The following is a 112,885-nucleotide window of genomic DNA, read 5'->3' as shown; positions in this document are numbered from 1 at the left end:
GCGAGGGCGTGATGCTGATTTCGGATTCGATATCCCTACTATGGCTGGTCTATGTCGTGTTGTCGCTGGTGGTGCTGCTGACCGGCTACCTGGGGCTTGCATTCCTGCCGCGGTTGCCGCGTCTGGTGATCACCTGGCTGGTGGCCGGCGTGATGTGGACGCCGGCCCATTTCCGCCTGCCGCTGCTGGAGGAGGGGGAGTTCTACACCGGCTTCGCCCCGGCGGTGGTGGTGACGGCCGTGGCCTTCCTCGAGGGCAACGGCGCGGCCCTCATGCCGGCCGCCGTGCTGGTCGCGGTGGGCGCCGGGCTGGGCGTGGTGGTGGGGCTGCTGCTGTGGTGGCGTGGCCGCCATCGCCACACCCCCGACGACAATGACTACGTGGACATGGATGACGACGTGCCCGCCGGCCCCCGCCGGGGTAGCCGCGGCGAGCGCCAGGAGCCGATGATCGGCTAAGGAGCCCTTATGGGCGGGTGTGGCATGGAAACGCGCTGTGGCCGGCTGACCTGGATACTGGCCATCGGCTGTGCCATATGGCTGTGGGCGAGCCAGGCGCCGGCCCAGGTCGGCGCGGAGGAACGACCGGACGTCCGGGTGGTGGTCGATGTCTCCGGCAGCATGAAGGAGAATGACCCCGACCGCCTGGCGCTCAGTGCCCTGGACATGCTGGTAGCGCTGTTGCCCAACGGCGCCACGGCGGGCGTCTGGACCTTCGGTGAGACGGTCGACAATCCCCTGCCGCTGGGGGAGGTGGATGCGGCCTGGCGCGAGCGGGCCCTGGCCCTGCCGCCGGCCCTTCAGGATTACCAGGAGTACACCGATATCGAGGTGGCGCTTCGCGAGGCGGCAAGCGCCGAAGCCAATGGCTGGCGCCACCTGGTGCTGCTCACCGATGGGGTGATCGACCTGTCACCGGCACGAGGGGTCAAGCCCGAGGTCGATGATGCTTCGCGTCGTCGGCTGGTGGACGAACTCGCCGCCGAACTGGCCGACCAGGGCGTCACCATCCATGCCATCGCCTTCTCCGACCAGGCCGACCTGGCCCTGGTGGAGCGTCTGGCCCAGTCCACCGGCGGGCTGGCGGCACTCGCGGAGAATCCCGAGAGCCTGCTGGGCGCCTTCCTCGACATCGTCGAGCGTATCTTCCCTGCCGACCAGGTGCCGCTGGAAGAGGGACGCTTCGTCATCGACGACGGTGTGGAAACCTTCTCGGCGCTGGTCTTCCACGAGCCCGACGACGCCCCCTTGACCCTGGTCGCGCCGGACGGCACCCGCTACCGGGCCGACGAGGCGCCGGACGACATCCGCTGGCAGGTGGAGCCACGCTTCGACCTGATCCGGGTGCCCGAGCCCCAGGTCGGCGAGTGGCGTCTGGAAGGGCCGGTGGGCGAGGGCAGCCGTATCAACGTCGCCTCCCCGCTCCACCTGCGGATCGCTGATCTCCCGACCACCCTCTATCTGGGCTTCGAGGTGCCGGTAGAGGCCTGGGTGGAGCGGGATGGTGACCCCCTCGGCGATGAGGTCGAGGCACCCACCCTCTCGGTCTCGCTGCAGGACGCCGAGGGCGAGGTACAGTCCCTGGTCACCCTGCAGGCCGAGGCGGGGCGCTTCCGTGGCCGCCTGCCGGCACCGGCGCTGACCGGCAATGCGCGTCTGGTGTTCCGGGCCGAGGGGGAGGCGTTCCATCGCCAGCGGGTGCAGGCGGTGAACGTGCTGCCGGCCATCGGGGCGGTGCACCGTCCCGAGGAGGGCCGGGTGGTGCTGGCCGCCGAGCATCCCCGACTGAATCGCGACAATACCGAGATCCATGGCGAGCTGCAGGGCGAGGGCCTCGAGGCTCGGGCCGTCGGGCCGTCGCGCTGGCACCTCGACCTGCCCGAGCTCGACGAGGAGCTGAGCCAGCCGCTGCTGCTCACCGCCACCCTCGAGCTGGATGGCGAGACCCGCGAGCTGGCCCTGCCGCGACTGATGCTCAACCCCGAAGGTCGGGTCGGCATCGACCTGGCGGACGTGGCCGGGCCGACCCTCGGCACCGAGCGCGTCGAGGACGGGGAGCGCAGCGACACCTCATTGCCGCCCCCCGAGACCTCGGCCGAACGCGCCGCCGACCGCTTCGTCGCCTGGGTCAATCGCCTGCCCGAGGCTGCGCGTGACCTGTGGCAGGCGGGCGCGCCGGGCCTTCATCAGTGGTGGGAGGCACACCGCCGCGACCCGCGCCTGTGGGGCGCCGTGGTGCTGGTGGTGCTTGTGTGGCTGGTGGGCAGCCTGATCCGGCGTCGCCGTGCGCGACGCCCCATGCGCCGGGAGGAACCCCATGTGTGAGCATCCGGGAAACGCCATTTCGGCGAATTAAATCAACGCCGTGCGCGTGCCGGACTGTCTCACGGTTCCCTCAGATATGATCGATAACCCGTTGTTTTTCGGTGTTTGGTAGGAGTGCCGTGAGACAGCTGGTGGTATCAATCCATGGGTATGATGGCCCGACTCTCTTGACATCGAGTCAAGCGCGATGAAGTGATCCAGAAATGTCTGCTGGGCAGCCTCCATACCCTAGTCTGGATAAGTCTGTGGATAAGTCCAAAATACCCTTTTTAGCCAGCTTTTTACTAGCATTATCGCTTGTATTTCAACAGGTTGTGGAGCGGGGCGACCTATACACTTGTACATCAAGTAGCTAAACTTCACATCAATTTCCTCCGACTGACTCAGGTGCACCATGGTCCAGCCGAAACCCATAGAAGACGTCATCGGCCAGGCGCTGCAGTTCTCTCTGCGTCTGGAGGATCGTCGTGGCGAGCTGACCGATTTCGATGTCAAGCGCTTGGCCCATGAGATTTCGAGCGCAGGCAACAATGCCATGGTGACCGCACTGCGTGATGTGCTGGTCGGTGAGATCGAACGCGACTTCCTCAAGCTGGATACAGCTGCTGAGCAGGTTTTCTCCATGCCGGCCCGGGCCGGTTTGTTTGCTAACATTGGCAATCTCGTTCTTTTTGCGTTCAATCCTGAGCTGGCCAGTGCTATGACACGCCATGCCTTCGAACTTGATAGCGAGAGTCCTGATTTACTTGAGCACCTTCTGCTGAATGCTTGGTATTCCGGTGATATGCACTTATGCCAAGAGATCTATAATAGGATGAAAGTCCTACAGGTAGATCTCGATACGGTTGAGCATTTTCAATTCGAATATGCCTTTAGCGTGTTGGAGCGTTCAGGCGTACCAATAAGCGAATATCGCGAGGCTATAGTTGGCTTACATTCGATTATTCGCCCGTATGTTTCAGGAAAACTTAATGTAAAGGTGTTGCTTAATTTCGAGCCGGTTAATCACGAAGATGGCTACGAAGGTATAGTAGCAGAGGTGTCTTTCGATGGTTTGGAAGAAGAGCTTCTGGACCATCTTGACGATACTCTGCTCGATTGGTCTGCGGATCCAGAGCGAGTGAGCCCTGAACTATCGCGGGTTGTGACATTCGTCGCAAGGGACATACCCAAACGCCAGTCAATCCGGGAGGCTTGCTGATGCCCCGGCGGTTGGTCGATATTGCCTTACATATTCAGGAGATGGACTTGACGGCTGCTCCTGAGCTTGCACAGCACCAGATACGCAGTGTCGTAAACCGCGCTTACTACGCTGCGTATCTTACTGCCAGAGCGTTCTGCAACGATAACGGTTACTCTGGAGTGGGAGCATCGCACGAGAAGATTGTTGATGCTCTTTGCCGGCAACAAGAATGGGGAAAGCAAGGTAAACAGCTTCAGCAGATGAAGGAGCTTCGTCACCAAGCGGATTATCGCTGGCATAATGACATGACTCCTCGAGATGCCCGCAAATGCCTTCGTACATGCAGTGAGATTATCGAAGCCATATCTAAGACATAATATCCTTAGCTCTAAGGGATTTTATGGTTGATATGTATCCCGTTTTGCCATTTGCAAACCGCCCCACATTTCCCTTTTTTACTTTACCGGCCGGATGGCTTTGTTTTTTCGACGGTAGTGTTGGCGCGTGACGGCCACACCGCTGTGACTGAGCAACTCCTGGGCGCGGGCGTCGTTCTCGGCGTCGTTGCCCACCTTAGCGCGCAGGTCGTGCTGGGTGAAGCTGGCCTCCAGGTCGTTCTCGGCCAGTGCACGGCGCATGGTGTAGGCCCATCGACCATCCCATGTCTGGGTCAGACCCTGGGTGTTGACGTAGCACTGCCCGCGACCAATAAGTTGCGCGCTCAACTCGGTGATCTTTGAACTAGGGGTTCCCGTAAAAACCTCTTCGGCGCACCGCTAAACACTGTCGTCGCATGTGCTGTGTATATCGACACCCCATCTGGACGATTCTTCAATGATGGTATGATGTTAGGGCAGGGCGAAGGTAACACTGGCAGTGTTGAGCGAATCTGGAAGGGCATTGATACAAAAGGGGAGCCGCGTTGGTGCGGCTCTAACATTGAGCTACTTTTGGGCTGCGGTATCCTGACTGTGGTCATTGTTTCGCAAGCGGCCCAAACCCCTCAGCCAAGGCCGGCCGTGCAAGTCGTTTCGGGCCAACGCAGCTATCTCATCTGCGGCTTCTTCCGCCAATTCAGCATGTTTGCAGAATGCAGCATGATCGAACGCCTCTTCTTGGTCTTCGTATTCGCTGGGGAAGGCGTTGGCCAGGTTGAAGTGATGCCCCTTCGCTGCTGAAACATAGTTCCTGATAGCATCAACGGCCTGGGGGCTTATAAATATTGATGAGGTAGATATGGATCTACCTAGCCAAGCTACGTTGCGTCCTATCAGTCCATGGATTTCAGTTTCGGTTAGGTCCGTTAAAGCACCCCCTGCCGGGATGTTCATGGTTGCCCCATCATTGGCATACAGCCGTATTTCGTCTAGCGCTTTTAGCAGGTCGCTATAAAACTCGTGTTTGATCTGCCAGGCGCGCTCATACCGAAAGCGGAGGGAGGCAATATAGCCGCCTATCAGTATGCTCAAAACGGCAATCGCGACGTTATCCATATTCACTCCACTCCATCGCCACTAGCTCCAAAAGTACGCAAATTGCTGAGTATGCAACACTGCAGATGGTCAAGCGGGGGTTAGCATGCACTGGATCTCTCAACGGCCGGCGTTGAGTCTTTGAGACACTCGCCAATTTGTGAGACTGGCTGCCTTCTAGCATACTGATTCTCAACGTCAATCACACCGGGAGGAACCCCATGTGTGAGCTGCTTGGCATGAGCGCCAACGTGCCCACCGACATCTGCTTCAGCTTCACCGGCTTCCTGCACCGTGGCGGGGGGACCGGGCCACACCGTGACGGCTGGGGCATCGCCTTCTATGAGGAGGGCGGCTACCGGGACTTCCGGGATCCGCATCCCTCGGTGCACTCCCCCATCGCCCGGCTGATCTGCGACTACCCCATCAAGTCGCACATCGTCATCAGCCACATCCGGCAGGCCAACGTCGGCCAGGTGCGGCTGGCCAACACTCACCCCTTCGTCCGCGAGATGTGGGGGCGCCCCTGGTGCTACGCCCACAATGGCCAGCTCGCCGACTGGCAGGCCCTGTCGCACTCCTTCTACCGCCCGGTGGGCAGCACCGACAGCGAGCATGCCTTCTGCTGGCTGCTCGGCGAGCTTCGCGGCGCCTTTCCCGACCCGCCGGCGAATGACGCCCAGCGCCACGCCCTCTGGGGGACCCTCCATGGGCTCTGTGAGCGGCTGAGGGGCCTGGGGGTCTTCAACCTGCTGCTGGCCGACGGCGACTACCTCTACACCTTCTGCTCCACCAAGCTGGCCCATATCACGCGGCGGGCGCCCTTCGGCCGGGCAAGCCTCTCGGATGCCGAGCTGACGGTCAACTTCGCCGAGCACACCACGCCCGACGACGTGGTCTCGGTGATTGCCACCGAGCCGCTCACCGACAACGAGGAGTGGGTGCGCATGGTGCCCGGCGAGCTGCTGGTCTGGCAGGGTGGCGTGATCCAGGCACGGTTTAAAACGTAAGTTTCAATCGTGTGTTTTACAGCCGCGAAACCGCTGGTATAAGGTAGGCGCACAGAACAACAAGCCGGCTGATGACTTCAGCCGCAGCATGGAGACTGCCCATGAGCGAGAACGACAAGCCCGCCATCCTGACCGGACAGCCCCTGGAGGGACTCGACGCCTACGCCTCGGTGATGGATGTCTTCCACTCCTCCGTGGCGCGCTTCGCCGACAAGCCGGCGTTCAGCTGCATGGGACGAGTGCTGACCTATGCCGAACTCGACCGCCTCTCCGGCGATTTCGCCGCCTGGCTGCAGCAGGAGACCACGCTTCAGCCGGGGGATCGCATCGCCATCCAGCTGCCCAACGTGCTGCAGTTTCCGGTGGCGGTCTTCGGTGCCCTGCGGGCGGGGCTGGTGGTGGTCAATACCAACCCGCTCTATACCGAGCGGGAGATGGCCCACCAGTTCAAGGATTCCGGGGTCCGGGCCATCGTCATCCTGGCCAACATGGCCGACAAGCTCGAACGGGTCCTCGAGCGCACCGATATCCAGCATGTGGTGGTGACGCAGCTCGGGGATCTGCATGGCTTCCCCAAGCGCCAGCTGATCAATGCCGTGGTCAAGCACGTCAAGAAGATGGTGCCGGCCTACTCGCTGCCCGGTGCCACGCCCCTGCGCCAGGCGCTACGGGCAGGTGCCGGTCGTCGCCATCAGGAGGTGTCGCGCGGCGCCGACGACATCGCCGCGCTGCAGTACACCGGCGGTACCACGGGGCTTGCCAAGGGCGCCATGCTCACCCATCGCAACCTGGTGGCGAACATGCTCCAGGCCCGCCAGGCCATCGGCCCGGCGCTGACCGACGGCGCCGAGACCATCATCGCGCCGCTGCCCGTCTACCATATCTACACCTTCACGGTGAACTGCCTGTTCATGATGGAGACCGGCAACCACTCTGTGCTGATCACCAATCCCCGTGACCTGGACACCTTCGTCAAGACCCTCAAGGGCATCTCCTTCACCGGCTTCATCGGGCTCAACACCCTCTTCAATGCCCTGTGCAACCGCGAGGACTTCCGCCGTCTCGACTTCTCCCGGCTGCACCTGACCATCTCCGGCGGGATGGCCCTGACCCGGGCGGCCGCGCAGCGCTGGGAGGAGGTCACTGGCTGCCCGGTGGCCGAGGGCTATGGCCTGACCGAGACCTCGCCCATCGTCAGCTTCAACCCCGTGGATGCCATCCAGCTCGGCACCATCGGCAAGCCGGTGGCGGGGACCGAGGTGAAGGTGGTCGATGCCGATGGCCGCGATGCGCCCCTCGACGCCGCAGGCGAGCTCTGTGTCAGGGGGCCCCAGGTGATGAAGGGCTACTGGAGCCGGGACGAGGAGACTGCGAGGGTGATCGACGATCAGGGCTGGTTTCATACCGGCGATATTGCCGTGCTCCAGGCGGATGGCTACATCCGCATCGTCGACCGCAAGAAGGACATGATCCTGGTCTCCGGCTTCAACGTGTATCCCAACGAGATCGAGGACGTGGTGGCCGCCCACCCGGGGGTGATCGAGTCCGCGGCCGTGGGGGTGCCAGACGAGACCAGCGGTGAGGCGATCAAGCTGTTCGTCGTCGCCCGGGACGAGACCCTGGATGCCGAGACCCTGCGGGCCTGGTGCAAGAAGGACCTCTCCGGCTACAAGGTGCCGAGGTACGTGGAGTTCCGCGACGAGTTGCCCAAGACGAACGTGGGAAAGGTCCTGCGTCGCCAGCTGCGGGATGAGGAACGCGATAAGGCGGAGGGGTGATCCGGTAGCCTGAGTTGCCCAAGACGCTGTCATGTTCAGGAAAGTCCTGCGTCGCCAGTTGCGCGACGAAGAACGCGATAAGTCGGAAGGGTGAGCCGGCAGCCCGAGCTGCCCAGGACCCTGTCGCGTTCAGGAAAGTCCTGCGTCGCCAGTTATGCGACGAGGAGCGCGAGAAGGGCGATGGATGACCCTGCAACTTGAGCTGGCCAGCACGCTGCCACGGCCATCAGCGGCAAGGCGATAGCCTGCTTCTTGCCGTCCGATAGCCACGCTTGATGGTGCCGATTAGGCGCCGCCGTGGCCTCGGCGTTACAATGCACTGCCCGCTCCGGACGTCCCGGGCGGGCCGTTTTTTGATGACCGAGACCCGGAGACGACCGTCGAGACCGTGACCACCGAGACCCGCCAGGACACCGCCACGAACACCCGGGAGGCCGCCGAGCTGGACGCCCTGAGCCGCGAGCTCGATGATGCCCTGCGCCGCGACGTCCCGACCCTGGACAAGCGCCTGCGCGGCCTGCGCCGGCGGCTCAGGGAGGGCAAGCCCGTGGATCGCGGCCTCGCCGAGGTCCGTCGTTCGCTCGAGCGTTCGCGGCAGCAGGTGGAGCGTCGCCGGGCGCGCCCGGTGACCCTCGAGTACCCGGCGTCGCTGCCGGTAGCGGAACGCCGGGAGGACATCCTCTCGGCCCTGCGTGACCACCAGGTGGTGGTGGTGGCCGGCGAGACTGGCTCGGGCAAGACCACCCAGCTGCCCAAGCTCTGCCTGGAGCTGGGCCTGGGGCGGCGCGGGCTGATCGGCCACACCCAGCCGCGTCGCCTGGCGGCTCGCTCGGTGGCCAGTCGCCTCGCCGAGGAGCTCCAGGTGCCGCTGGGCGAGCAGGTTGGCTACCAGGTGCGCTTCACCGACCAGAGCAGCGACGACACCCTGGTCAAGCTGATGACCGACGGCATCCTGCTCGCCGAGACCCGCCACGACCCGGACCTCATGCGCTACGAGGCCATCATCATCGATGAGGCCCACGAGCGCAGCCTCAACATCGACTTCCTGCTCGGCTACCTCAAGCGCCTGACCGCGCGGCGTCCCGACCTCAAGGTGATCATCACCTCGGCGACCATCGACGTGACCCGCTTCGCCGAGCACTTCGGTCGCCAGGCTGCGCAGGGGCAGGTCCAGCCGGCGCCGGTGGTGGAGGTCTCGGGGCGCACCTATCCGGTGGAGGTTCGCTACCGGCCGCTGGTGCGCGATGACGACGACGAGGAGGATCGCACCCTGCAGGAGGGCATCCTGCATGCCGTCGAGGAGATCGAGCGGGTCGAGCGGGAGAAGGGCTGGTTCCATGGTCCCCGCGACATCCTGGTGTTCCTGCCCGGCGAGCGCGAGATCCGCGAGACGGCCGACACCCTGCGCCGTGCCGATCTCAAGGGCACCGAGATCCTGCCGCTCTACGCGCGGCTCTCCAATGCCGAACAGAATCGCGTCTTCGCCCCCCATGCGGGGCGGCGCATCGTGCTCTCTACCAACGTGGCAGAGACCTCGCTCACCGTGCCGGGCATCCGCTATGTCATCGACCCGGGTCTGGTGCGCCTCAGCCGCTACAGCTACAGGGCCAAGATCCAGCGCCTGCCGGTGGAGCCGGTCAGCCAGGCCAGCGCCAACCAGCGCAAGGGGCGCTGCGGGCGTGTCGCCGAGGGGGTCTGCATCCGCCTCTACGACGAGGAGGACTTCCTGGCCAGGCCCGAGTTCACCGACCCCGAGATCCGCCGTACCAACCTCGCTTCGGTGATCCTCTCGATGCTGTCGCTGAAGCTCGGTGACATCGAGGCCTTCCCCTTCGTCGACCCGCCGGATTCGCGCTTCGTCACTGATGGCTTCCGGCTGCTCTTCGAGCTGGGCGCGGTAGATGCCAGCAATCGCCTGACTCCGCTGGGGCGCAAGCTGGCGAGGTTGCCCATCGACCCGCGCCTGGCGCGCATGGTGCTGGCCGGCGCCGAGCAGGGCGGGCTGCGCGAGGTGCTGATCGTGGTCGCCGGCCTGGCGGTGCAGGACCCCCGCGACAGGCCGGCCGACAAGCGCCAGGCCGCCGACCAGGCCCACCGCCGCTGGCAGGATCCGGATTCCGACTTCGTGGCCCTGCTCAACCTCTGGAACGGCTTCGAGGCCGCCCGGGAGGAGCTCTCGGGCAACCGGCTGCGGCGCTGGTGCAAGGAGCACTACCTCAACTACCTGCGCCTGCGCGAGTGGCATGACACCTTCCGCCAGCTTCGCCAGCTGCTGCGCGACATGGAGATCGAGGTGCCGCCGCCGGCCCCGCGGCCTCCCGCCGAGGCCCCGGACATGGACGACAAGGCGCGCCGCGAGGCCCGTCGAGAAGCCCGTCGAGAAAGTGTCGTGGCCCTGCACAAGGCCCTGCTCACCGGGCTGCTCTCGCACCTGGGACTGCTCACGGAGAATCGCGAGTACCTGGGGGCACGCAACCGCAAGTTCCTGATCCATCCCGGGTCGGGGCTGGCCAGGAAGTCCCCCAAGTGGGTGATGGCCTTCGAGCTGGTCGAGACCAGCAGGCTCTTCGCCCGCACCGTGGCCAGGATCGAGCCGCAGTGGATCGAGCCGCTGGCCGGCCACCTGGTGAAGCGCTCCCATGCCGAGCCCCACTGGGAGATGAAGCGCGCCCAGGTGGTCGCCACCGAACAGGTCACCCTCTTCGGCCTGCCGATCGTCACCGGACGCAAGGTCCACTATGGCCCCATCGCCCCGCAGGAGTCCCGGGAGCTCTTTATCCGCCGGGCGCTGGTGGAGGGCGAGTTCAAGACCCGGGGCGACTTCTTCGCCCACAACCGGTCGCTGGTCGAGGAGGTCGAGGACCTGGAGGATCGGGCCCGCAGGCGCGATATCCTGGTCGACGAGGAGACCCTGTTCGCCTTCTACGACGAGCGGATCCCCGCGGAGATCATCAACGGCAAGGGCTTCGAGGCCTGGCGCCGCAAGGCCGAGCGCGACAATCCCGACATCCTCAAGTTCGACCGTGCGGCCCTGCTGGCGCGGGAGGCCGGGGAGGTCACCGAGGCCGACTACCCCGACGAGCTGGTGCTCGGGGGCGTGCGCTATCCGCTTTCCTACCACTTCCAGCCCGGGGCCGCGGACGACGGGGTGACGCTGACCGTGCCGGCGGCCATGCTGCCCCAGCTCCCCCTGGCGCGGCTCGAGTGGCTGGTCCCCGGCCTGCTGCGCGAGAAGTGCATCGCCCTGATGAAGTCGCTGCCCAAGGCGGTGCGCCGCCAGGTGGTGCCGATTCCCGACTGGGTCGACGCCGCCCTCGAGGCCATGACGCCGGACGACGTGCCGCTCACCGAGGCACTGGGCGAGTTCCTGCGCCGCAAGACCGGCGTTCGCCTCCATCCCGACGACTGGCGCCTCGACCAGCTGGAACCGCACTTGGTGATGAACCTGCGGGTGGTGGACCACCAGGGCCGGACCCTGGGACAGGGCCGCGACGCTCGAGAACTGGAGCGCCGCTTCGAGGCCGCCGCCGGGGAGGGCGCCCGGGCCCTCGCCGAGCAGGCCAGCAGCGAAGGCGAGCTCGAGGCCCTCCCCGAGACGCCCCTGCCCGAGTCCCGGGTCACCACCCAGGCCGGTATCCGTGTGGAGGCCTACCCGGCCCTGGTGCCCGCCAAGGAGGCCTTCCGGGTCGAGCTCTTCGACCATCCCGACAAGGCCCGCGAGGCCCATCGCCGGGGCGTGGTCAGGGCGGCCATGGAATGCCTGCCCGACCAGGTGCGGGCCATCGAACGCCTTAAGGGGCTTCAGACCTGTGCGCTGCTGTTCGCCAAGGTTGGCAGCAAGCGACAGCTCATCGATGACGTGGTGGCCGGGGTGTTCCGCCAGGTGGTGGCCAGCGACCCGCTGCCGCGCTCGCGGGGCGAGCTCGAGCAGCGCCTCGCGGCAACCCGCGATGCGCTGCTGCCCCGGGCGGAGGTGCTGGTGGCCACCCTGGAGCAGGCGCTCAAGGGGCACCTGGCCGTGACCAAGGCACTCAAGGGGCAGCTGAACCTGGCCCTGGCGCTGGTCTACAGTGACCTCAAGGCCCAGATGCAGCGGCTGGTGCATCCCGGCTTCGTCAGCGAGGCCGGGGAGTGGCTCGAGGAGTACCCCCGCTACATGGAAGCGGCGCTGATCCGCCTGGAGAAGGCGCCGCGGGAGCGCATGCGCGACCAGATGCACATGCAGGAGGTCCAGGACTTCGAGGCCCGCCTGGCCGCCCGTCGCGACAGCGAGCGACGCGGCGGCGTGGAGGACCCGGCGCTGGTGGAGTTCGGCTGGTGGATCGAGGAGCTGCGCGTCTCGCTCTTCGCCCAGCAGCTGGGCACGCGGTTTCCGGTCTCCACCAAGCGCCTCGAGAAGCGCTGGGCAGAACTCACAGGGAGAACAGCATGAGCCAAGTGGTGATCACCGGGACGGGCCTCTTCACCCCGCCGCACGCCATCGACAATGCGGCCCTGGTGGCCTCGTTCAACGCCTGGGTGGACGCCGAGAATGCGCGCCATGCCGATGCCATCGCCGCCGGCGAGCGGGAGCCGCTGCCGCACTCCAGCACCGAGTTCATCGTCAAGGCCTCAGGCATCCATAGCCGCTACGTGCTCGATGCCGAGGGCATCCTCGACCCCGCGCGGATGCGTCCTAGGCTGCCGGAGCGCGCCAACGACGAGCCTTCGATCCAGTGCGAGATGGGCCTGGCCGCGGCGCGCGAGGCCCTCGAGACGGCGGGGGTCGAGGCGGCCGACATCGAGCTGGTCATCGTCGCCTGCTCCAACCTGGAGCGGCCCTACCCGGCCGTCGCGGTGGAACTCCAGGACGCCCTCGGCGCGGGCGGCTACGCCTTCGACATGAACGTCGCCTGCAGCTCGGCGACCTTCGCCATCGAGACCGCCGCCAACGCCATCCGCGCCGGCAGCGTCAAGCGGGCGCTGGTGGTCGACCCCGAGATCTGCTCGGCGCACCTCAACTTCCGGGACCGCGACAGCCACTTCATCTTCGGTGATGCCTGTACCGCCATCGTGCTGGAGAGCGAGGAGGTCGCCACCGCCGAGGAACGCTTCGAGATCCTCGGCACCCGCCTGGTGACGCGCTTCTCCAACGCCATCCGCAACAACGCCGGCTTCCTCAACCGGGTCGCCGACAGTGATCCGCAGGCCGTCGACAAGCTCTTCGTCCAGGAGGGGCGGCGGGTGTTCAAGGAGGTCTGCCCGCTGGTGGCCGCGCTGATCACCGACCACCTGGCGAGCCTCGAGCTTACGGGCGGCGACCTGTCGCGGCTCTGGCTGCACCAGGCCAACCGCCACATGAATGACCTGATCGCCCGGCGCGTGCTGGGCCACGATCCGAGCCCCGAACAGGCGCCGATCATCCTCGATCGCTACGCCAATACCAGCTCGGCGGGCTCGATCATCGCCTTCCACCTGCACCGGCATGACCTGCCGGCCGGCGCGCTCGGGGTGGTCTGTTCCTTCGGCGCGGGATACAGTGCCGGCAGCGTGGTGGTGCGTCGCCAATGAGCGTCATGACAAGGAACCGCTGGGAGGCGAGCAAGCCAATGAGACAGGGGCTGACGAGATGGGTCGGGCGAGGAACACTGGCGCTGTTGCTGGTGGCCAGCGCGGGGTGCGCCACCAGCGGGGAGGTGCGGGAGCGCCACCCCGACGATCCCTGGGAGGGCTTCAACCGCAAGGTGTTCGCCTTCAATGACGTGGTCGACCGATACGCGCTCAAGCCCGCCGCCCGGGGCTACCGCTTCATCACCCCGGATCCGGTGGAGACCGGGGTGGGCAACGTCTTCTCCAACCTGGGCGAGCCGCGCACCGTCCTCAATAGCCTGCTGCAGGGCAAGGTGCGCAACGCCAGCATCGCCACGTCGCGCTTCCTGATCAATACCACGGCAGGAATCGGCGGGCTCTGGGACGTGGCCAGCCGCATGGAGATCACTGGCCAGGAGGAGGACTTCGGCCAGACTCTGGGCACCTGGGGATGGGAAGAGTCCCGCTACCTGGTGCTGCCGCTGCTGGGGCCGAGCACCCTGCGCGATACCGGCGGCCTGCCGGTGGACATGTACGCGTATCCGACCACCTACGTCGAGGATGACGAGGTGCGCATGGGCCTTACCGCCCTGAGGGTGATCGATTCCCGGGCCGGCCTGCTCGACCAGGAGGCGCTGATCCGTGGCGACCGCTACAGCTTCATCCGCGATACCTGGCTGCAGCAGCGCCGCTTCGAGGTCAACGATGGCGAGCAGGGCGAGGATCCCTTCGCCAGCGAGGAATTCGACTTCGATGATGCGGACTTCGATGATGCCTTCGCCGAATGAGGCCATGACAGCATGCCACCAGCCAAGCAACTGATCGGGGTGATCGACGTGCCGGGGCCGGAGCGTGATGCCCTGGCCGAGACCATCGCCCGTGACGGCCTGGCGGTGTATGCCGCCGACAGCATCGAGGGACTCCCGCCGGAAACCGCCCTCATCGTGGCCCATGCCCGGGCGGTGCCCAGCGGCGAGTGGACGCGGCTCGCCGAAGGCCTGCCGACCCTGGTGGTCAGCGACGAGCGCCAGGATGCCGACCTGCTGCGCGCGGTCGATGCCGGCCTGGTGGACTACATCGTCGATCCGCTGCGCCACGGCTCCCTGCTGCGGCGCATGATCGGCAAGGCCATCGAGGTGCATCGCCTGGCCGCGGAACGAGAGCACGACCGCGCCCGCCTGGCCCAGCTCAACGAGCACCTCGAGGAGCTCAACGAGAGCCTCGAGACCCACCTGGCGATGCTGCGCCTCGACCAGCAGGCCGGCGGGCAGATCCAGCGCAAGCTGCTGCCGCCGCGGCCGCAGACCCTGAATGACGTGACCTTCGACTACTGGCTGGCGCCCTCGCTCTACCTGTCCGGGGACTTCCTCGATTTCCAGGCCTTCAACGAGCGCTACAGCCTGTTCTACTTTGCCGATGTCTCGGGCCACGGGGCCTCCTCGGCCTTCGTCACCGTGCTGCTGAAGTACCTCTCCAATCACTGGCAGCACGAGTGGGACGGCGAGCATCCCGAGGCCCTGGCGCCGCGCTGGCTGGCGGCGCTCAATCGCGAACTGCTGGACGCCGGCATCGGCAAGCATGCGACCCTGCTCGTCGGGGTCATTGACCATCAACGTCGTTATCTCCACTATTCGCTGGGCGCGCAGCTCCCCATGCCCCTGCTGGTGGCCGATGGCAAGGTGACGCCGCTGCCCGGCGAAGGCATGCCGGTCGGCCTCTTCCCGGGGATCGACTACCCGATGCTGGGCTGTGAGCTGCCGGAGAACTTCCGGCTGTGGCTGTGTTCGGATGGGATACTGGAGTGTCTGCCGGGCGACACCCTCGATCTACGGCTCAGGGAACTCGAGCGACGGGTCCTGGCCAGCGAGACGCTGGAGGACCTACGTGGCAGCCTTGCACTGGGGGCATTGGCGGACGATGATGAAGGCGTCGCCGAGAGTGCCCCGGGACACGAGGAACTGCCAGACGACCTGACGATCATGATGGTGAGCGGATTTGGCAATGATAAACCATGAAGGTCGCATCAAGGCGGCGTTCGACTCCGGGGTCTTCGTCCTCAAGCTGTGCGGGGACGTGCGCCTGACGCTCTGTGCCACCCTGGACCGCCAGGCCCGGCAGCTGGCCGAGACGCCGGGCCTCGAGACGCTGATCATCGACCTGCGCGACACCACCAACGTGGATTCCACCGCCCTCGGGTTCCTCGCCAAGGTGGCGATGGCCGTGCAGGGGCGCGTCACCGAGCGACCGACCATTATCGCCGACAATCCCGATGTCCGGCGGATGCTCGACGTCATGGGCTTCTCGCGCATCTTCACCCTGGTGGAGACGCCGATCACCGAGACCTGTGAGCTCTGCGACCTTCCCGAGATTCCCACCGACGTCGAGGAAACCCGCCAGCGGGTCCTCGAGGCGCACCGCATCCTGATGCGCCTCAACGAGCATAATCGCGAGGAGTTCCAGCCGCTGGTCGAGATGCTCGAGGCCCAGGAAGCCGCCTCGCACGACCACTGACCGGGGCCCCGGCGGTCGCGGTCACTCCCTCCTCAGCTCTCCCAGCAGCGCCTCCAGCTTGCGCTGGTCGGCCATGAACTTGCGGATGCCCTCCGCCAGCTTCTCGGTGGCCATGGCATCCTCGTTCATTTCCCAGCGGAACTCGGCCTCGTCCTGGGGCTCGGGGGCTCGGGTCTCGGCATCCAGCGGCGTGAGCCGCCGCTCCAGGCCGCCGGTGGTGCCGGCCAGCTCTTCCAGCAGCTTGGGCGAGATGGTCAGCCGGTCGCAGCCGGCCAGGGCGACGATCTCCCCGGCATTGCGGAAGCTCGCCCCCATCACGATGGTGTCGTAGCCATGCCCCTTGAAGTGCTCGTAGATGCGCCTGACGGACTGCACCCCCGGGTCATGGTCGCCGCTGAAGTCGGCATCGGGGTCCTGTGCCTTGTGCCAGTCCAGTATCCGGCCGACGAAGGGCGAGACCAGGGTGACGCCGGCATCGGCGCAGGCCCGGGCCTGGGCGAAGCTGAACAGCAGGGTGAGGTTGGTGTGGATGCCTTCGCGCTCGAGGATCCGGGCGGCACGGATCCCCTCCCAGGTGGCGGCCACCTTGATCAGGATGCGCTCGGGACCGACGCCGTGACGCCCGTAGCGCTCGATCAGCGAGCGGGCCCGTGCCAGGGTGGCGTCGGTGTCGAAGGAGAGGCGGGCGCTGACCTCGGTGGAGACGTAGCCCGGGATCAGGGCGCTGACCTCGCTGCCGATCTCCACGGCCACCGCGTCCAGGGCATCGTCGATGTCGGTGGCATGGCGGGCGATCTCGGCCAGCCGCGCGCGGCGCGCCTGCTGCTGGGCCGCCTGCAGGATCAGTGACGGGTTGGTGGTGGCGTCGGTGGGCTCGAAGCGGCGAATCGCCTCGAGGTCGCCGGTGTCGGCGACCACGGTGGTCATGGTCTTGAGTTGTGAGAGCAGGTCGTCTGCCATGGCGGGATCCCTCCGGTTGTCGTGGCAGTCACTCTAGCAAGGCGAGGGGGGCGAATATAGACGGGCGAGGCCAGGGACCGGGGTTTCGGGTATCATTAGCCCTCTACCTTTTACCTCGTGCCGCCATGGAGGCGCCTTGACCCTGAACTCGCGACGCGTGGCGCTGCTGGTGGCCGCCAACACGGCCCTGGCGCCCTTCGCCATCGATGCCTACCTCCCGGCCATGTCGGCCATCGCCGGGCATATCGGTGCCAGCATCCATCACACGGAGCTCTCGCTCTCCACCTTCCTGGCCGGCTTCGCCCTGGGGCAGCTGGTGTTTGGCCCGGTGTCCGACCGGGTGGGGCGCAAGCCGGTGCTGCTGGGTGGCCTGGTGGTCTTCCTGCTGGCCAGCCTGGTGATCACCACGGTGGGCTCGCTTGGCGAGCTGCTGGCCTGGCGGTTCATCCAGGCGCTGGGCGGAGGTGCGACCGTGGTCAACTCGGCGGCCATCGTGCGCGACTGCTTCAAGGGCCGCGAGGCCGCCAAGGTGATGTCGACCATGGCCATCATCATGCTGATGGCGCCGCTGGTGGCGCCGGTGGTGGGCAGCGGGCTGCTCTACCTCGCCGACTGGTGGCTGATCTTCGTCTTCCTGGCCGGCTATGCCGGCTTCCTGATGTGGCTGCTGGGTACCCGGCTGCCCGAGACGCGTCCCCCCGGCCGGTCGGCGGCAACGCCGGCGAAGGTGCTGGCCAACTACGCCAGCGTGCTTGGCGATCGCCGGGCCATGGGCTTCATCGCCGCCGCCTCCATGTCCTTCGCCGGGCTGTTCGCCTTCGTCACTGCCTCGCCGTTCCTCTACCTCGAGCACTTTGCCCTGACGCCATCCCTTTATCCGCTGGTGTTCGGCGTCAACGTGGTGGCCATGGTCGCCTCCAACCGCCTCAATATCCGCCTGCTGAGGTGGCGCAGCCCCCTGCAGAACCTGCGCCTGGGGCTGGGTATCCAGCTCGCCGCCGCCATGGGGCTGGCGCTGGTGGTGATCACCGGGCAGGAGTCGCTTGCCACCATGGTGCCGCTGATCATGCTGTTCGCCGGCACCATCGGCCTGATCGCCCCTAACGCCATCACCTCGCTGCTCGACCGCTTCCACCACATGAGCGCCACCGCCGCCGCCCTGCAGGGCAGCCTGCAGTTCTCCAGCGGCGCCCTGGCCGGCGTGCTGGTGGGCGCCTTCGAGGTGGACAGCGCCTGGCCGATGGTGGGCACCATGCTCGGCGCCTCGCTCGCGGCCAACGTCGGCATTCGCGTGCTGGCGGGGCGGGAAGCGAATGATTGAGCCGTCGTGGGTGAGCTGGCTCGACATGGCGCTCTCCACCTGGCTGGGCTGTGCCCTGGTGCTGGCGCTGGGGGCTTTCGTTCAGCGTGCCACCGGCTTCGGCCTGGCGGTGGTGGGGGCGCCGCTGCTGTTGATGCTGGAGCCGCGTCTGGTGCCGGTGGTGCTGGTGCTGTTCGGCTTCACCGTCTCGCTGCTGACCCTGCGCCACTATCGCAGCGAGGTGCGTCTGAGCGAGATCGGCATGGCCCTGGCCGGCCGCCTGCCCGGTAACGCCCTGGGCGCCTGGCTGCTGCTCGCCGCGCCCATGGTCGTGCTCGAGAAGCTGATTGCCGGTAGCGTGCTGTTCGCGGTGGCCGTGACCCTCTTCCGGCTGCGGCTGCCGGTCAATCGCGCCACCCTGTTCTCGGCCGGCATCTTCTCCGGCATCTTCGGCACCGTGGCCGCCATTGGCGGGCCGCCCCTGGTGCTGCTGATGCATGGGTTCTCCCCCGACCGCCTGCGCGGCAACCTGGCGGCCTTCTTCATTGTCACCTCCTTGCTGACCCTCGCCACCCTGGCGCTGGTCGGCCGGATAGGCGCCTGGCACCTGGGCATGGCAGCGAGCTTCGCGCCGGCGGTGCTGGCCGGCACCTGGCTGGCCAACCGCATCGCCCACCGTCTCGATCGTCGCCTGCTGCAGGGCGCGTCACTTTCGCTATGTACCCTGGCGGCGCTGGGGCTGCTGCTCTGAACGGGGCCTTGTCGCGACAGTAACAGGACGATGTCACGCCGCTGTCATCTCCCTGGGGCAGGGTGTGCGGCGTAGCGGGCGCATCCTGCTTCCGGTCGGCACTGTCATGAAGCTGTCATCTGACTGGGGCAAGGTGTCTCCCGTGAAGGTTGCACACTGTCCTCATCAGGAGATCGCTCCATGAATCGCATCCTCAAGAGCCGCGTTTTCAAGACCACGGCTATCGCCGCCGCCGTCATGGGGGTGGCCACCGTGGCCCACGCTCGCGACCAGATCCGCATCGTCGGCTCCAGCACCGTCTACCCGTTCGCCAGCTACGTGACCGAGGAGTTCGGTGCGGTGACCGAGTATCCGACGCCGGTCATCGAGTCCACCGGTTCCGGCGGCGGCCTGCGCCTGTTCTGCAACGGCGTGGGCGAGGATACCCCGGACATCACCAACGCCTCGCGTCGCATCAAGGTCTCAGAGCTGGAGCGCTGCATCGAGAACGGCGTGACCGACGTCACCGAGGTCAAGATCGGTTCCGACGGCATCGTCTTCGCCCAGTCCAGCACCAACGAGGCGATCGAGCTGACCCTCGAGCAGTTGTTCCTGGCCGTGGCCGCCAAGGTGCCGGTGGACGGTGAACTGGTCGATAACCCCTACACCAACTGGAGCGATATCGACGCCTCCTTGCCGGATCGTGAGATCTCCATCTACGGCCCGCCCAGCACCTCCGGGACCCGCGACGCCTTCGAGGAGCTTGCCATGGAGGTCCCGTCGGAGGAGATGGAGGCCTACGGTGGCGAGGCCTACACGGACATTCGTTCCGACGGCGTCTACATCGATGCCGGCGAGAACGACAACCTGATCGTCCAGCGCCTGAGTGAGGACACCGATGCCTTCGGCATCTTCGGCTACTCTTTCCTCGAAGAGAATCCCGACGCCCTGATCGGCACGACCATCGACGGCGTGGCGCCGGAGCCCGAGGCGATCAGCGCCGGCGACTACCCGATCGCCCGCTCGCTGTGGTTCTACGTCAAGAATCAGCATGCCGAGGCCGTGCCGCCGCTCTACGACTATGTCGACATGTTCGTCTCCGAGACCATGGTCGGCGAGGGGGGCTACCTGGGTGACCTGGGCCTGATCCCGCTGCCGGAAGCCGAGCGTGAGCAGACCCGCCAGAAGGTCGCCGATCGCGCCAAGCTGCAGGTGTCTGACCTGTAAGGCAACGCGCAGGCAGGGACGCCTGATCCGGCCGGCAGCCCACGGCTGCCGGCCGTCGCACGTTCCGGCAGGCACGCTGCCGTCGTTATCCACCGAGAGAGACCTATGCAGACCAACCAACTCCTCGCCATGTTCAGCGGCGTCCTGCTGCTGCTGGGTCTGATAGCCTTCTTCCTGGGTCGTGCCAAGGCCGCGCGGGTGCGCGCCACCGGCACGGCCATGTACGCCCAGCCCGACCAGTACGCCTGGTTCGCCGTGCTGGCCACCGCCGGCCCGGCGATCACCGTGGGCGCCATCGGGGCCTTGCTGATGCTGCTGCTGGGCGCCGATATCCCCACCCTCTACCTGCTGGCCGGCAGCCTGGTCGTGGCCGCCATCGGCCTGCTGGTGGGGATGACTCAGGTGAAGCCCGACTTCCATGCCCGTCAGGCCATCGAGCGGGTGATTCGCTGGGTGCTGGTCGCCGCGGCGCTGATCTCGATCTTCACCACCTTCGGCATCCTCTTCTCCATCGTCTTCGAGGCGCTGCGCTTCTTCCAGATGCACAGCTTCTGGGATTTCATCACCGGGACCGTCTGGAACCCCGGCGCCAGCTTCCTGGCCGCCGCGGGGCGCGGCGACGAGGCCGGCAGTGCCGCCCAGTTCGGCTCGGTGCCGCTGTTCGCCGGCACCTTCATGATCACCGCCATCGCCATGCTGGTGGCCATCCCCGTGGGCCTGCTTTCGGCCATCTACATGGCGGAGTTCGCCCCCCAGCGGGTACGCACCCTGGCCAAGCCCACCCTCGAGGTGCTGGCCGGCATTCCTACCGTGGTCTATGGCTTCTTCGCCGCCATCACGGTGGCGCCGATCATCGTCGACGTGGCCGGCTTCTTCGGCCTTGATGCCTCCTTCAACAATGCCGTGGCGCCCGGGGTGGTGATGGGCATCATGATCATCCCCTTCATCTCCTCGCTCTCCGACGACGTGATCAATGCGGTACCGGACAGCATGCGTCAGGGCTCCCTGGCGCTGGGCATGACCAAGGGCGAGACCATCCGTGACGTGGTCATTCCCGCGGCCCTGCCGGGCATCATCTCCGCCTCGCTGCTGGCGGTGTCGCGGGCGCTGGGCGAGACCATGATCGTGGTGATGGCGGCGGGCATGCGGCCCAACCTCACCGCCAACCCGCTGGAGGACATGACCACGGTGACGGTGCGCATCGTCGCGGCGCTGACCGGCGATCTGGAGTTCGAGAGTGCCGAGACCCTCTCCGCCTTCGCCCTGGGCCTGGTGCTGTTCGCCGTCACCCTCAGCCTGAACCTGGTGTCGGTGCTCATGATCCGCCGCTTCCGCGAGAAGTATCGCGTCAACAACCTGTAACGCCGAGGAATCGCCGACATGAGTCAATCCTTCGACGACATCAGCGCCCAGTTGCGCCGCCGCCATCGTCAGTCCTCTCGGCTGAAGTGGATCTCCATGGGCGCCCTGGGGCTCGCCGGCCTGTTCCTGGTGCTGTTCTTCGCCGACATGCTCTCCAAGGGCCTGCCGGCCTTCCAGCAGGCGCAGGTCCAGGTGGAGATCGACTATAACGAGGACGCCCAACGCATGGGGCGTGCCGCCCTGGACCCCGAAGTGTCGCGCCTGGTGAGCCGTACCTTCGAGCGCCTGATCCCGGTGCGGATGCGCGACAATCCCGAGCTGCTGGGCACCAGCGAGACCCGCTGGGTGCTCGCCGACAGCGAGGTGGACCAGTACCTCAAGGGGCATCGTCACAAGCTCAGCGAATCCCAGCAGGCCACCGTCGATGCCCTGGTGGAACAGGGCAGGGCGGCGCTCAAGTTCAACACCACCTTCTTCAGCAGCGGCGACTCCAAGATGCCCGAGGCCTCGGGCATCCTCGCCGCCGCGGTGGGCACGGTGATGACCATGCTGGTGACGCTGGCCATCGCCTTCCCCATCGGCGTGATGACGGCGATCTACCTGGAGGAGTTCGCCCCGGACAACCGCCTGACCCAGATCATCGAGATCAACATCAACAATCTGGCGGCGATCCCCTCGATCCTGTTCGGCCTGCTGGGGCTGGCGATCTTCATCAACTTCTTCGGGGTGCCGCGCTCCTCGCCGCTGGTGGGGGGCATGACCCTGGCGCTGATGACCCTGCCGGTGATCATCATCGCCACCCGCACGGCGCTGCGCAGCGTGCCGGACTCGATCCGCCACGCCGCCTTCGGGGTCGGCTGTTCGCGCTGGCAGGTGGTGCGTGACCACGTGCTGCCGCTGGCCATGCCAGGCATCATGACCGGCTCGATCATCGGGCTGGCCCAGGCCATGGGCGAGACCGCACCGCTGATCATCGTCGGCATGGTGGCCTTCATCCCCGACGTGGGCGCCTCCTTCACCCAGGCCGCCACCGTGCTGCCGGCACAGGTCTTCACCTGGGCGGGTGAGCCGGAGCAGGCCTTCGTCGAGAAGACCGCCGGGGGGATCCTGGTGCTGCTGGCGATCCTGATCTTCCTCAACGCCACCGCCGTCATCCTGCGCAAGAAGTTCGAGCGCCGCTGGTAGGCCACGCTACGTTACAGGGTATCCACAGATGAACATTCACGTTGCCGAGCGGAGTACCGCGCCCATGTCAGGTCACGAAAGGTCACGTCACGAAAGCGTCCGTCCCGAACCCGGCCAGCCGGTGACCCGCAATACCGACGCCCACCACGAGCTGAGCATTCGCGTCCGCGACCTCAACCTCTGGTACGGCCAGAGCCAGGCGTTGAAGAACATCAACATCGATGTCTACCAGAAGAACATCACGGCCCTCATCGGGCCCTCGGGCTGCGGCAAGTCCACCTTCCTGCGCTGCCTGAATCGCATGAACGACCTGATCCCCAGCGTGCGCCTCGAGGGGCTGGTGGAGATGGATGGCCGCGATGTGAACGCCGCCAAGATGGACGAGGTGGCCCTGCGCCGCCGGGTGGGCATGGTCTTCCAGAAGCCCAACCCCTTCCCCAAGTCGATCTACGACAATGTCGTCTATGCGCCGCGCATGCACGACCTGGTGAGCCGCAAGCCGGAGCAGGACGAACTGGTGGAGAAGGCGTTGCGCGACGCCGGCCTGTGGGAGGAGGTCAAGGACAAGCTGCACCAGCCGGGCACCTCGCTCTCCGGTGGCCAGCAGCAGCGCCTGTGCATCGCTCGCGCCATCGCCGTGCAGCCCGACGTGATCCTGATGGACGAGCCCACCTCGGCACTCGACCCGATCTCCACGGCGACCATCGAGGACCTGATGGACAAGCTCAAGCAGCAGTTCACCATCATCACCGTGACCCACAACATGCAGCAGGCGGCGCGGGTGGCCGACTACACGGCCTTCTTCCACCTCGGCGAGATCATCGAGTACAACGACACCCGGACGATGTTCGCCAACCCGGCCACCAAGAAGGCCGAGGATTACATCACCGGCCGTTACGGCTGAGCGCCATCCTGGCTGGCATCGAGAAACGGGGAGGCTTCGGCCTCCCCGTCGTCGTGAAGGGCTGTCACATGATTGACATCCAACGGCGTTATATATGACATTCCATATATATTCGGGAGCCACTCTCATGGCCAATCAGCGCGTGCTTTTCCTCTGCAATGCCAATTCCGCCCGCTCACTGATGGGCGAGGCGCTGCTGCGCCATCTGGCAGGCGACAAGTTCGAGGCCTACAGCGCCGGCAGTGAACCGGATGAACCCCATGCGATGACCCTGGCGGCGCTGGAGAAGCAGGGCATTTCCACCGAGGGACTGGCCAGCAAGTCGCTGGATGATTTCGCCGGCGAACATTTCAATGCCGTCATCGTGCTGTGCGACAAGGCCCAGCAGGCATGCCGCGACTGGCAGGGAGGGAGCGACGAGCACCTCTACTGGGACATTCGCGACCCGCGCCTGATCGGGCGTACCGACGCCTATGAACAGGCCCTCAACGAGATTCGCCACCGCCTCTCGCTATGGCTGCAGATCAAGGCCCGGGACGCCGAGGCCTGAGGGCACATCCCGGCGTTCATTCTTCATCAGGAGAGCAACATGACCCTTCGTGTCGGCATCAATGGCTTCGGGCGCATCGGCCGCCTGGTGCTGCGTAGCCTCTGGCCCCGCGTCTCGGCGGGCGAGGTCGAACTTTTGCGCATCAATGACCCGGGCGGCGATGCCGCGACCTTCGCCCACCTGCTGGAGTTCGACTCGGTACACGGCCATTGGAGCCCGGGGCAGGGGATCCACGCCGATGGTGACGCCATCCTGATTGACGGCCACCGCATCGCCTTCAGCACGCACAAGGCGGTGGACGAGGGCGACTGGTCCGCCTGTCGGGTGGCCATCGAGTGCTCCGGCAAGATAAAGACCACGGGGGCGCTTCAGGCCTATCTCGACCAGGGCGTCGAGCGGGTGGTGGTCAGCGCGCCGGTGAAGGAGGAGGGCGTGCTCAACGTGGTAGTGGGGGTCAACGACGACAAGTACGACCCCGAGGTCCATCGCATCGTCACCGCGGCGAGCTGTACCACCAACTGCCTGGCACCGGTGGTCAAGGTGATCCACGAGACTTACGGCATTCGCCACGGCTCGATGACCACGGTGCACGATATCACCAACACCCAGGTCATCCTCGACGCCCCGAGCTCTCCACAGAAGCCGGATCTCCGTCGTTCACGGGCCTGCGGCATGAGCCTGATTCCCACTACCACCGGCTCCGCCAAGTCAATCACCGTCATCTTCCCGGAACTCGAGGGCAAGCTGAACGGGCATGCCATCCGCGTGCCGCTGGCCAACGCCTCGCTCACCGACATGGTCTTCGAGCTGGAAAGCGAGGTGACGGTGGAGGAGGTCAATGCGGCGCTCAAGGCCGCCGCCGAGGGCGAGCTCGCCGGCATCCTGGGCTATGAGGAGCGCCCGTTGGTCTCCATCGACTACCGCACCGACCCGCGCAGCTCGATCATCGATGCGCCCTCGACCATGGTGGTCAACGGCACCCAGCTCAAGCTCTACGCCTGGTACGACAACGAGTGGGGCTATGCCAACCGCACCGCCGAGCTGGCCCTGAAGGTGGGGAATGGCTGAGAGCTTGGCAAGCCGTCTGAAGGCGCTGCCCTTCGAGGTCCGCCAGTACCTGCTGATCACCGGCAACTACTGGGCCTTCACCCTCACCGACGGCGCCCTGCGCATGCTGGTGGTTCTCTATTTCCACCAGCTGGGCTACTCCCCCCTCGAGGTGGCGCTGCTGTTCCTCTTCTACGAGGCCTTCGGGGTGGTCACCAATCTGGTGGGGGGCTGGCTGGGGGCCCGGCTGGGGCTCAACCGCACCATGAACGTGGGGCTCGGGTTGCAGATCGTGGCGTTGGCCATGCTGATGGTGCCCTCGGCGGCGCTGACCGTGCCCTGGGTGATGGCGGCCCAGGCGCTCTCGGGGATCGCCAAGGACCTCAACAAGATGAGCGCCAAGAGCGCGGTCAAGGTGCTGGTGCCCAGGGACAGCCCCAGCGCCGGCTCCGCGCTCTACCGTTGGGTGGCGATCCTCACCGGCTCCAAGAACGCGCTCAAGGGGGCCGGCTTCTTCCTTGGCGGGCTGCTGCTGACGCTGGTCGGCTTCCAGGGGGCGGTGGGCCTGATGGCGCTGATGCTGGTTGGCGTGCTCGCCCTGTCGCTGGTCCGGCTCAAGGCCGACCTGGGACGCCAGAAGCGCAAGCCGAAGTTCACCGAGGTGTTTTCCAAGTCGCGCGCCATCAACGTGCTCTCGGCGGCGCGGCTGTGCCTGTTCGCCTCCCGGGACGTCTGGTTCGTGGTGGCGCTGCCGGTGTTCCTCTATGACCAGCATGGCTGGAGCCACTGGACGGTAGGCGGCCTGCTGGCCATCTGGGTGATCGGCTACGGCGGCGTGCAGACCCAGGCGCCGCGCCTCACCGGCCTGATCAAGGGCGGGGCACGAGGCATTACCGCCTTCTGGGCCCTGATGCTGGCCGGACTGCCGGCACTGCTGGCGCTGCTGCCGCTGGCCGAGGTGGGGTGGCTGGTGGTGGGGCTTCTCGCCTTCGGCGTGCTGTTCGCCATCAACTCCAGCTGGCACAGCTACCTGATCGTCCACTACGCCCGCGCCGACGGCGTCTCCATGGACGTGGGCTTCTACTACATGGCCAACGCCATGGGGCGCCTGCTGGGGACCCTGCTCTCCGGCTGGGTCTACCAGGTCCACGGCCTTGCCGCCTGCCTGTGGATCTCCTCCGCCCTGGTGGCCGCCAGTGCGCTGATGGCCCTGGCCCTGCCGCGGGATGCCCGGTAGGACTTTGGCAATTAGACATGTTGCGCTAGCGAAAGGCGCCGGGGACAGGTCGTAGAGGGGGTCCTATGCCATGGACGGCATCGGTAGCGCCCAGGGAGGGGTTCACAGCGCCCCCTCGGCGGTCCGGCGCTCCGGGGCCTGTCGCCGGGAAAGCCTTGAGCAGAGTTGCGACTCGCCGTTTCCCTTGGCCGCACGGACCTGAACATCGCCTCGGCCGTGGCGTAGAATGGCCGAGACCCTCGATAAGGAATCCCCGATGTCACTGGACCCGCTGCGCCTGTTCAAGTGCCTTAGCGACGAGACGCGCCTGCTGCTGACCCTGCTGATCCTGCGCGAGGGGGAGCTGTGTGTCTGCGAGATGACCCACGCCCTGGAGGCCTCCCAGCCCAAGGTCTCGCGCCATCTCGCCCAGCTTCGCAACTGCGGGCTGCTCAACGATCGGCGCGAGGGCCAGTGGGTCTACTACGGCCTGGCGCCGGCGCTGCCCGAGTGGGCCATGGCGGCCCTGGAAGCCGCGGCTGAGGGGCAGTCGGCCAGCCTCGCCACGCTGCAGGCGCGCCTGGCGGGCATGGGCAACCGCCCGGAGCGTCGCGCCGCGCTTTGTTGATCAGGGCTCGAGGCTGATCAGGGCTCGAGCAGCGCCTGGATCTCCTCGGCGCTGGCCACCTTGCCTTCGATCACCACCTCGTCGTCGACCCCGAGTGCCGGGGTGCGCATCACCCCCTTGTCGATGATGGCGTTCATGTCGGTGACCTTCTCGATCTCGACCGTGAGGCCCAGCGCCTCGGCGGCCTCGCGGGCGTTGGCGGTGAGCTGGTCGCACTTCCTGCAGCCCTTGCCGTAGATGCTCAGTTTCATGGTGCGCTCCTCTTGGAAGGGTCGTGTTCCGGAATGACGTGAGTCAGGGCCATAGCTGGCCGTAGAGATAGCCGGTCAGGGTCGCCATGACCACCACCAGCGTGCAGTAGACCAGGGTCTTCTGCGTGCCCATGATGGTGCGGATCACCAGCATGTTGGGCAGCGAGAGCGCCGGGCCCGCCAGCAGCAGCGCCAGCGCCGGGCCCTTGCCCATGCCGTTGCCGATCAGGCCCTGGACGATGGGCACCTCGGTGAGGGTCGAGAAGTACATGAAGCCGCCCAGCAGCGAGGCCAGGAAGGTGGAGCGGAAGCCATTGTCACCCACCGCCAGCACCACCCACTCTGAGGGGATCAGGCCCTCCTCTCCAGGGCGGCCCAGCAGCAGTCCGGCGACGAACACCCCGGCCAGCAGCAGCGGCATGATCTGCTTGGTGAAGTCCCAGCTCTGCTCGGCCCACTCGCGGTCGTCCTCGCGCAGGGTGGCGATCAGCATGATGCCGATGATGCCCACCGCGAAGGCCAGCTCCGGTACCCCCGGGACCAGCAGGGCGGCCAGCGCCACGGCGCCCGCCAGCATCGCCACCTGGCGTAGCGGCCACTTCCAGCGGCGCATCAGCAGCAGGGCGAACAGGCCGCCGAGCACCGCGGTGATCTGCCACTTCCAGGCGTGGATGGCCATCCAGGTCGGGCTGTCGGCGGCGGCCCAGTTGGCGAATACCAGGATGCCCACCATCAGGCCGAAGAAGGCTACCACCTGGCCCAGCGGGCGTCCGTCGTCGTCGGTGTCAAAGCCTCGGGAAGCCTGCTGGCTGCGCGCCTGCTCCTCGCGACGGTAGATCAGGTGCATGATCACGCCAATCACCACGGCGAAGGCGATGGCGCCGATGGCCCGCGCCAGGCCCAGCTCCAGTCCCAGCACCTTGGCCGTGACCACCACCGCCATGACGTTGATCGCCGGCCCCGAGTAGAGGAAGGCCACCGCCGGTCCCAGGCCGGCGCCACGCTTGTAGATGCCGCCGAACAGCGGCAGCACGGTACAGGAGCATACCGCCAGCAGCATGCCGGAGATCGATGCCATGCCGAAGGCTACCGGCTTGGGGGCCGAGGGCCCCAAGTAGCGCATCACCGCGCCCTGGCTCAGGTAGGCGGCCATGGCGCCGGCGATCAGGAAGGCCGGCAGCAGGCAGAGGATGACGTGCTCCTGGGCGTACCAGTGGGTCAGCCGGATACCCTCCAGCACGGCGTTGTCGAAGCGCGACGTGCCGGCGGGCAGGAAGTAGATCAGCAGGAAGATGCCCACCACGGCGCCGATCCAGCGCACCTGGTCGGGATTCTCACGGGCTAGGGTCATCAGCCGAGAGGTGAAGGTAGCGGTGGTGCCGGGGGTGTTCGACATGGGGGCCTCGTAGCGGGACGCGTCGAGAGGGTCTGGTCATAATATATGTTTATGCATATATTTCCCAGGGCGACCCGTGGCGACCTTGATCGGCGTCAATCCCCGGCGGCACCGGACTGCGGGGGGGCGGTGGCTGGCAAGTCGGCGGCCACGCCGCGCATGACCCAGAGTCCCAGCACGGGGCCCGGCAGCAGCCACCAGACGACCCAGGTCTCCTGCAGCGACCACAACGCGGTGGTGAGCGAGATGGCGGGGATGGTCAGGGCGAAGCCCACCGCGTTCATCACCGCCAGGGTGGAGCCGACGCGTTCCCGGGGCGCCGTCGCGGCGGCGAGGGCCGAGAACTGCGGCGAGTCGGCGATCACGGTCAGGCCCCAGGCGGCCAGCAAGCCCAGCAGCAGCCCCGGCGGCAACCAGGTCAGCAGCGGATAGGCCAGGCAGATCAGTCCCGAGGCGGCCAGTGCCCGTCGGGCGACCCACAAGCTGCCAAGCCGGCGACTCAGGGTCCCGCCCCCCACGCAGCCGGCCAGCCCCAGGGCGATCACGCCGAACGACAGCCAGGGCACCCAGGCCTCCGGCGCCCCGAGCCGGCCTACCTCGCGGGCGACCAGGAAGGGGGTGAGCGTCCACAGGGCGTAGAGTTCCCAGCAGTGGCCGAAGTAGCCGCCGGCCACGGCGCGAAAGCGTGCCTCGCGCAGCGCCGCCAGGCCGTCGAGCAGCCTGGCCCTGCCGCTGGAGGGCGGCAGGTGCGGGCCGTCGCCCAGGGCAAGGATCAGGCCGCCGCCCACCAGCGCCAGCCCGGAGGCGCCGATCAGCGGCCACTCCCAGGGCAGCCCCAGGGTAGTGCCGCGCAGCAGGTGGGGCAGGGCGGTGCCGAGGGTCAGCATGCCCACCAGCCAGGCCAGCGCGGCCCCGGTGTGCTTCGGCGTCCAGCCGATGACGAGCTTCATGCCCAGCGGATAGATCCCGGCCAGGCACAGCCCCGTGGCGAAGCGTAGCAGCAGGTCCAGCGGGGGATGCGATGCGGCCATCACGAAGCCGGCATTGGTCAGGGCGCCGGCCAGGCAGGAGGCCGCGAAGATGCGGCTGGCGCGGAAGCGGTCGGCCAGCCCCGTGGTGGCGATGAACAGGGTGCCGACGATGAAGCCTGCCTGGACGGTCAGGGTGAGACGGCCCAGGTCGGCCTCGGAGAGGCCAAGGTCGCGCGATAGCGCGAGCCCCACGCCGTTGACGGAGAACCACAGTGAGGTGCCGCACAGCTGGGCCAGCACGATAATCAGGAGCGGATGGCGTCGCAGGAGATCGGTCATCTCTGCATCGTCGCCGGCCCGCTGTCGGCTGGCAAGGTCGACCTTTGGCACGGTCCGCGTCGAAGGTGGCGGCTGACATGGGCCCGTCATCTCCCGCCGGTTAGTATGGCGAGCTTGGCTGTTCGATTCGGGAGATCACCGCATGACCGAGGTCACACGCCCGCCGGGGCGTATCATGGAGGTATTTCGCGCCTTCCTGTTGCTGGGGCTGACCTCCTTCGGTGGACCCATTGCGCATCTGGGGTATTTTCGCGCCGAGTTCGTGATGCGGCGTGCCTGGCTCTCGGAGCGGGACTACGCCGACCTGGTGGCGCTCTGCCAGTTCCTGCCGGGGCCGGCCAGCAGCCAGGTGGGCTTCGCCCTGGGCCTGATGCGGGGCGGGCCCTGGGGCGCGGCAGCCGCCTGGGCCGCCTTCACATTGCCTTCGGCCCTGCTGCTGGTGCTCTTCGCCCTGGGCGCCGCGGCGTTCGAGGGGCCGCTCGGCCAAGGGCTGATCCACGGCCTCAAGGTGGTGGCAGTGGCCATCGTCGCCCATGCCGTGTGGGGCATGGCGCGCAACCTTTGCCCCGATCGGGTGCGCGCCGGCATTGCCCTGGCCGCGGTGATCACCGTGGTGCTGGTCGGTGGCCCCCTGGGACAGGTGGCCGCCATCCTGGTCGGCGTCGTCGCCGGCCTGCTGCTGTGCCGCGCCCACACCGAGCCCGACCGGTGTACGATGCACTTCCCCGTCTCGTCCTGGGCGGGGCGGCTCGCGGGTCTAGGTGTGGCGGGGCTTCTGGTCGGCCTGCCGCTGCTGGCCTGGCTCACACCCTCCGTCACCCTGGCGGTGATGGACGCCTTCTACCGCGCCGGTGCCCTGGTCTTCGGCGGTGGCCATGTGGTGCTGCCGCTGCTGGAGGCGGAGGTAGTGCAATCGGGCTGGGTCGGGCCCGATGCCTTCCTGGCCGGCTACGGCGCCGCCCAGGCGGTGCCGGGGCCGCTGTTCACCTTTGCGGCCTACCTGGGGGCGGTGATGGCGCCGCTCGGCCTGCCACTGGTCGGCGCCGCCCTGGCCCTGGTGATGATCTTCCTGCCCGGCCTGCTGCTGCTGGTCGCCGTGCTGCCGTTCTGGAACCGCCTCAGGCGCTGGGACAGCGCCCAGTCGCTGATGCGCGGGGCCAATGCGGCCGTGGTGGGTATCCTCGGTGCTGCCCTCTACCAGCCGGTGTGGACCAGCGCCATCCTCGGCCCGCGGGAGTTCGCCCTGGCCCTGACCGGTTTCCTGCTGCTCAGCGTATGGAAGCTGCCCGCCTGGGCAGTGGTCACCCTGTTGGCAGGCGGTGGGGTGCTGGTCAGCCTCTAGGAGCGGGTGGGGGAGACGCCCTCCACGAAGAGATGCCCCATTCCCAGGAAGCCCGCGACGTCGACCCGCAGGCCCTGGCCGACCAGCGTCGGGTCGAGGTAGAGCGACAGCCCCTCGAACTCGACGCCTGTATAGCACGCCGGATCATCCGGGGGCCTGGCCTCGGCCACCGCGATGTCGGCCCCACCGCCGCAGCAACCGTGGCGGGGCGAGAGGCGTACCGTGGCCACGCCACCCTTGCGCTTGATCCATTCGCGGGCGCTGTCGCTGACCTCGATGGCCATGGCTCTCAGCCCCTGGCCTCGGCCGTGGCCTTCGTCTCGGTCTCGGGGAAGTGGTGGCGAGTCTTGTTGGCGATGCGCACCAGGGCGAGCATCAGCGGGACCTCCACCAGTACGCCCACCACCGTGGCCAGCGCCGCACCGGACTGTAGCCCAAACAACGCGATGGCGGCGGCCACCGCCAGCTCGAAGAAGTTGCTGGCACCGATCATCGCCCCGGGCGCCGCCACGTTGTGGGGCACCTTCCACGCCTTGGCCCAGCCGTAGGCGATGAAGAAGATCAGGAAGGTCTGGAGGATCAGCGGGATGGCGATCAGCACGATATGCAGCGGCGCCTCGAGGATCACCTCACCCTGGAAGGCGAACAGCAGCACCAGGGTCACGATGAGCCCCATCGGTGTCACTGGGCCAATACGCTTCATAAAGACGTTGTCGTACCACTCGCTGCCGTGGCGGGCGATCAGGGCGCGCCGGGTCAGATACCCCGCGGTGAGCGGGATCACGATGTAGAGCACTACCGACAGGGCAACCGTGTCCCAGGGCACCTGGATGTTCGAGACGCCGAGCAGGAAGACCACGATGGGAGCGAAGGCGAACAGCATGATCAGGTCGTTGAGGGCCACCTGCACCAGGGTGTAGGCCGCATCGCCCCGGGTCAGGTAGCTCCACACGAAGACCATGGCCGTGCAGGGGGCGGCGCCCAGCAGGATGGCCCCGGCCAGGTACTGGCTGGCGCGCTCGGCGGGAATCAAAGGGGCGAACACCACGGTCAGGAAGAACCAGGCGATGGCGAACATGGTGAAGGGCTTGATCAGCCAGTTCACGGTGGTGGTGATGATCAGTCCCCTGGGCTGGCGGCGCACGCCAAGGATGGCGGTGAAGTCGATCTGCGCCATCATGGGGAAGATCATCGCCCAGATCAGCACCGCCACCGGGATCGACACCTGGGCGTACTCGAAGCGCGAGAGGGTCTCGGGGACCGCCGGGGCGAACTGGCCGAGCAGCACGCCGGCGACGATGGCCAGCGCCACCCAGACCGAGAGGAAACGCTCGAAGAGCCCCATGCCCTCCGACGTGCTGGGAGACTGGGATTCCTGATGTGCGGTCATGGTGTGACTCCTGTCAGAGGGCGCGCTGGTTGACCCGGGCGGAGAGCTGCTTGGCCGATTCCTTGCGCTCCGAATAGCGGTCGGTGAGCGCCTCGCTGCGGCCACGCACCATCAGCGTGAACTTCACCAGCTCCTCCATGACGTCGACGATGCGGTCATAGAAGGGCGAGGGCTTCATGCGGTCGTTGTCGTCGAACTCCATGAAGGCCCTGGGCACCGAGGACTGGTTGGGGATGGTCACCATGCGCATCCAGCGGCCCAGCACGCGCAGCTGGTTGACGGTGTTGAACGACTGGGAGCCGCCGCACACCTGCATCACCGCCAGGGTCTTGCCCTGGGTGGGGCGTACCGCTCCCAGCGCGAGCGGGATCCAGTCGATCTGGGCCTTCATGATGCCGGTCATGGCGCCGTGGCGTTCCGGCGAGCACCACACCATGCCCTCGGCCCACTCGGCCAGCTCGCGAAGTTCCACCACCTTGGGATGGGTCGCCTCCTCGGCGTCGGGCAGTGGCAGCCCCCTCGGGTCGAAGATGCGCGTCTCGGCGCCCATGGCGCGCAGCAGCCGGGCGGCCTCTTCCACCGTCAGGCGGCTGAAGGATCGACTGCGCAGCGAGCCGTAAAGCAGCAGGATGCGCGGAGGATGCTCGCGCTCCACGGGGATGCCCAGGCTGGCCGCATCCGGCACCCGGAAGATCGTGCGGTCGATATTGGGCAGGTCGTTCGGCGATGTGTTTGTCACGGGATGTCCGGTAAGACGGTTCAATGGATCGGGCGTGTCGCCACTTAAGATATATGGAAAAACGCATATGATCAATGTCACTGGGCATTGCACCGCCTGCTCCGGTGGTGCGGAGGACTCGGGGCGCGTCGCGCTGGTCCGGGGTGCGCTGGAAGACCGGCGAGACCTCGCTGGGGTCCTGGATGGGGCGATGCCTTGCGGTGGCCTCGGCGGAATGGCGGGCCTGCTATCATGCAGCCCCGTGATGAAGAAAGGTGCTCCGTGACCACAAGCCCGACCCTGCGACTCGACGGCGTGACCAACGGTTCGCTCTCGTGCGTGTCGTTGGCCATCGCCCCCGGCGAGATCCATTGCCTTTCCGGCCCCAGCGGGTCCGGCAAGAGCCGCCTGCTGCGTGCCGTGGCCGACCTCGAGCCCCACGGTGGCGAGGTATGGCTGGGCAATATCTCCCAGGCAGCGCTGCCGGCGCATGTGTGGCGGGCGCGGGTGATGCTGGTGCCGGCCGAGAGCCAGTGGTGGGCGGATAGCGTGGGCGAGCATATGCCGCAGGCCGCTCCCGCGGATCTCGAAGCGCTGGGCTTCACCTCCGAGGTGCTGGCGTGGCAGGTCTCGCGGCTCTCGTCGGGGGAGAAGCAGCGCCTGGCCCTGCTGCGGGCGATCAGCCGCCAGCCCATGGCACTGCTGCTCGACGAGCCCACCGCCAACCTGGATGAGGCCAGTTCTCGCCGGGTGGAGGCCTGGCTCCTGTCGAGAATTCGCAAGCACGGCTGGCCGGTGCTGTGGGTCGCCCACGACCCCGCCCAGATCCAGCGGGTGGCAGAGCGCCACTGGCGAATCGAGGGAAGCGAACTCGTGGAGGCGGCGTCATGGACGTGATCGCGCTGACCTGGTGGCAGCTCGCCCTGGCGGCGCTGATGGTGGTGGCGCTGGCGGGCTGCACCGCCGCCCTGCGCTTAGGGATGGGCCGCAGCCTGCTGGTCGCCGCGGCGCGCTCGGTGGTCCAGCTTGCCCTGGTGGGGCTGGTGCTGGAGGCGCTGTTCGCCGCCGAGCGGCTGATGTGGGTGGCGCTGATGGCGCTGGGCATGCTGCTGATTGCCGGGCGCGAGGTGATGGCGCGGCAGAAGCGTCGGCTGATCGGCGGCTGGGCCTTCGGCATCGGCACCGTGGCGATGTTTCTCTCCTCGTTCACGGTGACGGTGCTGACGCTCACCGTGATCATCGGCCCCGAGCCCTGGTACCTCCCCCAGTACGCCATCCCGCTGTTGGGCATGATGCTCGGCAACACCATGACCGGGGTCGCCCTGGCCCTGGATCGCCTGACCGACACCGCCTGGCGCCAGCGCGCGGTGATCGAGAGCCGGCTGATGCTCGGCCAGCACTGGCAGGAGGCCGTCAGCGACATTCGCCGCGAGGCGATGCGCAGCGGCCTGATGCCGATGATCAATGCCATGGCGGCGGCGGGGGTGGTCAGCCTGCCGGGCATGATGACCGGCCAGATTCTCGCCGGGAGCCCACCGGCGCTGGCGGTGAAGTACCAGATACTGGTGATGTTCACCATCACCCTGGGAACCGGCTTCGGCACCCTGGCCGCGGTGGCCGCGGGCAGCCGCCGGCTGTTCGATGGCCGCGAGCGGTTGCGCCTGGATCGCCTGGCGGCGCCGCGACACTAGGCGCGCCCATCGGCCTGTCAATATTCCGGGCAGGCGAGGGCGAACGCCTGTCGAGGGGGGCAAGCCTACCGGCTTTCATGAGGCGCTTGCGGCGGTCGTCAGCCGCTGGGAGGTTCTGGAATCAGCTTGCCCGGTACCCAGCTCAGGTAGGCCACCATGCCGAACAGTTCGACCAGCGACTGGAAGACGATGACCACCACGGCGGCCTGCAAGGCGTCCGGCAACGTCAGGGCCAGCGGCAGCATCACGAAGGAGTTGCGAGTACCGAAGCTGAACGCCAGGGTACGGGCCCCGGATGCCTCGATCCGAAACAGCCGGCCGAGAAGCTTGCCCAGGCAGGCCGCGAAGAGCAGGTAGGCGATGAATACCGCCAGGACCTGAAGCAGCACATCGGAGAGTTCGACCACGGTGGTGATCTGCGAGGCCGCAATCACCAGCACCACCAGGGCCAGAAGCGGGACCGGCAGGAGGCCCAGGCCATGGATCAGTTGCCTCGCCTGGCGGTGTCGCGTGGCCAGGCGTTCGGTGACCCATGCCAGCAGCAGGGGGGCGAGGATGAGGCCGGCGAAGGCGCTGATCAGGTGGGAGCCGACGGCGAGGCGCAGCGAGGCCTCGCCGAGGAACAGCCACAGGTAGAGCGGCAAGGCAAGCAGCTGCACCAGCAGCAGCAGGGGCGCGGCGGTGATGGCCCGGGCCGTATCCCCCTTGCCGAGATGGGTGAAGCTGATGAACCAGTCGGTACAGGGCACCAGCAGCACCAGCAATATCCCGGCCTGAATGGCCGGCGTCAGCGGCAGTCCCGCTACCGCCCAGCCCACCGTCAGCGGGATCACCAGGAAGTTGCCGATCAGCAGGGCGCAGAGGAAACGCCAGTCCCGGAAGCCATCCGCTATGCGGACCAGGGGAATCTGGGTGAAGGTGGCATACAGCAGCCCTCCCAGCAGCGGCCAGAGGCCTCCCTCGAGCACGCTGGCCAGGCCGGGGCTGGCCAGGCCGAGTCCCAGGCCCGCCATGATGCACAGCAGGTAGATCCAGGACTGGTAGCGCTCCATCCCCTCGCGCATGGTAGGTCTTCTCCTCGCGCCATGACCGTCATGGGCAGTGCCTCGGCAAGGGCATTATCTCGAGCAGACAGGCCGGACGCTATCATCGCAATGACGGAGCCGGCAGGCGGTGCTGGGCGTCAGGTCGAGGTGGGAGCCGCCAGGAAGGGCAGCAGGGCGTCGATCAGCCGTTCGGGGCATTCGCGGTGGGGCACATGGCCGCAGTCGGCCAGGATATGGGGCGCTCTCGGCCCGGGGGTGAGCGAGGCAATGCGCTCGGGCTGGGCCCGCGAGCCATACTCGTCGTGCTCGCCATGCAGGGCGAGTGTCGGGCAGGCCACCCGGCGCAGTGCGCCGTCCAGTGTCCAGTCGGCGAAGGCCTCTGAGTGCCAGTTGTCGACCCAACTTCTCAACACCCACTCGGCCTTGTCGCCATGGTACTTCGCCAGGCGTGCCATGGCGGCGGGATGCTGGAAGGCCTGCTCCGCCTCGCGGATGCCGGTCAGGGTGCATGGCTCGTTGAAGGCCTGGGCCGCCACGGTGATCAGCGCTTCGCAGCCGTCGGCATGCTGGCCGGCGATCTCGGCCGCCATGCACCCGCCCACGCTATGGCCGAGGAGCACGAAGCGCGCGAGCCCGAAGTGCTCGCGCAGCGCGTGGAAGACCTCTGCCTCGTCGGCGATGAAGCTGGAGGGTTGCGGGCCCGGACAGGGTGCCGACTTGCCGTAGCCCTGGCGGTCATAGGCGATCACCTCCCGGCCGCTGGCTTCGGCTAGCCTGGCGGGAAAGTCCCGCCAGAGCGCCACGCAGCCCAGGGAGTCGTGCAGCAGCACGATGGGGCTGCGCGTCGCGTCCGGCGTGTCCGGCCGCCAGCGGGCGGCATGCAGCCCACCCGCCGGCGTGTCGAGCATGACGCTCCCCATCAGTCGACCAGTTCGACCGCCACCGCGGTGGCCTCCCCGCCGCCGATGCACAGGCTCGCGATGCCGCGCTTGCCGCCCCTGGTGCGCAGGGCATGGATCAGGGTGGCAATGATCCGCGAGCCGGTGGAGCCGATGGGATGGCCCTGGGCGCAGGCGCCGCCGAAGACGTTGACCTTGTCGTGGGGCAGGCCCAGGTCGTCCATGGCCATCAGGGTCACCACGGCGAAGGCCTCGTTGATCTCGAAGAGGTCGACGTCATTCACGCCCCAGTCGAGCTTCTTCATCAGCTTGTCGATGGCGCCTACCGGAGCGATGGTGAACTCGCTGGGGTGCCGCGAATGGGTGCTATGACCCAGCATCCGCGCGATCGGTTTGGCGCCCAGGCGGTCGGCCGCTGCCTGGCTCGCCAGGATCAGCGCCGAGGCGCCATCGGAGATGGAGCTGGAGTTGGCGGCGGTGATGGTGCCGTCCTTGGCGAAGGCGGGGCGCAGCGAGCGGATCTTGTCGAGCTTGGCCTGGAAGGGCTGCTCGTCGTGGTCCACCACGCTTTCTCCCTGGCGGCTGGTGACGGTGACCGGCGCCATCTCGGCCTTCAGGTGGCCGGCGTTGGTGGCCTCCATGGCACGCTCCAGCGAGGCAATGGCGAAGTCGTCCAGGCGTTCGCGGCCGTAGTTGCGATCGCTGGCGACGTCCTGGGCGAAGACGCCCATCAGCTTGCCGGTCTCGGCATCCTCCAGGCCATCCAGGAACATGTGGTCCTTGAGCTCGCCATGGCCCAGGCGATAGCCGGCACGGGCCTTGGTCAGCACATGGGGCGCGTTGGACATGGACTCCATGCCGCCGGCCAGCATCACCTCGCCGCTGCCGGCGCGGATCAGGTCGTGGGCCAGCATGGCGGCCTTCATGCCTGAGCCGCACAGCTTGTTGATGGTGGTGGCGCCGATAGCGTCGGGAATGCCGGCCTGGCGCATGGCCTGGCGGGCCGGGCCCTGCTTGACGCCGGCGGGCAGCACGCAGCCCATGATGCCCTCGTCGATGCTGTCGGCACTGATGCCGGCGCGCTCGATGGCGGCCTGGATCGCCGTGGCCCCGAGCTGCGGGGCGGTAAGGCTGGAAAGGCTGCCCAGCATGCCGCCCATGGGCGTGCGTGTGGCAGAGAGGAAGACGATATCGTTGGACTGGCTCATGGTGGGTACTCCCGGTGTGGCGTTACGGTCCCGGGCGGGACTGCATTGTCATTGTGGCCGTTATCTCGGACGGCGCCGCGTTGACCCGTCCGCGGGGCTGTGGTTTTCTCAGGGTCAACCAAGCAAGCGCTAGTGTAAATCTCGATGAATGTAATGAATGACTCACCGCGCCGCAAGGAGCTGACCCGTCAGGCCGCCCAGCTGTTTGTCCAGGAGGGCTTTGACCGGACCACGGTGCGCATGCTCGCCCAGGAGATGGGCATCAAGTCCGGCAGCCTCTTCCATCACTTCCGCGACAAGCAGGAGATCCTGGCGGCGGTGATCGAGGAGGGGACCCAGAACGCCCTGGTCATCGCGAAGGCGGCCCTCGAGGAGTGCGACAACTCTGCCGAGGCACGGTTGCAGGCCATGGCGCGCGCGCACCTCGAGACCCTGCTCACCGACCGCAACGCCCACGTGGTGGCCCTCTACGAGTGGCGCCGTCTCGATCCCGAGGCCCGGGACCACCTGAGCCACCTGCGCGATGCCTACGAGGCGCTGTGGGAGGAGGTGATCGACGCGGCCCTGGCCGAGGGGCTGATCCATGGCGACCGCTTCCTGGTGGCCCGCTTCGTGATGGGGGCGCTCAACTGGACGGTGCGCTGGTACGACCCCGCCGGTCCGCGCTCCCCGGATGACCTGGCCCACGAGCTGGTCGCCATGATCACCCATCGAGTCTGACATCCCGGGCGCCGCCGGCCCGCTACGCTCGACCATCGTCTAGTCCCGTCCTGCCGTTCAGGGGTTGCCCCGTTCCCCGGGAGCCTCTAGCTTGTACCTAGCGCTTGATAGGTTGACGCTTACGTCAACTGCATCTAATCAGAAGGTGGGCGTGCACGCCAGCGTCGGCGTTTGCCATTTCCTTCGTCGCCAGCATCAGTCGCCACAAACCTTGCTTGCCGCCACAACAAGCACAAACCGCGAGAGGGCAGTACATGAGCACCCTTCCCGACTACCAGAGCTACCTCGAGACCTTTTCCATCGACGACGTCATCGCGCGCCTCGATGACCACCGCGACGGCAAGGCCAACGCCTTCGAGTCCAGCTGCGGGCGCCACCTGCGTGCCGGCCGTGGCGACGTGCTGGCCCTGGTGCACGAGGACACCCAGGGCCAGGTCAACACCCTGACCTACGCCGAGCTCGATGCCGAGAGCGCCAGGCTCGCCGGCTGGTTCGCCGAGCGTGGCCTGGGCGTGGGCGACCGGATCGCCTGCATGCTGCCGCGCTCGCCGCAGCTGCTGGTGGCGGTGCTGGCCACCTGGCGCATCGGTGCCGTCTACCAGCCGCTGTTCACCGCCTTCGGTCCGGACGCCGTGGACTACCGCCTGGGCCGCGCCGACACCCGCCTTGTGATCACCGATCATGCCAATCGCTTCAAGTTCGATGGCCTCACCCAGTGCCCGCCGGTGTTGGCGGTAGGTGGCCCCGATGCCGACCACGGCGACGACCTGGACTGGAATGATGCCCTGGCGCATGCGCCGATCGAGACCACGCCGCCGCGCCTTTCCCGCGACGAGCCCTTCCTGCAGATGTTCACCTCCGGCACCGTGGGCAAGCCCAAGGGGGTTGCCGTGCCGTTGGCCGCCATGCCGGCCTTCGCCCTTTACATGGAGCTGGCCGTCGACCTGCGCGACACCGACCGTTTCTGGAACATGGCCGACCCGGGCTGGGCCTATGGCCTCTACTACGCCATCGCCGGGCCGCTGCTGCTGGGGGTGACCACCCATTTCTGCGAGGCGGGCTTTTCCGCCGAGGGGGCGTTGGCCTTCATGAAGCGCCACCGCATCACCAACTTCGCCGCCGCGCCCACCGCCTACCGCCTGATGAAGGCCTCCGGCCTCTTCGATGATGCCCACCAGACCCTCGAGCTGCGCGCGGCGAGCTCCGCCGGCGAGCCGCTCAACACCGAGGTGGTGACCTGGGTCGAGCGCTCCCTGGGTTGCCCGGTCATGGACCACTACGGCCAGACCGAGACCGGCATGACCTGCAACAACCACCATGCCCTGGACCATCCCAAGCATGTCGGCGCCATGGGCGTACCGATGCCCGGCTACCGCCTGGCGATCCTCGACGCCGAGTATAACGAGCTGCCCCCGGGCGAGCCGGGCGTGCTGGCCGTGGACATCGAGAACTCCCCGGCGCACTTCTTCGCCGGCTACACCTGGCAGGAGAAGCACCCCTTCGCCGAAGGGTACTACCTGACCGGTGACGTGGTGATCCGCAACGAGGACGGCACCTTCCAGTTCGCCGGTCGCGACGACGACATCATCACCACCGCCGGCTATCGCGTGGGGCCCACCGACGTGGAGAACAGCGTGATGACCCACCCGGCCGTCGCCGAGTCCGCCGCCGTGGGCCAGCCCGACGAGATCCGCGGCGAGATCATCAAGTCCTACGTGGTGCTGCGCGAGGGCTACGAGGCAAGCGATGCCCTGGCCGACGAGATCCGCAAGCAGGTGCGCGAGCGGCTCTCCACCCACGCCTTCCCGCGGGTGATCGAGTTCGTCGAGGAGCTGCCCAAGACTCCGAGCGGCAAGATCCAGCGATTCAAGCTGCGCGCCGATGCCGTCGACAAGGCCGAAGAGGCCCCGGCCAAATGACTCCGAGGATCCTGACATGCAACTGAAGGACAATACCTTTCTGATTACCGGGGCCGCCTCCGGGCTGGGGGCGGCCACCGCCGAGCGCCTGGTCGCCGCCGGCGGCCGGGTGGTGCTCTGCGACCTCAGCAACGCCGTGGAGGCCCACGCCGAGCGCCTGGGCGGTGCCGCCCGGGCGGTGCGCGGCGACGTCACCTCCGGCGAGGACATCCAGGCGGCCGTCGATGTGGCGGTGGAGCTCAGCGATGGCCGCGGCCTCGCCGGTGTGGTGCACTGCGCCGGGGTGGTCAGCGTGGGCAAGCTGGTCGATCGCGAGGGCAACCCCGCCGACCTCGAGGCCTATAATCGCACCATCCAGATCAACTTGGTGGGCACCTTCAACGTGATGCGACTGGCCGCCGCGGCCATGGCGGGCAACGCCCCGGGTGAGGACGGTGAGCGCGGGGTGATCATCAACACCGCCTCCATCGCCGCCATGGATGGCCAGGTGGGGCAGTGCGCCTACAGCGCCTCCAAGGCCGGCGTGGTGGGCATGAGCCTGCCGGCGGCCCGGGAGCTCTCGCGCCACGGCGTGCGGGTGATGGCCATTGCCCCCGGGGTCTTCGAGACCCCCATGATGAGCGAGATCCCCGACGAGGCCGCCCAGGCCCTGGCCGCCGCCGTGCCCTTTCCCAAGCGGCTCGGCAAGCCCGACGAGTTCGCCCGCCTGGCCGAGCAGATCATCACTAACGCCATGCTCAACGGCGAGGTGATCCGCCTGGACGGCGGGATTCGCATGCAGTAAGGCTTTCGGCCAGTCACAAGGGGTCAAGGAGTAAGGGGAGGTGTCCCTTGACTCCTTGACCCCTTGATCCTTTCCGCTTCTTCAAACGAACGCTTGACTGCATCCAGGATGAGGGATAATTTCAAACACATGTTTGAAAGCGGCCGCCGCCGCCCGCCCCCGACTTCCGGCGGCCTTTTCCAGGAGAGATCGAGATGCCCGACTATCAGGCCCCCCTGCGCGATATCCGCTTCGTCATGGACGAGATGCTGGACTACCCGGCCCACTACGCCCGTCTGCCGGACGGCGAGGAGGCCAGTCCCGACGTGGTCGCCGCGATCCTGGAGGAGGGCGCGCGCTTCGCCCGCGAGGTGCTGCTGCCGCTCAACCAGAGCGGCGATCGCGAGGGCTGCCTGCTGGAGGGCGGCGAGGTGAAGGCGCCGAAGGGTTTCAAGGAGGCCTACGCCCAGTACGTGGCGGGCGGCTGGCCGAGCCTTGCCGCCGAGCCCGCCCACGGCGGCCAGGGCCTGCCGCACTCGCTGGCCATGGTGCTCAACGAGATGGTCTGCTCCACCAACCTGGCCTGGGGCATGTATCCGGGGCTCTCCCACGGCGCCGCCGACGCCCTGCGCCACCACGGCACCGCCGAGCAGCAGGCGACCTACCTGACGAGGCTGGTGGAGGGCACCTGGACCGGCACCATGTGCCTCACCGAGCCCCACTGCGGCACCGACCTGGGCCTGATCAAGACTCGCGCGGTTCCCGCCGATGACGGCGCCTATGAGATCACCGGCACCAAGATTTTCATTTCTGCCGGCGAGCATGACCTGGCCGAGAACATCGTCCACCTGGTACTGGCCAAGCTGCCGGACGCCCCCGAGGGCTCGAAAGGCATCTCGCTCTTTGTGGTGCCGAAATATCTTCCCAATGAAGCGGGCGATCCAGGCGAGCGCAACGGCGTGGTGTGCGGCTCGCTGGAGCACAAGATGGGCATCCACGGCAACGCCACCTGCGTGATGAACTTCGATGCGGCCAAGGGCTTCCTGGTGGGCGCCCCCAACAAGGGCCTGGCCTGCATGTTCACCATGATGAACGCCGCGCGCATCGGCGTCGGCATCCAGGGCCTGGGGCTCACCGAGGCAAGCTTCCAGAACGCCCTGGCCTATGCCCGTGACCGCCTGCAGATGCGCTCGCTCGCAGGTCCCAAGGCGCCGGAGAAGGCCGCCGACCCGATCATCGTCCACCCGGACGTGCGTCGCATGCTGCTCACCCAGAAGGCCTTCGCCGAGGGTGGCCGGATGCTGGTGCTTTACACCGCCCAGATGATCGATATCGTCGAGCACGGCACGGATGCCGCCGAGAAGGAGCGCGCCGAGACCCTGCTGGGCCTGCTGACCCCCATCGTCAAGGCGTTCCTCACCGAGGTGGGCTTCGAGGCCACCAACGAGGGCGTGCAGGTCTTCGGCGGCCACGGCTTCATCCAGGAGTGGGGCATGGAGCAGCTGGTGCGCGACGCGCGCATCACTCGCCTCTACGAGGGCACCACCGGCATCCAGGCCCTCGACCTGCTGGGCCGCAAGGTGCTGATGAGCCAGGGCGAGAGCCTCAAGGTATTCACGAAAGAGATCCACAAGTTCTGCCAGGCCGAGGAGGGCAACAGCGAGCTCGCCGAGTTCGTGCGCCCGCTGGCCAAGCTCAACACCGAGTGGGGCGAGATGACCATGGCCATCGGCATGAAGGCCATGGCCGACCGCGAGGAGGTGGGCGCGGCCAGCGTCGACTACCTGATGTACGCCGGCTACGTGACCCTGGCCTACCTCTTCGCCCGCGCGGCGAAGCAGGCCCGCTCCGTGCTGGCCGAGGGCAGCGAGGAGGCCGCCTTCTACCGCGCCAAGCTCGATACCGCGCGCTTCTTCTACCAGCGCCTGGTGCCGCGCACCCGCGCCCACAAGGCGGCCCTGGAAGCCGGTGCCGAGCCGTTGATGGCGATCAGCGCCGAGGACTTCGGCCTGGGTTTCGAGATCTGATTCGAGACCTGATGGCTTAACGACACACCAGCGAGCACTCTCTCGATCGGTAGCGATCGGTGTTTGGCGGCGGGGACTCCCTCGCCGTTTTTTTCACGCAAGATGTAGTCGCATTCTGCCTGGCCTTGCACCGATGGCAGTTTGATTGGTGGAACCGGAAAGAGCAGGATGCAGCCTAGAGCGTCGGGCCATCTGCCTTGCGGTAACTGCGGAGTGACTGCCTCATGCGTGTCTTTGCCAACCCGGTCGGTGCCGGGTCCCTCTGGTTCGACAACCTCGCCACCGCCGAGGGAACGCCCGTCGCCTATGACCCCCAGGCCAGGGCCTTCCTGCCCATGCCGCCGTTCTGCGTGAACCGCGAGGTCATCGGCTGCAACTGGATCGCCCCCGAGCAGGGCGCCTTCTGCCGCTCCTGCGCCATGACCGCGCTGGCGCCGGATCCTTCCATTCCCGATGCCATGCCCAACTGGGCGCAGACCGAGGCCGCCAAGCGCTGGGTGCTCGATAACCTGGGCCGTTGGCACTGGTTCCGCCCTGAGGACCCCGGCGCTCGTCCGGTGTTTCACATGCTGGCGGAAGGACATACGCCGGTGCCCATGGGCCATGCCGGGGGCGTGGTGACGATCAGCGTGGCGGAGGCGGATGCGGTCCTGCGCACCACGCGCAGGGAGGCCCTGGAGGAACCCTATCGCACCATGATCGGCCATATGCGCCACGAGATCTCGCACATGCTCTGGTGGCGCCTCAGCCTGCGGGAGGATTTCCTCGAGGCCTTCCGGGCCATGTTCGGCGATGAACGAGAGGACTATCCCGCTGCGCTCCAGCGGTACTTCCATGACGGCCCACCGCCGGACTGGCGGCTACGCTTCTTGACCACCTACGCCTCCGCGCATCCCCACGAGGACTGGGCCGAGACCGCCGCCCACCTGCTGCACCTGACCGATATCACCGACAGCTTCGTGGCGGCGGGGCTCTCTTCCCCGGAGCTGCCGAGTCCCAACTGGGACCCCTACATGGAACCCGACGCCGACCGACTGATCCATGTCGCGGCCAGCCTGGTGGCGGGGGTTAACCACGTCAATCGCTCCATGGGGCTCTCCGATCTCTACCCCTTTGTGCTCTCGGATGCCGCCCGCCAGAAGCTTGCCTTCGTGCATGACTGGTTGCGCCGGGGTGCCCAGGGGCTGTGAGCCGGCCCCGGTTCGGCGGCAGCCGATCCCTGGTCGCGTGACTGGTACCGTTGCCGTGTCGGAGGCATGATGATCGCCTCGACGCCCCGAGGCGGCGAGTCACTGCCACGCGCACGAGGAATCGTCCATGTCACGAACGACGCGCCTGCAAGACCTGATCCGGGAACTGCGCCACCACACCGGCCCGCTCGGCGGGCCCGAGCTTGCCGAGCGGCTGGGGATCACGCTGCGTACCCTCTACCAGGACGTTGCCGCATTGCGGGCGGTGGGTATCGAGGTGGTCAACGCGCCTGGCCAGGGCTATGTGCTTCCGCCGGAGGTCGTGCTGCCACCCGCGGCACTGGCCGAACCCGCCCCACGGGAGCCGGCTGAGCTCACCTTCTACACCAACCCGCTCTCCCGGGGCGGGATCGTCCACTGGATGCTCGAGGAGCTTGGCGTGCCCTATCGCACGGTGACCCTCGAGTACGGTGCCGCCATGAAGTCGCCGGACTACCTGGCCCTCAATCCCATGGGCAAGGTGCCGGCGATCCGCCACGGGGACGTGGTGGTCACCGAGGCCGCTGCCATTTGCGCCTACCTCGCCGATGCCTTCCCGGAGGCCGGCCTGGCGCCGCCGCCCGCCGCCCGGGGCGACTACTACCGCTGGCTGTTCTTCGCGGCCGGGCCCCTGGAATCCGCCCTCTCGCTCAACACCCTCGGCGTGCAGCCCACGGCGGAGCAGCAGAAGCAGCTCGGCTGCGGCGACTACTGGACGGTCATCGAGACCCTGGCGGCCGCCCTCGAGGGAAGGCGTCATATCGCCGGCACGGCCTTCAGCGCGGCCGATGTCTATGTCGGTTCGCACCTCGGCTGGGGCATGCACTTCGGCACCATTCCCCGCCGGCCCGAGTTCGAGGCCTACTGGGAAGGGCTGCAGGAGCGGCCGGCGAGGCTGCGCTGCCAGGCATTCGTCGAACAGGCCCTCTCGCCGCTCGCCTGATGGCCGGGCGCTGGCAGCGAGCCGCGCCGCTCTGGCGCCACGCCCACCTGATCCTGACGGTGCTGGTACTGCTGGTCTGGTCGCTGGCGGGCGGGTCGCTTGCCGGCGTGCTGTTCCTGCCGGTCTGGGTGCTGGCCACCCAGCTGATCGTGGCCGGCAGCCTGGAGGCTGCCCGGCTGCGGCGTCGTGCCTGGCTGGAGCAGTACCTGCGTGATGACTCGCCCTGGCACGGCTGGCTGCGCGGCGGGGCGATGATGGTGGCGCGCCACCAGCTCATGGGTGCGCTGCTGGCGCTGGTGCTGCTGGTCAAGCTGCGGCTGCTGGCGCCCGTCCTCTGGCCCCTGCTGCTGGCCGGGGTGCCGGGGCTGGTGGTGGCGCAGCACCTGCTGCGTCGACGCCTGGCCCGTCATGTCATCGCCGACCACCTGGCGGCGGTGACCCGCCGCCTGGTGGTCGTGCCGGCCGCCGCCCTGCTGACCCTGCTGCTGGTGGTGGCCGCCCTCTGGCTGCCCCAGCCGTGGCTGGTCGGGCTCGGCTGGGAGGAGGCCATCGCGCGTCATTTCCCGGATTCCTCGGGGGGCGCCGTGCTGGGATTCTTCGAGCGACTGGCCACCGTGGCCGAGATCACCCAGCACTGGAGCATGCAGAATGCCGTGGAGCGGTTCCGGCTCGCCACGCCCGTGGCGATGCTGGGCTGGCTGCTGTTGCTCCTCATCCAGAGCACCTTCGCCTGGGCCTATGTGCGCCTGCTGGTCGGCGCCGAGGCGCTGCGCAGGGGAAGGCATCGGCCGCACCGCGAGGCTTCCTGCACCGGGCGAGAGGAAGATCCGTCATGACGCGTGTCATCCGCTCGTCGAGCGATCGACTGGCCTTCGGGCTGCGCGCCTGGCGCAGCTGGGGGGCGTCGCTGCTGGTGGTCATGGCCCTGCTGCTGCTGTTCGAGCTCGGCCAGGGCTGGCTGGCCTCGCGCAGCCAGGCGCCGCTGTTCCGGGTGATCGTGGCCGGCGAGCCGCTGACCCTGGATGCCGAGACCCACGCCGAATTCTCTCGGGATCTCACGGCCCTCGCCATGGAGACGGAAGAGCGGCTCCAGGCACGCATGCGCCCCTGGCTGGACGAGCGGCTGGATAGCGCCTTTGCCCCCCTCGAGTCGGCGGTGCCGGACTATCTGGACTGGTACTACTCTCCCGTTGGCAGCTACACGCGACTCGGCGTGGCGCTCATGGGTGACCTCGATGATTGGCTGGACGAGCAGCTCCACAGGCGGCTGGTCGAGGGGACCGGGCTCGAGTCCGCCCTGGCGGACCTCCAGGCGGACTACCCCCGTCGCCTGGTCAGCGAACAGCAGGCCCTGGCCGACGAGATGGTGGCCACACTCCAGGCGCGCTACGCCCCGCAACAGGTGGCGCCGGAACGCGAGGGGGAGCGCCGCGTCCATGAACTCGACCTGGACGGTGTATTACAGGAGGCCCTTCGGGATGGCCTGGATACAGCACGCTGGAGCACCGCCGCGGTGGGGGGCAGCGGTGCCAGCCTGCTAGCGGGGCGAGCCCTGGCCCGGCGTTTCGGCGCCTCCGCTGCCGCACAGGGCAGCCGCCTGGCCCTGCGCAGCCTGGTGTCACGCCTGGGGGCGGGAGGCATGCGCTCACTGGCCGCCGGTGGCGCCGCCTCGGCGGTAGCTGCCCCCGCCGGCCCGGGCGCACTGGTGGTGGGCACGGTGGCCACTGCCGTGAGCCTGGCCGGCATCGCGGGAAGCGAATACGCGATGCTCAAGGTGCAGGAAGCGCTCCATCGGCCGGCGAAGCAGACCCAGCTGATTGAGGCCATTGGCGAGACCAGAAGGGCCTTGCGGGCTTCCCTCGAAGCCTCGGCCTCCGCCGGCGCCGCTACCCTGACCGGACAGGTCGAGGCTCAGGCGACCCGGGCCGAGGACGATGAAGGGATGCCCCACGCCTACCGGATCCTCGGCCGCCGCGGCGAATAGTGGCGTCAGGCACTGTGCAGCCGGCGATGTAGGTCGCGGATGCGCTCGGCGAATTCCGACACCGGGCCCTCGACCACCGCGTCTGGCACCACCTCCTGAATCGGCAGCGGGCGAACCCGGGGCGGGGCCACGCCCAGCTCCTGCAGCCAGTCCACCAGCTGCTCGGACGAGCTGGCAAAGACGATCCGCCCCAGACCCACCCAGCCGTGGGCTGCCGCACACATGGGGCAGTGTTCGCCGGAGGTGTAGACGGTGGCCCGCCCGCGCTCCTCGGGCGTCAGATTCTCCGCGGCCCAGCGGGCCAGGAAGAATTCGGGATGCTGGGTGGCATCCCCGCCGGCCACATGGTTGTGGTCCTCCACCAGCACCGCGCCATCGCCACTCACCAGCACCGAGCCGAACGGCTCGTCACCGGCCTCCAGGGCCTCCTCCGCCAGTTCCACGCAGCGCTCAAGGTGTTGTCGGTCTGTCTCGGTGATCATCGTTCGGTCTCCCTGGGTTGGGTTGCCTTCCAGCATAGGGGCGAGGCACGAAGATTTCATCGGGCAGGCACAGGGCGCCTGCCGTTGGCACCCGAAGCCGACTGAGCTAGGCTGGGGCCATTACAAACGGAAACAGCTCGGTAACAGGGCTGCTCCAGGGAGCGGAGAAGCGACATGGCAGCGCGACTCACGGAAGTTCCTCCGGCTGGCCGGCATTCCTTCGGAAAATGGCTGAACCCCATTGTCCGAAGGAATGCCGGTTTTTCTATGGTGGTTTTCGGCCCAAAGCGGACATGCCGGAAAAGGCAACAGGCGCATTCACGTGTTAAGTCAGAAAATAAAAAAGGAGCTGTGCATGAAAATCTTGTTATCAATCTGCTTTGTTTTTATGATCCTTTGTACGAATTTTGCACTTGCTGGTTGGAAACAGATAGCTTCATCGTCCAAAGTAGATGTCTATGTAAACACATCCGACTCGAATAAAACAAATGGTGTGGCGAAGGCTTGGGTACTGATTGATCATCAGGAGGTTCAGGTAGAAGCCGGCGATCATTATCTATCCTCTATGGGCGAATGGGAGTTCGTGTGTCAGGAAAAGGCACAAAGACAAGTGTTTCATGTGATATTTTCTGGTCATATGGGGGGAGGGAGAACTATTTGGTCTGGTCCAGTTCAGCGTGATTTTCACAGGATAGCCCCTGGGACTGCACCTGAGTTGGTTTATAACATGGTTTGCTAGGTTGACTTTCAAGCTAAGTAAAAGCGCAAGGGACCCAGCCGGAAAAGTTGTCTGATATTTGGGGGTTGCTATGACAATATTTTGCCAAGACTGTAAGGTTTCTATCAGTGAGAATGTGGAGGCTCAAGAAGGAAGGCAAGCTTGTCGAAACTGTGGATCCCTGAAACGACATTATACTGAATTTATTTCAGAAAGTGTGTCGGCAGGTGGTTTAGTGGCGGCAAAGGGCTATAAAGGAGGGCTTTCCAAGCGAAAAGGAATTCGCTTCGAGACTAAGGATGGCGATTCTTTCAGTGTAGATCGTAACCGCTTTGTGAAGTTAACCCAGATCGTTGATCACGAGCAAAATCGATACTTTAAGAGAGTTGTCGACTCAAGGAGTGGCGAAGTGATTCGTGATGTTGATGAGCCGCTATCGGATCATAAAGGGCGCGGATCAGCAAAGAAAAATAAAAAATAGAGATCTTTTCTAGTGCTAAGGTAGTCTCTAGGGAACCGCTGATCAATTCGATACTGAGCGCCTTTGGCACTCAGCGAAGCAACTGGTCAGTGGCGAATTGTTCAGAAATTCCCTAGCTGTGGGGATTTCGGACCGACTGCAGATGAAGCTTATCAAGTGGGATATAGCATTGGGCTTTCAGATGAATGTAGCAGGTAAGGTAAGGAAAAGAGTAGATACCATCGGCATATGATGACTCTCCCGGGAGAGGTGAGCTTTCATCGGCATTTCAAGACGGATATTGGGCTGCCAGAAACGATCGCGACCTTGTAAATATTATTAATTTAGAAAGTTTTTAGTGGGGTGGCTCCGCCATCCATGTGGCCAATAAAATGCTTTTCGTTTCCGGCTATTATATTAGGTTGCTTTGAAAGACCGCTTCTGGCCGAATCCGGCGGTCACGGTGTCGTCGGTTACCAGAATTCTTCCATCAGCAGAAGCAGGGTGATCACCACGGCCATCAGCATCAGGGCATTGCGTACCCAGCCGACACCCCTGGCCAGGCGCGTAAGCCATACCGCGGCGCCGGATTTGGTCTCGATCGTTTCCCCCGGCCCTTCCGTCGTCATCGGGTGCTCCGGTTGCTGCCAGGCCCTCAGCCAGCGAATGAGCTCTCTGGTGCTTGCGATCACCGCGGGCAGGTGGTTCAGCATGCCGGCCACGGCAGTCAGCAGCATAGCGAAATAGAACAGGAAGCCGATGCCCATCATGAGGGTGTCGCCCGACCGCCAGCTCGATGCTCCCTCCCCAAGACCCAGCACGCCGATCCAGACGGCCGCAATGAGGGCGCTGATGGTCACCAGGGCCTCCTGGAGGTGGGAGAGCAGCCCGAGCAGCAGCAGGAAGAGCCCCGCCATGGCCCGCCACCCGCGCCTGGCCTCTTCACCGAGCCACAGGCCGGCACGGCGCAAGGCCAACCCGAGGAAGGCAGGGAGGACGAGGAGGGCCACCACGCCCAGGGCCAGGACCAGCAGGTCACGCCCCTTGTCGAACTGCAGCCCCAGGATCAGCGGCAGGCTCACCGCACCGACCAGGGCAAGCCCCAGCCCGCTTGCGGAAGGCCATGGGGTGCGTGTGCCATCCCGGCGGTCGCGTAGCGCGTTGCCCAGCGTGCCGAAGGCGGTGGCCACCACCAGGATGCCGAGGTTGGCACCACCCCAGTGAAGGATCACGCCTGAGGCTTCCACAACGGCGGCGATGGCCACGATGCCAACCACCCCGCGCCACCGGTAGCGCCATCCTGCCAGCAGGGCCGCCAGGGGCAGGGCCAGGGCGCTGCCCAGGGGAGCGAACTGCTCGACCAGGGCAGCGTGCTCTCCTGTAAACATGACGAGGGTCTGCCAGAGCGGATACCCGCCCCAAAGCAGCAGCAGGAGCGCGATGGTTGTCATCGGCCAGCGTGGGCCGAGGTTATCGGAAGCCCGTTCGATGACGAGGTCGTGCGCGTATCGCCCAGCATGGAAGATGGCCAGGCCGGTCAGGAAGTCCGCGGGCGTATCGAGCGCATAATGGAGCCGCCAAGGACTCCCGAGCATCGCCAGGCCGATCCCGGCGGCGGTGGCCAGGGCCAGGGGACCGAGCACCAGGAGGGCCGGGGCCTGTGCCCACCCCAGCAGGAATAACAGGAAGTGGAGAAGCGGGAGCAGGCTGACGATGACCACGACATCGAACCCGCTGTCGAGCCCTTCCCGGGCGACCAGCACGTGAACCGGCAGCAGGGCGAGAGCAGCGAGGAAGCCGAAACTCGAACGAAAGCGGCGAGCGAGCGGCGCCATCGGCCATCGCGCTGCCAGCAGCGCGGCCGTGGAAATCGAGACCAGGTAGATGTCCAGCCGGGCGGGAAAGCCGCCGACGGGCGTGAAGAGGCCAAAGGGGAGCAGCAGGCCGCCAACCACCACCATGCCGACACCCCGCCAGCCATGGCGGTCACCGGCGAATACCGCCAAGGGCACGCAGGCGAGGGCGGCATGGAAGCCCAGGGTGTCGGTCAGTTGCACCTGGTACGAGAGCAGCAGGAAGGCCGGCAGCAGCCAGTAGGGGCTCGTCATCGCAGCAACTCCCAAGGCTCGACCGGCATGCCGCCGGAACGTTCTCGGATGCCGGCATGCCGCCGGAACGTTCTCGGATGCAGGCAAATGCTGCAAGGCGAGCGGCCGGCCGGAGCCGCCTCACCTCGCGCCCCTTTGATACCGGCAGGTCATCGAGGCTGAAGGGCTCGAGGTTGCCGGAGGCACCCCGACGCTGATCGGGCTGGTCAAAGGAAATGTAGCGTCGGAGGCCTCCCCTCGCCATAGGCGTGGTCGGCGTGGACCGTTAGTGTGGATGCCTCACTCACCCTCACCCTCTATCAATAGGGAGCAGGCCATGAGCAACGGACCCTACGGGCAGATCGCGTGTCGCTGTGGCGTCGTGACGCTGCTGGTGTGTGGCTCACCCCTTGGCCGCGGGCAAGGGGCCGGAGACGAGCCCGTCATCTTCTGGCCGCTGGAGGGCATCCAGGTCGGCGGGGGAGCCGATGAACTCGCCATCGTGCGGGATGGCCGGGGCGGTGATGCCTGGAGCTGCCGGCGATGCGACGAGCGTCTGCTGCATGCCCATGACGAGGCAGGCGTGGCAGCGCTTGCCGGTGACCTGGAGGATATTGGTGACCTGTCGATGGTGCCGTCGTTATCGCAGCGACGCTGCCTCGAGGCACTGGGTTATCGGGTCGTGCCCGGAGAGTAGCGGTTAACCCCATGGGCATCGGGTCTGGCAAGCGGGCTCGGCGCGGGTGGCGCGCCGAGTCCGCTGTAGCCAGGGAAAGGGGCGTTCCTCCCTGGGGCGCCTTCGCAGTCTCAAGCGTTCCAGGAGTTGCAGGTCACCGCCGGGTTGAAGGGCTCGAGGTTGCCGTTGGGGTTGTCGCGGAACCAGACGTGCTGGTCGTAGTGCGGCTCGAAGTGGTGGGCTTCCTCGGCAGGGGTATCCGGGTCGTCGACCATGTAGTCCCAGCGGCGACCCGCGAGGGTCGGTGGTGCGCCATGGCCCGCGGCCTCCCAGGCCTTGCGGAACACCAGGTTCTCGACCCCGACCAGCACCAGGGAGCCATCCGCCTGGGGCTCGTAGAGCAGGATGGCGGGGTTCATGAAGTCGGTGTGGGTCCCGGTGCCGTCGACCCGGGGAGCGGTGACCGTGAGGCCGAGCAGGTCCGGGCGCAGGTAGTGGATGCCCATGCCGCCGAGCTCGGCAGGCAGGCCATGGGCCGCGGCACTCACGCACTCGCCGGAAGGGTCCGGCACGTAGCCTTCCGCGAGTGCTGCGTTCACATCCTCGAAGCGTACCGTGGCCGCCTTGATCGACGCGACCAGCGCCTCGACGTCATCGGCCTGGGCACTGCCGGCAGGCAGGCCGGCCGAGGCCAGCCCCGCGGCAATGATGCTTCCCCACAGGACGCCGTGCATGGGTTGTTCCTCCAGGAAAGGTCGTGTCATGCGCCTGCAGGCGCATGACACGAAATGCGCCCCAATGCTTGCCGCAGGGGCGCGAATCGGGTTGGACCATCCCCCAAACTATAGCGTCGAGGCGAGCCGCGACCGGCTGATTTTGCCGTGATACGGAGGTAACAGGAGGCATGCGCCGAGGGCACGAGCCGAATTAAGCAGCCGGGAGCGGAACGAGGACAGCGAGAAACGCTTCTCGCCGGAATCAGGAGAGGCGGCGCCAGCCCTCGCGGAGGTGGCGGGTGGCGCTGTGCCAAAGGCCGGTCGGGGCGGGGGCCGGCGGGGGAGAGAGCGCGACGAGGGCGTGCTGCAACCCGACGAGGATGGCATCCAGGTGACGGTGGCAGAGGGTGCTGTCCAGCCCGCCCGGGCAGTGGCCGAGCAGCTCCTCGCACTGGGAACAGGCGGCCTCCAGGGCCCGATGGGCCTCCTCATGGGCCATGGCCTCGTCGCGACAGGCTCTGAGATCGCGACACAGCATCCGCAGCATCCTGCCGTCGAGCCAGCAGGGCAGGCCGTCGCTCGCCTTGCCGGCCATGGAGTGCTTGATGGCCTGGAAGGAGACCTGCAGGAAGACGACGGTGGTGGTGATCCTGGGACGTTCGGGATTCATGTCGGCCAACCCGGCAACAGTCTGTTGATGAGAATAATTATCGATAGTAGGCGTGGCCAGCGGCGTCTGTCAATGTGGCGCAACGGATGAGGCATGCTGGACGCTGGGGTTCGGGCGCTAACGGTCGGATGTGCGTCACGCAAGGGGCTGATCCTTGAGTGACTTGAATTTATAGACGAGCGGTCTATATTAAAGACATGACGCAGACGACCGCTTCTCCCAAGCCACGCCGTGGGCGACCCCCCAGGGTCTCCCGCGATGACCCGGATACCCGCGCGGCCCTGATCCGCAGCGGGCTCGAGGTGCTGACCGAACAGGGCTTCACCGCATCCGGCATCGACGGCATCCTGCGACGCGTCGGGGTGCCCAAGGGCTCGTTCTACTACTATTTCGACAGCAAGGAGGCCTTCGGGCGCGCCGTCATGGAGCATTATGGCGCCTACTTCGCCAACAAGCTCGACCTGCATCTGCGGGACGGCTCACGCCGGCCCCTGGAGCGCCTCGCGGCCTTCGTTGCCGATGCCAGGGCCGGCATGGAACGTCACCACTTTCGCCGGGGTTGCCTGGTGGGCAACCTGGGCCAGGAGGCCGGTCGGCTGCCGGAAGGCTACCGGCAGTGGCTGCGGGCGACCCTCGCCGACTGGCAGCAACGGGTGGCGCGATGCCTGCGCGAGGCCCAGGTGGCCGGTGAGCTCGGTGGCCAGGCGGATTGCGACAGGCTCGCCGAGGCCTTCTGGATCGGCTGGGAAGGGGCGGTAATGCGCGCCCGGCTGGAGGGGAGCGCCCATCCCCTGGAAACCTTCATCACGACGTACATGGAAGGGCTGCCCCGCTAGGCCGGGGTGTTTTCATGTCTTCAAGTAGACGATCGGTCTATAAATAGACACATCAACGAGGTGCACGATGTTCAAGGCAATCCTGATCGACAAGCAAGACGACGGCCAGCACGTGTCGCTGGAGGAACTCGACGAGTCGCGACTCCCCGAGGGTGACGTCACGGTGCGAGTCGACTGCAGCACGCTCAACTACAAGGACGCCCTGGCCATCACCGGCAAGGGGCCGGTGGTGCGCGCCTTTCCCATGGTGCCGGGGATCGACCTGGCAGGCACGGTCGAGAGCTCGTCGACCGACGCCTACCGGCCCGGCGACGCCGTGCTGCTCAACGGCTGGGGCGTCGGCGAGAAGCACTGGGGAGGGCTGGCCGAGAAGGCCCGGCTGGACAGTCGCTGGCTGATCCCTCATCCCTCGGCCTTCAGTGCCCGGCAATCCATGGCCATCGGCACGGCCGGGTATACCGCCATGCTCTCTGTGATGGCGCTCGAGAAACAAGGCGTCACGCCGGATCAGGGCGATGTGCTGGTGACCGGCGCCAACGGCGGGGTCGGTAGCTACGCTATCGCGCTCCTGGCGCGGTTGGGCTATCGGGTCCTGGCCTCCACCGGGCGCCTGGAGGAAACCGACTACCTCAAGGGGCTCGGGGCCCAGGAGGTGATCGACCGGGCAGAGCTCTCCGAACCGGGTCGCCCGCTGGCGAAGGAGCGCTGGGCGGCGGCCATCGACTCGGTGGGCAGCCACACCCTGGCCAACGTCCTTGCCGGGACCCGCTATGGCGGCACCGTCGCGGCCTGCGGCCTGGCGCAGGGCATGGACCTGCCGAGCAGTGTTGCCCCCTTCATCCTGAGAGGCGTGACCCTGGTGGGGATCGACAGCGTGATGCGCTCCTACGAGGATCGCGTCGAGGCCTGGCGCCGGCTCGGTGAGCTGCTTGCCCCCGAACAGCTCGACGCCATCACCCGCACGATCGGCCTGGAGGAGGCCATCGACACGGCGGGCGAGCTGCTCGCCGGCCGGGTGCGTGGGCGCGTGGTGGTCGACATGGCACGCTAGTCAGGCGATCGGATGGTGGATCGACAGGCATGAAAAGGGCAGGGCGCAGGCCCTGCCCTTGTTCATTTGCCGCCTCGAAAAGAGGCGGGCTTCAAGGGGCTATCAGACGTAGAAGTCCAGCTCCTCCTGTGCCTTGAGCAGGTCCCGCATCCTGATCGGGTCGTCACCGAAGAAGAACACCAGGCCCCAGTGCGTGCCGAATGCCGAGCGGTCCGGCACCGTCTCCTCGGTGGGCGCCACCAGCTCGTGGGACTCGAAGTAGGGGTGCTCGATGGTTTCCTTGGGCATCTCCAGCTTGCTGACGACACGCCGCCGCGGGTACACCCCGAAGCAGCCCGCATAGCCCTTGGCGTCGACCACCTCGCGGGGGAAGAAGGCCTCGACCTCCTCCTTGGTGCTCTTGGGGTCGAAGACCAGCATCGATGCCTGATAGGGGCTGAAGCCGTAGGCGCGCTCGATGAGCTCGAAGGCCTTGAAGCCGGGCGGGCGATAGGCGACTTCGCCGAAGTACATCTCGCCGTCCGCCGCCACGAAGTACTCGGGATGGATCAGGCCGAACTGGATGTCGAACGTCTTGATCAACTTCTCGATCTGCTTGGTGATGGCATCACGCCAGCTCTCGAGTTCGCGGGTGGCGGGAACGAATACCGAGTAGCCCAGAGTCACATACTCGGAGATGTTGAGGAACTTGATCTTGCCATCATGGATCCAGGCCTCGACAGCAAACTCCCAGCCGTCGAGGTGGCTTTCCATCAGCAAGGGATACTCTTCGGCCGGTATGCTGTCGATCTCGTCGATCTTGCGGATCATGCGGTGCCCGAGACAGCCGGCCTTGTCGAAGGCCTTGACGTGTATCGGGTCATCGGGGTCACCGTCGAGCTTGAGCAGCGTCTGGTTGACGCGCTTCATGAAGCGGATGATGTCATCCTTCTCGTGGGCTTCCTCGAAGATCCCCACGCGAATACCGCCCAGCTGGGCGCGGCGCTTCATCAGTGCCTTGTCGCGAAACAGGATGGACTGCCCGTACATGCGGGGGCTGTCCATGAGCACCGAGTTGATCGCACCCGACCATTCGACGGTTTCCTCGAACAGCGGAATGGCCACATCCACGCCTTCTTCCTTGAGCCGCTCCGCGATCTCCATGGAGCGATCGTTCAGGCGCACGAAATCCCATTGAATGTACGGAATCTTGTTGGCTTCGCAGAAGTCAGCGGCCCAGTCCGGCGCTACCACCACATAGCGGCGGTCAAACTTCTGCGCGGCCTTGATGGCATTGACGCTCCAGCCCAGCAGCGCGATGTAGCCCTTGTTGGGGTCCTTGGGGGTTTCCGTTCCCTTTACCGAATCCAGTGTCGGGTCGGTCCAGCTTGAGACGTCCTTGGCGGCCGGGGTTTCCGATACGGTCGACATGTGCTGCTCTCCTTCTGCCTGTGGCAGGGTATTGACGCTCGATTTATTGCGTTCTTGTCGAGCTTGAGTGCCAGGCATCGTCGGGCTAGCGCCCCGACGCCCAGCTATCGCGGGCCAGACCCATGGCCCGATACACTTCATCGTCTGGTACATCGGCCGGCTCGCCCTTCTCGAGCGGGTCGTAGTGAAAGACGTAGAGTCGCGAGGCGAACTGGGCCACCGGCAGCGAGGCCTCACCGTAGAGTTCGCCATGGCCCTGGGTCGAGGTGACGATTCCCTGCCCCCAGTCCTGCCCACTGTCGTTGTTGGGGTTAAAGAAGTAGACCCGCATGACCTGGTTCGGATCGAGCGCCAGGCGCTGGATCGTGATCGCGTGCCAGCCGAGGAACCGCGTGGCGCTGTCGGTCACGGCAATGCCTGCCGGCTGCGGATTGATCACCGGAATGTTGCCGTTGTAGAAGGGGTGGTACGCGGCATAGAAGTCACGCATAAACCCCTCGAAGTCCTTCAGCCCGCCGGTAAACACATCGACCGCGATGCGGAAGCCATGGCCCACGTGATCGCCATGGAACTCGGCGTTGACCCACTTGTGGGGATCCTCTCCGCGCCCGACGCTGCGGCGTCCCATCTCGAAGTAGATGCGATCGAGGTGCGGCACGGTGAGCAGGGAGACAGCGTCAACATCCACGGGAGGCTCGGCGGCCAGGCCCGTGCCGAGGTCGCGGGAGGAAATGCTGTGACCTTCGAAGCGCATCACGATCTCGTCATCTCGCGCCGCCCAGGCGACGACCCGGAGCAGGTCGGCCGGTGTGTTGAAGGCCCACATGGACAGGGCGCGTGTCGACTGGCAGGTGGGGTAGTTCCCCTGACCCACGCCCAGCGGGCGGCCGAGCACATTGAGAACGTCGGCGAGCAGAAAGCATTCCGGCGAGCGACGATCCCCGAAGACAGCAGTGACCTTCTCTGCCGCCGCATCGCACAGCGTCATTCTCAGTTGTCGCCACAGCGACGGGGCCACCGGCGGCGAGTAGAGGATGCCGCGTTCGAGCATCATGGCAAGACCGTAGGCGGCCTGGCTGGTCTCGGCAAACAGGGCCTCATCGATCAGGGTGTGGATCAGCGCCGGGTAGCAGTGAAAGGCGTCGGCTCCCGTATGACTCAGGCCCAGTGCCGTGGGGATCAGCGCATTCCAGCGCCCGCGCAGGTAACGGATGAACCCCGGCATGTAGGGCGAGACCAGGCCGGTGCTGTGCATGGCCTGGGCAAAGGCAATGGCCTCCTGCAGCAGGGCCGCGTCGTCCATGCTCGCCAGCCGCTCGGCATACGTCTCGAAGCCGGGGTCTTCGCGGCAGCCCTCGGTGGGGCTGAACACGGCGTTGATCAGCTGCCGGGCGTCGTCCCCGACCTCGCCGGCCATGGCATTCGGCCGATCCTCCAGTCTGGGCAGGCAGGAGGCGATCTGGGTCACCATCTGTTTCACGCCCTCCACCTGGACCGGGCGTTGCGCCAGGATGCGCCAGACTTCGGCCACCAGGTGCTCCAGGAGGTTCTCGTACCCCAGGTGATGCAGCAGGTAGCGATACAGGGCCTGGACGGCGTAACCGAGCCGGTCCGGCCGTAGACGGTCGCCCTCGTGCAGGTCGCCGACCACGAGATCGAGGTTCATGGCCATCACCTGGGCGAGAAAGTGATGCGCATGCTCCGCCGAGAGGGAAGGGTGGGAATAGTCGCCCTGGGCGACGGCCAGCAGGCGGATCTGGCTCAAGCTCTCGACCAGGGTGGCGACCGGGTCGCCATGACGCACGGTACGCACGGCGAGGGATGGCACCAGTGTCTGGGGGTAGTCCCAGTCGCTGCCTCGGAAGAACCCGGCGGCCTCGATCGCCGGCACACGCGCATAGAGGACCTCGAGCCCACGGTCGTCGACCATCAGGGGGCGTGCCGCCTCGAGCACCTCGAAGACGGGAGACACTCCGGCAATGGCATTGGCGGCGGCAAGCCGTTCGATGGCGGCGTCAAGCTGCTTTACCCGCTCGCTCGACCCCTCGTCGTCGTGGTGGGCGGATTCGCCAGTCTCTTCGCTCATCCACCCAAGGTCCGCCCTGTCCCGAGACATGTCAATCACATTCGGGCGGGCGATGCGCCCGACAGCCCGCCGCGCAGCAGTTGCCTGACTCAGTGGCAGAGGGTGTCGCGGACCTGATCTCGGCTCCGCTCGTGGCCGGAGGGCAGGGGAGCCGCGGGGTCGGCGAGCCAGGCCGCGATGTCCACCTCGGTCCGCTCGCGCTTGGTGTAGCGGGTTAGCATATGGTAGCCCTGCGGGTAGAGCGCCAGACGGATCCCCTCCTGCTCGGGCAGTCGTGCGAGCAGGGCGCAGATCGCCTCCGGTGGAATGATGTGGTCCTCGGTGCCATAGAGGATCAGTGCCGGGGCAGGCAGCCATCGAGCGGCCTCCAGGCTCGCGTCCATGGCCAGGCTCACGCCGTGCAGGGTATCGACCCGCGCGCGGCGCAGGATGAGCGGGTCCTCGGCCAGCCGGCGCTTCATCTCGGGGTCGTCGGTGGGCTCGATGCCGAGGCGCTGGACCGTGCTCGAGGTGAAGCTCAGCGCAGGGAAGAGGCGCACGCCGAGCCACAGGCCCAGGCGCTGGTACCAGGGCATGGCCTCGAAGCCCCACACCGCCGGCGCGATCAGCACGCTGCCCGCCACCGGCGGCGGGTTGTCGCCGCTCAGGGCGAGGATCGCCACGGCACCGCCCATGCTGTGGCCGACCAGATAGAGCGGAGTCTCGGGATGGCGCTCGTTCAGCAGTGCGGCGAGCAGGGTGACGTCGTCGGCCAGCCGCTCGTGGCCGGGCCAGAGGCGCCGCTGGGCGGTGGTGCCGAAGCCGCGCTGGTCATGGGCATAGAGGGTGATGCCGCGGGGTGCCAGGGCCTCGGCGAGGACCTGGAAGGTGCCGCCATGTTCGTTGAAGCCGTGGATGCCGAGCACGATGGCCTGCGGTTCGCCCTCGGCCGGCCAGTGATGAAGCGGCAGTCGGTAGCCGTCCTCGGCAATCACCTGGCCCGCTGTCAGCCGGACCTCGTCGCTGCCCGGCCCCTGCGACTGGCGCACGGCCCCTTCGCCACAGCCGGCCAGCAGAAGCAGGAGAACCAGCGGCGCAAACCGAAGGGCCATCCCGGTCGTCAACCGAGCCCGGGCCTTCACCCTTCCCCTCACGGTCGAGTCGGATAGCCCAGGGCGAGGCGAAGCCGTTCGGCGTTCGCCGCCACCCACGCCGGGTCGATCGGGCCCCAGTCGCGGATCACGTAGGCGCCGATGTTGTGGCGCTCGCCGGCCTGGTGCTCGAACTCGCAGAGGATGTCCAACTCGCCCAGCGCTCCTAGCGTGTCCTGGGCGGTGCGCCGGGGCATCCCGGTAGCGGCGGTGATGGCAGGCACGCTGGCGGTGCCGGTGTCCACCAGGTGGGCCACGTAGAGGCGGCGGTAGAAGCTGGTGCGGGTCTTGCTCAGGGTCATCGGGGCTCCTTCGCGCTACAGGGTGACGCGGTCGATATGACGGCGGAAGTAAATCTCCAGGCGCAGGTAGCAGTCGGTATTCATGGTCAGCGCATCGGTGGTGCCGAAGAAGCCGTCGATGCTGCGTGAGGTGCTCTCCCCCAGTGCGAGAGCTGGGCCAAGGGTGCCAGACATATGGCCACCAGTGCGCACAGACCCTTCATCATCGTGTCCCTTGCCCTGTTTCGGGGAAGTCTACCGGCTTCTCCCTCCTGGGCACCATCGTCTTGTCCCCGCGCGGTTCGGAGAAGAGTCAGAGAGCGTGCATCCCTTGCCACCCTGGAGGACTTCGAGGACGAGCGGTGTGTCTGCAGCCGCAATGGGATCTCGCCATCCCGCGCCGGCTGGTGTAGCCAGTGGGGTGATCAGCGTGCCAGGAACCAGCCCTTCATGACGTCGGTGATGCGTCGCAGGTCTGCCTCTGTCGTGATGTAGGCCGGCATGGTGTACAGCCAGCGGCCGATGGGGCGCAGCCAGACGCCCTGCTCGCGGGCCCAGCCGGCCACCCCGGCAAGGTCAGAGGTGTCATGGGCCTCGATCACCGCGGTGGCCCCCAGCACCCGAATGTCCGCTACCGCCGGGTGCGCGGCCAGCACCTCGTCATCCAGCAGCGTCTCGCGCAGCACACGGTTGAGCGCGGCGATCCTGCCGAGGTAATCCTCCTCCTCGAACACCGCCAGGCTCTCCAGCGCCACCCGGCAGGCCAGCGGGTTGCCCATGAAGGTGGGGCCGTGCATGAAGGCGTGCATCTCGCTGTCGCCGATGAAAGCCTCATGCACCCGGTCGGTGGCGAGTGTCGCCGCGTGGCCGAGATATCCCCCGGTGAGCCCCTTGGAGAGCACCATGATATCGGGCGTGACGTCGGCATGGTCGGCGGCGAACATCCGTCCGGTGCGGCCGAAGCCGGTGGCGACCTCGTCGAACACCAGCAGCACGTCGAACTCGTCGCACAGCGCACGGGCGCCGCGCAGGTAGTGGGGCGAGGTCATGTTGAGGCCGCCGGCGGCCTGCAGCAGCGGTTCCATCAGGATCGCCGCGATCTCGTGGTGGTGGCGCTCGAGCACCTCGCGCAGGGCGGCGAGGTCCGCCGACACCGCCTCGGGCTCGGCATCGAAGGGGGCGGTGGGTGCCGGGGCGAAAGGATGGCGGGGCAGGTAGCCGGCGAACAGAGAGTGCATGCCCTCTTCGGGGTCGCAGACCGCCATGCAGCCGGCGGTATCGCCATGATAGGCCTTCATCAGCGAGAGCAGGCGGTGCTTGCCCGGCCGGCCGCGCAGTTGGTGGTACTGCACGGCCATCTTCATCGCGACTTCCATGCCCACCGAGCCGCTGTCCGAGTAGAAGACGTGGTTCAGCCCTTCGGGAGTGATGCGCACCAGCTCCCGGGCCAGGCGGTCGGCGGGTTCGTGGGTCAGTCCACCGAGCATCACGTGGCAGAGCTCGCCGGCCTGCTCGCGGATCGCCGCCACCAGCCGCGGATGGGCGTAGCCGTGGATCATGCACCACCAGGAGCAGGTGGCGTCGAGCAGCGTCTCGCCGCCTTCCAGGGTGAAGCGGGGTCCCTCGCCGCCGACCACCTTGGGCGCCGGGCGCTGGGTCTTGAGATGGGCATAGGGGTGCCAGACGGGAGAGGAGAGGGGGGCGGTCATCAGGGGACTCCGTGGCAGCGGTGAAGCGGTATGACGGGCACGCGAAAGCGCCGCACATCTCGGGGAGATGACGGGGAGGATCGCGTTAAGAACGGGGAGTACAGATGGTGCGGATGGGGAGACTTGAACTCCCACGCCCGAAGGCACCAGGACCTAAACCTGGCGTGTCTACCAATTCCACCACATCCGCACGGGCAGGCAGGCGACCACATTCTACGGACGCCCCCGCGCAAGTCAATCGCCATCGGTCAGCTCACTGAGCATGTGTCCATCGCTCGGAGCTGATCCGTCCACAAGCCTGCGAGGAGGCGCTGTGAACCCCTCCCTGGGCGCTACCGACGCCATCCCTGGCGTAGGACCTCCTCTTCGGCTTGTACCCGGCGCTCCTTGCTTGGGATCGTCATTGGGCAGGATCAGGTAATGGGCGGCGGCTGTGGCCATGGCCGCGGGAGACTCCGCCGCCAGCCGCGGCACCACGCCCAGGCAGGGGGCGGGCAGGTGGTGCGCGAGGGTCGCCAGGTTATCGCGGTAGAGGGCGTCGTCCGCGGCCGCATCGAAGGAGAGCCCGGGGTCCACGAGGTTGCCGACCCAGCCCGCCAGGCGCAGGCCGTCTGCCCGGATCGCGTCACAGGTGAGCCGTGCATGGCTTATGCAGCCCAGGCGCAGGCCCACTACCAGCAGTACCGGCAGTTCGAGCTGGACGGCCAATGCCGAGAGGTCGTCGGTCTCGTTCAGGGGCACCCGCCAGCCGCCGGCGCCCTCGACCAGGGTCAGGTCGCGCTGCTCGGCAAGCATCGGGCGGGCCTGGTCGACCAGTTCATCGAGAGTCAGCGTCACGCCCGCCCGGCGGGCGGCCAGGTGCGGGGCGATGGCCGGGGCAAAGGCGAAGGGGTTGAGGGTCGCGTAGGGCAGGGGAGGTCGGGACTGGGCCTGCAGGGCCAGGGCATCGGCGTTGCGCAGGCCCTGGGGCGTGGCCTCGCAGCCCGAGGCCACGGGCTTGAGGCCCAGGGTGGTGAGGCCGCGGCGTCGGGCCAGGGCCAGCAGGCCGCTGGTGACCAAGGTCTTGCCGGCGTCGGTGTCGGTGCCGGTCACGAAGTAGGCGCTCATCTCAGGCGTAAAGCTCCAGGGTCATCAGGCGATAGGTGACGGGCAGCCCCTCGGGCTCGCGCTGCGTCTCGTAGCGGCGCGCCGCCCGTGCCAGGTCGGCGCGGGTGAGGCGGCCCTCGGGTCGCGATGGCTGGGCACCGATGCCCTTGATGGAGGTCATCACCGCGGCGAGGTCGGGATAGTGGAAGCGCATTGCCCGCGTCCGGCAGTCGAGGCGGTCAAAGCCCGCCGCCCGTGCCGCTTGCCGATGGCAGGTGGCGTCCCGGAAGGCCAGCAGGCCGGCGGGCTGGTCGGGGCGTGACCAGGCACGGCCCACCTCGGCCAGGGTGCCGGGGCCCAGGGTGTTGACCAGTGCCCGGCCCCCCGGGCGCAGGACGCGGCGAAGCTCGGCCATCACGGCGTCGAGGTCCGGGCACCACTGGATCGCCAGGTTGGAGACCACCAGATCCTGGCTGGCATCCCCCAGCGGCAGGGCGGCGGCATCGCCGCACAGCCAGCGGGCCGCGTCCCCGTGGGTCCGGCGGGCCACCTCGAGCATGCCTGGGGCAAGGTCCAGGCCGCTGACCGTGCAGCCGCGACCGAAGTGCCTGGCCAGGCTCGCGGCCATCTCGCCCGGTCCACAGCCCAGGTCGAGCACCCTCTCGGCTCGCGGGGGCAGGCGGGAAAGCAGCGGCTCGGCCATGACCCGCTGAGCGACGGCGCGCTCGACATAGCGCGGGGCCGCGCGGGAAAAGGCGCGGGACACACGGGCCCGCCAGTCTTCTCCCGGGGGCGTGCTCCGAGGGGCCAGCGTGGCGAGCGGCAGGGCGCTCATGGCGTGCTCCTCCCGGCGATGCCGGCGAGGCAGGCGGCCAGCGAGGTCGGTTGGCTGAGCATTGGGCAGTGGCCGGCACCGGCCAGACGATGATCGGCGCACTCGCGAAGCCGTGGGGCGAGCAGCGGGTCCCGCTCCCCTGCGACGTGCCAGACCGGGCAGGGCGCGCTGGCCAGGCGGACAGCGTTATCGAGCCCGGCGAGCTGGTCCAGCCCTGCGGCCAGGGTGGTGTGGTCGGCACCGCTGTCATCGCCGAGCAAGTCTCGCAATTGCCGGTGGGCGGCGCGTGGGTCGGGCTCGCCGGTAAGCTGCCAGCGCAGGAAGTGGCGGTGGGTCGCCTCAGGGGCACGCGCGAAGGCCTGGCGGAAGGCGGCCAGCTCCGTCGGGGGGATGCCCTCGTCATGGCAGAAGCGCTCCCCCATGCCGAGCAGCACCAGGGCCCGGGGCGCGGGTAATTGGTCGAGCAGGGCGGCGGCGAGCAGCCCGCCCAGCGACCAGCCCACCCACACGGCGTCCGGCGACAGGTCGTCGCCCATGGCATCGGCCAGCTCGGTCAGGCTGCCGGGGGCCGAGAGCGGGGGACGGGCTCCGTAGCCGGGCCAGTCCGGGGTGGTGGCCGTCATGCCACTCGGCCAGTGCTCGGCCAGCGGCTGCCAGAGTCGCGCGTCGCAGCCCCAGCCGGAGAGCAGCACCAGTGTCGTCATGGGGTGAGCTCCCGTCGGCTGGCGGTGTCTCGGGCCTGACAACCCGCCAGTCCTTCGAGCAAGGCCTCCAGGTCGGCATCGGTATGGGCGGCGCTCAGGGTGATGCGCAGCCGTGCCTGGCCGCGGGGCACCGTGGGCTCGCGGATCGCGCCGACCAGGATGCCGCGCTCGCCCAGCCGCGCCGCCCATTCCATGACCCGCTGGCAGTCCCCCAGCACCAGTGGCTGGATCGGCGTGGTGGAGGTGGCCAGCGGCAGTCCGAGCAGGGTGGCCTCGTGGCGGAAGCGCCTGATCAGGGTCGCCAGGCGGGTGCGCCGTTCGGGCTCGGCCTCGAGCAGTGCCAGCGCCTCGAGGGTGGCGGCGGCCACCCCGGGCGGCTGGGCGGTGGTATAGACGTAGGGGCGGGCGAACTGGATCAGGTGCTCGACCAGCGCCTGGCTGCCGGCCACGAAGGCGCCGGCGGAGCCCAGCGCCTTGCCGAGCGTGCCGACCAGCACCGGAACCTCGTCGACGCCATGGGCGCGGCCCACGCAGCCATCGCCGGCCTCCCCCAGCACGCCCAGGCCATGGGCGTCGTCGACCATCAGCCAGGCCCCATGGCGAGAGCAGGTCGCGGCGAGTCCGGCGATATCGGCCACGTCGCCATCCATGCTGAATACCCCGTCGCTGACCACCAGCCGGCGCCCGTCGTTCGAGGTGCGGGCGAGCAGCCGCTCGAGGTCGCCGAGATCATTATGGTGGAAGCGCCGCGAGCGGGCACCGGCGAGGCTGGCGCCATCCAGCAGCGAGGCGTGGTTCAGACGGTCCTGGAAGACCCGGGTGTCGGGGTCACAGAGCGCCTGCAGGGTACCGAGGTTGGCCATGTAACCGGTGGAGAAGAGCAGCGCCGCCGGTCGGCCGGTGAGTGCGGCCAGGCGCTGTTCCAGGGCCTCGTGTACGTCTAGGTGGCCGCTGACCAGGTGCGAGGCCCGGGCGCCGGCGCCAAGGCGCCGGGCACCCTCGGCCTGGGCCTCGGCAAGGCGCGGGTCGCGGGCCAGTCCCAGGTAGTCGTTGCCGGCGAAGTCACGGCAGCCGTCGCTCCAGCGCCGAGTGCGGCGCTGTCGCCAGCGCCCGGCGTGGCGACGGGTTGCGGCCCGCTCGGCGAGATGTGTGCTCCAGGCATCCGGCATGGCGGGTCAGGCCTGGGCGGCGTCGTAGGCGAGTTCGGTGGCCCTCGCATCGAGCGCCGCCGCCGAACGGCGAACCAGCGCGGCCTCCAGTTCGGCCTGCTGACGGGCATCGTCGGTGCAGGTCTCTCGTGCGCTCTTTTCTACCACTTCCGGATGCAGCCCCAGCTTGGCGAACAGCGCGCGGTCCTGTTCCGCCTGGGGGTTGGACGTGGTCAGCAACTGGTCGCCGTAGAAGATCGAGTTGGCCCCGGCCAGGAAGGCCAGTGCCTGGGTGGATTCATTCATCTGCTCGCGACCGGCGGAGAGGCGCACGTGGCTCGCCGGCATCAGGATGCGGGCCACGGCGATGGCGCGGATGAACTCGATGGGGTCGAGGTCCTCCACATCCTCGAGCGGCGTGCCGGGGACCTTCACCAGCATGTTGATCGGCACCGACTCCGGATGCGGCTCGAGGCGTGCCAGCTGCTGGAGCAGGGCGGCGCGGTCGCGGGGCGCCTCACCCATGCCGAGGATGCCCCCCGAGCAGACCTTCATGCCGGCCTCGCGCACGTTACCCAGGGTCTCCAACCGGTCGGCATAGGTGCGGGTGGTGATGATCTCGCCATAGTACTCGGGCGAGGTGTCGAGGTTGTGGTTGTAGTAGTCGAGCCCCGCCTCGGCCAGGCGGCCGGCCTGGTCGGTGTCGACCATCCCCAGGGTCATGCAGGTCTCCAGGCCCAGCGCCTTGACCCGGCGGACCATCTCCAGCACCACGTCGAGGTCCTTCTCGCGGGGGCTCTTCCAGGCCGCGCCCATGCAGAAGCGGCTGGCGCCGGCCTTGCGGGCGGCCCGGGCCTGCTCGACCACCTTCTCGACCTCCAGCAGCTTCTCCTTGCCCAGGCCGGTGTTGTAGTGCCCCGACTGCGGGCAGTACTTGCAGTCCTCGGGGCAGGCGCCGGTCTTGATGGAGAGCAGGGTGGAGACCTGCACGGCATTGGGATCGAAGTGGGCACGATGGACCTGCTGGGCGTGAAACAGCAGGTCGTTGAAGGGCAGGGCGAAGAGCGCCTCGATCTCCTCGACCGTCCAGTCGTGGCGGACCTCGCCCCGCGAGGCTAGGGTCAGGGAAGCGGCGCGTGATTCGTGGGACGCAGGGGGCATGGTGGGCTCGCTTATGGTCAACTTGTCGGTCATATCCAGGTTGACGGATAGCCTAAGGCCTGCGGCCGCCATGTCAACCTTCTGGAAAATCAAGGTTGACTGCTGGCTGGGACGGGCCCTGCCCGGACGCTGCGTCTTCTGCCTGACCCCCCTGCCAGGGCAGCACCCCTGGTGCGAGGCCTGCTTCTCGGAGCTGCCCTGGAACCTGAGTGCCTGTCCCGGCTGCGCCGAGCCCCAGCCGGTGGCCGCGCGGGGACATCGTTGCGGTCACTGCCTGCGTCGCCCGCCAGGGTTCGACCGCGCCTGGGTGCCGCTGCGCTACGATGCCGAGGTGGCCGGCCTGGTACAGCGCTTCAAGTTCGATGCCTCGCCACGTGCCGGCCGGGTGCTGCTGGAGCTGATGGCGGCCGGGCTGCCAGCGGAGGCGCGAGGCTGGCCCGAGGCGCTGGTACCGGTTCCCCTGCATCCCCGGCGAGCCCGCGAGCGGGGCTTCGACCAGGCGCGCTGGCTGGCCGCGCGTCTCGGGCGACAACTGGGCTGTCCGCTGGTGCTGGCACAGCGTACCCGCGACACTCGGACCCAGCGCGGCCTGGACCGTGGCGAGCGGCGCCGCAACCTGCGCGGGGCCTTTCGCCTCCCGTCAGGCCTGCCAGGGCGGGTGGCGCTGGTGGATGACGTCATGACCACCGGGGCGACGCTGGACGCTCTGGCCGTGGCCTGTCGCCGAGCCGGTGCCGAGGAGGTGCAGGCCTGGGCGGTGGCCCGGACGCCGGCAGGGCGACATTGACGATCGGACGGGAGGATTGTCGTCGAGCACAGCGAGTGGCGCCGGGAGCAGGCCGAAGCGAGAGCCGGTCCAGGCACGCTTGCTGCGACACAGGCGGACGCTTCCCTGTTAGCATGTGGACCTCGTTGACCCGGGAGCCCTCATGGACACCACCCCTCATCCCTTCGCCCAGCTCTCGCCCGCCCGGGTGGTGGCGGCCGTGGAGTCGCTCGGCTTCTGGCTGCCCGGTGAGCCCTTTGCCCTCAACAGCTACGAGAACCGGGTCTTTCTGGTGCATGACGAGGAGCGCCGCCGCTGGGTGGTGAAGTTCTACCGCCCCGAGCGCTGGACGGATGCTCAGATCCACGAGGAGCACGACTTCCTGGCCGAGCTCGCCGCGGCCGAGGTGGCCGTGGCCGCCCCCTGGCGGAACGCGGCGGGCGAGAGCCTGCATCGCGCCGAGGGCTTTCGCTTCACCCTCTTTCCCCACCTGCCGGGACAGGCGCCCGAGTTGGAGAACCCGGCCCACCTGTTCGCCCTGGGCGAGCTGATCGGCGCGGTGCATGCGGTGGGCGAGCGGGGACGCTTCGTTCATCGTCGTGCCCTGGACCTGGATGGCATGGTGCTCGAGGCCCGTGACAAGGTGCTGGCCAGCCGCTGGCTGGATCGACGCCAGCGACAGGCCTACGAGCGCATCACCGCGACCCTGCATCGCCGCCTGGCACCCCAGGCCTGGAGTGCGGATCAGGCGATCCGGGTGCAGGGCGACTGCCATATCGGCAACATCCTCGGCCGCGACGAGCACTTCGCACTGGTCGACTTCGACGACTGCCTGATGGCCCCGGCCATCCAGGACCTGTGGATGCTGTTCACCGCGCAGGAGGAGGGCGAGCGCCAGATGCAGCTCTCCGAGGTAGCCGAGGGCTACGAGCAGCACCGTGACTTCGACCGTCGGGAGCTTGCGCTGGTGGAGCCGCTGCGCACCCTGCGCCTGCTGCGCCACAGCGCCTGGCTGGTGGATCGCTGGGAGGATCCGGCCTTTCCGCCGGCGTTTCCGTGGCTCGCCGATGCCGGCTACTGGGACGGGCACCTGCGCATGCTGGAGCAGCAGCGCCAGGCACTGGAGGCCCGGCCTCGCTGGCTGGCCTGAGGCGGCCGAGGGCTGGTCCGACAGCATGAAAGACGCACCCCGTGGGGTGCGTCGCGTCGTCAACGGGGGGCGTTCAGTCGTCGTCGGGATCCGGTGCCTCGGCGGGAATCGGGTTGGCGACTCCCGCTCCCTCGGCCTCGCGGCGCTGCTCGTTGATCCTGGCGGCGGGGTTGTCCTGCTGTTCGATGGCCAGGTCGCTGGCCAGGCGCAACTGGAAGGTCTGCTCCGGGAGCAGGCGGCAGTTGCCGTCCTGACAGGCGGCGAGTCCGAAATTGCCGTCCGTATCGTAGGCGGCAGCGGAGATCTCGCCGCTGTAGATCTCGCTCTCGCTGCCCTCGGTCTCGATGCAGGTCAGCGACTGGGTGGTCAGGCGGATGCGCTCGCCGTCGAGGCGGGCGTCGCCGATCAGCACGCAGTATTCCGGCAGGGCATGGGAGGCGTCGCCATCGGCCACCGGGTGGAGCACCACGTCGTTGCGTTCCGGCGCCTGTGCGGAGAGCGTCATCACGTCGATGACCTGGACATCGACGGTCGCATCGGCCGGCAGTTCGAGGGTATCGCTCATGGCCAGGGTCGGCATCGCCAGCATGGCGGCCATCAGCAGAGAGGCATGGGTCTTGATCATGTCGGGCTCTCGAGGGTGACTTGGGCACAGCATGAAGCAGTCGCTACCTTATCACAGGCCGGGCGGGCCGGCAGCCGGCCGGTGGCGGTGAAGACGCGACACGATGTCACTCTCCGGCAATGACCACCGCTGCGTTGTCAGGCGTCATGCGCTAGACTAACGAGTCCCGAGACTCTTTTATTGTACAAGTTTAAAAACTTGTATATCTTCTGTACATGTTGTGATGGCCAGGCCATCCACCAACGACCCATCGGACACCGACATTGCCACGGGGCCTGACCATGACCGAAGAACTCGCCAACCACTATCGCCGGATCATCCACGAACTGGGGGAGGACCCCGACCGTGAGGGGCTGCGCGACACCCCGAAACGGGCCGCCAAGGCGATGCAGTTCCTCAATCGGGGCTATACCCAGTCGCTGGAAGAGATCGTCAACGGCGCGGTGTTCGAGTCGGAGACGGACGAGATGGTGCTGGTCAAGGACATCGAGCTCTACTCCATGTGCGAGCACCACCTGCTGCCCTTCATCGGCAAGTGCCATATCGCCTACCTGCCCAGCGGCAAGGTGCTGGGGCTCTCCAAGTTCGCACGGATCGTCGACATGTATGCCCGGCGCATGCAGATCCAGGAGAACCTGACCCGTCAGATCGCCGAGGCAGTGCTGCAGGTCACCGAGGCCCGTGGGGTGGCGGTGGTGATCGAGGCGCGCCACCTGTGCATGATGATGCGCGGGGTGGAGAAGCAGAACTCCAGCATGACCTCCTCGGTGATGCTCGGTGCCTTCCGCGAGAAGCAGAGCACGCGCCAGGAATTCCTCACCCTGGTCAGCGGCCGCTGATTCCCCCGCAAGGAGCCCCGACATGCCGATGCATGCCCTGGACGACCAGCATTTCGACCATGACCTCGCCACGATCCGCATCAAGAACCTGCGGCTGCGGACCCATATCGGCATCAAGGATGACGAGATCAAGAACCGACAGGACGTGGTGATCAATGCCGTGATCCGCTATCGCGCCGACAAGGCTGTCGAGTTCAATCATATCGAGCAGGCGCTCAACTACCGCACCATCACCAAGCAGGTGATCGCCCTGGTGGAGGACCACCGCTTCCTGCTGCTCGAGCGCATGACCCGCGAAGTGCTGGACCTGATCATGGGGCACGACCAGGTGCTGACCGCCCAGGTGGAGATCGACAAGCCCCATGCGCTGCGCTTCGCCGACTCCGTCTCCATCACCCTCTCCGACTCCCGGGAGCCGCGCCGGCCGCGCTGAGCCTTGTCCTGACTCGGCGATAGAAAAGGACCCCGGTGCTTGGTGCACCGGGGTCTTTCGCTTAGCATGGGGGCAAACCGACAAGAGGCCGCCTTCGCGGCAGGAGACGATCATGCAAGCCCTCAAGGAAACGCAGCTCTACTGTCCCTTCGCCTATATCGACGGCAGCTGGGTCGCCGCCGACAGCGGCGAGCAGATCAACGTCCTCAATCCGGCCACCGGCGAGGCCATGGGGGATGTGCCGCGCCTGGGGCGGGCCGAGACCGAGCGGGCCATCGCCGCGGCCGATGCCGCCCTGCCGGCGTGGCGTGCGATGACCGCCCAGGAGCGCGCCGACATCCTGATGAAGTGGCACGACCTGATGCTCGAGCATCAGGACGACCTGGCCATGATCATGACCTTCGAGCAGGGCAAGCCGCTCAAGGAGGCCGCCGGCGAGATCGCCTATGCGGCGAGCTTCCTGCGCTGGTTCGCCGAGGAGGCGCGGCGCATCTACGGCGAGACGGTGCCCGCTGCCAAGCCCAACCAGCGCATCGTGGTCACCAAGCAGCCCGTCGGCGTGGTGGGGGCCATCACTCCCTGGAACTTCCCCGCGGCGATGATCACCCGCAAGGCGGGCGCGGCCCTGGCCGCCGGCTGCACCATCGTGGTCAAGCCGGCCAGCCAGACCCCGTTCTCCGCCACCGCACTGGCCAAGCTGGCCGAGCGGGCGGGGGTGCCGCGCGGGGTGTTCAACGTGGTGCCGGGCCGCGCTTCCGAGATCGCCGCGGCGATGACCGAGTCGCCGCTGGTGCGCAAGATCACCTTCACCGGCTCCACCGAGGTGGGTCGCCAGTTGATGGCCCAGGCCTCCCAGCACATCCAGAAGATCTCCCTGGAACTGGGCGGCAACGCCCCCTTCATCGTCTTCGAGGATGCCGACCTGGACGCCGCGGTGGAGGGGGCCATGGCCGCCAAGTTCCGTAACGCCGGCCAGACCTGCGTCTGCACCAATCGCTTCCTGGTCCAGTCCAGCGTGGTCAACGCCTTCTGCGAGAAGCTGGCGGTCGCCATGAACAGCGAGCTCAAGGTCGGTGACGGCACCCAGGACGGGATCAACATCGGCCCGCTGATCGACGACAAGGCGGTGGCCAAGGTCAGCGAGCATGTCCATGACGCCGTGGACCAGGGCGCCGAGCTCTTGCTGGGTGGCCATCCGCACCCGCTGGGCGGCAACTTCTTCACGCCGACCCTGATCAGCTTCGCCAACACCAGCATGAAGGTGGCTCACGAGGAGACCTTCGGTCCGCTGGCGGCGGTCTTCCCCTTCGATGACGAGGAGGACGCCGTCAACATGGCCAACGACACCGAGTACGGCCTGGCCTCCTACTTCTACTCCCGGGACCTGGGGCGCGTCTGGCGCGTCGCCGATGCCCTGGAGTACGGCATGGTAGGCATCAACACCGGGCTGATCTCCAATGCCGCCGCGCCCTTCGGCGGGGTCAAGGCCTCGGGCCTGGGTCGCGAGGGTGGCCACCAGGGGCTGGAGGAGTTCCTGGAGACCAAGTACCTCTGCATCGATCTGGGGTAAGAGCGACAAGGCTCAAGGGGCAAGGAACAAGCGGCTCGTAGACGGGCCGCCGTTTCTCCCACGAAAAAACCCACTCGACCTGATGGTTGAGTGGGTTTTTTTCATCGACAAGGACGGTCAGGGGGCGGGGGACGGAAGGAAGAAGCCTCGGCACTATCCTGCCTTGCTCCTTGCTCCTTGCTCCTTGCTCCTTGCTCCTTGCTCCTTGCCACTCGCCGCAGGCGTCAGTGCCGGAAGTGGCGCATCCCGGTGAACACCATGGCGATGCCCGCCTCGTTGGCGGCGTCGATCACCTCCTGGTCGCGCATCGATCCGCCGGGCTGGATCACCGCGGCGATGCCGGCGGCGGCCGCGGCATCGATGCCGTCGCGGAAGGGGAAGAAGGCGTCGCTGGCCATCACCGAGCCGGGCACCGAGAGACCCTCGTCGGCAGCCTTGATGCCGGCGATCTTCGCCGAGTAGACCCGGCTCATCTGGCCGGCGCCCACGCCGATGGTCTGGCCGTCCTTTGCGTAGACGATGGCGTTGGACTTGACGTACTTGGCCACCTTCCAGGCGAAGGCCAGGTCGCGCATCTCCTGCTCGCTGGGCACCCGCTCGGTGACCACGGTCAGCTCGTCGCGGCCGACCATGCCCAGGTCGCGGTCCTGCACCAGCAGGCCACCGGTGACGCGCTTGAAGTCATGGGCGTGCTCGCGCTCGCCGGGCCACTTGGCACCGACATCGAGCAGGCGCACGTTCTTTTTCTCGGCGACGATGGCGAGCGCCGCCTCCTCGACCCCCGGGGCGATGATCACCTCGACGAACTGGCGGTCGACGATGGCCCGGGCGGTCTCTTCGTCCAGCGGCACGTTGAAGGCGATGATGCCGCCGAAGGCGCTGGTCGGGTCGGTGGCGAAGGCCTTCTCGTAGGCTTCCCGGGGGCTTGCGCCCACGGCCACGCCGCAGGGGTTGGCGTGCTTGACGATCACGCAGGCGGTGTCGGTGAAGGCCTTGACGCATTCGAAGGCGGCATCGGTGTCGGCGACGTTGTTGAAGGAGAGCGCCTTGCCCTGCAACTGGGTCGCGGTGGCCACGCTGGCCTCGCTGGCGTCGGCCTCGACGTAGAAGGCGGCATTCTGGTGAGGATTCTCGCCGTAGCGCATGGCCTGCTTCTTCTCGAACTGCAGGTTGTAGGTGCGCGGGAAGCCGTCCTCGCCACCGGGTACTCGCTGGCCCAGGTAGTCGGCGATGGCGGCATCATAGCCGGCGGTGTGCTCGAAGGCCTTGACCGCCAGGTCGAAGCGGGTGGCATCGGACACGGCGCCGTCCCCGGCGGCGATCTCGCCCAGCACCCGGGCGTAGTCGCCGGCATCCACCACGATGGTGGTGTGGGCATGGTTCTTGGCGCAGGCCCGCACCATGGTCGGGCCGCCGATGTCGATATTCTCGATGGCGTCCGTGAGGGTGCAATCCGGCCGCGCCACGGTGGCCGAGAAGGGGTAGAGGTTGACCACCACCATGTCGATGGGGTCGATGCCGTGTTCCGCCATCACCGCATCGTCCTGGCCGCGGCGCCCCAGGATGCCGCCGTGGATCTTCGGATGCAGCGTCTTGACCCGGCCGTCCATGATCTCCGGGAAACCGGTGTGCTCGGAGACCTCGGTCACGTCGATGCCGTTCTCCTGGAGCAGGCGGAAGGTGCCGCCGGTGGAGAGCAATGCGACGCCCTGCTCGACGAGGCCGCGGGCGAAGTCGACGATGCCGGTCTTGTCGGAGACGCTGATCAGGGCGCGGCGAACCGCGGCGGAGGAGGCTTGGGCCATGGGGGTCACTCTTCTGTCGATGGGGGTGAATGGGGCGGCGGGAAAGCCGAAGGGAGTGCCACGGACTCCCTCGGGGGAGCGGTCAGATCAGGCCATAGTGCTTGAGCTTCTTGCGCAGGGTGCCGCGGTTCAGGCCGAGCATCTCGGCGGCGCGGGTCTGGTTGCCCTGGGTATGGTCGAGGACCGAGGAGAGCAGCGGGGCCTCGACCTCGGCCATCACCATGGCGTAGAGGTCGCTGACGCTGCTGCCGTCGAGGTGGTCGAAGTAGCGGGCCAGCGAGGCCTCCACTGCCTCGCGCAGGGGCCGGTCGTCCGACGGGCCCGGTCGCACGCCCTCGCTCAGCATGGCGAGATCACGGGAGGCCCGGGCATCCAGCTCGGGCAGCGCGGCATTCTGGTCAAAGGATTGGCTGCTGGTCATGCGGCACAGATTCCATCCGGTGCCACGGCCCGGGCAATGCGACCCGGGGTCGCGGCGGGGTCGTGACGAAAGAGTTCATCGATGAAGCGGCGCTGGGCATGGCGACTCTCCAGGCCATTGAAGGTGGCCCGCAGGGCACGCCGCCCGGCGTCGTCGAAACGTGCATCTCCGGCCAGGTACCAGCCGAGATGCTTGCGCGCGATGCGCACACCCAGGTGCTCACCATAGAAGCCATGCAGCGCCGCCAGGTGGTCGCGAAGGACCTCGGCGCGCTCCTCATCTCCCGGTGCGGCATATGGCTGGCCATGGCGCAGGTAGTGGTCGATCTCGCGGAAGATCCAGGGGTTGCCCTGGGCGGCGCGGCCGACCATCACCGCATCCGCACCAGTATAGTCGAGGACGCGAGCGGCCTTGGCGGGAGAATCGATATCCCCGTTGGCGAACACCGGGATGCCCACGTCGGCCTTGATGGCGGCGATGGTGTCGTACTCGGCCTCGCCGCCGTAGCGCTGCTGGCGATGGCGGCCATGCACGGCCAGGGCCTGGATGCCGGCGTCCTCGGCGATGCGCGCGACCCGCACGCCGTTGTTGCTGTCGGCGCACCAGCCGGTGCGGATCTTGAGCGTCACCGGTACGTCCACCGCGTCGACCACCGCCGTGAGGATCTCCGCCACCAGGGCCTCGTCGCGCAGCAGGGCGGAGCCGGCCGCCTTGTTGCAGACCTTCTTGGCCGGGCAGCCCATGTTGATGTCGATGATCTCGGCACCCATCTTGGCATTGAGGCGCGCCGCCTCGGCGAGCATCTGTGCGTCGCCACCGGCGATCTGCACGCTGCGCGGGCCCGGCTCGCCGCGGTGGTCCATGCGCAGCCGGGACTTGCGGGTATGCCAGAGGCTGGGGTCCGAGGTGACCATCTCGCCCACCACCAGGCCGGCCCCGAGACGGCGGCAGAGCGTCCGGAAGGGGCGGTCGGTGACCCCGGCCATGGGCGCCAGGACCACCCGGTTGGGGAGCTGGTGGCGGCCGATGCGGGGCAGGGGGCGAGAGTCGGACATGGTCGGGGTCGCTGGCGTCAGGGGCTGCATATCATACGCCCCCGGTCGGCGTTGGTGAACCGCTACTCAAGGCGAATGCCTGTCAGGGGCGGCGCCCGGAAAGTCGCACCCAGCCCTCGCGGACCTCCGGCTCGTCCATGACCAGGCCCTGTTCGCGGTAGGCCTCGAGCACCGCCTCGGCCTGCCCCTCGAGGATGCCCGAGAGGGCCAGGCGGCCCCCCGGGGCCACGCGCCCGGCGATCTCGTCGGCCAGCTCCACCAGGGGCCCGGCGAGGATGTTGGCGACCACCAGCGGGAAGTCGCCCGGCTCGAGTTGCTCGGGATAGCAGAGCCGGAAGTCGGCCTCAGCCACGCCGTTGCGCTCGGCATTGTCGCGACTGGCCTGCAGCGCCTGGGGGTCGATATCGGTGCCGGTGGCCCGTTGTGCCCCGAGCTTGAGGGCGGCGATGGCGAGGATGCCCGAGCCGCACCCCACGTCGAGGACCGAAAGGGCCTGCAGTTCGCCAGCCACCGACAGGCCGTCGAGCCAGGCCAGGCACAGCGCCGTGGTGGGGTGGGTGCCGGTGCCGAAGGCTAGCCCCGGGTCCAGGTGGAGGTTGACGGCGTCGGGCTCCGGCGGGGCGTGCCAGCTCGGCACGATCCACAGCTTCTCGCCCATCCGCAGGGGATGGAAGTCGTCCATCCACTCGCGTTCCCAGTCGCGGTCGGCCAGCAGCTCGACCTCGACCTCGGGGCAGGGCTCCTCGGGAAACTCGGCGGCCCAGGCCTGGCGCACCCGGTCGAGCATCGCCTCAATCCCCTCCAGGTCGTCGTAGAGGCCGGTGAGCACCGTCTCATCCCACAGCGGGGTGGTGCCCCGCTCCGGCTCGAAGACCGGATCGTCGAAGGCGTCCTGCAGGGTGATGGCGGTCGCGCCCTCGGCGAGCAGCAGCTCCTCGAGGAGTTCGGCGTGCTCGGGGGCAATGCGGGCCTTGAGTTGCATCCAGGGCATGGGCGGTCTCCGATCGGGGCTGGGAGCGGCAGGGGGAACGCAAGCGGGGCGGCCGTGGCCGCCCCGCAGGCAGGAAAGATGCCGGGCTCAGAGGCCCAGCTTCTTCTCCAGGTAGTGGATGTTGACGCCGCCCTGCTGGAAGTAGCCGTCGCGCACCAGGTCCTTGTGCAGGTCGGTGTTGGTCTTGATGCCTTCCACCAGCAGCTCGTCCAGGGCGTTGCGCATGCGGATCAGCGCCGTCTCCCGGTCCACGCCCCAGGTGATCAGCTTGCCGATCAGCGAGTCGTAGTGGGGCGGCACGGTGTAGCCCGTGTAGACATGGGAGTCCATGCGCACGCCGAGACCGCCGGGCGGGTGGTAGAGGGTCACCTTGCCCGGCGAGGGCATGAAGGTCCTGGCATCCTCGGCGTTGATGCGGCACTCGAAGGCGTGGCCGGCGAGCTTGACGTCCTCCTGGCGCACCGACAGTGGTAGGCCCGAGGCGATGCGCAGCTGCTCGCGGACGATGTCCACGCCGGTGACCATCTCGGTCACGGGGTGCTCCACCTGGACCCGGGTGTTCATCTCGATGAAGAAGAACTGGCCGTTCTCGTAGAGGAACTCGAAGGTGCCGGCGCCCCGGTAGCCGATGGTGATGCACGCCTCCCGGCACGCCTCGAGGACCTCGGCGCGGGCGGTCTCGTCGATTCCCGGGGCGGGGGCCTCCTCGATCACCTTCTGGTGACGGCGTTGCAGCGAGCAGTCGCGATCATAGAGGTGGATGGCGTTGCCCTGGCCATCGGCCAGCACCTGCACCTCCACGTGGCGCGGGTTCTCGAGGAACTTCTCCATGTAGACGGTGCCGTCGCCGAAGGAGGAGTAGGCCTCGGTGCGGGTGACGTTGACCGCCGAGAGCAGGTGCGCCTCGGTGTGTACCACGCGCATGCCGCGCCCGCCGCCCCCGGCGGCGGCCTTGATGATCACCGGGTAGCCGATGCGCCGGGCCACGGCGAGGATCTCCCCCTCGTCGTCACCCAGGGGACCGTCGGAGCCGGGCACCGTCGGCACGCCGGCCTTCTTCATCGACTCGATGGCGCTGACCTTGTCGCCCATCAGGCGAATGGTCTCGGCACGGGGACCGATGAAGGTGAAACCGGAGCGTTCGACCTGCTCGGCGAAGTTGGCATTCTCGGAGAGGAAGCCGTAGCCGGGGTGGATGGCACTGGAGTCGGTGACTTCCGCGGCGCTGATCAGCGACGGGATGTTCAGGTAGGAGTTCGCCGAGGAAGCCGGCCCGATGCATACGGCCTCGTCCGCCAGGCGCACGTGCATGAGCTCGCGGTCGGCCGTCGAGTGGACCGCCACCGTCTTGATGCCCAGTTCCTTGCAGGCGCGCAGGATGCGCAGGGCTATCTCGCCACGATTGGCGATGAGGACCTTGTCCAGCATGAGGAATCCGCCAGTTGGTGAATGATGAGGACGGGAGCGTCAGGCGATGACGAGCATCGGCTGGTCGAACTCGACCGGTTCGCCATCCTCGACCAGGAAGGCTTCGATCACGCCGTCCCGGTCGGCCTCGATCTGGTTCATCATCTTCATCGCTTCGACGATGCAGATGGTCTCGCCCTTCTTGACGCTCGAGCCGATCTCGACGAAGGCCTTGGAGCCGGGTGCCGGCGAACGGTAGAAGGTGCCGACCATCGGCGAGTTGACGGTATGCCCCTGGTAGGCCGGCGCGGCATCGGCGGCGGGCTCGGCAGCCGGTGCCGGCGCCTGGGGGGCCGCTGCAGCCGGTGCCTCATAGGGCTGAGGCATGGGCGTCTGCCAGTTCGTGCCGTTGGGGTGGCGGCTGATGCGAACCGATTCCTCCCCTTCCTGGATCTCGATCTCGCTGATGTTGGACTCTTCGAGCAGCTCGATCAGCTTCTTGACCTTGCGGATATCCATGACGTTGTCTCGACCGGTGGGGTTGGGGGGTGATCCGGGGTGCTGTCAACCCCGGCCAACTTGCAATAGATCGCGGCAAGATAGCGTGTCTTGATGCATCTATTGACCATGAAAGAGCAATGAGGCCGGAGTCTGCCGAAAATCGGCAAGGATGTCCAGCCGTGCAGGAACACTGTTCGAGCGGCGCTCGCGGTGCGTCGCGGGTTCAGCCTTGCCGGCTCTCCAGCCAGTCCAGCACACCCTCCAGGTGGCTGGCCAGCTGGGGGGCATCCACCTCGCCCTGAACGCGGGCATCGCGCAGCTCATTGCCGCCGTCGAAGAACAGCAGGCTGGGCGGGCCGAACAGCTGGAAGTGGTCCAGCACCTCGCGGGTGGTGGCGCCGCTGTCGGTGACGTCGACGTTGATGCGACGGAAGTTGGCCAGCTGTCCGGCCACCTCGGGCGCCGGGTAGACGTCGCGCTCCATCACCTTGCAGGAGATGCACCAGTCGGCGGTGAAGTTGACGAAGGCCGGCTCCTCGCTCTCGGCCAGCGAGGCCTGCAGGGCGTCGAGGTCCTCCACGGTGGTGACGTCCCGGGCGAGGCCGGCCGCCTCCGCGGCTTCGGTGCCGGCCACCGGGTTGGCGGGTGCCAGGGGGCGCAGCGGGTCCTCCCCGCCGCGGGAGGCGCCGATCACCAGGGCGATGCCCCAGACCAGCAGCATCAGCCCGGCCGCCTGCCTGACCCGCGGCCAGCCCTGGGCCTGGTTGACGCTCAGGGCGCCCAGGGCCAGGGCGCTGCCGATGGCCAGCCCGGCCCACAGCAGCAGGGCGATGCTGCCCGGCAGCAGGCGTTCCACCAGCCAGATCGCGACCCCCAGCAGCAGGATGCCGAAGGCGGCCTTGACGCCATTCATCCAGGCACCGGAGCGGGGCAGCAGGGTGGTGCCGAAGGTGCCCACCAGCAGCAGAGGCACGCCCATGCCCAGGGCCAGCGCGAACAGCGCGGCCCCGCCCATCAGCGCATCGCCGGTGGTGGAGATGAACACCAGGGCGCCGGCCAGCGGCGCCGAGACGCAGGGCGAGACCACCAGCACCGACAGCGCCCCCGCCAGGGCCAGGCCGGCGGGGCCGCTGCGCTGGGCGCGGGCCTGCCAGCCGTCGATGCGGCCGGCAAGCCTCGGCGAGAGGCGCAGGTCGAAGGCGCCGAACATCGCCAGGGCGAAGAGGGTGAAGAGAACGGCGAAGGTGATCAATACCGGGGCCGACTGCAGGCGGGCCTGGAGGTTGAGGCCCGCGCCGAACAGGCCCATCAGCACACCCACGGCGGCATAGGTGAGCGCCATCCCCCCCACGTAGCTGGTCGAGAGGACGAAGGCCCGGGAGCGGGTCGGATGCTGGCCGACGATGATCGAGGAGAGGATCGGCACCATGGGCAGCACGCAGGGCGTGAAGGTCAGTCCCAGGCCGGCGAGGAAGAAGAGCCCGAGCACCAGCGGCAGGCTGGCCTCGGCCATCAGGGTGCGGAAGCGGCCGTCCTCGCTCCGGGGGGCGCCACCCGGGGCATCACCGCCGGTCGCGGCGAGGTCGCGTCCGGCCGCCTGGTCGGCGGAAGGCATATCGCCAGCCGACGTGTCGCGGCCGGAGGTGCCCGTCTCGTCGTTCGGTGTCCAGCCGGCGAAGGTGGCCGGTGCCTCGCCCTCGGGGGCGGTCAGCTCGAGGCGTTCCGGCGGGTAGCAGAGGCCGGCATCGGCACACCCCTGGAAGGTCAGGGTGATGTCCAGCGGCCCCTGGTGGCCTGGCTCGAGGGGTACCTCGAGGACCACGCTGTCATAGAAGACATTGACGTCGCCCAGGAACTCGTCGCTCTTGGCCAGTCCCGGCGGAAGCTCGGGCTCGCCCAGCGAGAGGCCTTCCACGTCGGACTCGACGGCGAACTGGTGGCGATAGAGGTAGTAGCCCTCGGCGTTCTCGAAGCCCACATGGAGGGTCTCACCATCGTGCCAGGCGCTTGCCTGGAAGGCCTCCAGCACCGGCAGGAACGTCTCGTCGTCATCCTGGGAGAACCACTGGGCCTGGGCTCCCAGCGGCAGCAGCAGCGTGATCAGCAGGGCGAGTCGCAGGGCGGTCGGCACGGCACTTCCTTATTGCGGTGGACATGTTGATGTCATGGCGCGAGTTTGACCCCTTGGCTCGCGACCGGGTTCCTGCCCGTCGGCGGCGAGGCCAAGGTCCTGCTAGGATATCGCAGTAGCAGGGGGCTGTTGATGGCATCCCGCCTGAGAGGCTGCGCCGTATTGTCGCGTCGCCGCAAGCTTTCATCTTCACAGGGAACCTGACCATGGCGTTGTCGCATAAGGGTGCCGCCAGGCGCCGCAGCCGGACCGAGGTACTCGAGCGTCCGGAGTATGGCTGGATCTGGAAGCCGTTGCTGGTACTGCTGGTCATCTACCTGGTGGTGTGCCTGGGGCTGGGGATCTGGTGGAGCCGGACACCGGCAGGCTTCGACGTGGAGCAGGCCGTCGCCGAGCAGCGCGGCCCGGCGTCGGGCAGCCCGGCGTCCCGCGGTGCCGTGACCACCGCCAGCCTGATGACCCTGGTCGAGACCCTGCTCGAGAAGCCGGGCGGATACCTGCGCAACGATGTTGCCCCGCCCGGGCTATGGCTCGACAACATGCCGGCCTGGGAGCTGGGCGTGCTCGACCAGGCCCGCCGCCTCGCAAGGTCCCTGCCCGCGATGGAACAGTCGTCGGCCCCGGTGCTGGAGGGCGTGCAGGAGCGACTGATGGGGGATAGCCGCGACTGGCTCTACCCCTCCACCGAGAAGCGCCTGGAGCAGGCCCTGGATGGGCTCGACGGCTATCTTGCTGCGCTCGGGGAGGGAGGTGACGCCGGCTTCGGTGACCAGGAGCAGGGCCTGGCGGCCTGGCTCGAGGCCATTACCGGGTCGCTGGACGACCTGGGCCTGCGACTCTCGGCGAGCATCGGCAGTCGCGATGAACTGCGCGACCTGGATATCGATGCCGAGGCCCTGCCCACCCGGACGCCCTGGTATCGGGTGGATGACGTCTTCTTCGAGGCGCGTGGCCAGGCCTGGGCCCTGATGCACCTGCTCGAGGCGGTACAGCGGGACCAGGCCGACGTGCTGGCCTCGGCCGGGGTCACCGAGCGCTGGGAACAGCTGGTGGCCGAGCTCCAGCGCAGCCAGCGTCGGCTGTGGAGCCCGCTGGTCCTCAATGGCTCGGGCTTCGGCATCTTCGCCAACCATTCGCTGGTGCTGGCCAATCACATGGTGCGTGCCCGGGACCTGGCGAGACAGGTCACCGAGGGGCTGGACGAGGTGACGCCCGCCCCGGCCCCCACGGCCAGCGAGCCGCCGGTGGTGGAAGTGGAGCGCAGCGAGGATGCTGCCGAGGAAGCGCCTGCCGACGAAGGCGAGGGCGAGATGTCCGCCCCGAGCGGAGAGGGTGTCGCCGACGAGGGTGCCGCTGACACGGGCGATGCCGAGGCATCTCAGGGCGAGGCACCCACCGAAGGGGCTGCGACCGATGAGGGCGAGGAGGCGCAGGCTGCGCCGACCGGGGAGGAAGCCGCCGATGAGCCGGCCATCGAACAGCAGGCCCCCGATACTGGCGAGGGCGAAATGGCCTCCTCCGGCAGCGAGCCGACGCCTGCCGAGGCGGGAGAGGAGGGCAGCGACGAGGCCACGTCCGGCGATGCCGCCTCGGCCGAGGGTGAGCAGGTGCCCTCAGATACCGCTGAAGAGGGTGGCGATGAGGCCACGGCCGACGACGGTGCCACCGCCGAAGGTGATCAGCCAGCGAGCTGAGGACCGAGGATGTCGCGTAACGATAACGGGCCGCCCCTTGGGCGGCCCGTCATCATGTCAGGCGGTGCTGCCATGGGCAGCTGACCTCGAGGCTCAGGCCTTCTCGTGGGCGGCCACGGCCTTCTCGATGGCCTTGCAGGCCGCCTCGGAGCCTTCCCAGGACTCCACCTTGACCCACTTGCCCTTCTCGAGGTCCTTGTAGTTCTCGAAGAAGTGGGCGATCTGCTGGCGCAGCAGCTCGGGCAGGTCGGTGACCTCATGGACGTCGTCATAGAGGCTGGAGAGCTTGGGGTGCGGGACACACACCAGCTTGGCGTCCTCGCCGGCCTCGTCGGTCATGTTGAGGATGCCCACCGGGCGGGCGCGGATCACGGCGCCGGGCTGGACCGGATAGGGGGTCACCACCAGCGCATCCAGGGCGTCGCCATCGTCGGCCAGGGTGTGGGGGATGAAGCCGTAGTTGGCCGGGTAGAACATCGGGGTGGCCATGAAACGGTCGACCAGCAGTGCCCCCATGTCCTTGTCGATCTCGTACTTGATCGGCGCGTGGTTGGCCGGGATCTCGATCGCCACGTAGACGTCGTTGGGGAGGTCCTTGCCGGCGGGGATGTTGTCGAAGTTCATCGTCGCTTCCTTGGGTTGGCAATAATGAGGCTTGGCGAATCGGGCAGGCGCAAAATCCGCCGAATTATACGAAGCCGAGGCGGCGATTACCAATGGGCCTTAGGTTGGAGGCCTTGCCATTGGTCGATGGGCGAGCCGGCGGGGCAGGGTGTATCATGGGTCTCCGATGGAAGCCGCTGGCCACCGGCCGGTGCATCGCGTCGACTCCGAGGAGACTGCCTTGACACCCGTGCAACTGTCACTGAGCTACGGACAGGCGTTCGTCGCGCCTGATCGGCGGCGGCATCGCAGCTCGATGTCGGTGCGCTTCCCCGAGCCTCCCCTGCTCGCGGCGAAGGGCGCCTGCGCCCTGATCAGTGACTCCACCCTGCGCAACAACCTGGCCAAGCAGGCGGGGGATCTCAGCGTCAAGGGCTTCCTAGCCGACTATTTCTCCACCCCCGACCACTGGGACGTCAAGACCTCGGCGACCCGCGTGCTGCGGGCGTTGAACGCCTGGTGTTTCAGCCAGAACCGCCAGATGTCGGACGGCAGCTATGTCTCCTCGCTCTCCGCCATGGTCTACCGGGGACGCGAGGCACACCTCTTCCATATGGGGGATACCCTGGTGTTCCGCCTGCGCGGTGCCGAGTTCGAGCAGCTCTCCCGGGATCATGTCACCGATCTGGGCGGCTACCGCTACCCCTCCCGGGCCATGGGCATGGACAGCGGCCTGGAGATCGATTACGCCAGCATGCCGCTCAAGCAGGGGGATATCTTCCTGTTCACCACCCAGGCGGTACAGGGCACCCTGATGCCCTCGGACTATGTGCGGCTGATCCGCGAGGATGCCAGTGACCTGGATGCCGCCTGCGAGCGCCTGGGCGTGGCGGCGCGCGAGCGGGCCCAGGAGCGGGGGTATGGCGGCGACCAGTTCTGCTTCCAGCTGGTACGCATCGACGCCCTGCCCGATGAGGCATCGGAGGACAAGCCCGGCCGGGTCTACGGCGACCTGCCGATCCCCCCGGAGCTCTCGCCCGGTGATCGCCTCGACGGTCTCGAGGTGCTGTCGGTGCTCTCGCGCACCGCCCAGTCGCGGGTCTATCACGTGCGCGACCTGCACAGCGGGCGCGAGATGGTGATGAAGGCGCCGAGTCCCGAACTCTCCAGCCGCAATGCCTATCTGGAGCACTTCCTGCTGCAGCAGTGGGTGGTGGAGCGCGTCAAGTCGCCCTTCGTGGTGCGCATCATGGAGTCCTCGCGGCCGCGGCGCTTCCTCTACTACCTGATGGCCCACGTCAAGGGCGAGACCCTGGCCGAATGGGCCAGGCGTCACCCCCAGGCGAGCCTCGAGCAGCGCCTCGACATTGCCAACCAGCTGGGCAAGGCGGTGCAGGCACTGCACCACCGCGATCTGCTGCACCAGCGGATCCACCCCGACAACGTGCTGATCGATATGCATGGCCAGGTGGTGCTGGCCGATTTCAGCGCCTGCCACCTGCGTGACGTGGATGGTCACCGCCGCTCACGGGAGCTGGTTCGACAGCTCGGGCTGACCGAGCACAGTGCGCCGGAGTATGCGCTGGAGGATGATGTCGGCCGTCGCAGCGACCAGTACTCCCTGGCCTCGACCATCTACTGGCTGCTCACCGGCGAGCTGCCCTATGCCCTGGCGCCGAACCGGCTGCGCAGCCACACCGATCTGGAGCAGCTGGCCTATCGCAGTGCCCGCACCCTCAACCCCGAGGTGGCCGTGGCCCTGGATGATGCCCTGCGCCGGGCCCTGGACCCTCAGCGTGCACTGCGCTTCCGGCGCATGTCGGAGTTCCGTCGCGCGCTGCGTCCGCCGCGGGATCCGGCCCGTGACGCGGAAGAGGGCGGGTCTCGCAGGCCGGGGGAGCCGAACCGTTTCTGGCAGGGGGTGGCGGGCATCCTGCTGCTGCTGCTGGTGCTCTCCTGGTTGTTGCGATAAAGCGCCAAGCAGCCAAGCAGCCAAGCAGCCAAGCAGCCAAGCAGCCAAGCAGCCAAGCAGCCAAGAAAAACCTCCAGCAGAGTAACCTGCTGGAGGTTTTCCAGTGTTGCCATAGTGGGGCGCGAGCAGCATCCTCCTCGGCGCTCGGCGCTCGGCGCTCGGCGCTCGGCGCTCGGCGCTCGGCGCTCGGCGCTCGGCGCTCGGCGCTGTTAAATCTTGAACTCGGGCAGCTTGCGCTCGACTCGGGCCAGCTTGAGGTGCGCCACCTTTGGCAGGCCGTTCTCGAAGGGCGGGAAATCCTCGCCCTGGATCAGCGGCGAGAGGTACCGGCGGCAGGCCTCGGTGATGCCGAAGCCATCCTCGCGGATGAACTCCCGCGGCATGAACTTCTCGCGATTGGCGACCTCGGCCAGCGGGGCGGCCTCGATGCGCCACTCGTAGGGAGCCTCGCTGACGCGCTTGATCGCCGGCATCATGGAGTTCTTGCCGTCGATGGCCAGCTCCACGGCCTTCTCGCCCACCGCGTAGGCCTGCTCGACGTCGGTCCTCGAGGCCAGGTGGCGGGCGGCCCGCTGCAGGTAGTCGGCCACGGCCCAGTGGTACTTGTAGCCCAGGTCCTGCTTGACCATGCCGGCCAGGGTCGGCGCCACGCCGCCCAGCTGGCGGTGGCCGAAGGCGTCGGTGTTGCCGGAGTCGGCGAGGAAGGTGCCGTCCTCGTAGCGCGCCCCCTCGGAGACCACGATCACGCAGTAGCCGTACTTCTTGACCGATTCCTCTACCCGGGCCATCACCCTGGCGCGGTCGAAGTGCACCTCGGGGAAGATCACCAGGTGCGGCGGCTCGCCCTCGCCCTGGCCGGCCAGGGCGCCGGCGGCGGCGATCCAGCCGGCGTGGCGTCCCATCACCTCGAGCACGAACACCTTGGTGGAGGTGGCGCACATCGAGGCGATGTCCAGCGAGGCCTCCAGGGTGGAGGTGGCGATGTACTTGGCCACGCTGCCGAAGCCCGGAGAGTTGTCGGTGATCGGCAGGTCGTTGTCCACGGTCTTGGGCACGTGGATGGCCGTCAGCGGATAGCCGAGCTTCTCGGAGAGCTGCGAGACCTTGAGGCAGGTATCGGCGCTGTCGCCGCCGCCATTGTAGAAGAAGTAGCGAATGTCGTGGGCCTTGAAGACCTCGATCAGCCGCTCGTACTGGGCGCGGTGGGACTCGATGTCCTTGAGCTTGTAGCGGCAGGAGCCGAAGGCGCCGCCGGGCGTGTGGCGCAGGGCGGCGATGGTCTCGTCCGATTCCTGGCTGACGTCGATCAGGTCCTCGGTGAGGGCGCCGATGATGCCGTTGTGGCCGGCATAGACCTTGCCGATCTGGTCCGGATGGCGGCGGCAGGCTTCGATCACGCCGCAGGCGCTGGCGTTGATCACGGCGGTGACGCCGCCGGACTGGGCGTAGAAGGCGTTGTGCTGGGCCATGGGGCTTACCTGTTCCTGGTCACGTCGAGGGTTCCGAAAGCCCGTGAGTCTAGCCGAAAGTGGCATTGGCTGCACCCGCGTGCCCGCCAGGCCCAAGTCGCCTTGGGCCTGGCGGGCGACGCTGGCGGCTGGAGCGCGCCGAGGGCGCCATGCTAGTCTCGCGCAGGTCGCGCCGCGGCTGGCGGCGAAAAGATTCCCGGAGAGCGCATGCACCTTCATATCCTCGGTATCTGCGGTACCTTCATGGGCAGCCTGGCCCTGCTGGCCCGAGAGCTGGGCCTTACCGTCAGCGGCTCCGATGCCAACGTCTACCCGCCCATGAGCACCCAACTCGAGGAAGCGGGCATCGCGCTGTGCGAGGGGTACTCGGCGGACAACCTCTCGCCGCGGCCGGACCGGGTGGTGATCGGCAATGCCCTCTCCCGGGGCAACCCCGAGGTCGAGGCGGTCCTGGACCTGGGGCTGCCCTACGTCTCGGGGCCCGAGTGGCTGGCCGAGGAGGTGCTGCCGGGGCGGCGGGTGATCGCCGTGGCCGGTACCCACGGCAAGACCACCACGGCGAGCCTGCTGGCCTGGCTGCTGGAGTCGGGCGGCCAGGCACCGGGCTTCCTGATCGGCGGGGTGCCGCGCAACTTCGGCTTGTCGGCGCGCCTCGGCGCCCACGATGCCCCCTTCGTGGTGGAGGCCGACGAGTACGATACGGCCTTCTTCGACAAGCGCTCCAAGTTCGTCCACTACCGCCCCGAGATCGCCATCCTCGGCAACCTGGAGTTCGACCACGCCGATATCTTCGACGACCTGGGCGCCATCGAGCGGCAGTTCCACCACCTGGTGCGCACCGTCCCCGGGCGGGGCCGCCTGCTGGTGGCCGATGGCGAGCCGGCCCTGGACCGGGTGCTCGAGATGGGGGCCTGGACCCCGGTGGAGCGCTTCGGCACGCAGGCAACAAGTCCCTGGCGGCTGGAGCTCGAGCGCGAGGATGCCTCACGCTTCCGGGTCATCCACGAGTGCCATGACGCGGGTGCCGAGGTGAACGAGGACGCGGTGGTCGACTGGGCGCTGACCGGGGCCCACAACGCACGCAATGCCCTGGCCGCCCTGGCGGCGGCCAGGGCCTGCGGGGTCGACCTGCCGCGCGCCGCTGCCGCGCTGTCGCGCTTCGCGACCCCGCGGCGTCGCCAGGAGCTGCGCGGCGAGGTGGCGGGCATCGAGGTGATCGACGACTTCGCCCACCACCCCACGGCGATCGCCGCCACCCTGGAGGGGCTGCGGGCCGCGACCCCGCGCGGGCGCCTGCTGGCGGTGATCGAGCCGCGCTCCAACACCATGCGGCTGGGCACCCTGCGCGACAGGCTGGCGGCAAGCGTCGCCGCCGCCGATGCCGCCTTCTGGTTCCAGCCGCCGGGGCTCGACTGGTCGCTGTCGCCGGTGCTCGAGGCAAGCCCGGTACCGGCCCGGCTGCTCGACGACCTCGATGCCCTGGTGGCGGCCCTGGTCGCCGAGGCACGACCGCTGGATCGCATCGTGGTGATGTCCAACGGCGGCTTCGGCGGCATCCACGAGAAGCTGCTGGCGGCGCTGGAGGTGGCCCATGCCGACTGAACTGCGTGACCCCGTCACGGTGGCCCTGACCGGCGCCTCCGGGGCGCAGTACGGGCTGCGGCTGATCGAGGCGCTGGTGGCGGCCGACCATCAGGTCTGGGTGATGATCTCCAAGGCGGCCCACCTGGTGATCGCCACCGAGACCGACCGCGAACTGCCGGCGCGCCCGGCCCGGCTGGCCGAGGTCCTCACCGAGCGCAGCGGGGCGGCGCCCGGCCAGATCCGCTGCTTCGCCCGCGAGGACTGGATGGCGCCGGTCGCCTCGGGGTCCGGGGCGCCCTCGGCCATGGTGATCTGCCCCTGCAGTACCGGGACCCTCTCGGCGGTCGCCACCGGGGCCAGCAACAACCTGATCGAGCGCGCCGCCGACGTGGCGCTCAAGGAGCGACGCAAGCTGATCCTGGTGCCTCGCGAGACCCCTTTCTCGGCCATTCACCTGGAGCACATGCTCGCCCTGACCCGCATGGGGGCGGTGATCCTGCCCGCCGCGCCGGGCTTCTACCACCAGCCGACGTCGGTGGACGACCTGGTCGACTTCATTGTGGCGCGGATCCTCAACCAGCTGGGGGTCGCGCATCGCCTGATGCCCCGCTGGGGCGAGGCATGATCCCGCTGTCGGTGCTGACGGTCTTCGTGCCGACCTTCCTGCTGGTCTCGCTCACCCCCGGCATGTGCATGACCCTGGCCATGGTGCTGGGCATGACCCAGGGCGTGAGGCGCACCCTGTGGATGATGGTCGGCGAGCTGGTGGGCGTGGGCCTGGTGGCCTTCGCCGCCGGTGCCGGGGTGGCAGCCCTGATGCTTCGCCAGCCCGAGCTCTTCGCGCTGTTCAAGTGGCTGGGCGGTGCCTACCTCGGCTATCTGGGGGTGATGATGTGGCGTTCCCGGGGACGCATGGCGATCCCCCAGACCCTGGAGGCGGGCCCGCCCGCCGCCCGGGGCCAGCTGGCCCTGCAGGGGCTGGTCACCGCGGTGGCCAACCCCAAGGGCTGGGCCTTCTTCATGGCTCTGCTGCCGCCCTTCCTGGATGCCTCGCGCCCGCTGGTCGGCCAGCTGCTGGCGCTGATCGCGGTGATCCTCTCCATCGAGTTCCTCTGCCTGCTGCTCTATGCCACCGGCGGGCGCACCCTGCGCCGGCTGCTCGGCGAGAGCGGCAATGTGCGGCTGCTCAATCGCGTCGCCGGGAGCCTGATGGTCGGCGTGGGGCTCTGGCTGGCCCTGGGCTAGGAGCCTGTCGGGCTTGACCAATCGTAGCGAGAGATTCGGGTTTCGAGACAAGTTTATCGATCTGTTGAGGCGAATAGCGTGCTCTTTAACGAAACAGATCGAATGAAATTGGCCGAAAAACCGGATTTCGCAGTAGATTAGGGTTAAGTCCGACAGGCTCCTATACCGGCGGCAGCCAGGCGATGCGGGCCGCGACCAGCACCAGCGAGGCCACGCCCAGCAGGTGCCAGGGACAGGGTCCGAGGCGCGGGCGCGGATGTCGCTGCCAGGCCAACTGCACCAGGGCACAGACCACCAGGCCGAGCAGGGCGCCGCCGATCAGGTCGCTGAGCCAGTGCACCCCGACCAGCAGGCGTGACAGGGCCATCGGCAGGATCATGGCAATGGCGGCCCAGTAGGCCAGGAAGCGCCTGCCGTGGGGCAGCTCCCGGCTGGCAAAGGCCGCGGCCATGCCGAACAGCACCACGGCGGTGGAGGTGTGGGAGCTCGGGTAGGAGAGCGAGTCGGCCAGGTAGGCGGGCGTGTCCGGCCGCGCCCGGCCGATGGTCGCCTTGAGCAGGGTGTTGAGCAGCGCGATGCCGGCAAGCCCGCCAGCGATGTGCCAGAAGGCCGCCCGGTGGCGGCGCCACAGCAGCCAGGCTGCCCAGGGCAAGGTCAGGGCGAGCACGCCTAGCAGGTCGCCGGCCCTGGCCATCAGCTCCCCGAAGGCGTCCAGGCCAGGCAGCGCGAGGCGCTCCAGCGGTCCCGCGAGACGCAGGTCCATGGCCAACGGGCCCTGGTGGTGGATCACAACCAGGGTCCAGGCCGAGAGGGCCGCCAGGGAGAGGATCAGCAGCAGCCAGGAGGCCAGGGGCGGCTCCTCCTCGTGAGACGGGGCGAGCAGTCGCCACAGTCGCCGTCCCAGGGGAGTGCGCCGCGACAGCCAGGCGAGGCCGCGGTAGGCCAGCCCGTCGCGGGTCACCAGGTGGCGGCACCACGAGAACGCCACGGCGAGAATGACGACCAGCACGCCCAGGGCGACCAGCCAGGGCTTGAGGCCCTCCGGCAGGTCCAGCAGCTGCTGCCAGGTGCGCCCCAGCAGGAAGCCCGGCAGCACGTAGGCCGGTGCCCAGAGCAGTGCCGAGCCCAGGTTGGCCCAGGTGAAGGTGCGGGGCGACATCCTCAGCATGCCGGCGATCAGCGGCACCACGGGTCTCACCGGCCCCACGAAGCGGCCCAGGAAGACCGACAGCGGGCCGTGACGCTGGAAGAAGCGGGCGCCCCGCGCGAGCCATTCGGGATGTCGCGACAGCGGCCACAGGGTGGTCACCCGCTCGCGCTGGGTGTAGCCGAGCAGGAAGCTGAGGCCGTCGCCGGCCACCGCGCCGAGGAAGGCGGCACCGAGCACCGGCCCCACGGCCAGGTCCTGGTGGCCGGCCAGCGAGGTCGCGGCGGTCATCAGGACCACCCCCGGCACCAGTAGTCCCACCAGCGCCAGGGATTCCACCAGGGCGATGACGGCGATGATCAGCAGCAGCAGCCCCGGAGATGGCGCCAGCTGGAAGAGGGTGTCGGCGATGCTCAAGAGGGGCTCCGTTGCCGTGCCGTGCGCTCGTGGTGCCGAGGCTCAGCCATCGGCCAGCGACTGGCCGACGGCCTGCAGGCGTTGCTCGAATCGTTGCCGGGACTCTCCCGGGCGCGGCCGGCAGAGGCGCAGCCGCGCCTCCAGCGGGCCGGTCTCCATCAGGGTGGTCTGCTCGAGGGCCTGGCCGAGCCGCTGCTGCACCAGCAGGGCGCCGCTCTCGGTGGTGTCCGGCAACACCAGCCAGAAATCCGCCGGGCCCTCACGGCCCAGGATATCCTGGTCGCGGCAGCGGCTGGCGACGGCCTGGCAGAGCCCGTCCAGCAGGGCCTGTCGCGCCCGCGGGCCGAACTGCTCCTCCGCCATCTCCAGCTGGGGCAGGTGGACCAGCAGCACGGCCAGCGGCTGGCCGAGCAGCGCGGCGCGTTCGGCCTCGCTGGCCAGCCGCTCGTGCAGGGTCTCGCGTCCCACCGCCGGGCAATCGGGATCGCTAGGGTCGGTGGCCCGCAGCAGGGCATGCTGGCGGACCTGTTCCCAGGGGACCAGGGCCGCCACCACCACCAGCGTCAGGTAGCCCAGCAGCATGTTCCGGTCGAGCTCGCCATTGCCGAGCAGGGCCAGCCAGACCGGCGTCAGCGCCACGTTGAGCAGCATGGCCGGGCCCAGCGGCAGCAGCAGCAGGGTGAGGACCGGCGGCACTCCCACCCAGAGCGACGGCAGCCCCGACTGCCGGGGCAGTTCCACGGCAATCAGCAGGTAACCGCAGATCAGCACCAGGTAGGCGGCCAGCCGCGAGTGATCCTCACGCGTCACGCTCAGCAGGGTGGCCACCAGCATCAGCAGGGAGAGGGCGGCAGGGAGGGGAAGGCGCTCGTACTCGCCCATCAGGTAGAGCCACAGGGCCATGCCCAGCAGCAGCAGCGCGCCGCTGGCGTACCAGGCCGCGAACAGCCGCAGGAAGCGGAACCGGCGTTCAGGCATCGGTGGCTTCTCCGGTGACCTGAAGCCCTGCCACCTGTCGCGCCAGCGCCTGCTGTTCATCTGCCAGGGATGCCAGCTCGTGCAGGGGGATCACCCGGGCCGGGCCCCGCGTGTCGAGATGGCGCCACAGTGCCTCGCGGCGCTCCCCGGCCTCGCGGCGGTTGCGGCTGGTCAGGATCACCGCCAGGGTTCGCGGGTCGAGGCGGTAGCAGGGCTCGAAGCTGTGGGTCAGCCGGCAGAGCCGGTGGGCCAGGGACCAGCAGCGGTGGCGTGGGGCGTGCAGCAGCAGCAGTTCGGCATGCACCCCCTCGCGACGGCTGCGGCCCCGCTCGAGGGCGAGGTCCTGGCCCAGCCTGGCGCCGGGCCAGAGCGGCAGGCCGGGCACCAGCCGGGCCCGGCGCAGGGTGCGCTGGCGCAGCGCGCGTAGGTCGAGGGCCCGTGAGAGGCCCAGCAGCATCAGGGCGGCGAGCAGCAGGCCGGCCAGGGCCCACTGCTCGAGACCCAGCAGCTCGCGCAGTGGCCACCAGGTGGCCAGGGCCAGCAGGGCCTCGAGCAGCAGGATCCAGCGGGGCTGGGGCAGCATCAGCAGCACCGCCCAGGCCCACAGCCAGGTGACGTGCCGCTCGGGATCCACCCACAGCAGGGCGGCGAGCAGCAGGCCGGGCAGCAGCTGCCAGGGTACCGTGGCGGGACGGCGATGGTTGAAGGCGAGCAGCAGCGCCGTGACGGCCAGCCAGGTCGCGGCCAGCCACAGCAGCAGGGCCTCGGTCAGGGTCGTCGTGACGAGGGCCAGCAGCGCCAGCAGCAGCGCCGCGACCAGCAGGTTGCCGCGCAGCAGTCCGACTTTGTACTTGGTCTGCATGGTGGCTTAGTATGATTCCCTTCCCGGTTTACGGCACAGTATAACGCCGGCAGCGCCCTTGTCGCGGCGTCGCCGGCCCCAGGAGACACGCAACGGCATGACAGCTCAAGCCTCCCGCTCGGACCACGACCCCGCGACCCCCGATATCGGCGATGTCGAGGCCTACATGCAGCGCCTGGGGCAGGGCGCCCGCGAGGCCGCCACCCGCATGCGCCGCGTCGACACCGCGGCCAAGAACGCCGCCCTGCTGGCCATGGCCGAGCTGCTCGAGCAGGCCCGCGGGGAGGTGCTGGACGCCAATGCCCGCGACCTTGCCCGCGGGCGCGAGAGCGGCCTGGAGGCGGCGCTGCTTGACCGATTGGCGCTCGACGACACCCGCCTCGATGCCATGATCGACGGGCTCGCCCAGGTCGCTGCCCTGCCGGACCCGGTCGGCGAGATCGACGGACTGCGCTCGCGGCCCAGCGGCATCCAGGTGGGCCAGATGCGCGTGCCCCTCGGGGTGATCGGCATCATCTACGAGTCGCGTCCCAACGTCACCCTGGAGGCGGCGAGCCTGTGCCTGAAGTCCGGCAATGCGGCCATCCTGCGAGGCGGGTCCGAGGCGCGCGACTCCAACGCCGCCATCGCCGCCTGCATCCGCGCCGGGTTGGCCCGCGCCGGCCTTCCCGAGGGGGCCGTCCAGGTGGTGGCCACCACCGACCGGGCCGCGGTGGGCCGACTGATCAGCATGCCGGAGTACGTCGACGTGATCATCCCGCGTGGCGGCAAGTCGCTGATCGAGCGCATCACCCGGGAGGCGCGGGTGCCGGTGATCAAGCACCTCGACGGCGTCTGCCACGTCTATATCGATGCCAGTGCCGACCCCGACAAGGCCCTGGCCATCGCGGTCAATGCCAAGACCCATCGCTACGGGACCTGTAACACCATGGAGACCCTGCTGGTCGACGCGCCGGTGGCCGAGGCCCTGCTGCCGACCCTGGCGCGCGCCTATGGCGAGCATGGCGTCGAGCTGCGCGGCTGCGAGCGGACCCGGGCGATCCTCGGCGATATCGCCGAGGCCAGCGAGGCGGACTGGCATGCGGAGTACCTGGCCCCGGTGCTGGCCATCCGCGTGGTCGACGGCATCGATGCCGCGATGGCCCATATCGAGCGCTATGGCTCGCGCCATACCGATGCCATCGTCACCGAGCACTATGGCCTGGCGCGCCGCTTCCTCGCCGAGGTGGACTCGAGCTCGGTGATGGTCAACGCCTCGACCCGCTTCGCCGACGGCTTCGAGTACGGGCTGGGCGCCGAGATCGGCATCTCCACCGACCGCCTGCATGCCCGGGGCCCCGTGGGGCTCGAGGGGCTGACCACCCGCAAGTACGTGGTGCTCGGTGACGGCCAGGTGCGCCGGTGAGCCAGACTGGCCTGCCCGTCAGGGCCGACCGCGACCCGCCGAGACCGCCCCGGGTTGCCATGCTCGGCGGTACCTTCGATCCGGTGCATCTGGGCCACCTGCGCAGTGCCGTGGAGCTTCGCGAGGCGCTGGCCCTGGACCGGGTGCATATGGTGCCCGCCGCCATGCCGCCGCTGCGTGGCGAGCCCCGGATCTCGGCCGCCGACCGCCTTGCCCTCCTGCGGCTGGGGATCGGCGACACGCCGGGCCTGGTCGCCGATCCCCGCGAGCTCGAGCGTGAGGGTCCCTCGTACAGTGCCGACACCCTGGCCTCGTTGCGCCGTGAACTGGGCGATGAGGCACGCCTGGTGATGGCGCTGGGCCACGATGCCTTCCTGCGGCTGGCCGACTGGCACGAGCCGGAGCGACTCTTCACGCTGGCCCACGTGGTGGTGATCGATCGACCGGACCACCAGGCGGCGCTGCCCGAGGCGCTGGTCGATCTGCTGGCGGGGCGCGAGGTCGAGGAGAGCGAGGCGCTGATGGCCCGTCCCGCCGGGCGGCTGCTGCGCCTTCGGCTGCCATCGCGCATGGCGATCTCCGCCACCGAGGTGCGTCGGCGCCTGGCATCGGGCCGCAGCGTACGCTACCTGCTGCCGGAGGCCGTGGAGGCGCAACTGCTGTCGCGGGGACTCTATCGGCATGGCTGAATGCTGCCCACGAGGGCGTCGAGCCGGTACAATGGGTGTGAGGATTTCCCGCTGACGAAGGGCTGACACGAAGGGGCTGACACGAAGGGCTATGCATATCGACGCACTCAAGACTCTGGTGATCGACGCACTGGAGGACCTCAAGGCTCAGGACATTGCGGTCCTGGATGTCTCACGGCTGACCAGCGTGACCGACCTGATGGTGGTGGCCAGTGGTACCTCCAGTCGCCATGTGGCGGCGCTCGCCGACAATGTGGTCCAGGCCGCCAAGGAGCAGGGCATTCCGCCGCTGGGTATCGAGGGAGAGAACGGCGCCGACTGGGTGCTGGTCGACCTGGGTAACCTGGTGGTGCACGTGATGCTGCCCGAGACCCGGCAGCTCTATGACCTGGAGCGGCTCTGGGCCGACCTGCCAAGCGATACGGAAGCCCGTCTCGAGGAAGGGGTGCCGGGTTCATGAGGCTCCGCCTGCTGGCGGTGGGCACGCGCATGCCCGACTGGGTGTCGCGGGGTGTCGAGGAGTATCGCAAGCGCCTGCCCAGGGACTTCGCCCTGGAGGTGGAGGAGATCGTGCCGGGGCAGCGCGGCAAGAATGCCGATGTGACCCGGGCCATGGCCCTGGAGGCCGAGCGCATCCGGGGGCGCCTCAAGGGCGGGGAGCACCTGGTCGCCCTGGAGGTCGGGGGCAAGGCCTGGAGCACCGAGCAACTGGCCCGGGAGGCCGACGCCTGGCGCCTCGAGGGGCGTGACGTGGTGCTGCTGGTAGGCGGGCCGGATGGGCTGGAGCCGTCGCTCTCGGCGAGTGCCGACCAGCACTGGTCGCTGTCGCCGCTGACACTGCCCCATCCGCTGGTGCGCATCCTGCTGGCCGAGCAGCTCTACCGCGCCTGGACCCTGCTGGTCGGCCATCCCTATCATCGCTGAAGTTCGTTTTCCGCTCTGGCAGCGCTCAAGGCCCTTTCCGTGCAGGGCCGCTGAAGGCTCTTCTTTTCAGGGCCGCTGAAGGCTCTTCTGCTCCATCATACCGAGGTCATCACCGAGCATGCGTCGGCGCCGCGAAACCCTGAAGAACCCGGAACAGGAGCTGCGTGTCTTCCGCATGCGCTCGCTGCTGGCCGTGCTGGTGGTGGTGTGCCTGACCGGGCTCCTGGGCGGGCGGCTGTTCTACCTGCAGGTGGTGCAGCACGAGGTCTACAGCACCCGCTCCGAGAAGAACCGGGTGCGGGTCGAGCCGCTGCCGCCCACGCGCGGCCTGATCTACGATCGCAACGGCGTGCTGCTGGCCGAGAACCGTCCTACCTACAATCTCACCCTGGTCCGCGAGCGGGTCGAGGACCTCGATGCCACCCTGTCGCTGCTGGTCGATCTGCTGGAGATTCCCGAGGAGGAAGTCGAGGCCTTCCGGGTGCGGTCCCGCCAGCGCCAGCGTCCCTTCCAGCCGGCATTGCTGATGAGCGACCTCGAGGAGGAGCAGATCGCCCGGCTCGCGGTCAATCGCCATCGCCTGCCCGGCGTCGAGGTCCAGGCCCAGCTGCTGCGCTACTATCCCGATGCCGAGACCATGGTGCACGCGCTGGGCTATGTGGGGCGGATCAACGCCGAGGAACTCGCGGGCCTGGATTCGGGCAACTATGCCGGCACCCACTTCATCGGCAAGACAGGGGTGGAGCGATTCTACGAGGACGAACTGCACGGCCAGGCGGGGCTGCGCAAGGTGGAGACCAATGCCCGCGGCCGAGTGCTGCGCGAGCTCGGTCACACCGACCCGGTCCCGGGCAAGGACCTGACCCTGACGCTGGACAGCGAGCTACAGAAGCTCGCCGTGGAGCTGCTCGACGGCCGTCGCGGCTCCATCGTGGCGATCGCCCCGCCGAGCGGCGAGATCCTCGCCCTGGCGTCGGTGCCGGGCTTCGACAGCAACCAGTTCGTCACCGGCATTGACGTCGCCTCCTACCGGGCCCTCCAGGAGGACCTGGACCTGCCGCTCTACAACCGGGCGATCCGCGGGCACTATCCGCCGGGCTCTACCATCAAGCCCTTCCTGGCCCTGGCGGGGCTGGCCGAGGGCAAGATCACCCCCGACACCACCATCCGCGACCCCGGCTACTACCAGCTGCCCAACGACTCCCGGCGCTACCGCAACTGGCTGCGCTGGGGGCATGGTCGTGTCGATCTGGAGCGTGCCATCGCCGTCTCCAATAACACCTATTTCTATTCCCTGGCCCATGACCTGGGCATCGATCGCATCCACGAGAACATGTCGGCCTTCGGCTTCGGCCAGCGGGTCGCCCATGACGTCCAGGGCGAGAGCGATGCGCTGATGCCCTCTCGGGACTGGAAGCGCGGGCGCTTCAACCAGCCCTGGTACCCCGGCGAGACCCTCTCGGTGGGCATCGGCCAGGGCTACTGGCAGCTCACCCCACTGCAGCTGGCCACCGCCACGGCGGTGCTGGCCAACCGCGGCCAGTGGGTCAAGCCGCGCCTGGCCCAGCGGGTCGGTGACGAGGCGGTGCCCGTCGAGCTGCCGGATACTCCGTCCGATATCACGCTCGACAACGAGGGGTGGTGGGACCGGGTCTTCTCCGGCATGGAGAAGGTGGTCTCGGGCCATGAGGGGACCGCGCGGCGCATCGGCAAGGACCTGGAGTACCGCATGGCCGGCAAGTCCGGTACCGCCCAGGTCTTCTCCCTGGGCCAGGACCAGAAGTACAACGCCGACGAGCTCAAGGAACGGCTGCGCGACCATGCGCTGTTCATGGCCTTCGCCCCGGTGGAGGATCCCCAGATTGCCGTGGCGGTGATCGTCGAGAATGCTGGCGGAGGCAGCACCCACGCCGCCCACCTGGCCAAGGCGATGACCGATGCCTGGCTGCTCGAGGACGAGGCCCCGGATACCGAGGAGGTCCGCGAGGTGCTCGAACGCGAGGACGACCGGGTGGCGGGGAACTGACGATGAGCTGGAGCGAGCTGACCCGTGGCCTGCGGGCCCATCCCGTGAAGCCCTCGCTGAGCGGTATCGCCCGGCGGCGCAGCCTGTGGGAGCGGATCCATCTGGACCCCTGGCTGCTCGGCATGCTGCTGGTGCTGATGCTGGCCGGGCTGGTGGTGCTCTACAGTGCCAGCGGCCAGCGCATGGCAGTGGTGAACGCCCAGGCCATCCGCTTCGGCGTGGCCCTGGTGGTGATGGCCGGGCTCGCCCAGCTCTCGCCGACGACCCTGCTGCGCTGGACGCCACCGGTCTACGTGGCCGGCGTGCTGATGCTGGTGGCCGTGGAGCTGATCGGCGACATGGGCATGGGCGCCCAGCGCTGGCTGGTGATTCCCGGGGTGATCCGCTTCCAGCCCTCGGAGCTGATGAAGCTGGCCATGCCGATGATGGTCGCCGCCTGGCTGAGCCGCCAGCCGCTGCCACCGCGCTGGCGCGACCTGCTGGTCTGTGCGGCGATCATCGGCCTGCCGGTGGTGCTGATCGCCAAGCAGCCCGACCTTGGCACCTCGCTACTGGTCACCATCGCCGGGGTCTTCGTGATCCTGCTGGCGGGCCTCTCCTGGCGCTTCATCCTGTTCTTCGGCGCGCTGGCGGCGGCCGCGCTGCCGCTGCTGTGGATGAACATGCACAACTACCAGCGCCAGCGGGTCCTGACCTTCCTCGACCCCGAGAGCGATCCGCTGGGCGCGGGCTGGAACATCATCCAGTCGACCACCGCCATCGGCAGTGGAGGCTTCTGGGGCAAGGGCTGGCTGCAGGGCACCCAGTCGCAGCTGGAGTTCCTGCCCGAGCGCCATACCGACTTCATCGTCGCGGTGCTCGGCGAGGAGTTCGGGCTGGTGGGGATGCTGGCCTTCCTGCTGCTCTACCTGCTGATCGTGGGGCGCGGACTCTGGCTCGCCGGCGCCGCCCAGGAGACCTTCGGGCGCCTGGTGGCGGGCAGCATCATCCTGACCTTCTTCATCTATGTCTTCGTCAACGTGGGCATGGTCAGCGGCATCCTGCCGGTGGTCGGCGTGCCGCTTCCGCTGGTCAGCTACGGGGGGACCTCCAGCGTGACCTTGATGGCGGGTTTCGGTATTCTCATGGCCATTCATGCCCACCGCCGCCTGCTGCCGCGTTAGGCATCTGTCAGGATTCAGGGAGAGCTACGATGACGGTGTCGTCACCACGGAGAAAACGCTGGTTGGCCTGGCTGGCGGGAGGGCTGCTGGCATGGGGGGCGACGACCGGCCTGGCGGCGGATTTCGACCCGCAGCGCCATGCCGAAGCGGCTCGGCTGGTGGAGGAGCTGGCCGAGAACGGGGTCGACCGCGACTGGCTCCTGGCCGCCCTGAGGGAGGCCGAGTTCCGCCAGTCGGTGCTGGATGCCATGGCCGGCGCCGCCGAACGTCGCCTGCGCTGGGACGAATATCGCGCCATCTTCCTGGATGCCCCGCGCATCGCCAACGGGGTCGCCTTCATCGAAGCCCATCCGGCGGCCTTCGCGAGGGCCGAGGCCGAGTACGGCGTGCCACCTGCGGTGATTGCCGCCATCATCGGCGTGGAGACCCGCTACGGCGGCGTTACCGGCAATCATCGCGTCCTCGACTCCCTGGCGACCCTGGCCTTCCATCATCCCAGCCGTGGCCGCTTCTTCCGCGGCGAACTGGCCGCCTTCCTGGAGATCGCCTTCGAGGAGGAGCGCACGCCTGGCAGCCTGACCGGCTCCTACGCGGGGGCCATGGGCTATCCGCAGTTCATTCCCACCAGCTACCGCGCCTACGCCGTGGATTTCGACGGCGATGGCCTGCGCGACCTCTGGACCAACCCGGTGGACGCCATCGGCAGCGTGGCCAACTACTTCGCCGAACATGGCTGGCGCCCTGGTGAGCCGATCTACCACGAGGCCGAGGGTCCCGCCTCGCCTCCCGACGGCATCGACTTCAACCGCGCCGCGCGGCCGCCCGCAGTGCCGGCAGCGGAGCTCGCTGCGGTGGGCCTCGAGGTCCCGGACGCGCTGGCCGACGATCATCGCCTGCTGCCGGTGGCGCTGGAGGATGGCGAGGAGAACTGGGGCTACGTGCTCGGCGAGCACAATTTCTACGTGATCACTCGCTATAACCACAGTCATCTCTATGCCATGGCGGTGACCGAGCTGGCCGAGGCGATTGCCGAGGCGCGGGGCCTGGAGGCCCACTGGCTCGACGCCACCGATACCACCCCGGAGGAGGCCTCATGAGACGCACCTGTGCCGCCCTGAGCGTGCTGCTGCTGCTGGCCGGCTGTGCCGGGGGCGGCGGCTCCCGTCCTTCCCCCGGTGAAGCGTCCAGTCAGGCGCCGGCCACATCGGGAAGCGGCGAGCGCTATGCCCTCTCCGGTGACGCCTATCCCGAGGATCCACCCGATGTCGCCGAGGTGCCCGACGCGGTGCCGCGTCGCGAGGCGCGCTCCAGGGGAGGCAACAAGTCGCCCTACGAGGTGTGGGGCAAGCGCTACGAGGTGATGGCGGATGCCAGTGGCTATAGCCGCCAGGGCAGGGCCTCCTGGTACGGCGAGAAGTTCCATGGCTATGCGACCTCCAATGGCGAGATCTACGACATGTACAAGATGAGCGCCGCCCACCGCTCCCTGCCCCTGCCGAGCTTCGTGCGTGTCACCAGCCTGGAAAACGGCCGCTCGGCGATCGTGCGGGTCAACGACCGCGGCCCCTTCCACAGCGACCGCGAGATCGACCTCTCCTACGCGGCGGCGGCCCGCCTGGGTATCCTCGAGCAGGGGACCGGACGGGTGAAGGTCGAGGCCATCGACGTGGAGCGCTGGATTGCCGACAACGGCGATGCGTACCGGGCGGCAGGGGCCCCCTCGCCCCGCAGCGAAGCCGTATCACCGGCCCCCGCCGCGCCAGCGGCCGCGCGCGACAGGCCCATGGCCGGCAGTGGCGTCTTCCTGCAGGTCGCGGCCCTGGGCTCCGTCGACAGTGCCCGGCAGCTCAAGTCGCGCCTGGAAGGCGAGATCGACCGCCCCGTGCGCGTCGCCAGTGCCACCGGCCTCCATCGGGTTCAGGTCGGTCCGCTGGAAGATGCCGGCCAGGTGGACCCTGTCCGCGAGCAGCTGCGTCGGGCGGGCTTTGCCCAGGCCTTTGTCGTCAACGATGCCGACTGAGTCGGTGCCCCTTTTTTCGAACCACCCCGCGATGCCCTTGATGAGAACCCCTGCCATGAGATTCACGCCTTTCTTCCGCCGCTGCCGGCTGTTGCCGCTGCTGATCAGCCTGCTGCTGGTCGTGTCACAGGCCACGGCTCAGGTGATCCCGACGCCGCAGACCATGATCCCCTCGCCGCCGCAGCTGGCGGCCAGCTCCTGGATCCTGATGGATGCCGACAGCGGGCGTGTGCTGGTCGAGCACAATGCCGACGAGCGCCTGCCGCCGGCCAGCCTGACCAAGCTGATGACGGCCTACCTCGTGGAGCGCGAGCTCGACCGGGGCAACATCGCGCCGGAAGACCTGGTGCCCGTCAGCGAGAAGGCCTGGCGTACCGGGGGCTCCAAGATGTTCATCGAGGTTGACACCCTGGTGGCGATCGACGAGCTGCTCAAGGGCATCATCATCGTCTCGGGCAACGATGCCAGCGTGGCCATGGCCGAGCACCTGGCCGGTGGCGAGCGTCCCTTTGCCGACCTGATGAACCAGCACGCCACCCGGCTGGGCATGAACAACACCAACTTCGTCAATGCCACCGGCCTGCCCGACGACAACCACTACTCCTCGGCCCGCGATCTGGCGCTGCTCTCCCAGCACATCATCAACGACTACCCGGAACACTACGCCAACTACGCCAGCAAGCAGTTCACCTATGGCGGCATCGAGCAGCCCAACCGCAACCGGCTGCTGTGGCGCGACAGCAGCGTCGATGGCCTGAAGACCGGCTGGACCGAGGCCGCGGGCTACTGCCTGGTGGCCTCGGCCAAGCGCGACGACATGCGCCTGATCTCGGTGGTCATGGGCACCGCGTCCGAGGAGGCCCGCGCCCAGGAGACCCAGAAGCTGCTCAGCTACGGCTTCCGCTACTACGAGACCCTCAAGCTCTATGACGCCGGCGCCGTGCTCAACACGCCTCGTGTCTGGGGCGGCGACAAGAACGAGCTGCGCGTGGGCGTCGATCGTAACGTGGTCATGACCGTACCGCGCGCGCGCAGCGAGGAGCTCACCGCCAAGCTCGACATCCAGGCCGACCTCACCGCCCCCATCGCGGCCGGGGACCGGGTGGGTACCATGGAGGTGCGCCAGGGCGATGAGGTGGTCGGCGAGCGTCCCCTGGTCGCCCTCGAGAGCGTCGAGGAGGGGGGGCTCTTCAAGCGCCTCTTCGACCAGGTGCGGCGCTTCTTCACCAACCTGATCGGTGGCTGGTTCGACTAGGGCCTTCGGCCAGCCGCAAGGCACAAGGATCAAGGAGCAAGCAAACCCCTTGGCTTGCTTCTTGATCCCATGTTCTCTTGACCCCTTGACCCCTTGACCCCTTGACCCTTCGGCGTTGGTCTCCCCACGCCAGGTTGAGTAAAATGCTCGGATATCCACGACCCGCCGGAAGGCTTCATGAACGACAACTCCCTGCGTGACCTTCGCAAGCCCCGTCGCCAGGCGGGTGGCAAGCCGCCGAAGATCACCTTTCCCTGCGACTACCCGATCAAGGTCGTCGGCGATGCTGCCGAGGATTTCGCCGCCACGGTCTGCCAGATCGTCATCCGGCACGATCCGGGCTTCGACGCGAGTGCCATCCAGGTGGTGCCCAGCCGCCGCGGTCGCTTCCAGTCGGTGCGCCTGACGATCCGCGCCACCGGCGAGGAGCAGCTCAAGGCGCTCTTCGATGAGCTCAAGGCCACCGGCCGCGTGCACATGGTCGTCTGATGGCAGGCGAGAGCGAACTTTCTCCGATCCTCTTGCATCGCCTCGGTCGCCGGCCTTATACGCCCGTCTGGCAGGCCATGCGTGGCCTCACCGACGGCCGCGATGCGCAGACACCCGATCAGTTCTGGCTGGTCGAGCACGATCCGGTGTTCACCCAGGGGCAGGCCGGCAAGCCCGAGCACCTGCTCATGCCCGGCGACATTCCGGTGGTGGCCACCGACCGCGGCGGGCAGGTGACCTACCACGGGCCCGGCCAGGTCGTGCTCTACCCGCTGCTCGACGTCCGACGCTCGCGGCTGGGGGTGCGCGACCTGGTCAGCGCCCTGGAGAATGCGGTGATTGCCTTGCTGGCCGAGCATGGTGTGGAGGCGCACGCGCGTCCCGATGCGCCCGGCGTCTATGTGGGGGAGGCCAAGATCGCCTCGCTGGGGCTTAGGATCCGTCGCGGCGCCAGCTTCCATGGGGTCGCCCTCAACGTGAACGGCGACCTCTCGCCGTTCTCGCGGATCAATCCCTGCGGCTATGCCGGCATGGCCATGACGCGGCTGGCGGACCTGAGCGACGACTGCCTAGGTGTCGAGGCGGTGGGCGAGCGCCTGGCCGAGTGCCTGGCGCGGGAGCTGGGGCGTGAGTTAACAACGCCAAGCAGCCATGCGCCGAGCCGCCAAGCTGACCTGTGAAATGCTCCAGGTACTGAGGTAGAACAAGTCCCACTGGATGCTTGCTCCAGTGGGACTTTGCGTTGGCGCCAGAGGTGGCAGATACATCATGTTGGCAAGCTTGGCGGCTTGGCGACTTGGCGGCTTGGCAGCCTGCCGCTTAGCCCACATTGACCGCGTCGATGCGGTTGGGGTCGGCTTGCTGGCCGGGCACCTCGGCGGGGGCTGCCAGACCCAGGTTGTTCTTCTCGAACACCCGGTCGGCCCGGTAACTGGAGCGCACCAGGGGGCCGGACGGCACCTCCATGAAGCCCTTCTCGAGGCCCAGCACGCGATAGCGCTCGAACTCCTCCGGGGTGACCCAGCGCTCCACCGGCAGGTGGTTGCGGGTGGGGCGCAGGTACTGGCCCAAGGTCACGATGTCGACGCCGATGGCCCGCAGGTCGTCGAAGGTCGCCAGGATCTCCTCCTCGGTCTCACCGAGGCCGAGCATCAGGCTGGTCTTGGTGATCACCTGCGGCCGGTGACGCTTGGCGTGGGCCAGCACGTCCAGGGTCTTGCGGTAGCCGGCCCGCGGGTCGCGTACCCGCCCGGTGAGCCGCTCGACCGTCTCGACGTTCTGGGCGAAGACCTCCAGTCCCGAGTCGACCACCCGCTCGATTGCCTCGGGCGCGGCGTCGAAGTCCGGCGTGAGCGCCTCGACCACCACCTCGGGCGTGCGGGCCTTGATGGCACGGATGCAGTCGGCGTAGTGGGTGGCGCCGCCATCGGGGAGGTCGTCACGGTCCACGGAGGTCAGCACGATATAGCGCAGCCCCATCAGCTCGACCGAGCGGGCGGTGTTCTCCGGCTCCTCCGGGTCCAGCCAGCCCCGGGGATTGCCGGTATCCACCGCGCAGAAGCGGCAGGCCCGAGTGCATACCGAGCCCATCAGCATGATGGTCGCGGTGCCGTTGCTCCAGCACTCGCCCTGGTTGGGACAGTGCGACTCGGCACAGACGGTGCTGAGGCGGTGGGTGGCCACGTTCTTCTTGACCGCCTCGAAGCGCTCGCCGCCGGGAATCTGGGCACGCAGCCACTTCGGCTTGCGTCCGTCGGCACCGCCGTCCTCGACCTGGCGACGCGCCTTCATGCCATCCTTGATGGCGGCCGTGCCATGGTCGTTGCGGTACTTCTCGCCGCTGGAAACGCGTGGGGAGGGGGTGTCGCTCATAGCTGTGAGCCTCTCTGCTCGCCGGCTGTCGACGCCATGAGGGCGCTGCCGCGGGGTCTCCGGGAGTGCGCCGATCGGCGGTTCCAGGCAGCCTGGCACGTCGAATGATACGTGGGTCGCAAGCTGATAAAATACCACAGGATTCGCCGTGCTGGACAGCCGGGCCCGCGACGCTCGTGACCTGGGTCAGTGGCATCGCCGGTCAGTAGGCGGTCACCGGCAGGCAGTCGACGCCATGGCTCGGCAGCGGACTCGGCGGGGCACTGAAGTGGGTGTGCAGCTCGGCCAGGTGCTCGCGCACGAAGCGCAGGAACAGCTCGGTGACCGGCGTCGGGAAGCGGTCCCTGGGATGCACGGTGCACCAGGAGTGGCGCAGCGGAAAGCCGGGCAGGGCGAGCGGCGCCAGCAGGCCCGCCGCCACCTCCAGGCGAACGGCGAGTCGTGGCAGCACCGAGACCCCGAGCTGTGCCATCACGCCCTGCTTGACGGCCTCGTTGCTGCCCAGCTCGATGGCATGGGGCAGCCGCACGTCCTGGTCGGCGGCGAGCTCCTCGAAGGCGCTGCGCACGCCGGAGCCGGGCTCGCGCATCAGCACATAGTGGCGGGCGAAGTCCTCCAGGGTAGGGGCCTCGGCCTCGAGCAGCGGGTGACCCGGCCACACCACGGGGATCATCTCGTTGTCGAGGATCGGCATGAAGGCCAGGGCCTCGTCCTCGGGTACCCGCGCCATGATCACCAGGTCGTCGCATCGCTTGGCCAGCCGTTCCAGTGCCTGGCTGCGGTTGCAGACGCGCAGGCGCACCTGGACGCTGGGATAACGGGCGCGAAAGCGGGCCAGCAGGTAGGGCACCACATACTGGGCCGTGGAGACCGCCGCCAGGTTGAGCTCGCCGCGGATGGTCCCGGCCATGTCGGAGAGGGTCATCTGCAGGCGCGAGACCTGGCCGAAGATGGCCCTTGTCGAGGCCGCCAGGGCATCGGCGGCGGGCAGCAGGTGGAGGGTGCGCCCGGCGTACTTGAACAGTGGCTGTCCCAGGGCCTGCTCGAGCTGGCGGATCTGGGCACTGACCGCGGGTTGGGTCAGTCCGAGGGTCTCGGCCGCCCGCGAATAGGAGTGCTGGTCATAGACGGCACGAAACACCTGCAGCTGGCGAAAGGTCAGCCGGTTGAGCAACTGGGGTGAGGTCATGGTTCGTTCGCCGGCGGCACGCCTTCCGGCTCCTGAGGGACTTACACGCATGCTAGCACCGCCGAGGCGCTTCCCGAAATTGCCCACCCGGCCCACGGAACGCCCGCTTGTCTTGGCGGACTGACCGCGCCTTCTTGCGCCTGCTGGTCGCGGCCCAGGGGCTGGCGGCTCTGCGCGTGCAGCAGGCCGGCGATGAGCTGGGCCTTGCCACCCACCTGGCCGAGGGGGAGTCCGAGGCCCTGGTGCTCAGGGCCCGCGCGCTCGGCTGCGATGCCCTGCACCCTGGCGAGGGCAGTGAACACCAGCTGGCCCTTGCCGGCGCCTGCCAGCGTGACGGCCTGCGTCTGATCGCCCCGGGCGAGGCCATGCTCGAGGCCATGGCCGACCGTGCCGCCATGCGGCGGCTGATGCGCGAGGCCGGCTTGCCGCTGGCGCCCGCGGCCGGGGAGGGGCAGCAGGTTAGGGTGCCGGTACTGGCCGACGGACAGGGCCGGGTGGTGCACCTGGCAGTACGCCATGCACCCCGGTCAGGGCCGGCGCTTGCGCCCGTGCCCTGGCTGACGCCGGAGCAGCGCAGCTACCTGGGACAGCTTGCGGTGCAAGGGGTGGCCAGCCTGGGGCCGGTCGGGCTGGTCGTCGCCACCTTCCGGGTGGCCGGCAACGTCATCGGCTTCGAGGCCATGTCGCCGGGGCTTTCCGGCGACGAGGCCCTCGACGAGGCGCTGATCGGCATCGATCCGGTGGTCGAGCAGCTGAGGCTCGCGGCGGGCGAGCCCCTGCGCCATCGCCAGTCGAGGCTCGAGGCGAGAGGGCATGCCCTGCTGTGGCAGTTGCCCCTCGCCCCGGCGGTGCACTTCGGTGGCGGCCCCGGCCTGCGGCTGGACCGCCCCGCGGTAGGAGGAGTGGCCCGCCTGGTGGCCTGGGGGCGGCGTCCCGAGGTGGCCTGGCGGCGGGGGCGCCGCGCCCTCGTCGAGCTGCTGGGCGAGGCCGCGGCGGCGGCATGGATGCCCTGAATGCTGCTTAGGACTGCGGCATCCGGCGCTCGCAGCGGCAACGCTCATGCGCTATATTGCACTGCAACAAAGCCCGATTTCATGCATCGGCGCCGGGGATGTCCCGGCACCGAGCAACCCTGGAGCTCAAGATGAATTCCCTGATACCGACTCCCGCAGCCAGCGTGCTGCCCTTCGTGGATCCGTTCGGTTTCGGACGCGCGGCCTGCGACTACTGGCGCGATACCCTGGAGCGCAGCGTGCTCTTCATGGATGTCATGCGCCAGCGCGGCAACCAGTACCTCGAGCATATTGAGAAGACCAAGCCCAACGTGCTTGGCTTCGATGCCGAGGTGCTGGTGGACGGGCGCCAGCTGTCTCGCCCGGTCAACTACGAGCTGCTGCGCATCCTGCCTCCCCAGGGCGTGGAGACCGACCTGCAGATGCGCCCCTTCGTGGTGGTGGACCCGCGTGCCGGCCATGGCCCGGGCATCGGCGGCTTCAAGCCCGACAGCGAGATCGGTGTGGCCCTGCGGGCGGGGCATCCCTGCTACTTCATCGGCTTCCTGCCCTATCCGGTCCAGGGGCAGACCGTCGAGGACGTGGTGGAGGCCGAGGTCGCCTTCCTGCGTCACGTCATCGAGCGCCACCCCGAGACCTCCGAGAAGCCCATGGTGGTCGGCAACTGCCAGGCCGGCTGGCAGATCATGATGGCCGCGGCCCTCGAGCCCCAGCTCTTCGGCCCGATCCTGATCGCCGGCGCGCCGCTCTCCTACTGGGCCGGCGAGCGTGGCAAGGCGCCGATGCGCTATACCGGGGGGCTGACCGGCGGCAGCTGGATGACGGCGCTGTTCAGCGACCTCGGGGCGGGGCTTTTCGACGGTGCCTGGCTGGTCCAGAACTTCGAGCGCCTGAATCCGGCCAACACCTGGTGGAGCAAGCAGTACCAGCTCTACTCCAAGGTCGATACCGAGGCGGATCGCTACCTGGAGTTCGAACGCTGGTGGGGCGGTCATGTGGTGCTGGGCGGTGACGAGATCCAGTACATCGTCGACAACCTCTTCGTCGGCAACCGCCTCTCGACGGCCCAGCTGGTGACCTCCGACGGGCGTCGCATCGACCTGCGCAACGTGCGTTCACCGGTGGTGGTGTTCTGCTCGAAGGGCGATGACATCACCCCGCCGCCACAGGCCCTGGGCTGGGTGCGCGACCTCTACGAGGGGGTCGAGGACGTCATCGCCAACGAGCAGACCATCGTCTACTGCGTCCATGACACCACCGGCCACCTCGGCATCTTCGTGTCCGGCAGCGTCTCCCGCAAGGAGCATGCCGAGTTCACCGCCAACATGGACTACATCGACGTCCTGCCGCCCGGGCTCTACGAGACCACGGTCTCCAGTGCCGCCGAGCGCGAGGATGCCGAGCTGATCGAGCGCGACTACCTGCTGGAGTTCTCGCCGCGGACCATCGAGGAACTCGACCGGGAGGTCCAGCACCGCCCCGATGACGATACCCGCTTCGCAACCGTGGCCCGGATCTCCGAGATCAACCTGGGGTTCTACCGCCTGTTCATGCAGCCCTGGATCCAGGCCCTGGCCACGCCCGAGTCGGCCAAGTGGATGCGTCGCATGCACCCCAACCGCATGGGGTACCGCCTGCTCTCCGATCGCAATCCCTTGATGACCGCGGTACCGGTGCTGGCCGAGAAGGTGCGCGCCGACCGCCACCCGGTGCACGAGGACAACGTCTTCCGTGCGGTGGAAGGCATCCTGTCCGACCAGATCACTCGCAGCCTGAATGCCTGGCGAGACCTGCGCGACAGCAGCAGCGAGCGTTTCTTCCTCGACTTCTACGGCCAGCCGGTGCTGCAGGCCATGGTGGGCCTGGGCGGTGACGCCCATGTGCACCGTCGTCGCCCGGGGGCCGAACCCGAGCACCGCCGCTTCATCGAGCGTCGCCGTGAGGAGGTCCACCACGCGATCACCGAGGGAGGCAGCCACGAGGCGGTCATGCGTTCGGTGATCCATGTGCTGGGCGGCGCCCCGGCGACCGACGAGCGCAACTTCAAGCGGCTGCGGGCCTCGCGGGCCGAGCTCGAGCCGGGCATCCAGCTGGCCGACTTCAAGCATATGGTGCGTGAGCAGTTCTTCACCCTCCAGCAGGACCATGAGGCAGCCCTTGAGGCTATCCCGACCCTGCTCAAGGGGCAGACGGCCAGCCAGATCGATGCCCATCTGGCGCATATCGAGCATGTCCTGGCGGCCAGTGGTGAGTTGAGCGAGCACGCGGCGGACCGCTTCGAACGCATCAAGGGGCTGTTCCACCAGGCCATCCAGCATGCCCCTGAGGAGGAGCAGGAGGCGCTTCGCGATGCCCAGGCCAGGGTGGCCAGCGAGGCGATGGCCGGTGAGGCGGCCCGCCGTGAGGTGGAAAGCCTGATGGAGTCGCTCCCCGTTGCCGAGCGTGCCCCGGCAGAACCCGCCGAGCAGGCCGCAGTGAAGGAGGCCGTGGGCAAGGCGACCAGCGATATCCCGGCGGCAGAGACCGTCGCAGAAGAGACCGTTGCCAAAGAGACCGTCGCCGAAGAGACCTCTGCCGAGGCATCGGCGCAGGAGCCGGCCGAGGAGGCCACTCCCGCGGCCCCGGAGCCGTCCCGTGAGTCTGTCGCCGAGGCCCCGGCGCAATCGCCCAGCAGTGAGTCCGCTGCCGAAACGCCTGCGCAAGCGCCGGGCAGTGACGCCGGCGCCGAGGCGCCGGTGGAAAGCGCCCCCGGCAAGTCGGCCAGCGAGGGTAGCGAGGCCTCGTCTGCCGCCGAGCCCAGTGACAACGAGGCATCGCCGGTGAACCAGGGCACGTCTGCTGGTACCAAGGCACCGGCCAAGCGCAAGCCGGCCAGCCGCGCCACGCCGCGTCGGCGGACGCCGCGCAAGCCCCGCAAGGGCTGATCTCCTGCTCTGTGGCACTAGCGCCCCCGCCCCGACCGGCGGGGGCGCTGTCGTTGAGGAGGACGCCTCTGCCGGCTTGGCGTGATGGTGCGCAGGGAGCTAGGTTCAAGAGGCCGCCCACCCCCGGGCGGTCGCGATTGCCTGACCGGGGGTTCCGGCGGCGACTGGCGTGACGGCGACCGCTGGGGTAGGGTAAGCGCATTTTTCACCCGCCGGACAGGGCGGGCCGAAACCGTCTGGTGCCAGCGTTGCAGCTGGCGCCATCAGCACAGTGGAGCACTATGGGCAAGTCACTGGTCATCGTCGAGTCGCCCGCCAAGGCCAAGACGATCAACAAGTATCTCGGCAACGACTTCATCGTGAAGTCGAGCGTGGGGCACATCCGTGACCTGCCGACCAGCGGCTCGGGCAAGGCAGCCACGGATCCCAAGGAGCGTGCGCGCCAGGCCGCGGAGACCCGCAAGATGTCCGCGGAGGAGAAGGCCGAGCATCGCAAGCGCAAGGCCCATGACCAGTTGATCCGGCGCATGGGCATCGACCCCGAGCACGGCTGGAAGGCGCACTACGAGATCCTGCCGGGCAAGGAGAAGGTGGTGGCAGAGCTCCAGAAGCTCGCCGAGAAGGCCGACGCGGTCTATCTCGCCACCGACCTTGACCGTGAAGGGGAGGCCATCGCCTGGCACCTGCGCGAGACGATCGGTGGCGACGAGACCCGCTACAAGCGGGTGGTGTTCAACGAGATCACCAAGAATGCCATCCGCGAGGCCTTCCAGGATCCCGGCAGCCTGAATATCCCGCGCGTCGAGGCGCAGCAGGCCCGTCGCTTCCTCGATCGCGTGGTCGGCTTCATGCTCTCGCCGCTGCTGTGGGCCAAGATTGCCCGTGGCCTCTCCGCCGGCCGGGTCCAGTCGGTGGCCACTCGCCTGATCGTCGAGCGCGAGCGCGAGATCCACGCCTTCATCCCCGAGGAGTTCTGGGACGTCCATGCCGACCTGAAGCCTGCCGGCGACGATCCGGCGACGGTGCGCTTCGAACTGGTGCGCCAGGACGGCAAGACGTTCCGGCCGACCTCCGAGGCCGAGACGCTGGAGCGCATCGCGACCCTCAGGAAGGCGAGCCTGGCGATCACCGCGCGGGAAGACAAGCCCACGCGCTCCAAGCCCAATGCGCCCTTCATCACCTCGACGCTGCAGCAGGCGGCCAGTGGCCGGCTGGGGTTTTCGGTGAAGAAGACCATGACCCTGGCCCAGCGCCTCTACGAGGCCGGCTACATCACCTACATGCGGACCGATTCCACCAACCTCTCGAAGGATGCGGTGGAGAACGTGCGCGAATTCATCGGCAGCGAGTTCGGCCAGCGCTACCTGCCCGAGGCGCCCAATCGCTATTCCAGCAAGGAGGGGGCACAGGAGGCCCACGAGGCGATCCGTCCCTCCGAGGTGGCCCGCCGCGCCACCGACCTGGCCGGCATGGAGCGCGACGCCGAGCGCCTCTATGAGCTGATCTGGCGCCAGTTCGTGGCCTGCCAGATGACGCCCGCCGAATACCTCTCCAGCACCCTGACCGTCGAGGTCGATAGCTACGAGCTGCGGGCCAAGGGGCGGGTGCTGAAGTTCGACGGCTACACCCGGGTGATGAAGCCGATGGGGCGCAAGGAGGAGGATCAGTCGCTGCCGGACCTCGCCGAGGGCACGCCCATGAGCCTGGAGGCGCTCGATCCCCAGCAGCACTTCACCAAGCCGCCGGCCCGCTACACCGAGGCGAGCCTGGTCAAGGAACTGGAGAAGCGCGGCATCGGTCGTCCCTCCACCTATGCCTCGATCATCTCCACCATCCAGGACCGCGGCTACGTCACGCTGGAGAACCGGCGCTTCTATGCCGAGAAGCTCGGCGACATCGTCACCGAGCGCCTCAAGGAGTCCTTCCCCGACCTCATGGACTACTCCTTCACCGCCCGCATGGAGGATGGCCTCGACGAGGTGGCCGAGGGTGAGCGCAACTGGCAGGCGCTGCTCGATGCCTTCTACGCCGAGTTCAAGAAGGAACTCGCCGTGGCCGAGAGCGAGGAGGGCATGCGGCCCAACCAGCCGGTGCCCACCGATATCGACTGCCCGAGCTGTGGACGAAAGATGCAGATCCGCACCGCCTCCACGGGAGTCTTTCTGGGCTGTTCCGGCTACAACCTGCCGCCCAAGGAGCGCTGCAAGACCACCATCGACCTGCTGCCCGGCGACGAGGCGGTGGCCGCCGATGCCGGCGAGGACGCCGAGACCGACGCGCTGCGGGCCAAGCACCGCTGTCCCAAGTGCGGCACCGCCATGGACAGCTACCTGATCGACGAGGCCCGCAAGCTGCACATCTGCGGCAACAGCCCGGATTGCGATGGCCACGAGGTCGAGCACGGCAAGTTCCGCATCAAGGGCTATGACGGCCCGACCATCGAGTGCGACAAGTGCGGCAGCGAGATGCAGCTCAAGACCGGGCGTTTCGGCAAGTACTTCGGCTGCACCAACAGCGAGTGCAAGAACACCCGCAAGCTGCTGCGCAGCGGCGAGGTGGCACCGCCCAAGATGGATCCGATCGATATGCCGGAGCTCGCCTGCCAGAAGGTCGACGACCACTATGTGCTGCGCGACGGCGCCAGCGGCCTCTTCCTGGCGGCCAGCAAGTTCCCCAAGAACCGCGAGACCCGCCCGCCGCTGGTCAAGGAGCTCAAGGCTCACGCCGAGGAACTGCCCGACAAGTACCGCTACCTGCTCGACGCCCCCAGCGAGGATCCGGACGGCCGTCCGGCGCAGATCCGCTACTCGCGCAAGGCGAAGGAGCAGTTCGTGATGACCGACGAGGGCGGCAAGGCCACCGGCTGGAAGGCCACCTACGAGGGCGGCAAGTGGCAGGTGGAGGACAAGCGCAAGTGACTCCGCGAGCCCGCACCAACCAGCTGCTCTACCAGGCCGAGCTGCTGCTCGACCTGCCGGCCTGCGACGACGAGCATGCCGAGGCCCGGCGCATGGCCGCGGAGGAGGGCAGTCTGGCGTTGGCAGAGCTGGCGCTGCAGTCCCTGCTGCGCGAGGTCACCGAGCACGCCCACCTGGAGCATCACGACTGGCGCGAGCTGCTCGGCCCCGAGGGTGCCGGCATCGCCGAGTTGCACCGCCTGCGCGAGATAGCCGCACGCCCGGACAGCTGGCTGGCGTGGCTGGTCGGCAAGCTC

At 67.8% G+C, this 112,885-nt stretch carries 103 protein-coding genes, 1 tRNA gene and 1 pseudogene (1 of these 105 cut by a window edge); 62 read left to right on the top strand and 43 right to left on the bottom strand.

The features are described 5' to 3' along the window. The first annotated feature begins 11 nt into the window (after positions 1-11). The 4 genes from DFP85_RS07120 (at position 12) to DFP85_RS07105 (ending at position 3,884) form a co-directional block, all read left to right on the top strand. Entirely contained in the window at positions 12-458 is a 447-nt protein-coding gene (locus tag DFP85_RS07120; protein ID WP_133635608.1) for a hypothetical protein, read from the top strand. Positions 459-482: 24 nt separating this feature from the next. After that, positions 483-2,324: a vWA domain-containing protein gene (locus DFP85_RS07115; RefSeq protein WP_133635607.1), complete on the top strand. Its 1,842-nt coding sequence runs from the start codon at positions 483-485 to the stop codon at positions 2,322-2,324. Between the two features lie 394 nt (positions 2,325-2,718). Further along, complete coding sequence (locus DFP85_RS07110) at positions 2,719-3,525, top strand: hypothetical protein (RefSeq protein ID WP_133635606.1); 807 nt, start codon at positions 2,719-2,721, stop codon at positions 3,523-3,525. Then, positions 3,525-3,884 carry a HEPN domain-containing protein gene (locus DFP85_RS07105; protein ID WP_133635605.1) on the top strand — a complete coding sequence of 120 codons (360 nt, stop codon included), beginning with the start codon at positions 3,525-3,527 and terminating at the stop codon, positions 3,882-3,884. Before DFP85_RS07110 ends, DFP85_RS07105 begins: the two co-directional genes overlap by 1 nt. A gap of 78 nt (positions 3,885-3,962) precedes the next feature. On the opposite strand, the gene DFP85_RS07100 is transcribed toward DFP85_RS07105, so the two are convergent. Continuing rightward, on the bottom strand, positions 3,963-4,232 hold the full coding sequence (locus tag DFP85_RS07100; protein ID WP_133635604.1) for a site-specific integrase: 270 nt from the start codon (positions 4,230-4,232) through the stop codon (positions 3,963-3,965). Between the two features lie 219 nt (positions 4,233-4,451). Next, the gene (locus DFP85_RS07095) at positions 4,452-5,000 is read right to left on the bottom strand and encodes a hypothetical protein (protein ID WP_133635603.1); all 549 of its coding nucleotides are present in this window, start codon (positions 4,998-5,000) and stop codon (positions 4,452-4,454) included. Between the two features lie 200 nt (positions 5,001-5,200). Between DFP85_RS07095 and DFP85_RS07090 the strand changes: the two genes are divergently transcribed. The 7 genes from DFP85_RS07090 to DFP85_RS07060 all read left to right on the top strand — a co-directional run bounded on the left by DFP85_RS07090 (position 5,201) and on the right by DFP85_RS07060 (position 15,846). Continuing rightward, positions 5,201-5,989 carry a class II glutamine amidotransferase gene (locus DFP85_RS07090; RefSeq protein WP_133635602.1) on the top strand — a complete coding sequence of 263 codons (789 nt, stop codon included), beginning with the start codon at positions 5,201-5,203 and terminating at the stop codon, positions 5,987-5,989. Positions 5,990-6,090: 101 nt separating this feature from the next. Next, positions 6,091-7,767: an AMP-binding protein gene (locus DFP85_RS07085; RefSeq protein ID WP_133635601.1), complete on the top strand. Its 1,677-nt coding sequence runs from the start codon at positions 6,091-6,093 to the stop codon at positions 7,765-7,767. A 451-nt stretch (positions 7,768-8,218) separates the two neighbouring features. Continuing rightward, positions 8,219-12,199: an ATP-dependent RNA helicase HrpA gene (gene hrpA, locus DFP85_RS07080; protein WP_424955084.1), complete on the top strand. Its 3,981-nt coding sequence runs from the start codon at positions 8,219-8,221 to the stop codon at positions 12,197-12,199. Then, positions 12,196-13,317, top strand: a complete 1,122-nt coding sequence (locus tag DFP85_RS07075; RefSeq protein WP_133635599.1) for a beta-ketoacyl-ACP synthase III — start codon at positions 12,196-12,198, stop codon at positions 13,315-13,317. Before hrpA ends, DFP85_RS07075 begins: the two co-directional genes overlap by 4 nt. A 38-nt stretch (positions 13,318-13,355) precedes the next feature. Further along, complete coding sequence (locus DFP85_RS07070; RefSeq protein ID WP_133635598.1) at positions 13,356-14,123, top strand: MlaA family lipoprotein; 768 nt, start codon at positions 13,356-13,358, stop codon at positions 14,121-14,123. A 12-nt stretch (positions 14,124-14,135) separates the two neighbouring features. Further along, entirely contained in the window at positions 14,136-15,350 is a 1,215-nt protein-coding gene (locus tag DFP85_RS07065) for a PP2C family protein-serine/threonine phosphatase (protein ID WP_133635597.1), read from the top strand. Next, the gene (locus DFP85_RS07060) at positions 15,337-15,846 is read left to right on the top strand and encodes an STAS domain-containing protein (RefSeq protein ID WP_106230419.1); all 510 of its coding nucleotides are present in this window, start codon (positions 15,337-15,339) and stop codon (positions 15,844-15,846) included. The genes DFP85_RS07065 and DFP85_RS07060 overlap by 14 nt, the downstream gene beginning before the upstream one ends. A 21-nt stretch (positions 15,847-15,867) precedes the next feature. On the opposite strand, the gene tal is transcribed toward DFP85_RS07060, so the two are convergent. After that, complete coding sequence (tal, locus tag DFP85_RS07055; RefSeq protein ID WP_133635596.1) at positions 15,868-16,806, bottom strand: transaldolase; 939 nt, start codon at positions 16,804-16,806, stop codon at positions 15,868-15,870. A 136-nt stretch (positions 16,807-16,942) separates the two neighbouring features. Here tal and DFP85_RS07050 point away from each other — a divergent pair, with 136 nt between their 5' ends. The 10 genes from DFP85_RS07050 to DFP85_RS07005 all read left to right on the top strand — a co-directional run bounded on the left by DFP85_RS07050 (position 16,943) and on the right by DFP85_RS07005 (position 26,955). Further along, a complete protein-coding gene (locus tag DFP85_RS07050) occupies positions 16,943-18,127 on the top strand; it encodes a multidrug effflux MFS transporter (protein WP_133635595.1) in 1,185 nt (394 codons plus the stop codon). Beyond that, entirely contained in the window at positions 18,120-18,857 is a 738-nt protein-coding gene (locus DFP85_RS07045; protein WP_133635594.1) for a sulfite exporter TauE/SafE family protein, read from the top strand. Before DFP85_RS07050 ends, DFP85_RS07045 begins: the two co-directional genes overlap by 8 nt. A 180-nt stretch (positions 18,858-19,037) precedes the next feature. After that, positions 19,038-20,063 carry a substrate-binding domain-containing protein gene (locus tag DFP85_RS07040; protein ID WP_133635593.1) on the top strand — a complete coding sequence of 342 codons (1,026 nt, stop codon included), beginning with the start codon at positions 19,038-19,040 and terminating at the stop codon, positions 20,061-20,063. A 105-nt stretch (positions 20,064-20,168) separates the two neighbouring features. Next, positions 20,169-21,425 carry a phosphate ABC transporter permease subunit PstC gene (gene pstC, locus DFP85_RS07035; protein WP_133635592.1) on the top strand — a complete coding sequence of 419 codons (1,257 nt, stop codon included), beginning with the start codon at positions 20,169-20,171 and terminating at the stop codon, positions 21,423-21,425. Positions 21,426-21,443: 18 nt separating this feature from the next. After that, the gene (pstA, locus tag DFP85_RS07030) at positions 21,444-22,610 is read left to right on the top strand and encodes a phosphate ABC transporter permease PstA (RefSeq protein ID WP_133635591.1); all 1,167 of its coding nucleotides are present in this window, start codon (positions 21,444-21,446) and stop codon (positions 22,608-22,610) included. 64 nt (positions 22,611-22,674) lie between these two features. Beyond that, a complete protein-coding gene (gene pstB, locus DFP85_RS07025; RefSeq protein ID WP_133635590.1) occupies positions 22,675-23,514 on the top strand; it encodes a phosphate ABC transporter ATP-binding protein PstB in 840 nt (279 codons plus the stop codon). Between the two features lie 127 nt (positions 23,515-23,641). Next, on the top strand, positions 23,642-24,064 hold the full coding sequence (locus DFP85_RS07020; protein WP_133635589.1) for an arsenate reductase ArsC: 423 nt from the start codon (positions 23,642-23,644) through the stop codon (positions 24,062-24,064). 39 nt (positions 24,065-24,103) lie between these two features. Then, positions 24,104-25,132: an ArsJ-associated glyceraldehyde-3-phosphate dehydrogenase gene (locus tag DFP85_RS07015; protein WP_133635588.1), complete on the top strand. Its 1,029-nt coding sequence runs from the start codon at positions 24,104-24,106 to the stop codon at positions 25,130-25,132. After that, a complete protein-coding gene (arsJ, locus tag DFP85_RS07010) occupies positions 25,125-26,348 on the top strand; it encodes an organoarsenical effux MFS transporter ArsJ (protein WP_133635587.1) in 1,224 nt (407 codons plus the stop codon). Before DFP85_RS07015 ends, arsJ begins: the two co-directional genes overlap by 8 nt. A gap of 256 nt (positions 26,349-26,604) precedes the next feature. Continuing rightward, positions 26,605-26,955 (top strand): metalloregulator ArsR/SmtB family transcription factor, encoded by a 351-nt coding sequence (locus DFP85_RS07005; RefSeq protein ID WP_133635586.1) that lies wholly within the window; start codon positions 26,605-26,607, stop codon positions 26,953-26,955. Positions 26,956-26,972: 17 nt separating this feature from the next. On the opposite strand, the gene DFP85_RS07000 is transcribed toward DFP85_RS07005, so the two are convergent. The 3 genes from DFP85_RS07000 to DFP85_RS06990 form a co-directional block, all read right to left on the bottom strand. Further along, positions 26,973-27,206, bottom strand: coding sequence for a thioredoxin family protein (locus DFP85_RS07000; RefSeq protein ID WP_133635585.1), 234 nt, complete (start codon positions 27,204-27,206; stop codon positions 26,973-26,975). Positions 27,207-27,249: 43 nt separating this feature from the next. After that, a complete protein-coding gene (locus DFP85_RS06995) occupies positions 27,250-28,602 on the bottom strand; it encodes a permease (RefSeq protein ID WP_133635584.1) in 1,353 nt (450 codons plus the stop codon). Between the two features lie 95 nt (positions 28,603-28,697). Further along, a complete protein-coding gene (locus DFP85_RS06990; RefSeq protein ID WP_133635583.1) occupies positions 28,698-29,912 on the bottom strand; it encodes an MFS transporter in 1,215 nt (404 codons plus the stop codon). 142 nt (positions 29,913-30,054) lie between these two features. Between DFP85_RS06990 and chrA the strand changes: the two genes are divergently transcribed. Then, complete coding sequence (gene chrA / locus DFP85_RS06985) at positions 30,055-31,254, top strand: chromate efflux transporter (RefSeq protein ID WP_133635582.1); 1,200 nt, start codon at positions 30,055-30,057, stop codon at positions 31,252-31,254. On the opposite strand, the gene DFP85_RS06980 is transcribed toward chrA, so the two are convergent. From DFP85_RS06980 to arsH, 3 genes are read right to left on the bottom strand one after another with little or no spacing between them, the layout of a single operon-like run. Beyond that, positions 31,251-31,538 (bottom strand): CC/Se motif family (seleno)protein, encoded by a 288-nt coding sequence (locus tag DFP85_RS06980; protein WP_133635581.1) that lies wholly within the window; start codon positions 31,536-31,538, stop codon positions 31,251-31,253. The two genes, chrA and DFP85_RS06980, sit on opposite strands and share 4 nt — an antisense overlap. A gap of 5 nt (positions 31,539-31,543) precedes the next feature. Next, positions 31,544-32,644: an ACR3 family arsenite efflux transporter gene (arsB, locus tag DFP85_RS06975; protein ID WP_133635580.1), complete on the bottom strand. Its 1,101-nt coding sequence runs from the start codon at positions 32,642-32,644 to the stop codon at positions 31,544-31,546. 13 nt (positions 32,645-32,657) lie between these two features. Beyond that, positions 32,658-33,383 carry an arsenical resistance protein ArsH gene (arsH, locus tag DFP85_RS06970; RefSeq protein WP_279512922.1) on the bottom strand — a complete coding sequence of 242 codons (726 nt, stop codon included), beginning with the start codon at positions 33,381-33,383 and terminating at the stop codon, positions 32,658-32,660. A gap of 261 nt (positions 33,384-33,644) precedes the next feature. Between arsH and DFP85_RS06965 the strand changes: the two genes are divergently transcribed. Both DFP85_RS06965 and DFP85_RS06960 read left to right on the top strand, forming a co-directional pair. Next, a complete protein-coding gene (locus tag DFP85_RS06965) occupies positions 33,645-34,259 on the top strand; it encodes an ABC transporter ATP-binding protein (protein WP_243737228.1) in 615 nt (204 codons plus the stop codon). Further along, positions 34,250-35,053 (top strand): ABC transporter permease, encoded by an 804-nt coding sequence (locus DFP85_RS06960; RefSeq protein ID WP_133635578.1) that lies wholly within the window; start codon positions 34,250-34,252, stop codon positions 35,051-35,053. The genes DFP85_RS06965 and DFP85_RS06960 overlap by 10 nt, the downstream gene beginning before the upstream one ends. A 98-nt stretch (positions 35,054-35,151) precedes the next feature. Here DFP85_RS06960 and DFP85_RS06955 read toward each other — a convergent pair whose 3' ends face one another. From DFP85_RS06955 to DFP85_RS06945, 3 genes are all read right to left on the bottom strand, one after another. Then, entirely contained in the window at positions 35,152-36,117 is a 966-nt protein-coding gene (locus tag DFP85_RS06955) for an arsenic resistance protein (protein ID WP_133635577.1), read from the bottom strand. Between the two features lie 119 nt (positions 36,118-36,236). Beyond that, positions 36,237-37,007: an alpha/beta fold hydrolase gene (locus DFP85_RS06950; RefSeq protein WP_243737227.1), complete on the bottom strand. Its 771-nt coding sequence runs from the start codon at positions 37,005-37,007 to the stop codon at positions 36,237-36,239. Positions 37,008-37,018: 11 nt separating this feature from the next. Further along, positions 37,019-38,206 carry an acetyl-CoA C-acyltransferase gene (locus DFP85_RS06945; RefSeq protein ID WP_133635575.1) on the bottom strand — a complete coding sequence of 396 codons (1,188 nt, stop codon included), beginning with the start codon at positions 38,204-38,206 and terminating at the stop codon, positions 37,019-37,021. 153 nt (positions 38,207-38,359) lie between these two features. On the opposite strand from DFP85_RS06945, the gene DFP85_RS06940 reads away from it, so the two are divergent. The 8 genes from DFP85_RS06940 (at position 38,360) to DFP85_RS06905 (ending at position 47,791) form a co-directional block, all read left to right on the top strand. Further along, on the top strand, positions 38,360-38,926 hold the full coding sequence (locus DFP85_RS06940) for a TetR/AcrR family transcriptional regulator (protein WP_133635574.1): 567 nt from the start codon (positions 38,360-38,362) through the stop codon (positions 38,924-38,926). 254 nt (positions 38,927-39,180) lie between these two features. Then, on the top strand, positions 39,181-40,845 hold the full coding sequence (locus DFP85_RS06935; protein ID WP_133635573.1) for an AMP-binding protein: 1,665 nt from the start codon (positions 39,181-39,183) through the stop codon (positions 40,843-40,845). Positions 40,846-40,861: 16 nt separating this feature from the next. Beyond that, positions 40,862-41,629, top strand: a complete 768-nt coding sequence (locus tag DFP85_RS06930) for an SDR family NAD(P)-dependent oxidoreductase (RefSeq protein WP_133635572.1) — start codon at positions 40,862-40,864, stop codon at positions 41,627-41,629. A 194-nt stretch (positions 41,630-41,823) separates the two neighbouring features. Then, the gene (locus tag DFP85_RS06925; protein ID WP_133635571.1) at positions 41,824-43,635 is read left to right on the top strand and encodes an acyl-CoA dehydrogenase C-terminal domain-containing protein; all 1,812 of its coding nucleotides are present in this window, start codon (positions 41,824-41,826) and stop codon (positions 43,633-43,635) included. A gap of 224 nt (positions 43,636-43,859) precedes the next feature. After that, positions 43,860-44,825 (top strand): zinc-binding metallopeptidase family protein, encoded by a 966-nt coding sequence (locus DFP85_RS06920; protein WP_133635570.1) that lies wholly within the window; start codon positions 43,860-43,862, stop codon positions 44,823-44,825. A 127-nt stretch (positions 44,826-44,952) separates the two neighbouring features. Further along, positions 44,953-45,807, top strand: coding sequence for a glutathione S-transferase N-terminal domain-containing protein (locus DFP85_RS06915; RefSeq protein ID WP_133635569.1), 855 nt, complete (start codon positions 44,953-44,955; stop codon positions 45,805-45,807). After that, the gene (locus DFP85_RS18900) at positions 45,807-46,643 is read left to right on the top strand and encodes a hypothetical protein (RefSeq protein ID WP_166644616.1); all 837 of its coding nucleotides are present in this window, start codon (positions 45,807-45,809) and stop codon (positions 46,641-46,643) included. The genes DFP85_RS06915 and DFP85_RS18900 overlap by 1 nt, the downstream gene beginning before the upstream one ends. After that, positions 46,640-47,791, top strand: a complete 1,152-nt coding sequence (locus DFP85_RS06905; RefSeq protein WP_133635568.1) for a hypothetical protein — start codon at positions 46,640-46,642, stop codon at positions 47,789-47,791. The genes DFP85_RS18900 and DFP85_RS06905 overlap by 4 nt, the downstream gene beginning before the upstream one ends. Positions 47,792-47,796: 5 nt before the next feature. Here the strand turns inward: DFP85_RS06905 and DFP85_RS06900 are convergent, their stop codons facing one another. After that, entirely contained in the window at positions 47,797-48,273 is a 477-nt protein-coding gene (locus DFP85_RS06900; RefSeq protein ID WP_133635567.1) for a nucleoside deaminase, read from the bottom strand. A gap of 355 nt (positions 48,274-48,628) precedes the next feature. Here DFP85_RS06900 and DFP85_RS06895 point away from each other — a divergent pair, with 355 nt between their 5' ends. Together DFP85_RS06895 and DFP85_RS06890 are read left to right on the top strand one after the other, a co-directional pair. Then, positions 48,629-49,012: a surface-adhesin E family protein gene (locus DFP85_RS06895; protein ID WP_133635566.1), complete on the top strand. Its 384-nt coding sequence runs from the start codon at positions 48,629-48,631 to the stop codon at positions 49,010-49,012. 115 nt (positions 49,013-49,127) lie between these two features. Then, on the top strand, positions 49,128-49,472 hold the full coding sequence (locus tag DFP85_RS06890; RefSeq protein WP_133635565.1) for a hypothetical protein: 345 nt from the start codon (positions 49,128-49,130) through the stop codon (positions 49,470-49,472). 452 nt (positions 49,473-49,924) lie between these two features. On the opposite strand, the gene DFP85_RS06885 is transcribed toward DFP85_RS06890, so the two are convergent. Then, positions 49,925-51,559, bottom strand: coding sequence for a hypothetical protein (locus DFP85_RS06885; RefSeq protein WP_133635564.1), 1,635 nt, complete (start codon positions 51,557-51,559; stop codon positions 49,925-49,927). 316 nt (positions 51,560-51,875) lie between these two features. Here DFP85_RS06885 and DFP85_RS06880 point away from each other — a divergent pair, with 316 nt between their 5' ends. Then, positions 51,876-52,235, top strand: a complete 360-nt coding sequence (locus DFP85_RS06880) for a hypothetical protein (protein WP_133635563.1) — start codon at positions 51,876-51,878, stop codon at positions 52,233-52,235. A gap of 110 nt (positions 52,236-52,345) precedes the next feature. Here DFP85_RS06880 and DFP85_RS06875 read toward each other — a convergent pair whose 3' ends face one another. Further along, positions 52,346-52,948 (bottom strand): hypothetical protein, encoded by a 603-nt coding sequence (locus DFP85_RS06875; protein WP_133635562.1) that lies wholly within the window; start codon positions 52,946-52,948, stop codon positions 52,346-52,348. 244 nt (positions 52,949-53,192) lie between these two features. Next, positions 53,193-53,600, bottom strand: a complete 408-nt coding sequence (locus DFP85_RS06870; RefSeq protein ID WP_133635561.1) for a hypothetical protein — start codon at positions 53,598-53,600, stop codon at positions 53,193-53,195. 197 nt (positions 53,601-53,797) lie between these two features. Here DFP85_RS06870 and acuR point away from each other — a divergent pair, with 197 nt between their 5' ends. Next, a complete protein-coding gene (gene acuR / locus DFP85_RS06865) occupies positions 53,798-54,436 on the top strand; it encodes an acrylate utilization transcriptional regulator AcuR (RefSeq protein ID WP_133635560.1) in 639 nt (212 codons plus the stop codon). Positions 54,437-54,503: 67 nt separating this feature from the next. Then, positions 54,504-55,487 carry an acrylyl-CoA reductase (NADPH) gene (gene acuI / locus DFP85_RS06860; RefSeq protein WP_133635559.1) on the top strand — a complete coding sequence of 328 codons (984 nt, stop codon included), beginning with the start codon at positions 54,504-54,506 and terminating at the stop codon, positions 55,485-55,487. Positions 55,488-55,589: 102 nt separating this feature from the next. Here the strand turns inward: acuI and DFP85_RS06855 are convergent, their stop codons facing one another. The 12 genes and pseudogenes from DFP85_RS06855 to bioB form a co-directional block, all read right to left on the bottom strand. Then, a complete protein-coding gene (locus DFP85_RS06855) occupies positions 55,590-56,897 on the bottom strand; it encodes an ATP-grasp domain-containing protein (protein ID WP_133635558.1) in 1,308 nt (435 codons plus the stop codon). Positions 56,898-56,982: 85 nt separating this feature from the next. After that, positions 56,983-58,983, bottom strand: coding sequence for a hypothetical protein (locus DFP85_RS06850; protein ID WP_133635557.1), 2,001 nt, complete (start codon positions 58,981-58,983; stop codon positions 56,983-56,985). An 89-nt stretch (positions 58,984-59,072) separates the two neighbouring features. Continuing rightward, positions 59,073-60,074: an alpha/beta hydrolase gene (locus tag DFP85_RS06845; RefSeq protein WP_133635556.1), complete on the bottom strand. Its 1,002-nt coding sequence runs from the start codon at positions 60,072-60,074 to the stop codon at positions 59,073-59,075. A gap of 38 nt (positions 60,075-60,112) precedes the next feature. After that, the gene (locus DFP85_RS06840) at positions 60,113-60,415 is read right to left on the bottom strand and encodes a winged helix-turn-helix domain-containing protein (RefSeq protein ID WP_133635555.1); all 303 of its coding nucleotides are present in this window, start codon (positions 60,413-60,415) and stop codon (positions 60,113-60,115) included. A 15-nt stretch (positions 60,416-60,430) separates the two neighbouring features. After that, positions 60,431-60,589, bottom strand: a complete 159-nt coding sequence (locus DFP85_RS18895) for a hypothetical protein (protein WP_166644615.1) — start codon at positions 60,587-60,589, stop codon at positions 60,431-60,433. Positions 60,590-60,819: 230 nt separating this feature from the next. Next, complete coding sequence (bioA, locus tag DFP85_RS06835; protein ID WP_133635554.1) at positions 60,820-62,103, bottom strand: adenosylmethionine--8-amino-7-oxononanoate transaminase; 1,284 nt, start codon at positions 62,101-62,103, stop codon at positions 60,820-60,822. Between the two features lie 105 nt (positions 62,104-62,208). Further along, positions 62,209-62,293: transfer RNA gene (locus DFP85_RS06830), tRNA-Leu, on the bottom strand. A 212-nt stretch (positions 62,294-62,505) separates the two neighbouring features. Continuing rightward, positions 62,506-63,210: pseudogene (gene bioD / locus DFP85_RS06825) on the bottom strand (dethiobiotin synthase); the annotation flags it as partial. Position 63,211: 1 nt separating this feature from the next. After that, positions 63,212-64,024: a methyltransferase domain-containing protein gene (locus tag DFP85_RS06820; protein WP_133635552.1), complete on the bottom strand. Its 813-nt coding sequence runs from the start codon at positions 64,022-64,024 to the stop codon at positions 63,212-63,214. After that, the gene (locus tag DFP85_RS06815) at positions 64,021-64,728 is read right to left on the bottom strand and encodes an alpha/beta fold hydrolase (protein ID WP_133635551.1); all 708 of its coding nucleotides are present in this window, start codon (positions 64,726-64,728) and stop codon (positions 64,021-64,023) included. The genes DFP85_RS06820 and DFP85_RS06815 overlap by 4 nt, the downstream gene beginning before the upstream one ends. Continuing rightward, positions 64,725-65,897, bottom strand: coding sequence for an 8-amino-7-oxononanoate synthase (gene bioF / locus DFP85_RS06810; RefSeq protein ID WP_133635550.1), 1,173 nt, complete (start codon positions 65,895-65,897; stop codon positions 64,725-64,727). Before bioF ends, DFP85_RS06815 begins: the two co-directional genes overlap by 4 nt. Positions 65,898-65,903: 6 nt before the next feature. Beyond that, entirely contained in the window at positions 65,904-67,037 is a 1,134-nt protein-coding gene (bioB, locus tag DFP85_RS06805) for a biotin synthase BioB (protein ID WP_243737226.1), read from the bottom strand. Positions 67,038-67,107: 70 nt separating this feature from the next. On the opposite strand from bioB, the gene DFP85_RS06800 reads away from it, so the two are divergent. Further along, a complete protein-coding gene (locus tag DFP85_RS06800; protein WP_133635549.1) occupies positions 67,108-67,824 on the top strand; it encodes a ComF family protein in 717 nt (238 codons plus the stop codon). Positions 67,825-67,966: 142 nt separating this feature from the next. Beyond that, positions 67,967-68,953 (top strand): serine/threonine protein kinase, encoded by a 987-nt coding sequence (locus DFP85_RS06795; RefSeq protein WP_133635548.1) that lies wholly within the window; start codon positions 67,967-67,969, stop codon positions 68,951-68,953. A gap of 73 nt (positions 68,954-69,026) precedes the next feature. Here the strand turns inward: DFP85_RS06795 and DFP85_RS06790 are convergent, their stop codons facing one another. Beyond that, positions 69,027-69,578, bottom strand: a complete 552-nt coding sequence (locus DFP85_RS06790; protein WP_133635547.1) for a TraB/TrbI/VirB10 family type IV secretion system protein — start codon at positions 69,576-69,578, stop codon at positions 69,027-69,029. A gap of 281 nt (positions 69,579-69,859) precedes the next feature. Here DFP85_RS06790 and folE point away from each other — a divergent pair, with 281 nt between their 5' ends. The 3 genes from folE (at position 69,860) to DFP85_RS06775 (ending at position 72,420) form a co-directional block, all read left to right on the top strand. Beyond that, entirely contained in the window at positions 69,860-70,417 is a 558-nt protein-coding gene (folE, locus tag DFP85_RS06785; protein WP_133635546.1) for a GTP cyclohydrolase I FolE, read from the top strand. A 22-nt stretch (positions 70,418-70,439) separates the two neighbouring features. After that, positions 70,440-70,850: a dihydroneopterin triphosphate 2'-epimerase gene (gene folX, locus DFP85_RS06780; protein WP_106230363.1), complete on the top strand. Its 411-nt coding sequence runs from the start codon at positions 70,440-70,442 to the stop codon at positions 70,848-70,850. Between the two features lie 112 nt (positions 70,851-70,962). Further along, positions 70,963-72,420 (top strand): NAD-dependent succinate-semialdehyde dehydrogenase, encoded by a 1,458-nt coding sequence (locus tag DFP85_RS06775; RefSeq protein WP_133635545.1) that lies wholly within the window; start codon positions 70,963-70,965, stop codon positions 72,418-72,420. A gap of 224 nt (positions 72,421-72,644) precedes the next feature. Here DFP85_RS06775 and purH read toward each other — a convergent pair whose 3' ends face one another. The 7 genes from purH to dsbD form a co-directional block, all read right to left on the bottom strand. After that, positions 72,645-74,225, bottom strand: a complete 1,581-nt coding sequence (gene purH, locus DFP85_RS06770; protein WP_133635544.1) for a bifunctional phosphoribosylaminoimidazolecarboxamide formyltransferase/IMP cyclohydrolase — start codon at positions 74,223-74,225, stop codon at positions 72,645-72,647. Between the two features lie 82 nt (positions 74,226-74,307). Further along, on the bottom strand, positions 74,308-74,646 hold the full coding sequence (fis, locus tag DFP85_RS06765) for a DNA-binding transcriptional regulator Fis (RefSeq protein WP_133635543.1): 339 nt from the start codon (positions 74,644-74,646) through the stop codon (positions 74,308-74,310). After that, a complete protein-coding gene (gene dusB / locus DFP85_RS06760; RefSeq protein ID WP_133635542.1) occupies positions 74,643-75,701 on the bottom strand; it encodes a tRNA dihydrouridine synthase DusB in 1,059 nt (352 codons plus the stop codon). Before dusB ends, fis begins: the two co-directional genes overlap by 4 nt. A gap of 82 nt (positions 75,702-75,783) precedes the next feature. Then, positions 75,784-76,692: a 50S ribosomal protein L11 methyltransferase gene (gene prmA / locus DFP85_RS06755; RefSeq protein WP_133635541.1), complete on the bottom strand. Its 909-nt coding sequence runs from the start codon at positions 76,690-76,692 to the stop codon at positions 75,784-75,786. Positions 76,693-76,779: 87 nt separating this feature from the next. Next, on the bottom strand, positions 76,780-78,120 hold the full coding sequence (accC, locus tag DFP85_RS06750; RefSeq protein WP_133635540.1) for an acetyl-CoA carboxylase biotin carboxylase subunit: 1,341 nt from the start codon (positions 78,118-78,120) through the stop codon (positions 76,780-76,782). Between the two features lie 39 nt (positions 78,121-78,159). After that, positions 78,160-78,618 carry an acetyl-CoA carboxylase biotin carboxyl carrier protein gene (gene accB / locus DFP85_RS06745; protein ID WP_133635539.1) on the bottom strand — a complete coding sequence of 153 codons (459 nt, stop codon included), beginning with the start codon at positions 78,616-78,618 and terminating at the stop codon, positions 78,160-78,162. Positions 78,619-78,823: 205 nt separating this feature from the next. Beyond that, positions 78,824-80,731 carry a protein-disulfide reductase DsbD gene (gene dsbD, locus DFP85_RS06740; RefSeq protein WP_133635538.1) on the bottom strand — a complete coding sequence of 636 codons (1,908 nt, stop codon included), beginning with the start codon at positions 80,729-80,731 and terminating at the stop codon, positions 78,824-78,826. 206 nt (positions 80,732-80,937) lie between these two features. On the opposite strand from dsbD, the gene DFP85_RS06735 reads away from it, so the two are divergent. Continuing rightward, positions 80,938-82,425, top strand: coding sequence for a DUF2333 family protein (locus tag DFP85_RS06735; protein WP_133635537.1), 1,488 nt, complete (start codon positions 80,938-80,940; stop codon positions 82,423-82,425). A 93-nt stretch (positions 82,426-82,518) separates the two neighbouring features. Here the strand turns inward: DFP85_RS06735 and ppa are convergent, their stop codons facing one another. Further along, positions 82,519-83,049: an inorganic diphosphatase gene (ppa, locus tag DFP85_RS06730; RefSeq protein WP_106230354.1), complete on the bottom strand. Its 531-nt coding sequence runs from the start codon at positions 83,047-83,049 to the stop codon at positions 82,519-82,521. Positions 83,050-83,344: 295 nt separating this feature from the next. Here ppa and DFP85_RS06725 point away from each other — a divergent pair, with 295 nt between their 5' ends. Further along, entirely contained in the window at positions 83,345-85,000 is a 1,656-nt protein-coding gene (locus DFP85_RS06725; protein ID WP_424955083.1) for a bifunctional protein-serine/threonine kinase/phosphatase, read from the top strand. A 209-nt stretch (positions 85,001-85,209) separates the two neighbouring features. Here the strand turns inward: DFP85_RS06725 and DFP85_RS06720 are convergent, their stop codons facing one another. Then, positions 85,210-86,469 (bottom strand): 6-phosphofructokinase, encoded by a 1,260-nt coding sequence (locus DFP85_RS06720; protein WP_133635535.1) that lies wholly within the window; start codon positions 86,467-86,469, stop codon positions 85,210-85,212. Positions 86,470-86,676: 207 nt separating this feature from the next. Between DFP85_RS06720 and mpl the strand changes: the two genes are divergently transcribed. Genes mpl through DFP85_RS06705 form a run of 3 tightly spaced genes read left to right on the top strand, consistent with a single transcriptional unit; the run spans position 86,677 to position 89,298 of the window. After that, complete coding sequence (mpl, locus tag DFP85_RS06715; RefSeq protein WP_133635534.1) at positions 86,677-88,071, top strand: UDP-N-acetylmuramate:L-alanyl-gamma-D-glutamyl-meso-diaminopimelate ligase; 1,395 nt, start codon at positions 86,677-86,679, stop codon at positions 88,069-88,071. After that, positions 88,061-88,678 (top strand): flavin prenyltransferase UbiX, encoded by a 618-nt coding sequence (locus DFP85_RS06710; RefSeq protein ID WP_133635533.1) that lies wholly within the window; start codon positions 88,061-88,063, stop codon positions 88,676-88,678. The genes mpl and DFP85_RS06710 overlap by 11 nt, the downstream gene beginning before the upstream one ends. Continuing rightward, complete coding sequence (locus DFP85_RS06705; RefSeq protein ID WP_208108462.1) at positions 88,675-89,298, top strand: LysE family translocator; 624 nt, start codon at positions 88,675-88,677, stop codon at positions 89,296-89,298. Before DFP85_RS06710 ends, DFP85_RS06705 begins: the two co-directional genes overlap by 4 nt. 160 nt (positions 89,299-89,458) lie before the next feature. On the opposite strand, the gene DFP85_RS06700 is transcribed toward DFP85_RS06705, so the two are convergent. Genes DFP85_RS06700 through DFP85_RS06690 form a run of 3 tightly spaced genes read right to left on the bottom strand, consistent with a single transcriptional unit; the run spans position 89,459 to position 92,702 of the window. Then, positions 89,459-90,862 carry a bifunctional DedA family/phosphatase PAP2 family protein gene (locus DFP85_RS06700; RefSeq protein WP_133635532.1) on the bottom strand — a complete coding sequence of 468 codons (1,404 nt, stop codon included), beginning with the start codon at positions 90,860-90,862 and terminating at the stop codon, positions 89,459-89,461. Positions 90,863-90,904: 42 nt separating this feature from the next. Further along, positions 90,905-91,840 (bottom strand): GGDEF domain-containing protein, encoded by a 936-nt coding sequence (locus DFP85_RS06695; RefSeq protein ID WP_133635531.1) that lies wholly within the window; start codon positions 91,838-91,840, stop codon positions 90,905-90,907. After that, a complete protein-coding gene (locus tag DFP85_RS06690) occupies positions 91,833-92,702 on the bottom strand; it encodes a hypothetical protein (RefSeq protein ID WP_133635530.1) in 870 nt (289 codons plus the stop codon). Before DFP85_RS06690 ends, DFP85_RS06695 begins: the two co-directional genes overlap by 8 nt. Before the next feature lie 97 nt (positions 92,703-92,799). Here DFP85_RS06690 and DFP85_RS06685 point away from each other — a divergent pair, with 97 nt between their 5' ends. The 11 genes from DFP85_RS06685 to lipB all read left to right on the top strand — a co-directional run bounded on the left by DFP85_RS06685 (position 92,800) and on the right by lipB (position 103,353). Continuing rightward, entirely contained in the window at positions 92,800-94,107 is a 1,308-nt protein-coding gene (locus tag DFP85_RS06685; protein WP_133635529.1) for a glutamate-5-semialdehyde dehydrogenase, read from the top strand. A gap of 59 nt (positions 94,108-94,166) precedes the next feature. After that, positions 94,167-94,796 (top strand): nicotinate-nucleotide adenylyltransferase, encoded by a 630-nt coding sequence (gene nadD, locus DFP85_RS06680; RefSeq protein ID WP_133635654.1) that lies wholly within the window; start codon positions 94,167-94,169, stop codon positions 94,794-94,796. 91 nt (positions 94,797-94,887) lie between these two features. Beyond that, on the top strand, positions 94,888-95,256 hold the full coding sequence (gene rsfS, locus DFP85_RS06675; RefSeq protein ID WP_133635528.1) for a ribosome silencing factor: 369 nt from the start codon (positions 94,888-94,890) through the stop codon (positions 95,254-95,256). Next, positions 95,253-95,720 (top strand): 23S rRNA (pseudouridine(1915)-N(3))-methyltransferase RlmH, encoded by a 468-nt coding sequence (rlmH, locus tag DFP85_RS06670; RefSeq protein ID WP_133635527.1) that lies wholly within the window; start codon positions 95,253-95,255, stop codon positions 95,718-95,720. The genes rsfS and rlmH overlap by 4 nt, the downstream gene beginning before the upstream one ends. A gap of 118 nt (positions 95,721-95,838) precedes the next feature. Further along, on the top strand, positions 95,839-97,746 hold the full coding sequence (gene mrdA, locus DFP85_RS06665; RefSeq protein ID WP_133635526.1) for a penicillin-binding protein 2: 1,908 nt from the start codon (positions 95,839-95,841) through the stop codon (positions 97,744-97,746). Positions 97,747-97,748: 2 nt separating this feature from the next. Continuing rightward, positions 97,749-98,909: a rod shape-determining protein RodA gene (gene rodA / locus DFP85_RS06660; protein ID WP_133635525.1), complete on the top strand. Its 1,161-nt coding sequence runs from the start codon at positions 97,749-97,751 to the stop codon at positions 98,907-98,909. A 29-nt stretch (positions 98,910-98,938) separates the two neighbouring features. Continuing rightward, positions 98,939-100,006 carry a lytic murein transglycosylase B gene (gene mltB / locus DFP85_RS06655; RefSeq protein WP_133635524.1) on the top strand — a complete coding sequence of 356 codons (1,068 nt, stop codon included), beginning with the start codon at positions 98,939-98,941 and terminating at the stop codon, positions 100,004-100,006. Beyond that, positions 100,003-100,929, top strand: a complete 927-nt coding sequence (locus tag DFP85_RS06650) for a septal ring lytic transglycosylase RlpA family protein (RefSeq protein ID WP_133635523.1) — start codon at positions 100,003-100,005, stop codon at positions 100,927-100,929. The genes mltB and DFP85_RS06650 overlap by 4 nt, the downstream gene beginning before the upstream one ends. A gap of 55 nt (positions 100,930-100,984) precedes the next feature. Further along, positions 100,985-102,184, top strand: coding sequence for a D-alanyl-D-alanine carboxypeptidase family protein (locus DFP85_RS06645; protein WP_133635522.1), 1,200 nt, complete (start codon positions 100,985-100,987; stop codon positions 102,182-102,184). 177 nt (positions 102,185-102,361) lie between these two features. Continuing rightward, positions 102,362-102,673, top strand: a complete 312-nt coding sequence (locus tag DFP85_RS06640) for an HP0495 family protein (protein WP_133635521.1) — start codon at positions 102,362-102,364, stop codon at positions 102,671-102,673. Beyond that, the gene (lipB, locus tag DFP85_RS06635; protein WP_133635520.1) at positions 102,673-103,353 is read left to right on the top strand and encodes a lipoyl(octanoyl) transferase LipB; all 681 of its coding nucleotides are present in this window, start codon (positions 102,673-102,675) and stop codon (positions 103,351-103,353) included. The genes DFP85_RS06640 and lipB overlap by 1 nt, the downstream gene beginning before the upstream one ends. A 139-nt stretch (positions 103,354-103,492) precedes the next feature. On the opposite strand, the gene lipA is transcribed toward lipB, so the two are convergent. After that, positions 103,493-104,545 (bottom strand): lipoyl synthase, encoded by a 1,053-nt coding sequence (lipA, locus tag DFP85_RS06630; RefSeq protein ID WP_133635519.1) that lies wholly within the window; start codon positions 104,543-104,545, stop codon positions 103,493-103,495. A 202-nt stretch (positions 104,546-104,747) separates the two neighbouring features. Continuing rightward, entirely contained in the window at positions 104,748-105,734 is a 987-nt protein-coding gene (locus DFP85_RS06625) for a LysR family transcriptional regulator (protein WP_133635518.1), read from the bottom strand. A 107-nt stretch (positions 105,735-105,841) separates the two neighbouring features. On the opposite strand from DFP85_RS06625, the gene DFP85_RS06620 reads away from it, so the two are divergent. The 4 genes from DFP85_RS06620 to DFP85_RS06605 all read left to right on the top strand — a co-directional run. Then, the gene (locus DFP85_RS06620) at positions 105,842-106,747 is read left to right on the top strand and encodes an ATP-binding protein (RefSeq protein WP_133635517.1); all 906 of its coding nucleotides are present in this window, start codon (positions 105,842-105,844) and stop codon (positions 106,745-106,747) included. A 131-nt stretch (positions 106,748-106,878) separates the two neighbouring features. Then, positions 106,879-109,671 (top strand): DUF3141 domain-containing protein, encoded by a 2,793-nt coding sequence (locus DFP85_RS06615; RefSeq protein ID WP_133635516.1) that lies wholly within the window; start codon positions 106,879-106,881, stop codon positions 109,669-109,671. A 281-nt stretch (positions 109,672-109,952) separates the two neighbouring features. Further along, positions 109,953-112,589 carry a type I DNA topoisomerase gene (topA, locus tag DFP85_RS06610; protein ID WP_133635515.1) on the top strand — a complete coding sequence of 879 codons (2,637 nt, stop codon included), beginning with the start codon at positions 109,953-109,955 and terminating at the stop codon, positions 112,587-112,589. Next, positions 112,586-112,885, top strand: partial view of a DUF6586 family protein gene (locus DFP85_RS06605; RefSeq protein ID WP_133635514.1) — the 5' portion only. Its footprint extends 165 nt past the window's final position; 300 of the gene's 465 nt are visible here — the first part of the coding sequence; it begins with the start codon at positions 112,586-112,588; the stop codon falls past the right edge of the window. Before topA ends, DFP85_RS06605 begins: the two co-directional genes overlap by 4 nt.

Origin of the sequence: Halomonas ventosae (genome assembly GCF_004363555.1) — a bacterium.
GTDB lineage: Bacteria > Pseudomonadota > Gammaproteobacteria > Pseudomonadales > Halomonadaceae > Halomonas > Halomonas ventosae.
This window is presented reverse-complemented; position numbering and strand designations above follow the sequence as displayed.

Bases quoted from the DNA above. Each gene is read 5' to 3' on its own strand.
- DFP85_RS07120 (WP_133635608.1), top strand. From the start codon at position 12: ATGCTGATTTCGGATTCGATATCCCTACTATGGCTGGTCTATGTCGTG.
- DFP85_RS07115 (WP_133635607.1), top strand. From the start codon at position 483: ATGGAAACGCGCTGTGGCCGGCTGACCTGGATACTGGCCATCGGCTGT.
- DFP85_RS07110 (WP_133635606.1), top strand. From the start codon at position 2,719: ATGGTCCAGCCGAAACCCATAGAAGACGTCATCGGCCAGGCGCTGCAG.
- DFP85_RS07105 (WP_133635605.1), top strand. From the start codon at position 3,525: ATGCCCCGGCGGTTGGTCGATATTGCCTTACATATTCAGGAGATGGAC.
- DFP85_RS07095 (WP_133635603.1), bottom strand. From the start codon at position 5,000: ATGGATAACGTCGCGATTGCCGTTTTGAGCATACTGATAGGCGGCTAT.
- DFP85_RS07090 (WP_133635602.1), top strand. From the start codon at position 5,201: ATGTGTGAGCTGCTTGGCATGAGCGCCAACGTGCCCACCGACATCTGC.
- DFP85_RS07085 (WP_133635601.1), top strand. From the start codon at position 6,091: ATGAGCGAGAACGACAAGCCCGCCATCCTGACCGGACAGCCCCTGGAG.
- DFP85_RS07075 (WP_133635599.1), top strand. From the start codon at position 12,196: ATGAGCCAAGTGGTGATCACCGGGACGGGCCTCTTCACCCCGCCGCAC.
- DFP85_RS07070 (WP_133635598.1), top strand. From the start codon at position 13,356: ATGAGACAGGGGCTGACGAGATGGGTCGGGCGAGGAACACTGGCGCTG.
- DFP85_RS07065 (WP_133635597.1), top strand. From the start codon at position 14,136: ATGCCACCAGCCAAGCAACTGATCGGGGTGATCGACGTGCCGGGGCCG.
- DFP85_RS07060 (WP_106230419.1), top strand. From the start codon at position 15,337: ATGATAAACCATGAAGGTCGCATCAAGGCGGCGTTCGACTCCGGGGTC.
- tal (WP_133635596.1), bottom strand. From the start codon at position 16,806: ATGGCAGACGACCTGCTCTCACAACTCAAGACCATGACCACCGTGGTC.
- DFP85_RS07045 (WP_133635594.1), top strand. From the start codon at position 18,120: ATGATTGAGCCGTCGTGGGTGAGCTGGCTCGACATGGCGCTCTCCACC.
- DFP85_RS07040 (WP_133635593.1), top strand. From the start codon at position 19,038: ATGAATCGCATCCTCAAGAGCCGCGTTTTCAAGACCACGGCTATCGCC.
- pstC (WP_133635592.1), top strand. From the start codon at position 20,169: ATGCAGACCAACCAACTCCTCGCCATGTTCAGCGGCGTCCTGCTGCTG.
- pstA (WP_133635591.1), top strand. From the start codon at position 21,444: ATGAGTCAATCCTTCGACGACATCAGCGCCCAGTTGCGCCGCCGCCAT.
- pstB (WP_133635590.1), top strand. From the start codon at position 22,675: ATGTCAGGTCACGAAAGGTCACGTCACGAAAGCGTCCGTCCCGAACCC.
- DFP85_RS07020 (WP_133635589.1), top strand. From the start codon at position 23,642: ATGGCCAATCAGCGCGTGCTTTTCCTCTGCAATGCCAATTCCGCCCGC.
- DFP85_RS07015 (WP_133635588.1), top strand. From the start codon at position 24,104: ATGACCCTTCGTGTCGGCATCAATGGCTTCGGGCGCATCGGCCGCCTG.
- arsJ (WP_133635587.1), top strand. From the start codon at position 25,125: ATGGCTGAGAGCTTGGCAAGCCGTCTGAAGGCGCTGCCCTTCGAGGTC.
- DFP85_RS07005 (WP_133635586.1), top strand. From the start codon at position 26,605: ATGTCACTGGACCCGCTGCGCCTGTTCAAGTGCCTTAGCGACGAGACG.
- DFP85_RS07000 (WP_133635585.1), bottom strand. From the start codon at position 27,206: ATGAAACTGAGCATCTACGGCAAGGGCTGCAGGAAGTGCGACCAGCTC.
- DFP85_RS06995 (WP_133635584.1), bottom strand. From the start codon at position 28,602: ATGTCGAACACCCCCGGCACCACCGCTACCTTCACCTCTCGGCTGATG.
- DFP85_RS06990 (WP_133635583.1), bottom strand. From the start codon at position 29,912: ATGACCGATCTCCTGCGACGCCATCCGCTCCTGATTATCGTGCTGGCC.
- chrA (WP_133635582.1), top strand. From the start codon at position 30,055: ATGACCGAGGTCACACGCCCGCCGGGGCGTATCATGGAGGTATTTCGC.
- DFP85_RS06980 (WP_133635581.1), bottom strand. From the start codon at position 31,538: ATGGCCATCGAGGTCAGCGACAGCGCCCGCGAATGGATCAAGCGCAAG.
- arsB (WP_133635580.1), bottom strand. From the start codon at position 32,644: ATGACCGCACATCAGGAATCCCAGTCTCCCAGCACGTCGGAGGGCATG.
- DFP85_RS06960 (WP_133635578.1), top strand. From the start codon at position 34,250: ATGGACGTGATCGCGCTGACCTGGTGGCAGCTCGCCCTGGCGGCGCTG.
- DFP85_RS06955 (WP_133635577.1), bottom strand. From the start codon at position 36,117: ATGCGCGAGGGGATGGAGCGCTACCAGTCCTGGATCTACCTGCTGTGC.
- DFP85_RS06950 (WP_243737227.1), bottom strand. From the start codon at position 37,007: ATGCTCGACACGCCGGCGGGTGGGCTGCATGCCGCCCGCTGGCGGCCG.
- DFP85_RS06945 (WP_133635575.1), bottom strand. From the start codon at position 38,206: ATGAGCCAGTCCAACGATATCGTCTTCCTCTCTGCCACACGCACGCCC.
- DFP85_RS06940 (WP_133635574.1), top strand. From the start codon at position 38,360: ATGAATGACTCACCGCGCCGCAAGGAGCTGACCCGTCAGGCCGCCCAG.
- DFP85_RS06935 (WP_133635573.1), top strand. From the start codon at position 39,181: ATGAGCACCCTTCCCGACTACCAGAGCTACCTCGAGACCTTTTCCATC.
- DFP85_RS06930 (WP_133635572.1), top strand. From the start codon at position 40,862: ATGCAACTGAAGGACAATACCTTTCTGATTACCGGGGCCGCCTCCGGG.
- DFP85_RS06925 (WP_133635571.1), top strand. From the start codon at position 41,824: ATGCCCGACTATCAGGCCCCCCTGCGCGATATCCGCTTCGTCATGGAC.
- DFP85_RS06920 (WP_133635570.1), top strand. From the start codon at position 43,860: ATGCGTGTCTTTGCCAACCCGGTCGGTGCCGGGTCCCTCTGGTTCGAC.
- DFP85_RS06915 (WP_133635569.1), top strand. From the start codon at position 44,953: ATGTCACGAACGACGCGCCTGCAAGACCTGATCCGGGAACTGCGCCAC.
- DFP85_RS18900 (WP_166644616.1), top strand. From the start codon at position 45,807: ATGGCCGGGCGCTGGCAGCGAGCCGCGCCGCTCTGGCGCCACGCCCAC.
- DFP85_RS06905 (WP_133635568.1), top strand. From the start codon at position 46,640: ATGACGCGTGTCATCCGCTCGTCGAGCGATCGACTGGCCTTCGGGCTG.
- DFP85_RS06900 (WP_133635567.1), bottom strand. From the start codon at position 48,273: ATGATCACCGAGACAGACCGACAACACCTTGAGCGCTGCGTGGAACTG.
- DFP85_RS06895 (WP_133635566.1), top strand. From the start codon at position 48,629: ATGAAAATCTTGTTATCAATCTGCTTTGTTTTTATGATCCTTTGTACG.
- DFP85_RS06885 (WP_133635564.1), bottom strand. From the start codon at position 51,559: ATGACGAGCCCCTACTGGCTGCTGCCGGCCTTCCTGCTGCTCTCGTAC.
- DFP85_RS06880 (WP_133635563.1), top strand. From the start codon at position 51,876: ATGAGCAACGGACCCTACGGGCAGATCGCGTGTCGCTGTGGCGTCGTG.
- DFP85_RS06875 (WP_133635562.1), bottom strand. From the start codon at position 52,948: ATGCACGGCGTCCTGTGGGGAAGCATCATTGCCGCGGGGCTGGCCTCG.
- DFP85_RS06870 (WP_133635561.1), bottom strand. From the start codon at position 53,600: ATGAATCCCGAACGTCCCAGGATCACCACCACCGTCGTCTTCCTGCAG.
- acuR (WP_133635560.1), top strand. From the start codon at position 53,798: ATGACGCAGACGACCGCTTCTCCCAAGCCACGCCGTGGGCGACCCCCC.
- acuI (WP_133635559.1), top strand. From the start codon at position 54,504: ATGTTCAAGGCAATCCTGATCGACAAGCAAGACGACGGCCAGCACGTG.
- DFP85_RS06855 (WP_133635558.1), bottom strand. From the start codon at position 56,897: ATGTCGACCGTATCGGAAACCCCGGCCGCCAAGGACGTCTCAAGCTGG.
- DFP85_RS06850 (WP_133635557.1), bottom strand. From the start codon at position 58,983: ATGAGCGAAGAGACTGGCGAATCCGCCCACCACGACGACGAGGGGTCG.
- DFP85_RS06845 (WP_133635556.1), bottom strand. From the start codon at position 60,074: ATGGCCCTTCGGTTTGCGCCGCTGGTTCTCCTGCTTCTGCTGGCCGGC.
- DFP85_RS06840 (WP_133635555.1), bottom strand. From the start codon at position 60,415: ATGACCCTGAGCAAGACCCGCACCAGCTTCTACCGCCGCCTCTACGTG.
- DFP85_RS18895 (WP_166644615.1), bottom strand. From the start codon at position 60,589: ATGTCTGGCACCCTTGGCCCAGCTCTCGCACTGGGGGAGAGCACCTCA.
- bioA (WP_133635554.1), bottom strand. From the start codon at position 62,103: ATGACCGCCCCCCTCTCCTCTCCCGTCTGGCACCCCTATGCCCATCTC.
- DFP85_RS06820 (WP_133635552.1), bottom strand. From the start codon at position 64,024: ATGAGCGCCCTGCCGCTCGCCACGCTGGCCCCTCGGAGCACGCCCCCG.
- DFP85_RS06815 (WP_133635551.1), bottom strand. From the start codon at position 64,728: ATGACGACACTGGTGCTGCTCTCCGGCTGGGGCTGCGACGCGCGACTC.
- bioF (WP_133635550.1), bottom strand. From the start codon at position 65,897: ATGCCGGATGCCTGGAGCACACATCTCGCCGAGCGGGCCGCAACCCGT.
- bioB (WP_243737226.1), bottom strand. From the start codon at position 67,037: ATGCCCCCTGCGTCCCACGAATCACGCGCCGCTTCCCTGACCCTAGCC.
- DFP85_RS06800 (WP_133635549.1), top strand. From the start codon at position 67,108: ATGTCAACCTTCTGGAAAATCAAGGTTGACTGCTGGCTGGGACGGGCC.
- DFP85_RS06795 (WP_133635548.1), top strand. From the start codon at position 67,967: ATGGACACCACCCCTCATCCCTTCGCCCAGCTCTCGCCCGCCCGGGTG.
- DFP85_RS06790 (WP_133635547.1), bottom strand. From the start codon at position 69,578: ATGATCAAGACCCATGCCTCTCTGCTGATGGCCGCCATGCTGGCGATG.
- folE (WP_133635546.1), top strand. From the start codon at position 69,860: ATGACCGAAGAACTCGCCAACCACTATCGCCGGATCATCCACGAACTG.
- folX (WP_106230363.1), top strand. From the start codon at position 70,440: ATGCCGATGCATGCCCTGGACGACCAGCATTTCGACCATGACCTCGCC.
- DFP85_RS06775 (WP_133635545.1), top strand. From the start codon at position 70,963: ATGCAAGCCCTCAAGGAAACGCAGCTCTACTGTCCCTTCGCCTATATC.
- purH (WP_133635544.1), bottom strand. From the start codon at position 74,225: ATGGCCCAAGCCTCCTCCGCCGCGGTTCGCCGCGCCCTGATCAGCGTC.
- fis (WP_133635543.1), bottom strand. From the start codon at position 74,646: ATGACCAGCAGCCAATCCTTTGACCAGAATGCCGCGCTGCCCGAGCTG.
- dusB (WP_133635542.1), bottom strand. From the start codon at position 75,701: ATGTCCGACTCTCGCCCCCTGCCCCGCATCGGCCGCCACCAGCTCCCC.
- prmA (WP_133635541.1), bottom strand. From the start codon at position 76,692: ATGCCCTGGATGCAACTCAAGGCCCGCATTGCCCCCGAGCACGCCGAA.
- accC (WP_133635540.1), bottom strand. From the start codon at position 78,120: ATGCTGGACAAGGTCCTCATCGCCAATCGTGGCGAGATAGCCCTGCGC.
- accB (WP_133635539.1), bottom strand. From the start codon at position 78,618: ATGGATATCCGCAAGGTCAAGAAGCTGATCGAGCTGCTCGAAGAGTCC.
- DFP85_RS06735 (WP_133635537.1), top strand. From the start codon at position 80,938: ATGGCGTTGTCGCATAAGGGTGCCGCCAGGCGCCGCAGCCGGACCGAG.
- ppa (WP_106230354.1), bottom strand. From the start codon at position 83,049: ATGAACTTCGACAACATCCCCGCCGGCAAGGACCTCCCCAACGACGTC.
- DFP85_RS06725 (WP_424955083.1), top strand. From the start codon at position 83,345: ATGTCGGTGCGCTTCCCCGAGCCTCCCCTGCTCGCGGCGAAGGGCGCC.
- DFP85_RS06720 (WP_133635535.1), bottom strand. From the start codon at position 86,469: ATGGCCCAGCACAACGCCTTCTACGCCCAGTCCGGCGGCGTCACCGCC.
- mpl (WP_133635534.1), top strand. From the start codon at position 86,677: ATGCACCTTCATATCCTCGGTATCTGCGGTACCTTCATGGGCAGCCTG.
- DFP85_RS06710 (WP_133635533.1), top strand. From the start codon at position 88,061: ATGCCGACTGAACTGCGTGACCCCGTCACGGTGGCCCTGACCGGCGCC.
- DFP85_RS06705 (WP_208108462.1), top strand. From the start codon at position 88,675: ATGATCCCGCTGTCGGTGCTGACGGTCTTCGTGCCGACCTTCCTGCTG.
- DFP85_RS06695 (WP_133635531.1), bottom strand. From the start codon at position 91,840: ATGCCTGAACGCCGGTTCCGCTTCCTGCGGCTGTTCGCGGCCTGGTAC.
- DFP85_RS06690 (WP_133635530.1), bottom strand. From the start codon at position 92,702: ATGCAGACCAAGTACAAAGTCGGACTGCTGCGCGGCAACCTGCTGGTC.
- DFP85_RS06685 (WP_133635529.1), top strand. From the start codon at position 92,800: ATGACAGCTCAAGCCTCCCGCTCGGACCACGACCCCGCGACCCCCGAT.
- nadD (WP_133635654.1), top strand. From the start codon at position 94,167: ATGCTCGGCGGTACCTTCGATCCGGTGCATCTGGGCCACCTGCGCAGT.
- rsfS (WP_133635528.1), top strand. From the start codon at position 94,888: ATGCATATCGACGCACTCAAGACTCTGGTGATCGACGCACTGGAGGAC.
- rlmH (WP_133635527.1), top strand. From the start codon at position 95,253: ATGAGGCTCCGCCTGCTGGCGGTGGGCACGCGCATGCCCGACTGGGTG.
- mrdA (WP_133635526.1), top strand. From the start codon at position 95,839: ATGCGTCGGCGCCGCGAAACCCTGAAGAACCCGGAACAGGAGCTGCGT.
- rodA (WP_133635525.1), top strand. From the start codon at position 97,749: ATGAGCTGGAGCGAGCTGACCCGTGGCCTGCGGGCCCATCCCGTGAAG.
- mltB (WP_133635524.1), top strand. From the start codon at position 98,939: ATGACGGTGTCGTCACCACGGAGAAAACGCTGGTTGGCCTGGCTGGCG.
- DFP85_RS06650 (WP_133635523.1), top strand. From the start codon at position 100,003: ATGAGACGCACCTGTGCCGCCCTGAGCGTGCTGCTGCTGCTGGCCGGC.
- DFP85_RS06645 (WP_133635522.1), top strand. From the start codon at position 100,985: ATGAGATTCACGCCTTTCTTCCGCCGCTGCCGGCTGTTGCCGCTGCTG.
- DFP85_RS06640 (WP_133635521.1), top strand. From the start codon at position 102,362: ATGAACGACAACTCCCTGCGTGACCTTCGCAAGCCCCGTCGCCAGGCG.
- lipB (WP_133635520.1), top strand. From the start codon at position 102,673: ATGGCAGGCGAGAGCGAACTTTCTCCGATCCTCTTGCATCGCCTCGGT.
- lipA (WP_133635519.1), bottom strand. From the start codon at position 104,545: ATGAGCGACACCCCCTCCCCACGCGTTTCCAGCGGCGAGAAGTACCGC.
- DFP85_RS06625 (WP_133635518.1), bottom strand. From the start codon at position 105,734: ATGACCTCACCCCAGTTGCTCAACCGGCTGACCTTTCGCCAGCTGCAG.
- DFP85_RS06615 (WP_133635516.1), top strand. From the start codon at position 106,879: ATGAATTCCCTGATACCGACTCCCGCAGCCAGCGTGCTGCCCTTCGTG.
- topA (WP_133635515.1), top strand. From the start codon at position 109,953: ATGGGCAAGTCACTGGTCATCGTCGAGTCGCCCGCCAAGGCCAAGACG.